We start from the raw sequence: 115,343 nt of genomic DNA, 5'->3' as shown, positions 1-115,343 counted from the left end.
CCGTCCGTGAACGTCCAGTGCTGCGAGGCGGAGTCCGAGCAGTCCCAGATCATCAGGTTCGCGCCCGGCACGGCGTTTCCGCCCACGACGTCGATGCAGCGCTGCGAGGCGTTGCTGAACACGTTCACTCCCGGCGCCGCGGCCGGAGCGGTCGTCCTGGTCCCGGTCGGGTCCTTCGCCGGGGCGGTGGCGTGCTCGCCCGTGGACGCCGAATCGTCACTGGACGCACTGCTCCTGGGTGAGGCGGACGTGGACTTCGCGGAGCCGTCGGGCTTCTTGCCGGCGCCGGTACCGGAGGCGCTCACCGCAGGTGCCGGCACACGGTCGAGACCGTCGACGACGTCTGTGCCGTAGTCACCGGATTCGACGGACACCGATGCCCCGTCGCGCTTGCCGTCGTCGTGCCCGCCGGCCAGGCCCAGGGTGAGCAGGACGCCGCCCACCGCGAGCAGTCCCACGATGCCCACGACCCCGAGAGCACCGCGGGATGCCTCGCGCCGGGCCGTGGCCGGTTCGAGCGGTACGACGTTGTCCGGAGCGGGGCTGCTGTCCACGGCGCCGCGGCCGGCGTTTCCTCGCGACCCGAGCGAGGAGATCCGGGTGAGCCGGGGCAGGGCGGTGTCTCTGCCGGCCGCGTCGGGCTTATCGGGCGTGGAACCGGTACCGACCGGCCTGGCGCTGCCGGGGACTCTCTTGGGGAGGTCCCCCGCCGGGGGAGTGTGGGGAGGCTTCATGGGGTCCTTTCCAGCGGAGCCGAGCAGGGGCGGCGGGTGGCAACTCGAGTGGGTGCGTCGGGCGGCGCGGCCGATGACACCGGACCGCACACGAACGCTGTCCGGCCTCGCGGTCGGGCGGCGTTCGTGTGCGGGGAACCGGATCCTGAACTCGGCTACGCCCAGCAGCCGTTCACGGTCGCGGCGAGGCCGTCCATCGCGTCCTTGATGTCGTTCGGAGCGGCCGCGGAGCCGTTCTCGACGAAGGAGAACACCCGCCATTCGCCGTCCTCGGTCCGGGTCAGACCGCTCAGGGCGACGGCACCGGTGAGAGTGCCGGTCTTCGCCTGCACCTTGCCGACCGCGCATTGGGAGTTCGGGTCGTCGAACCGGCCCCACTCCGGGCCGAGGGTGGAGCCCGCCTCACCGGCGACCGGCAGGCCGTCGAGGATGGCGCCCAAGGTGTACGCGTACTGGGGCTCCGTGAGCAGTTCGAGGATCTGCGCGAGGGTGGCCGCCGGGATGCGGTCGGTCCGGGACAGGCCGCTGCCGTCGTGGATCTCGAAGTGGTCGAGAGAGACGCCGTAGCGGTGGCTGAGTACCTGGCGCACGACCTCGGCGCCGCCCTCGAAGGTGGCGGGGCGTCCCGCGCCCAGGGCGGTCATCCGCAGCAGGGTCTCGGCGATGTTGTTGTCGCTGGTCTTGAGCATCTTCTTGACGATGTCCGCCAGCGGGGCCGACTTGTGGCGTGCGACCGGTACGTCCCGGTGACCGGCCTTCTGGCGTGTGACGTCGCCGTCGACCGTGACGCCGTCCTCGGCGAGCAGCTTGGCGAAGGTCTGCCCGGCGTCGATGGAGGTGTCCTGGACACCGCGGCCGTCGACGACCAGGGCGCGGACCGGGGCGACGGAGTCCGGGTAGTAGCCCTCGTTCCAGCCGTCGGCCAGGGTCGGCGCGGCGAACAGGCTGTCGTCCACGGCGACCTTCACCGAGGTCAGGCCCGCCTGCTTCAGCCCGGCGACCGCGGTCTGCGCCAGCTCGGCGAGGTCGGCGCTGGTCAGGGTGCGGTCGCCGCCGCCGACGAGGGTCAGGGTGCCGTCGCCGTAGACCACCTTGGTGGTGAACCGGTGGTCCGGGCCCAGCACCGTCAGCGCGGCGGTCGACGTGGCCAGCTTGACGTTGGAGGCCGGCATCAGCGCGGTGGCGCCGTTGTGGTCCCACAGGGTCTCGTCGGAGTCCGCGTCGAGCACCACTCCGCTCACGTCGGAGCCCAGCCGCTGGTCGAGCACCCGGGTGTCCAGGTTCGCGGCCATCTGCTGGTCGTCGGCGTCGACACCCTCGGCCGCGCCGGCCGCCGTGCCGGTCGCGCCGTTGCCGGACGCGGCGAAGGCCGAGGGCCCCGCCAGCGCGGCCGAGGCCATGGGCACCGCGATCGCGAGCACGACGGCACGCCGGACCCCCGAGCCGCCCTCTCTCGTCTTGCGATGCCGCCGTCGGCCGCCCGGTGCGAAGGCAGTCGTCTGCTGTGTTTCCTCTGCCGAGTTACTCATGGAATCCCAAGGTCCGAGTACAGAAACGTGTGAGAAGAAGATCGGCGCGCACCCTACCACCCGTCATATGTGGTGCAGGTGTCTGGCAAGGGTGTGAACCTCGTCAGCCAGTCTCATGGTTCACACATGTCAATATCGTCACCGTCTTGACAGGTGACGAATGAAGGGGCAAGCTGACAGGCATGAACACCTACGAATACCCCCTCTTCCCGGGCCGTCTGGGCAAGGAGCAGGAGGCCCTCCAGGAGCTGCTCCGCCGGGTCAACTGCAACGACCGGCGGGAGCCGGACCGTCAGGTGGAGGAGTACACCCGCAAGACACGCCAACTGGCGGCCATCACCTTCCTCAGCGCCGTTCTGTGACCGCCGCGTCCGCGGTGAGGGAGAGGGCGAGCAGGGCGGTCGCCGTGAAGTCGTCCGCCGGTTCGACCGTCTGCCAGGCGGCCACGTCGTCGATGTAGCCGGCACCATGCCCGTCGAAGTCGGACCAACGGCGTCCGGAGGGCTCGGCGGAGCACGGACGCATGTTGTCGAACCACTCCAGGTCGCCCAACAGGTCCGCCTTGTTGGGGCCGTTGACCACGGCGCCCCGCAGGATGTCCCCCCGCCCGGTGCGGCTCATGGCGAGGTTCGCCACCTGGTGCTCCGGACAGTGCGGGTATGTCTCGCCCGCGCCGATCACGAAGCTGGTGCCCCAGGCGTTGGCACCGAAGACCCAGCCGCGCTGCCGGGAGGCGAAGGCGTCGTAACGATGGTCACCGGTGGCGCGCGCGTAGAGCCCGGCGGTGGCCACCAGGCCGAAGGTGCGCGGCACGGCGTCGAACTCGGTGAGGACGACCCCCGCGCCGAACGGGTCCCGCGCGGCCTGCCGTGTGCCCTGCGTCAGCTGCCGCCTGAGGTCCGCCTCGAGCGCGCTCCTCGTCTCCTCGTCCAGCCCGGGCGAGGACAGCAGATCCGCGTGGGCGAGGGCGCTGACGTCCGACACGTCCAGGGTGCCCTGCTCGTCGGAGCCTATGTACGAGCGAGCCCAGCCGACTGCCTCCCGCTGCCACCGCGCACTCCGCTCGTCACCCAACTCCCGTGCGGCACGCGTCAGTTCCACCGCCGCCCACTCCATGTCGTCCCGCCACGAGTCCTCCCGGTAGTAGCTCGCCGGGACGGTCGTGAACAGGCGCCCACGTGGGTCGGTGTCGGCCTGCGCGTACACCTCCGCCGCCTTGTCGAGCCACCGCCGCGCCGCCTCCGGGTCTTGCTCGGCCCGGGTCTGCGTGGCCAGCGCGAAGGCGGCGGCCACCCGGCCCGCCAGGTTGGGACTGACGGGATCGCCAGGGGTGTTGGCACGGAACACGGGGCGGTGCTTCACCAGGTGGTCCGGATCGCCCGGTCGTACGGACAGCGCGTCGTCCTCCTCCGGCAGGCGCCACACGTCATGGTCACCGCGCAGCCGCGCGTTGCCGCTGCCGAGGCCCACCTGGGCGTACAGCACACCGTCCGGGCCGTCCCACATCCGGTCCAGCCAGTCCAGTCCGTGGTCCGCCTCCGCGGGCAGCCCGGGCACCGCGGGTGTGTCGCGCACCGTGGTCAGCAGCTGCCCGACGACGTACGACGTGGTGTGCGTGAACTTGAGGAAGTCACCGGCGTCGAACCAGCCCCCGGATACGTCGACGGGCCCCGCGACTTCGGTCAGGGCCGTGGCGGCCATCCGCTCGCCGTCGGCCTCGTAGACCGGAGGAGCGTAGACGATGGCCCGCTCGTCGGTCAGGTGGGAGGCGGCGCGGCCGGTCTGCTCCGGCAGTACGTCGCCGCCGTCACGCTGGGTGCGGAAGAAGCGCACGCTGTCGGCGCGCAGCGGGTCCGTCAGCTGCCCGGCCGGGGCGACCCGGAAGCGGGGCGACTGTCCGTCCGCCGAGCCCGTCAGCCGCAGCCGGTAGGTGCCGGTCCGGCGGAGCGCCGACAGGTCGACAGTACGCACGGTGTCGTACGTGGCGTTCCAGGAACCGGTCGAGGGGCCGAGACCGCCGCGCAGGACGGTGCGCCCGCGCTCGTCGGCCACCGTGAAGCGGGCACCGGCCAGGGCATCGCCGGCTCCCATGACGTAGGCGTACTTCTTCTCACCGGTCGCATATCCGGCCTGGTTGACACGTATCTCCGCGCGCTCGTCGGCGTCCTGCGCCGAGCAGGAGACAAGGCCGCCCGCGGTCACGAGCGAGGCGACCGTGACCGCGGGAACGAACCGGGACAAGGGTTTCATGACGCACAGTGTGTCCTACGGGGCGCGAGGGGCCGGGCGGCCTGGCAGTCGTCCGACCGAGTAGCCGAAAGCGCTCCGGCGCCGATGACGCAGTCATTCGACGGATGTCTGCGCAATGTCGGTTCCCGGACGCTGAAGGGACACGCTCACGACGGACGAAAGGCAACCGCATGCCCACCTTCGCCGACCACGTCATCGCCTCGCTCAAGGCCTCCGGTGTGCGCCGTCTGTACGGCCTGCCCGGTGACTCCCTCAACGGTCTGACAGACTCCATACGCCGCGACGACGGCGTCGACTGGGTACATGTACGGCACGAGGAGAGCGCCGCCTTCGCGGCGGCGGCCGAGGCCGGGCTGACCGGAGAGCTCAACGTGTGCGTCGGCAGCTGCGGCCCGGGCAACCTGCACCTGATCAACGGGCTCTTCGACGCCCAGCGCAGCCGTGTGCCGGTGCTCGCCATCGCCGCCCAGATCCCCGGCAGCGAGATCGGCTCCGGCTACTTCCAGGAGACTCGCCCGCAGGAGCTGTTCGCCGACTGCAGCGTCTACGCGGAGGTCGTCACCAGCCCGGAGTCCGGGCCTCGCATCCTGGAGATGGCGATGCGGGCGGCCGTCGAACGCAGGGGAGTGGCGGTCGTGGTCGTACCCGGCGAGATCTTCCTCGCCAAGACCGGCCGGGATCTGGCCCCCACGGTCGTACGCCCGACCCGGACCGTCGCCCGCCCGGACGACGACGCCCTCGGCGAGGCCGCCGCGCTGCTGAACGACGGACAGCGGGTGACGATCCTGGCGGGCGCCGGCGCGGCCGGTGCCCACGACGACCTGGTCCGGCTCGCCGAGATCCTCAAGGCCCCGGTCGTGCACGCCCTGCGCGGCAAGGAGCATGTGGAGTACGACAACCCGTACGACGTCGGGCTCACCGGACTGCTCGGCTTCGCCTCCGGCTACAAGGCGATCGAGGAGGCGGACACCCTGCTCATGCTGGGCACCGACTTCCCCTACCGGCAGTTCTATCCGCGGGGCGCGAAGGTGATCCAGCTGGACATCCGCGGCGAGCAGATCGGCCGGCGCACCCATGTCGACCTGCCCCTGGTCGGCAGTGTCCGGGACACCCTGCCCGCGCTGCTGCCGCTGCTGAGCGTCAAGAAGGGACGCAAGCACCTCGACGAGGCGCTCGCCCACTACGCCCGCACCCGGAAGTCACTGGACGGGCTCGCCGTCAACGACCGCGAACGCACCCCGATCCACCCGCAGTTCGTGGCGCGCACCCTCGACCGGCTCGCGGACCCGGACGCGGTCTTCACCGTCGACGTCGGCTCCCCGGTGGTGTGGGCGGCCCGCTATCTGACTTTCAACGGGCGTCGGCGGCTGCTCGGTTCGTTCAACCACGGCTCCATGGCCTGCGCACTGCCGCTCGCCGTGGGCGCGCAGGCGGCGTACCCGGGACGTCAGGTGGTATCGCTGTCCGGCGACGGCGGGCTCACCATGCTGCTCGGCGAGCTGTTCACCCTCCGGCAGAACGGCCTGCCCGCCAAGATCGTCGTCTTCAACAACGGCTCGCTGAACTTCGTCGAGCTGGAGATGAAGGCGTCCGGCATCGTCAACTACGCGACCGAGCTGGACAATCCGCAGCTCGCCGAGGTCGCCGCCGCGATCGGGCTGTGGGCGCGTCGGGTCGAGCGGCCCGGCGACCTGGAGGACGCGCTGAAGGGGGCCTTCGCCCACGAGGGCCCGGCGCTGGTCGAGGTCATGACGGCACGCCAGGAGCTGTCCGTGCCGCCCGCGGTCACCGGGGAGCAGGCCAAGGGCTTCACCCTCTACGCGATCCGCACCATCCTGTCCGGCCGGGGCGAGGAACTGCTCGACCTGGTGACCACCAATGTCGCCCGCCGGATCCTGCACTGACCGGCCGAGGCCGGAACACATATCTCAGCGCGCGTTTGTGACGCACACCTGAAACACTTGCCCAAGGCAACCGAGCAAACCTCATGGTTGCCCTGAGCAATGACATGGGAGACACCTGTGGCCGAGAACGCTCCGTACGAGGAGCTGATGCGCCAGCTGAGCGCCGTCGGCTCCGTACGAAGGCAACTGGACCGGGCCCTGCCGAACGGCTCCTCCAGCGGATCCGCCATGGTGCTGGCGCTGCTCGCCCGCGACGGCGACATGCGCATCGGCAGGCTCGCGGAGCTGCTCGCCGTCGACATGTCGGTCACCAGCCGCCATGTCGCGCACCTGGCCGCACAGGGCTGGATCGACCGCAGCCCCGATCCCGCCGACCGACGCTCGCGCATCCTGCGTCTGACCCCCGAGGGCCGGACCCAGCTCGCCGAACTGTCCGACCGCGCCGCCCAGTTGCTCGCCCGGCGGCTGAGCGACTGGAGCGAGGCGGACGTCCGCCGGCTGGCCTGGCTCCTGTCCCGGCTCCGGGCCAGCTTCGACGACCCGTGGACCGCACCGGACGCGTACGCCGAGCCACCCGAGGACGCCGACGCCCACCCCTGCCGTACACCCGCTGTCACCACGTAAGGAAAGAAGCCCCATGACCACCACCCCAAGAGCAGGTGTGCGGGCACACGCCCACCACGCAGGAGCAGCCGCCCACGCACCGATGACACACGCGCAGATCATGCGCGCGCTGTCCGGACTGCTGCTCGGCCTCTTCGCCGCCATCCTGTCCTCGACCGTCGTCACCAACGCACTGCCGAGGATCATCGGCGATCTCGGCGGCGGTCAGAGCGCCTACACCTGGGTCGTCACCGCCTCGCTGCTGGCCGTCACCGCCTCCACACCCCTGTGGGGCAAGCTCGCGGACCAGTTCAGCAAGAAGATCCTGGTCCAGACCTCCCTGATCATCTACGCCGTCGGCTCCCTGGTGGCCGGTCTGGCGCAGAACCCCACGACGCTGATCAGCGCCCGTGTCATCCAAGGCCTGGGCGGTGGCGGGCTGTCCGCGCTGGCGCAGGTCGTGCTGGCCGCGATGATCTCCCCGCGTGAGCGCGGGCGCTACTCCGGCTATCTGGGCGCCACCTTCGCCGTCGCCACCGTCGGAGGCCCGCTGCTCGGCGGTGTCATCACCGACACCAGCTGGCTCGGCTGGCGCTGGTGTCTGTTCGTCGGCATCCCCTTCGCGCTCGTCGCGCTGGTCGTGCTCCAGCGGACGCTGGACCTGCCGGTGCTCAAGCGCCAGGTCAAGGTCGACTGGGCCGGCGCTTTCTTCGTCACCGCGGCCGTCTGCGCCCTGCTGATCTGGGTCACCTTCGCCGGCGACAAGTACGCCTGGCTGTCCTGGCAGACGTACACGCTGGTCGGCGCGTCGATCGTGCTGACGGCGGTCTTCCTGTTCGTCGAGACCAGGGCGAGCGAACCGATCATGCCGCTGCGGCTGTTCCGCAACCGCACCATCACCCTCGCCTCCGCCGCCTCGCTGTTCTCCGGTATCGCGCTGTTCGCGGGCACGGTCTTCTTCAGCCAGTACTTCCAGCTGGCACGCGGCGAATCCCCGACCAGGTCGGGCGTCATGACGATCCCGTTCATCGCGGGCCTGTTCGTCTCCTCCACCCTCTCCGGCCGGATCATCACCCGCACCGGCAGGTGGAAGGGCTGGCTGCTGGCGGGCGGTGTCCTGCTGACGGCGGGCCTGGCCCTGCTGGGCATGCTCCGCCACGACACCTCGTACCTGTTCATCGCGTTCTGCATGGTGCTGATGGGACTCGGCGTCGGCATGACGCTGCAGAACCTCGTGCTGTGCACACAGAACCAGGTGTCCCCGAGCGACCTGGGCGCCGCGTCCTCCACGGTGACCTTCTTCCGGTCCCTCGGCGGCGCGGTGGGCGTCTCGGTGCTCGGCTCGGTCCTCACCACCCGGATCGGCCACTACGCCCGCGAGACCATCACCCAGCTCGGCCCGCAGGACCGGGCGACGGCCGCCAAGGCCTCCGGCGGCGGCGAACTGCCCGACCTCGCCCTGCTGCCCGCCCCGGTACGCACCTGGCTGGAGGGCGCCTACGGCCACGGCATCGGCGACATCTTCCTGTACGTCGCCCCGGTCGCCCTACTCGCCTTCCTGGTGACGCTGTTCATCAAGGAGGTCCCGCTGCGCGCCTCCAGCGGCCTGGTCCAGGCGGCGCAGGCGGCCCGGACCGCGCAGGACGCCGAGGCCGTCGCCGGGGCGCCCGCCGGCATCCCGGTCCGCGGCCGCGTCCACGGCGTCGAGAGCGCGCCCGTACCGCGGGGCGCGGTCACACTGACCACCGTGGAGGGCCGCGTGCTGAACCGGTCGTCCGTCCGGCCCGACGGCACTTACACACTGGACGCCCCGGCCACCGGACCGTACGTCCTGATCACCTCCGCCGACGGCTACCAGCCGCAGACGTCCACGATCGTGGTGGAGGAGGAACCGGTCGTCCACGACGTTGTGCTGACGGTTCCCACCGCCTGACCGGTCAGGTCAGCGCGACGGGACGGACCCGACGACACCGACGGTCCGGGCGGACGGAGCCGACCGGTCCGGCGCCGGACGTCCGGGTCCGCGACCGTGCTCGACGGCGTACACCCGGACCACGGCGTGCAGCCGGTGGTGCCCGGGCAGATGCTCCGTCAGCAGCTGAGCGTCCGCCAGTTCGGCGAGCAGCAGCGCTGCCGTGTCCTCCGGCTCACCGCTCAGGTCCGCCGCGGCGGACCGGGAGAACTCCGCGTCCCCGCGGCGGGCGAGCAGTGCGAGCAGGTGCCGCGCCGGTGTGCTCAGCCGGTCGAAGGACCACGAGAACGCGTCCCGCAGCGCACCGTCGTACCGGTGGCCCAGCTCGCTCACCCCGCCCGGTCCGGTGGGCAGTTCGGCGGCCATCTGCGCCAGCGGGAAGGAACAGCGGGACACCGTGTGCGCCGCGACGGCCGCCAGCGCCTGGGGCAGTCGTCCGCATCCCGCCACGATGGCGTCGACGGCCTCCGGCTCCCGTCCGGCGCGCTCCGCCCCGACCCGGCTGACGAAGAGCGTGCGGGCGTCGGCCCGGCTCGGCAGCCCCAGCGACAGCAGACGGGCGCCGTGGCCGGCGACGAGTCCGGCCAGACAGGTCCTGCTGGTGACGACCACGCAGCTGCCCCCGTGGCCGGGAAGGAGGGGGCCGACGTCCTGGGCGCGGGACACGTTGTCCAGCACCACGAGGACCCGTCTGCCGCTCAGCAGGCTGCGGTACAGGCCCGTGCGCGCGGCGAGTTCCTCCGGTACACCGTTCCCGGGCACGCCCAGGGCGACCAGGAGCGCGTGCAGGGCCTCAGCGGGGCCCATCGCGGGACCGCCGCCCCCGAAGCCGCGCAGGTCCAGATAGAGCCGCCCGTCGGGGAAGCGGTCCGCCACACGGTGCGCCCACCGCACGGCCAGCGTCGTCTTGCCCACCCCGGACATGCCGTCGATCGCGACGAGGGCCGTGGTGTGCGGCTCTGCCGCGCTGTCCGCCAACAGGGCGTCCAGCCGCTCCAGTTCCTCCGCCCGACCGGTGAAGACCGGGAGCACGGGCGGAAGCTGGGAGGGACTCGTCCAGGAGCCCGCCATCTGTCCGGGCCGCCCGCCGGCGCCGGAACCCGGCGCCGGCAGCAGCCCGCGATCGTCCTCCAGGACGCGCTGGTGCACCTCGCGCAGACCGGGCCCGGGGTCGATGCCCAGTTCGTCGGCGAACAGCCGGCGCCCGGCGTCGTACGCCTCCAGCGCCTCGGTCCGCCGTCCGGACCGGTACAGCGCCAGCATGAACAGCTCGCGCAGCCGCTCCCGCAGCGGATGGCGGTCCATCAGGACGGACAGCTCGACGGCGGCCTCGCGATGCGCGCCGCAGGACACCTCCAGCGCCAGGCACTCCTCCAGGGCCGCCAGCCGCAGTTCCTCCAGCATGGCCCGTTGCCGGCCGGCGAACGGCGCGTCGACACCCTCCAGGGGCTCGCCGGACCACAGCGCGAGCCCCTGACGCAGCAGTGCCACCGCCCGCGGCACATCTCCCTCGGCCGCCAGGTTCCTGGCGCGGGACACACCGGCGCGGAACTCGTCCAGGTCGAGACGGACGGCCGACAGGGCGTAACCGCGTCCGGTGGTCTCGATGACCGAAGGGGCATGCGCGCCCAGGACGGCGCGCAGCCGCGACACATAGGTGCGGATCACGGCCGGTGCCGTGGGCGGTGCGACCGGACCCCACAGCGCGTCGACCAGGCTGTCCAACGAGGCCCGTCTGCCGTCACCGAGGAGCAGCGCCGCCAGCGTGGCGCGCTGCTGAGGCGACCCGAGGTCCACCTCCACGCCGTCGCACCGGGCGCTCACCCGCCCCAGCACGAAGAACCTCAGGCCGTCTCCCATCGAGTGTTCCCCTCGTGTCACCGCCGCCGACGGTCCACTGCGGCCGTCGGCATAGGTTCAAACGAGAGGCGGAACAGAAGCGTTCACACCGGGCTCGGTGACGGGTGTGCCCACCGCTCAGTGATGGGTGTGCCCACCGCCCATGTCCATGCCGGCCATGTTCGTACCGCCCATGTTCATGGACTGCATCATGTGGTGGAGGGTGAGCACGGACGGCGGCATGATCACCAGCGGCCGCATCATGCCCTCGTCCTCGTGGTCGAGGATGTGGCAGTGGTACATGAACCGGCCGCTGAGCGAGCCGTACCGTCCCAGTACCGTGACGGCCGTGTTCGTGGCGAGGGCGAAGGTGTCCTTCCAGCCGCTCTCCTCCGGCGCGACGGGTAGTGCGGCGCCCAGTTCGAGCGGCTTGGTGGTGCCGCCCAGGGCGAAGTCCATGCCGGCGGCGTCGATCGAACGCCGGTCCACGACCTGGAAGTTCATCAGGTGGATGTGCATGGGGTGCACGATCGGCGGGCCGCCGGCCGGTGTGAGGCTGAGGAACGTCCACTTCTCCCAGGCGCCGGAGGAGCCGAAGAAGGTGGTGGTGTCCTCGAAGGCCGTGCCCACCCGGCGCAACGTCTTCGTGCGGCCGGCGAGCTTGACCTGGACGACGCCGTCCCCCTGCTTCGCGGAGCCGTCGGTCTCCTGCATCTCCCACATCTGCGGCATGGTCCGGCTCTTGTCGAACGCGACCACCACGAAGCGTTCGACGGCTGCCTCGGGGGTGTCCGCGGTCGTCAGCCGCTTGAAGTCACGCGACAGCGTGGCGGGCGCCTTGTACGGCGACTTGGCGTGCCGTGCCACCCGGAACTGCATGACGTCGGGGAAGGGTATGTTCGCCGGCGGCACCGGCGCTCCGACGGGTGCGCCCGGCACCGTGTTGACCAGTTTCAGCCGTTTGCCGGCGAAGGCCGCGAAGTCGACCACGACGTCCGCGCGCTCCCCGGGATTGAGGGTCAGCGCCTCCTCGATCACCTGCGGCTTGCCGAGCAGGCCCAGGTCCGTGCCGATCAGCTTCATGGCGTTCGGCACCGCCTTGCCGGTCTCCTCGTCGACCACGACCAGCCGGTAGGCCCTGCTCAGCGCCGAGTTGACGATGCGCAAGCGGTAGGCGCGCGCCTGCACCGACAGATACGGCCACACCACGCCGTTGACCATGGTGTACGGGCCGAAGTAGGCGACGGCGGTGGGCAGTTCGCCCGGCACCGGCTTCCCCAGTGAGACGCGCTTGGCGAGGATGCGTCCGTCGAGCCGCCCCGCGGAGTCCGTGTCGAAGTTGACATCGGCCAGGGCCAGCGGGATCTCGTAGGCGCCGCGCGGAAGGTCCAGCCGCTCCTCCGCCTCGTCCCGGACGATGTAGTGCCCCATCAGCCCGGACAGCACGTTCAGCGCGGTGACCGGCATGGCGTGGTCGTGGTAGAAGAGGTGCGCCCCGGCCAGGTCGTTCGGGTATTCCGACAGCTGCGAACCCCCGTAGGTGACACCCGAGTCCGGGGCGCCGTCACTGGTCGCGTGCTGGTGCCCGCCATGCAGGTGTACGGAGGTGTAGGCGACGAGGTCGTCGACCTCGGGCCTGCCGATCGCCCCCTGGGAGCCCGGGTTGTTGAGCGGCTCAAGACCCGGTGCCGCACCGGCGGGCAGGGCCCAGACCGCCTTGACCGGGTGCGTGCCGCGCAGTCGGTTGGCCCAGGCGATGCGGGTGCGCCGGCCCCGCTCGACCTCGATGGTGGGGCCGGGGAAGTGGCCGTCGTAGGTCCACAGGGGCGTGGGAGGCATCTGGGAGTGCAGCCGAAGCGCCCTCTCCACCATCGGGATCTCCGTGGTGCCGTCCCTCTTGGGCCGCAGCGTGGGCGGGATGCGCAACGCGTCCTTGAAGGGGGTCAGCTTCGTCGTGGACGGCTGTGACACCCCGTCCAGGGGGCCGGACGCGGCTGTCGCCTCTTCGTCGCCGAGCAGGTTCGTCGTCGCGTAGAGCGCGGCTCCCGCCGTCGCGGCGCCTGCCATGCCGAGAAACGTCCGTCGACTTCTGTGCTTCACGTACTTTCCTCTGTTGCAAGAGTGTGTGACAAGCGGGTCGGATGCCCACGTGTCGACTCAGCCTAGGAGGCACGGATATACGACGTGCAGACACACCTTGCGCATGTGTGCACACGTATCAAGTTGGCCGACTTGCGCCCTTGTGTGTCCACTGAGACACATGATTGTTTTGCGGCGGAAGAACCTTCTGCCTGACTGGTCGGCTTTGATGCCTACCGTCCGAAAGGACATGTGATGATCGATCGCCGCTCTCTTCTCCGTACCAGCGGTGCCGCGGCGGCTGGCGCGCTCGGCGCGGCCGCTCTGTCGTCGACCGCCGCGGCCGCGGACTCCGATCCGACCGCAGGCGTCACCCGCACCCTGCTCCAGGAGCACCCCTCGCCCGCCGAGGGCTGGGAGGCCGTGCAGACACTCGTGCAGATTCCCCGGCACAAGGAGTCGGGCCGGCACAGTCACCCCGGCATCGAGGTCGGATACATCATCCGCGGCGACGTCCTGATGGAGTTCGACGACAGGCCGCCGCTCCGGCTGTGCACGGGTGACCCGTTCTTCATCCCGAACGGTGTCATCCACAACGCCCGCAACGTCGGCACCGTGACCACGATGATGCTCTCCACCTACGTGGTCGACGAGACGAAGCCCCTGGTGACCACCTACTAGGGCGCCGCCTCAGTCCAGGACCTTGAGGGCCGTGGACACGGCCGACTCCAGGAACGGCCGGTCCGCGCGTGCGCTGCCCATGACATGCAGGCCCTGGATGAACGTGGTCAGGAAGCGGGCCAGTTCCACCGGACTGTGTGCGGCGCTCAGGTCGCCCCGCTCACGAGCACGTTCCAACACCCCGGTCAGCACGGACTCCACGGCGGCCATGGTCGACCTCACCTGTTCGACCGTGCTGTCGTGGGCGGCGCGCTCTGTCGCCGCGTTGACCAGCAGACAGCCGCGCTCGGGGTCGCTCACGTCGGCCGCGGCCAGCGTGAGCAGTACCCTGCGCAGCGCCGTACGCACGTCGGGGGCGACATCCATCTGCTTCTCGAGATCCGCGACCAGGCCCTCGCAGTAGCGCTGCAGAGCCTGTGCGTACAGATCGTCCTTGGAACCGAACGCCGCGTACAGGCTGCCACTGCCGATTCCGAGCCGGGCCGTCAGCTGAGGCAGCGGCGTGGCGCCGTACCCCTGCCTCCAGAACAGTTCCATGGCCCTTTCCAGTGCCAGATCGGTGTCGAACGCACGAGGACGTGCCATACCGTGGGCCTCTTTCCCGGAGTCTTCGGCGCGTGCCGGTCAGGGCACGGCTCCCACCTTGGCGGCACACCCGTCCGGAGGCATGAGTCGACTGACTGCACTGCCGGCATGTGCGCATCGTGGCCGTCGGGTGCCCGCTGCCCGGAGCAGCCCATGGGTGACCAAATGCTTATGCTCGGGCGCATGCCTGGCGGATGTTCTCCGGCTAGCCTCGACGGCATCGACAGCAACGGTCCGAGGATAAACATGCAGCTGCACTTGAACTACCCCCTGGAGCCCGACAGTGCGCCTCTCCACGCAGCTGCCATCGTCGAGGTCGCGGCCGACATCAGTGATGCCGAGCTGGACTACAGTCCCGGGAGCATCGGCGTGGTGGAGGACATAGTCGACGGTTTCCGGACCGACGGTGCCACCGGTCAGGAGATGGCCGACTCCCTCGTCGCCTTCGGCTGCTACGTCGGCGAGATACTGACGCGTCACGCAGGCGGGGCCTGGCGCTACATGCAGGACTCCCCGCACGTCGTCCCCCTGGTCGTGGCGCTCCCCGATGCCCGGGAGTGCCACCCGATCGACTGGGTCTTCCGCCGCCTCGAGCACGGACCTGACGTCAGCATCTGCGGTCTGTACGCCGAGGTCGCCCCGGAAGGCGGTCCCGCCGCGACGAGTACACACGGCTGAGACCCGTCGTGAGCCCGGCCGACCTCGCAGTGACCCATGAATACGCAGTCCGCCGTTAAAATGTCCGTTATATTTTTCAGCGTCGGGCGTACGACCGCTGTCGTGCACCGGCGCTTGGGTGAGACACATCCGGGCCGGAGCAATCCTCCGTGCCGTTCGGATCGGTCCTTCGCGAACGCACCTCGTCTGGTGGACACACCCGTTGCTGGCTGGAGGGGTCTCGGGGAGGGCACAAGGTGAGTGCACATGTGTGGTCGGACGGCAGGTCCCTGGTCGGCCGTGAGCACGAACAGGAGCTGGTGGCCGCACTGCCGGCGGGCCACGCAGCTATCAGGGACGTCACGCCGAGGGCATGGAACACGGGCTCAGAAGCCTGGCGATCGCCCGGACGCTCGGCCGGCCGTACGAAATCGCACGCTCCATCGCCATCGTGGGCTGGTTCCATGCCGTGCTCGGCGACCACCAGGAAGCGCTCGCCTGGTGCGAGGAGGCGCTGCCCCTGCTGGCGGCGACCGGGAACCGTCACGACGTGGCCGGAGTACGGGGCAACATCGGCTACATCAGACAGCGCCTGGGCGATGTCGCGTCCGCGATCGAGGACTACCGGCAGTCGCTGCGGCTCTACGAGGAGCTTCTCGACGAGTACAAGCAGGCCGAGTTGCTCAATGACCTGGCATCAGCCCAGCTGGAACTGGGAGATGCCGAACAGACGCGGGCGAACTGGAACCGGTCCGCCGACCTCTTCGACGCCCTGCGCGTCGCCCGCGCCGCGGAGATGCGCGCCAAGGCGGAGTCCCTGCCACAGCCGAAGAGCCGCCTCGCCGATTGAGATGACCGCGATGTGTGTGAACCCGATGGGGGTGCCGGACCGTTTCCAGGTGGGAGGCACCTGTACTCGCACACGCTCGGGTGACAGGTGAGGGCACGTCACATCCCTTGTCGAGAAGGAGTGTGGCAGTGCCGTGCCGGCAGGCTGGACATGCCCCCGAGTTCCGATTGCCGGCACGCTCCTTCGACGGTCCTGCCTCCGCACCCTGCCGTCCGGGGGCAGGACCGCATCCCTTCCGTGATCCGGCGCCGACACCACGCGCCGCCTCCCGGTGTTCCCGGTGTGCCTCGCAGGAGCCCTGGTGAACTCCGGTGGCGAGAAGTTAGGATCACACCTTTCCAAGGGGGGGCGACCATGGCTGTGCTCAAGGGTCCTGTTCTGCTGGTTCACGGGTTCTACCACGGCGCCTGGTGCTGGAGTGAGGTGTCGTTCGAGCTCGCCGCGCGAGGCGTGGCGTCGGTGGCCGTCGACATGCCGGGTCACGGTCTGAAGGCCAGACGGCCGGCCGCGAGCACCCGACGTCCTCATGTCCCGTCCGACTTCGCGTCCGAGAAGTCCCCGGTCGCGGACGTCGGCCTCGACACGGCGGCCACGCTGCTCGCCGAGCAGGCCCGGCGGACGGGCCGCGGCGAACCCGTCACCGCGGTCGCCCACAGCATGGGCGGCGCCGCGCTGACCCTGGCCGCCGAACGCCACCCCGAGCTCTTCGCGCGACTGGTCTACGTGACCGCGTACATGCCGGCCTCCGACATCCCCTGCATCACCTACCCGTCGCTGCCGGAGGCCGAAGGGCAGCAGTCGCTGGGTCTGCTCGCCGCCGATCCCGCCGTGGTCGGCGCACTGCGTGTCGACACCACGGACGACGACCTCCGGCCCGCCATCCGCAGCGCGTTCTACGGCGGTGTCGACCAGGACATCGCGGACGCGGCGATCGCCCTCCTCGGCTGCGAGTCACCGACCGCGATGGCCACACAGCCGGTCACCCTCACCGCGCAGCGCTGGGGATCGATCCCGCGCACCTATGTGCTGTGCACCCAGGACAACACCATCCCCGTGGCACTCCAGCGCCTGTTCGTCACCCAGGCCGACCACGCCTTCCCGCAGAACAGGACCCATGTGGTCACGCTGGAGTCCGCACACTCACCGTTCCTGTCGATGCCCGACCGGTTGGCCGAGGTCGTCGCCGGGCTCGTCTGAACCAAGGCTCACCCCTCACACGTATCGACGCGTGACGTCCATGGCGTGGTTGGCCAGCTGTCCAAACCCGCCATCGGACCGTCTGGACACCTGTCTGCCCAACGGCGTTCACTTTCCTCGCCGCGTCGACATTGTCACCTGCGCCTCCACTGCTCGGTTGTCGTCGCGCTGCTCTCTGCCCCCGCACGCGCAGCACCACCTCGCAGGTGCCGGAGCCACCCTCCGGCGCACTTCCTCAGGAGGAACGTGTGAGTTCCACGCTCCGAAGAAAAACCCTCGCCTCAGGGGCGGCGGTTCTCGCCGTCTCCCTCGCCGCCGTCTGCTCCGGCACACCGGCGCAGGCCACCGGCGCTCCGGTGACTCCCACCCTCTTGTCCGGACACCTCCCCGCCGGCCGTTACATCGTCACCCTGGCGGACGCACCGGTCGCCCTCTACCGGGGCGGTTTGGCCGGCATCGCCGCGACGGCGCCGTCGTCGGGCGCGAAGGCCGACACGAACAGCGGCGATGCGCACCGCTACCAGGATTACCTCAAGGACCGGCAGAACAAGGTCGCCGCCTCGGCCGGCGCCAGGATCCGCAACCGCTACACCGTGGTGACCAACGGCTTCACGGCGCATCTGACCGCCGTTCAGGCCGCGCGTCTGAGCCGGCAGCCGGGTGTGCTCAAGGTCAGTCCGGACGGGTGGAACAAGGTGACGGACGACTCCAGGTCGACCGACTTCCTGGGCCTGTCGGGACCGCACGGCGTGTGGTCGAAGCTCGGGGGCACCGCGAAGTCCGGCAAGGGTGTGGTGGTCGGCGTCATCGACACCGGCATCTGGCCCCAGAGCGCCTCGTTCGCCGCGCCAGCCCTCGGCACTGCGCCGCCCACCGCCAAGGACCCCTACCGCCCGTTCCTCAAGGGCGATGAGATCAAGATGAAGAAGGCCGACGGAGGTCTCTTCAGCGGTCACTGCCAGACCGGTGAGGAGTTCACCGAAGCCGCCTGCAACACCAAGCTCGTCGGCGCACGGTACTTCGGCGACGGCTGGCTGTCCCAAGTGCCGCCGGAGCGGCGGGGCGACTACGTGTCCCCGCGGGACGGCGGAGGGCACGGGACACACACGGCGTCCACCGCCGCGGGCAACGCGAACGTCCATGTGACCGTGGACGGGCACGACTTCGGGAAGATCTCCGGAGTGGCGCCGGGCGCGGTCGTCTCGGCGTACAAGGCGCTGTGGACGGGCAAGGACGAAAAGGACTCCGGCGGCACCGACTCCGACATCGTCGCGGCGATCGACCAGGCGGTGTCCGACGGCGTGGACGTCATCAACTTCTCGGCGGGCGGCATGGTGGAGTCGCGGCTCGACTCACCCATCCAGCAGGCCTTCCGGGCCGCGGCCCAGGCCGGGGTGTTCGTCTCCACGGCTGCTGGCAACCAGGGCCCCGATGCCGGGACTCTGGACAACACGGCGCCCTGGACCACCACGGTCGCGGCCAGCACGCTGGCGCTCCCCGAGGCCACGGTCAAGCTCGGCGACGGCCGCACCTTCGTCGGCGGCAGCACCACGGTGAGTGCGGTGCTCGGGCCGAAGCCGCTGGTCCGGGCCGGTGATGTGAAGACCGCCGAGGCCGGGGACGAGGCGGCACGGCTGTGCCGGGACGGCTCTCTCGACCCGGCGAAGACGGCCGGGAAGGTCGTGGTGTGCGACCGTGGTGTCACCGCCCGGGTGAGCAAGTCCGCCGAGGTGACACGGGCGGGCGGGGTCGGCATGGTCCTGGTCAACACATCCGACCTGGACACCGACGCGGACATCCACACTGTGCCCACCGTGCACCTGAACGTCCCGGGAGCCACGACGGTCCGCGACTACGCGGCCACCCCTGGCGCCACCGTGACGCTCCAGCCGGGCGGTTCCTCCGGGACGCCGTACCCGCAGATCGCGCCCTTCTCCTCCCGCGGCCCCTCGACCGTGAACCAGGGCGCGCTGATCAAGCCCGACATCGCCGCCCCGGGCGTGGGTGTGCTCGCCGCGGTCGCGCCGCCCAGCAACCTCGGTCACGACTTCGACTTCATGTCGGGTACGTCGATGGCGGCCCCGCAGATAGCCGGTCTCGCCGCGCTCTACTTCGGCGTCCACCCCACCTGGTCCCCGATGGCGGTGAAGTCCGCCATGATGACCAGCGCCGTGGACACCAAGACCGCGTCCGGCGGCGCGAACACCGACCCGTACGAGCAGGGATCCGGTGAGGTCGATCCCGTCGCCATGCTCAACCCCGGCCTGGTGTACGACTCGTCGAACACCGACTGGCTCGGATACGAGGAAGGCCTCGGCATCCACACCGGGACCGGCACCGAGCCCATCGATCCCAGCGACCTCAACTACCCGTCCCTCTCCGTGGGCAAGCTGCTGGGTTCACGCACCGTCACCCGCACGCTGACCGCGGTTCGTCCGGGGGTGTACCGGGCCTCGGTGAAGCTGCCTGGCTTCCGTGCCGAGGTCACCCCCGCCACACTGCGCTTCACCCGCGCCGGCCAGAAGGCCAAGGTCAGCATCAAGCTGACGCGCACCACCGCGGCCTCCGGCAAGCCGGTCACCGGGCATCTGACCTGGACCGGCAGCGGACAGCTCAGCGTGCGCAGCCCGATCGTGGTGACCCCGTACACGCTGCTGGCCCCCGACCGGGTCGTCGGCACCGGGAGCGAGGGCGACATCTCTTACTCCCTGACCCCGGGAACCGAGAAGGTGACGCTCACCGGCTACGCCCCCGTCGCGGGCCGGCCGGTACCGGGTGAGGTCTCCGCCGCGACCGACGGCGAGCAGGACTTCGCCTTCACGGTGCCCGAGGGCGGCGGCGCGGGCGAGTTCTTCGCCACGACGGACGACCCCGACGCGAAGGTGACCCTGATGATCTGGACGGCACCGACGGACGGACGGCCGGGGCAGATCATGGGGGAGCTGAGCACGTACGCGCACCAGGCGCGGGTCAGCGTGTCCTCCCTGCCCCCGGGCGAGTACCTCGCGTCCGTCTTCGCCTTCGACTACCTGGAGGGAACCTCTGCCACGAAGTTCACCCTCCAGTCGAACCTGGTGGGGACGGACACCCCCACGACCGGTACCTTCACCGTGTCTCCGACCGCTCCCGCCACCCAACCGGGCATGCCGTTCACCGTCACCGGCAAGTGGTCCGGTGTGGACACGACCGCTCCGGCCACCGCGTACGTCCGCTACCCGGACGGCACGGGCACCCTGGTCAGCATCGGCGGCTGACCGGACAGCCCCGGCGGCCCGCCCGACGGCCCGCCGGGGCACACACCGCGACCCACCCCGCTGCATATATGTGTGTGAGGGGCATGTGGAGAAACATATGTTGCGCACACTCACGTGCAGATCGATACATATCTTGGTTACACCATGACTGCGCGGGTTGCTACGGAGTGGGTGAATGTCAAAGAGCACCGACAAACCGGCAAAAGACTTCTACGATGGCCTCGGAGCGCACTACGACATCGTCACGCGCACCCAGCGGTATGACAAATGGGTCACTCTGTATACGGACATCTTCGAAAGCCATGGTGTTCCGGGAGAAAGGCTCCTGGACGTGGGATGCGGGACCGGAAGGTCCGCCCTCGAAATGCAGCGACGCGGTTTCCAGGTGACAGGAGTGGACCTGTCCGAGGAGATGCTTGCCGTAGCTCGTGAGAAGGACGGGGCCGACACCGTCACCTTCCTCCAGGCCGATGTACGCAGCCTTCCTGAGATCGGCTCCCACCACATTGCCACGACCATGAGCGAGCCGCTCACGCATCTGGCGGACGCCCATGAACTTGCCGCGGCGTTCGAGGGGGTGGCCCGCACCCTGGTTCCGGGCGGCCTTTTCGTCTTCGACCTTCCCACGCCCGGGTTCAACGATCGTCTGGCCACGTGGAACGTCATCGATGAAGCCGAGGACGCGGTCGTGCTCTGGCGTGGTGCACCTTCCGGCGACCGGGCGCATACGACGGACCTGACCATCGATGTGTTCATGGCGGGCGACAACGGCACCTGGCGGCGGCTGAACGAGACCGTCACCCACCACTATTTCCCACCTGACCAGGTCGAGAAGCTGCTCTCCGCGGCGGGATTCGCCGTGGAGTCGATCTACGGCCTCTATCGGGGCGAGCTGCAGCCCGGGGTCGATCTGGAAAGAGACCGGAAGTTCCTGGTGGCGGCTCGTAGATGAGAGCTCTCCGGTGTGCGATGCGCACCGGAGTCGATCCAGCTGTTCTGCGATCGGGAGGAGGTGATCTGCAATGATGACGCCCGACTACATGGAGTAATTCACCTGGGTGTGTACGGCGGACATCGCCTGCTCCGCCGTACACACCTGCGTGTTCGAGGTCTCATCATGAGGCAGCTCTCGAAGCGGTGTCACCGGGCGCCCATCCCTCACAGACACCCGGTGACACCTGCCGCGGTCCAGCGTGTCCCCAATGGACCGCGGCCGTTCGCGGAGGCCACGTCATATGTTTCTCGCCGCGGACATCCGTCGCAATGGGGTGGGCACCAGCCCTCCGACGTCGTGTGTGTAGGGCTTCCCCTACGGGGGGATGAGGGTCGTGCCTCACCAGGCAGGCAGGCGGGCGCGGCAGGGCCCGAGGGGGCGTGCGGGACCCCCTGCATGAGTAATACACAAACCGTAGGGCTCCCCCTATGGTCCGCCCACCAGAGGGTTCGGCATGCTGAGACCATGTGCATCAACATCGTTGTCGTAGACGACGACCCTGGATTCCGTCGCATCGCCACGACGCTGCTGACGGCACGGGGCCTGCGTGTCGTGGCGGAGTCCCAGGACGGCGCCTCGGCCCTGGCCGCGGTGCGGGCACACCGCCCCGACGGGCTGCTGCTCGACCTGCACCTGCCCGACCTGGACGGACTGACCGTGGCGCGCCGGCTGACCGAGGAGGACAACCCGCCGCGGATCGTGCTGACCTCCACCGACAAGTCGTTCTGGTCGCCGGAGGAGTTGGAGAGAGCGGGAATCGAGTCCTTCGTCGCCAAGGACAAGCTGTTCGATGCCGACCTGCGGGGGCTGTTCACCCCATCCGCCTCCTGACGGAAGCCCCCTGGGCAGCGGCCCCCTGCCCGCGTCGCCACTGCCCTGCCGCTACTGCCCGAGGTAGCGCAGCACCGCCAGGACCCGCCGGTGCTGTCCGGTCGCCGTCTGGCTGAGCCCCAGCTTCATGAAGATGCCGGTCACATGCCGCTCCACGGCGGCGACGCTCACGAAGAGCTGCTCGGAGATCCCCGTGTTGGAGTGACCCTCCGCCATCAGCGCCAGGACCTCCCGCTCCTTCGGCGTCAGTGCGGCCAGCGGATCCTCCGGGCGCTTGCGCCCCAGCAGCGCCGCGATCACGTCGGGGTCGAGGGCCGAGTCGCGAGCCAGGACCCGCTCGACGGCGTCGATGAGGATCTGCGGACTGGCCACCTTCTCCTTGAGGAGATATCCCACCCCGCTCGGATCGTCCCCGACCAGGTCGAGCGCGTAGGAGGCGTCCAGGAACTGGGAGAGGACGATGACGGCGGTCTCCGGCCGCGCCGCCCGGATCTGCTGCGCGGCTCGCAGGCCGTCCGCCTCCAGGTCCGGCGGCATCCGGATGTCGGTGATCACCACGTCGGGGCGGTGCTCCTCGGCGGCGCGGACGAGGTCCACCGCGTTGTCGGCGGCCTCGACCACGTCGATGCCGGCCTTGCGCAGAATGGCCGCGATGCCTTCGCGCATGAACGGCTGGTCTTCTCCGAGCACCGCCCGCAGTGGTTCGCTCATGGCCGCATCCTAGCCTGACGCGTGTCTCGCATATATGACAAAGAGCGTCCACGACGACCGTTCGAAAACGCACATGTGTGACTTCGCCCGGCGTGCCGGAACGTCACCGCAGGTCACACCACGTGTGCCCGCTGAGGGGTGGGGCGGACCCTACAACGACGTGGGGGAACCCCCGAGCAAGGGCGAGGGAGCGCACGACAGACCAGGATGCGGCCCGCTTCGAGACTTGGCGCTGGGATCGGGGGGTTCCTGTTGCAGGAAACGCGATGTGTCGGACAACCGTCACCGCTGGACACCTCTTGAGCCGAACCCTCCACAGGAACCGAAGAGCTTCACCGACAGGACGAGAACGCGCCGCGGTGCATCGAACACTTGTGGCCGACGAACGGGGACCGGACATGGCACAACTGGAAACACCCAGGGACGAGGTCCGTCACCCTGTCCGTCACCCCGTGCGCCGCCCCGGCGTCCGGGTGGCCGCCGCTCGCCCGGGTGGCGCCCTCACCAGGGCGACGATGCTGGCCGGCTCGCTGGTCTCGGCCGCCGTGGGCGGCCTGCTGATCGTCGTACATGTGCGCACACTGGCCGTGGCCGGGACACTCTTCGGGGTGCACATCGCGGTCCAGGGAGTGCTCCAGCTCTTGGCCGTGCACGCGTCCAAGGCGTCGGCGTCGGTCCGGTGGCTGCTGGCCGCCGGCGGCTTCGCCGCGCTGCCGCTGGGCGCGGCCCTCTTCCACGGCTGGGCCGACACGGTGTTCCTGCTCGCGCTGTGGACCGGCTGCGGCTGGCTGCTGCGAGGACTCACCATGGCTGTGTCCGTCACCTCGCCCTCGGTGCGGCAGGTCTTCGCCTACGACGACGTACTGAACGCGGTGATCGTGTCGGCCGGTCTGTTCATGACCGCCTTCCCCTTCTCGTCCCTGGGGCAACTGGCCGACGTCGGCGGCTCCGTACTGATGGCCACCGCGGCGTTCGAGGCGCTCGCCGCCGCACGGCGCCACCCTCGGACTCTTCGCACAGTCGACTGAACCGCGCCCGGGTGCGGGAGCACACGACAACCCACGTCTTTCCAGGCCGGTTGACCGGCCAGGTCCCTAGGAGGCGACCATGAAGAAGTGCCACCTCGCGCTGAAGATCACACAATGGGTGATCTCCGAACTCGACCTGCCGCTGTACTGCGAGTTCACGTACGACACCCATGACCCGCTCGCCATCACGCTGGTCTTCGACACCGACGGTGAGCGGCCGGTGCGCTGGGCCTTCTCCCGGGACCTGCTGGCCGAGGGCATGACCGCCCCTGCGGGCGAGGGCGACGTGGTGCTCTGGCCGGAGCTCTGCCAGGACGGTGAACCGTCCTCCTTCTGCGTACAGGTGGGAAGCGTCCGCACGGCACTGTTCGAGATTCCCGTCGAGCCGGTCGCGAAGTGGCTGGCCCGGACCTACGACATGGTTCCGCAGGGGTCCGAACTGGACGGCGTGAACTGGGACGAGCTGGTCCAGCTGGCGGAGTGACGCCACCGGGACCGGCCGTCGTAGGCAGAGAAGAGAAAGGAAGAAAGACCATGCGAAATGTACTGCGCCCCCTACTGAGCGACTGGCAGTGGCAGCAACGCGCCGCCTGCCGCGGAATGAGCAGCTCCACGTTCTTCTCGCCGCCGGGAGAGCGGGGCCGGGCCCGTCGCGACCGCGAGGAGCAGGCCCGCTCCATCTGCGGCGGGTGCGAGGTCCGGGCCATCTGCAGGGCAACGGCCCTGAAGCACGGGGAGACCTACGGCGTCTGGGGCGGGCTGTCCGACGACGAACGCCGACGGCACGGCACGGGGACCGCCGGCATGGCCGAGACACACGACGCGGCCCCGCGGTGACGGGCGGCTGCGGCACCCCGCGCAGACCGCGCCCTTGCGGACCTGACGCTGCCCGCCCTTCCTGATCCGCCGTCACCATCGCGCTGACGGCGGATCAGCCGCATGAGCGAGAGCGACCGTGACCGCTCATCCCCGTACCGTCCCCGTCCGCCGACGGGCGCCGCACCCCTGGCAAGGAGAAGTCCGATGGCCGCACCCGTACCACCCCGACCCGACCCGCGGTCACCGTGGCGCTCCGAGGGAGTGCCGGGCGGGCCGCCGACGCCGAACGGCCGGCGCTCCCGCAACGGCTGCCTGCTGCAGGTGGTGGTCTTCGTCGTCATCTATGTGGCGACCGGTCTGCTCTACAACAACATGCACGGCGACGGCACCACGTCCGTCGACTACACGGCCTTCACCGCACAGTTGGACGCGGGCAACGTCAAGACCGTCTACTCGCAGGGCTCGCAGATCCAGGGCACGTTGAAGAAGGCCCGCGAGGTGCCCGGCAAGGACGACGGTGCCACCTTCGTCCGGTTCAAGACGTACAAGCCGTCCTTCGCCGACAGCGACCAGTTGTGGCGGGAGATCGAGCAGAAGAAGGTGTCGGTCTCCGCCTCGCCGGTGGCGAAGGGGCCGGGCCTGGGGCAGTCCCTGCTGGTGTCGCTGCTGCCGACCGCGCTGCTGATCGCCGTCTGGGTGTTCGTGGCCCGCAAGGCGCGCGGCGGACTGGGCGGCGTGGGCGGGATGTTGGGCCGCAAGCCGCCCAAGCCGGTCGAGGCGGAGCAAGGACGCGCCGGCTTCGGCGACGTGGCCGGTATCGACGAGGTGCAGGACGAGCTCAACGACGTCGTCGACTTCCTCAGGCGTCCCCACGCCTACCGCCGTATGGGCGCCAAGATGCCCCGTGGTGTGCTGCTCGCCGGTCCGCCCGGCACCGGCAAGACACTGCTGGCCAGGGCGGTGGCGGGCGAGGCGGGGGTGCCCTTCTTCTCCGCCTCGGCGTCCGAGTTCATCGAGATGATCGTTGGCGTCGGCGCTTCACGCGTGCGCGAACTGTTCGCCGAGGCCCGCAAGGTGGCGCCGTCGATCGTCTTCATCGACGAGATCGACACCATCGGCCGGGCCCGCACCGGTTCCGCGGTCGGCGGCCACGACGAGCGCGAGCAGACCCTCAACCAGATCCTCACGGAGATGGACGGCTTCTCCGGGTCCGACGGTGTCGTGGTGGTCGCCGCGACCAACCGTGCCGAGATCCTGGACCCGGCCCTGACCCGGCCCGGCCGCTTCGACCGGGTGGTGACCGTCTCACCGCCGGACCGGGGCGGCCGCGAGGCCATCCTGCGGATCCACACCCGGTCCATGCCGCTCGCCCCGGACGTGGACCTGGCCCAGGTCGCCCGGACGACCCCGGGCATGACCGGCGCCGAGCTGGCCAACGTCGCCAACGAAGCCGCCCTCCTCGCCGTCAAGCGCAAGCAGGAGAGGGTCACGCAGACCAACCTGTCGGAGGCGCTGGAGAAGGTCCAACTCGGTGCGCAGCGGCCGTTGGTGATGCCGGAGGAGGAGCGGCGCAGGACGGCGTATCACGAGAGTGGTCATGCGCTGCTGGGGATGTTGCAGCCGGGTGCTGATCCGGTTCGTAAGATCACGATCGTGCCGCGGGGGCGGGCGTTGGGGGTGACGTTGTCGACGCCGGACGCGGACCGGTATGCGTATACGGAGGAGTATCTGCGGGGGCGGATCATCGGTGCGTTGGGTGGGATGGCGGCCGAGCAGGTTGTCTACGGTGTGATCACGACGGGGGCGGAGAACGATCTTGAGCAGGTCACCAATATCGCGCGGGGGATGGTGGCGCGGTGGGGGATGAGTGAGCGGGTGGGCCGGTTGTCGGCGTTGCCGAACGATGCGCAGCAGGCGTACGGGCTGGCGGCCGCTCCGCAGACTCTCGATGTGATCGACGATGAGATGCGGCGGATCGTGGACGCGTGCTACGAGGAGGCCTGCCGCAAACTTCGTGACCACCGCGGCCAGTTGGACGCCCTGGCCCAGGCCCTGCTGGAGCGCGAGACGCTGGAGGAGGCGGACGCCTACCGCATTGCCGGGGTCATGTCCCTCACCAAGGGCTGAAAGGCCCTCGGGGCCTCTCTCCCCGCAGAGCGTCCTTCCGAGTCAAATGACGGATGCGTGCCCGAGGCACGGCTGTGAGAGTCGTGCCAGTGGCGGCGGCGTGGTCAGGGGCGTCGGGCCTGGGGGGAAGGAAGATGTGCGATGACGTCGATCGCCGATGACTGGGAAAGCGTCTTTGACGTCATACGCCAGCCGATCTGGGCCGTGGACTCCGATCACGCCGTGCGCTACGCGAACCCTGCGGCCGCCGAGGCGATGGGATACGACCGTCCGTCCGACCTGCTGGGCCGCGACGGCCGCCCGGTCACCGCGGTCGGGGCGCCGGAACGCGAAGCCGCCGATCTGACCGGCCCTGTGCGGGGCGAGGGCACACTCACATGTGTCGACGGCTCGCTCCTGCTGGTCGAGTGGACCCTGGTGCCGCTGCCCCGGCCCGGCGGCGGCACGGCCCTGTACATCTTCCGTCCCCTCGCCGAGCCGATCCCCGACAGTCGTGGGCCCCGGGACGCGGGACCGCCGTCCCGGCTCCTCGCGCATCGGCAGGCGGAGCGAGAGCGCCAGCACGCCAGGACCCTTCAGCACCAGGTCCAGGAACACATGGTCAGAGCCCTGCTCGGCCTGAACCTGGTGCGACAGGAGCTGGCCACGGCACCTGCGCGGGTGATCGATCTGCTGCACAGCGCGGCATGCGACACCGAGGAGGCCCTGGCCGGCGTCCGGGACGTCACCGACGCCCTGTGCCCCGGGGCCCTGCGCGCCGGAGGACTGCCCGCGGCGTTCGCCGCCCTCGCCCTGCGCTGCCCAGTACGGATGACCGTCTCGGGCACCCTGACCGAACGGCTGCCCCCGCTGGTCGAGACACATGTGTACCTCCTCGTCGCGGAGGCCGTCGAACGGGCCGTGGAACACGGCCGGGCCGATCGTGTGCAGGTGACCGCCGACCTCGGAACGAGCCTGGTGGTCACCGTCGTCGACGATGGAGCGCCGCCCGCGGGGGCGGTGGACCTAGCGGCGCTGACGGCCCTGACCGAGCGGGCCGCGACGCTCGACGGCACACTGACGGTGAGTCACACACCCGGCACGGGCACCACGGTCACGGTGGCCGTCCCGCTCCGGCCGGGCGTCGCCGCCATCCTTTGAGCGCGGTGGCGCCCGCCGCCAGGCCGGCTCAGTCCCGTATCGGAATCTGGATCAGGATGGTGGTGCCGCCGCCGGGCGGGGAGTCGATGGCCAGCTTGCCGTCGAAGGCCGCCACCCGGTCCGTCAGTCCGGTCATCCCGCTGCCGGCGCTGGCCTTGCCCACGCCGCCGACACCGTCGTCGGCGACCTTGATCCGCAGCGTGTCCCCGAATTCCACGGAGACATCGATCCGGGACGCCTGAGCGTGCTTGACCGCGTTCGTCACCGCCTCGGCCACCACGAAGTACGCGTTCGACTCGACGGTGGAGGAGATCCTCCGCTCGTCCTTGCTCTCGACGACGGTGGGCACCGGGCACCGGGAGGCCAGATCCTTCACCGCCGCCACCAGCCCCTTCACCGTCAGCACGAGCGGATAGATCCCCGACGCCAGCTCCCGCAGCTCGTTGATCGCCGTCTGCGCGTTGTCGATGGACTGGTCCAGCAGGTCGGCCGTCTCCGTCTCCGTGGCGGGCAGCATCTCCCGCGCGAGCCGCAGCCCGATCATCAGGCTGACCAGGCGCTGCTGCGCCCCGTCGTGCAGATCCCGGGCGGTGCGCCGGTGCACGGCCTCGGTGCTCTCCATGATCCGGCGGCGGCTGTCCTGCAACGAGGCGGCCATGGTGTTGAAGGAGGTGCCCAGCGCCCCGATCTCCGCCACCTTGCTGGGCGGGATCCGCATGCTCAGATCACCGCCCGCCAATGCCTCCGCCGCGGCCGCCGTCCCACGTACCGGCCGCACCACTGCACGGTGCTGGAGCACCGTGAAGACGGCCACGAGCGCGGTCGACGCCGCGAGCCCCACGGCCGCCGCGAGGACTGCTTGCCGGCTGTTGGTCCCGGCTGCGTCCGTGCGCTCCGCGAGCTGCTCGCGTTCGTCCGCCATGTACCGGCCGAACTGGGTTCGCAAGGTGTCGACACGCTCCTTGCCCTCGGTGGTCGTCTCAAGGGAGGACGCGGTGGGATCGTCTCGCCGGACCATCGCGACCAGCGGGAGCGAATAGTCCTTCAGGAAAGACTCGACGCCCTGGGCGATCTGTTCCGCGGTGCGTCGCTGTTCCGTGGACGTGGCGCTCTCGGTGAACCGCCGCGCCGCCGCGGGGAGCTTGGAGCGCGCCTGCTGCCACGGCTGAAGAAACGTCTCGTGCTTGGTGATCACGAAACCTCGCTGGCCGGTCTCGATATCGAGGAGCAGCCGTTCCATGGTCCCGGCCTCGACGAGGGCCGTACGGGAGGCACGCCTGGCTGAGGTGGAGCTGTTCGCGTCGGAGATTGCCCACAGCAGGACGGCGAACGCGACACCGATCAGCAAGGCAAGCAGGCCGCTCGCCGCGACCGTAAGGCTCGTCAGCCCCAGTCGCCGACCCCTGTACTCCTGCTGCGCGCTCATGCTCCGCCTACCGATGGAAAGAATCGAGACACCCTAAAGTGTGCAATGTATCTGTGGGCGAGGATACGTGTGTGTCGACGAACACCTGAGATCGTCGTCCACTGGGCGAGACACGTATATATATTTGCCAATACTTGCCCGGTTTGTATAGATACCTTCCTGGGTGTGGCCTAGCGTCTTCATGAGCAACCGAGGGAGAGGCAGACAGTCATGACAGTGGAGCGGCTGGAAGTGGTGACCATCCCCGTGTCCGACGTCGAGCGTGCGAAGGAGTTCTACGCACGGCTCGGCTGGCGGCTGGACCACACACCGCCCACCAAGGTCCAGTTCACCCCGCCCGGCTCATCGTGCTCGGTCCAGTTCGGCACCGGCCTCACCACCGCCACGCCCGGCTCGGCACAGAACATGTATCTGTGCGTCCCCGACATCGTGGCCACCCGGGGCCAGCTAACCGGACTGGGCGTCGAGGTGGGCAACTACTTCCACACCGGCGGGGCCACCCCACAGCCTGGACTGCATCCCGAACGGGAGAGCTACCGCTCACACTTCCCGTTCAGGGATCCGGACGGCAACTCGTGGCTGGTACAGGAGGTCACCACCCGCCTGCCCGGCCGGGTCGACCGTGCGGCGGCGGCCCTCGAGGCGCAGACCATGCCCGCCCCCGCCCCCGCCGATCCGACGTCGGGCCACCGGGATGTCGAGAACCTGATCGCCCGCTACGCCGAGCTCGTGGACGACGGCGACTTCGCGGGGCTCGGCATCCTGCTCGCCGAGGCCACCTTCGCGGGAAGCGGCACAGTAGTGCGGGGCCGGGACGCGATCGAGAAGATGTTCCGGGACATGCTGATCATCTACTCCGATGGCACTCCGCGGACCCAGCACGTGACGACGAATCTCGCGATCGAGGTCGATGAGGGGGCGGGCACCGCCGTCGCACGTTCGTATGTGACCGTGCTGCAGGCTCTGCCGGAGCAGCCGCTCCAGCCCATCGCCGGCGGTCGGTATCACGACCGCTTCGAGCGCCGCGACGGGCACTGGATCTTCGTGGAACGACGCGTCCGCATCAACCTCGTCGGCGATGTGAGCCGCCACCTGCGCCAGGCCACCTGAACGGGTCAGGCCGCGAAACCGATGTTGGTGACGTACTCGTACTGACCCCACTGGGAGCCGAGGTCCACGATCTGGTCGACCCAGGCGTCGTCGAGAGCCTGGAGGTTGTCGGCGGCCCAGGCTTCGACGATGCGGTCCCAGTGGCGGACGTTGAGGGTGCGGAACTCCACCACGCGTTGACGGGGCCGGGGAACCTGCGACTGGTTCAGCGGATGGATCTCGACCCGGGTGCCGCGGCCCTCACGGTTGAGGCGGGCGAGGAGATAGCGGGCCGTGTTGTGGCGACGGACGGTGCGGTAAGCCTGCTCGATGCGATCGAGGTTCTTCTTCGAGGGGCTGCGCTTTCCGTCCAGCCAGGCCTTGAGCGTGCGGTCGGTGACCGTCAGTCCCGCATCACGTGCGGCAGCCCGGGCGTGGTCGGTGCGGGTGAGGTAGTGCAGACGCGCCAGCAGACCGCGGCGGGCGGTGACGGGGGTGGCGATGTATCCGGCGAGGGCGTCGAGCCGGCGGGCCACAGCTTCGTGGCCCTTGATGCCGCGGGCGCCGTGCATGCCGAACTGATGAGTGCGATCCGGCATTTCGTCTCCTCCCTCGCCCCGGGATGCCGACCCGCCGCCAAAGCGGGACGGACTCGGGTTCTTGCAGGAGATCAGTATGGGCCAGCAGGGGAAGAAGTTCCCTATAGGGGGCACGGGTGTTGCCGCGCAGAGCCCGGCGAGGCGGGCGGGGCTTGGGTCGCTCTTGGTCGCTCCCAAGACGTCCCAGGTCAGGGCGGATTCGGCGGGAGACAGCGACTGAAGCGATTGACGGTCGAAGTTGAGCGAGCGGCGCGCCCCCGCCGGTGCTTTCCGGACGGGGCAGCCGGGTTCTCCTTCAAGTCAGATCCAGAGTCGCTTGAGTCGCTTCGGTCGCTCAGTCGCTGCCTGCCGGGGGCCGGAAGCGAGCAGCGACTGAGGACCAGCGACCAAGGCCCGCTTGAGTTGCCTCCGGTCGCTGAGAAGAAGTACCAGGTCAGGCGGTGCGCACTCCGGCAGGCAGCGACTCAAGCGACTCAAGCCCCGGGTATATGAAGACATTCGCGTATGCGTGTGTGTGCGTGCGTGTCATATATACGGTCGCTCAGTCGCTTCAGTCGCTGTTTTGGATTCGCCTCTATCGCTGACCTGCGATTTTCTCCGAGCGACCGACTAGCTACCGAAGATGCTCAGTCGCTGGGTCGCTTCTCGGTCAGTAGCTGAGCCCCTGAAGCGAATCGAATCTTTGTTTTCCACAGGAGGCCCTCGGTTCCCGCTTGCTTCGCTAGGCTGTTCCGGTCGCTCAGTCGCTTCGGTCGCTGGTGGGGGGTGCGCATGGCCTCTGAGCTGCACAACTCACGTAGCCAATCATCTCTGTCCGCCCCGGTCGCGGGAGCGTTGATGACGGCTCGGTGGTGTGCCAGCCGAGGATGGCCCGTCCATCCGCTGGCCCCGGGGCGCAAGACCCCTGCGGGCAACTGCGAGGACTGCCGTCGATCCGGCCATCACCACAAGGGCTGCGGCTGCCCGGCCGCGGGCCGCTGGTGCCACGGATTCCACGCCGCCACCCTCGACTTCGCCCGTATCGAGCGGTGGTGGGGCGCCAACCCCGGCTTCGGCGTCGGCATCTCCTGCGGACCCGCCGGCCTGCTGATCGTCGACATCGACGCTCACGAACGCCAACTCCCCGGCCGGGACCGCCTGTTGCCGGGCATCGCGATTGCCGACAGCATTGACCTGAGCGGGCTCGCCAACGGCTTTCACACCATCGGCGTGCTGGCCGCACTGCGCGGCTTCGAGAGCCCGGCCGACGACGAGACGACCCTGCGAGTGAGAACCCCCTCCGGCGGCCTGCACGTCTGGTACCGAGCCCCCAGCGGGCACCGTTGGCAGTGCTCCACCGGCTCCGGCGGCCGCGCCCTTGCCTGGCAGGTCGACGTACGGGCGCACGGCGGGTACATCGTCGCCCCCGGCACCGTGACCGACGCCGGTGTGTACGAAGCGGTGGGAGACGTACGGGAGCCCGCACCGCTGCCCGACTGGCTGGCCCGCGAACTGGAGCGCACCGGACACCTGCCGCCCGCGTACGTGCCCGCCCCCAGGCCGGTCCCTCCGCGGGCCCGGCAGGCCGTCCTGGCCGCGGGCGGCGGCCACGGAGCGGTGAGCCGTGTCCTGGGCGCACTGCTCGAAGAGGTGGCCGCCTGTGTCGCCGTAGCCGAAGGCGCCGCGTTCTCCGAGAAGTTGAACCGTGCCGCGTACACCGCAGGAGGACTCGTGGCCGGGGGACAGCTGGAGGCGACGGAAGCCGAGCGAGTACTCAGCGAGGCCGCCGAGCACGCCCGGCCGGGGCAGGAGCGCCGTTACACGGCCATCATCCGCAGCGGTCTGAACGCCGGCCGTACGCGTCCGCTGTCCCCAGGAGGACGCGCATGACGTCCCGCCAGGACGACACTCTCTTCGACGCCCAGGCCGTCGCCGCGCAGATCCTCGCCCAGCCGGTGCCGCATGCCCGCCGTCCCAAGGAAGATGTGTCGGCGCAGGGGGAGGCCACGGCCGACGGGCTGCTGCCGGACACTCTCAGTGACCGGGGCAACGCCAAGCTGTTCGTCAAGCTCTATTCCAACGACTACCGGCACGTGCCCGGCCTCGGCTGGTTCCGCTGGGACAGCACTCGTTGGCAGGTCGACGAGGACGACACCGTGATGTGGGCTGCCGGGGACCTCGCCGAATCCCTGGCGAGCAACGACCCGCGGGGTGTGTTCACCTCCGTGGCACTGCAGCAGCACCGGCGTCGGGCGCTCAGCACCAGCGGCATGAACGCCATGCTCGCGCAGGCCCGGTCGGCCCCCGGCATGGTGCTCAATGCGGCCCGCCTGGACGCCGACCCGTATGCGCTGTGCACCCCGGCCGGCATCGTCGATCTGCGCACCGGACTGATCCGTACCCCCGACCCCGACAAGGACTTCCACTCCCGCTCCACCAGCGCGGCCCCCCAGCCGATGCCCACCCCGCGCTGGGACCGGTTCCTGACCGACACCTTCGGCGAGGGGGCCGAGGGTGCGGAGATGATCGACTTCCTGCACCTGCTGCTGGGGTACTCCATCACCGGGGACGTCGGCGCACAGGTCATGCCGTTCCTGTTCGGATCCGGCAAGAACGGCAAGTCGGTGCTGCTGGACGTCCTGATGAAGCTGGTGGGGGACTACGCCGACGCGGCGCCGCCCGGCTTCCTGATGGCCCGGCCCTACGAGGGGCACCCCACCGACCTCGCGGAGCTGCACGGTCGGCGAGTCATCGTGTGCAGCGAGGTCAAGCCGGGGGACCGTTTCGACGAGGCCCGGGTGAAGCTGCTGACGGGCGGCGACCGGATCAAGGCGCGCCGCATGCGTCAGGACTTCTTCAGCTTCGAACCCACCCACAAGCTCTGGTTACTGGGCAACCACCGGCCCGAAGTCGGCACCGGCGGCTTCGCGTTCTGGCGGCGCATGCGGCTGATCCCGTTCGAGCGGGTCGTGCCCGACGAACGCAAAATTGACAACCTGGCCGACATCCTGGTCACCGAGGAGGGCCCAGGAATCCTCAACTGGCTGATCCTGGGCGCCCGTCGCTACCTGGGCGGAGAGAAGGACCTCAGCGGGCCCGAACGGGTAAGGATCGCCACCACGGCGTATGCGGAGACCGAGGACCACACCGGGCGATTCCTCTCGGAGTCCTGCCGCCTTGCCCCGGCGCTGAGGGCGGAACAGGCACAGCTCTACGCGGTTTATAAGACCTGGTGTCAGAATGAGGGAGCCCCGGCAATCTCGTCCCGCGCCTTCGCAGCACGGGTCCGAGAGGTGGTGGGACTGGCGTCGCCCAAGGAGATGATCCTGTCCAACCAGCGCAAGTACTACCCGGGCATCGGACTGGTTGCCGACGAGGAGACAGCATGAGCGCCCTCATTGCTGAGGACGAGCTCGTTCATGAGGACGACTTCGTCTGGCTCGAGGACATCGACACGCTCGACTACGTACGCCAGAGCCTGGACCGGCTGCCGACGCGCCGTGGCAAGCCCCCCTACCACCGCGACGGACGCATGGTCGGCTACGCGCTGCTGGGTTCCGGGGCCAAGCCGTCCCGTTCCTCGGGTACTTTCCGCCGCCGGGTGTTCTGGCTGCTTCCGCACGACCGTGACACCGACCCCGAAGGTCTCTACGCGACCGGCGCGCCCGCCGAGGCGGTGGATCCGCGCACGCTGGCACCCGGCAGCAAGGGGTGCAAGACCGAGCGGTCGGAGGGTGGGCCGCCGTCCTCGGCGATGCGGGAGCTGGGGATCACGCTGCCGCTGTGAGTGGCAGCGCGGGGGAGAAGGCGCCGTACGGCTGAGAAGAAGAACTGTCGGTGGCATCAACAGCGTTGCAAAGAACCGTCCACCCGGTATATTTTTGCGTCAGACGTACGAGCGAGCTGGGCAACTCAACTCCTGTGGGGAGACAGGGAGTTGTTCCGGACGGGGAAGCCTCTGAACCTTCGTGCGCCCCGTTCGCTTCAGCCTCCTCGCTCATGTGCTGATCCATGATGGGGGAGGTCAGGGGATGGTGCGTGGCATACAGGCACAAGTGGTGATCTCCGGCGGAGGGCCCGTGGGCATGCTCCTCGCCTGCGAGCTGGCCGGGCAGGGAGTGCGCACCGTGGTCGTGGAGTCGGGGACAGAGGTCTGCCGGCGGCCCAAGGCAACCACGCTGCACGCCCGTACGGTGCAGTGTCTCGTCCGGCGCGGTCATCTTGCCGGACTCGTGACCGCTGGGGAGAGCGGCGGCACGGCATGGACGAGCAGCGCGTTCCACTTCGCGGGAATCCCGGGACTGGCCATCTCGGCCCCGGCCGCGGAGCCGGAGCCGATTCTGAAGTGCTCGCAGGAGGAGCTGGAACGTCACTTCGAGAAGCGGGCTCGGGCCGTCGGTGCGCGGATCCTGCGCGGACACTGGGTGATCGGGGTGCGCCAGAGGCCGGGCGGGGTGACCGTCATGGCCCAGGGGCCGCGCGGCCGGGTGAACTGCACGGGTGCGTATCTGGTGGGAGCGGACGGCGCGCGCAGCCTGGTGCGGGAGCAGGCGGGCTTTGCCTCACGGACGTACCCGGCGAGCATCTCGGCAATGGCTGGTGACGTCCGCTTCGAGGAGGGCGAGGTACTGGAGGCGGGATGGCATCGCACCCCGCGTGGCTGGATCGTCGTGAAGAACGTGCCGGGCGGGGTGGTCCGGCTGCGGACCCTCAACTGCGAGGGCGCGCACCAGGAACGTCATCTGCCGCTCACGCTGGAGGAGTTGCGTCGCGAGGTCTCCTGGATCGCCGGCCGGGACATCGCGATGCGGGATCCCAGGTGGCTGAGCAGGTTCAGCGACTTCTCCCGGGTGGCCGGGTCCTACCGCAAGGGGCGGATCTTCCTGGCCGGCGATGCGGCACATGTGCACTTCCCGATCGGCGGCCAGGGCTTGAGCACCGGACTGCTGGACGCCGTGAACCTCGGCTGGAAGCTCGCGTTCACGGTGCGCGGCATCGCGGGCGCGGGACTGCTGGACACCTACGACCAGGAGCGCCGCCCCGCGGCGCAGCGGGTCGTCGACAACACCCGGGCTCAGCTCGCCCTGATGCGGCCCGGCCCTGAACTCGACCCGTTGCGGGCCCTGTTCGGAGAGTTGCTGGCCAGGGGAGGGGAGAGCGGTGTGCTGGCGTCCATGGTCAGCGCCCAGGACACCGTGCTGCCGACGCGCGGCGCGGACTCCCCGCCATGGGAAGGAAGGTTTCTGCCCAACGTCGATCTGGTGACCCGGCAGGGCCGCACCGATGTGATCGGCCTGCTGGGTGAGGGGCGGCCGCTGTTGCTGCTCTTCGGCGAGCAGGGCGGCGGCTATGAGCAGCAGGCCCGCGGGTGGGACGGCCTGCTGAGGGTGGTGCGCGCCGAGCCGGTGCCTCAACTCCCCTGTGACGCACTGCTGGTGCGGCCCGACGGCTACATCGCCTGGGCGTCGGGGGGCGACGGACCCGCCGCCGCCCTCAAGGCGTACTTCGGTGCGGGCGTGCGGGCGCAGGCTACGGGTGTTCTTGCCGGGGCGGTCAGCTGACCGGCGCCGGCCGCGGCACGGGGTGCGCGGTTTCGAGCTCGGTCTGGACCGCGGCCCCCCTGTGCTCGGTGAGATCCACCGCGGCGAGCACGGAGGGGACCACCACACTGGGCAGCAGATGCCGCAGCAGTGTGCTGACCCTGCGGGGCAGATCCTGGTAGTTGCACAGGGCCTGGGACATGGCCTGGACACCGGCGAAGGCGCCCACCAGGGCGTCGGCGGTCTCGGCCGGTACGACATGGGGCAGCAGCTCGCCCTGGGCCTGGGCCTTCTCCAGCAGCTCCACCCCGACGTCGCTCCAGTGCCGGAAGGGGCCGCTGCGGTCGAGCCCCTGGGCCTGTTGGTCGAGCGACAGGCGGACACCCGCGCGGACCATGGGGTCGATCTGGAGACGGTAGGCGTGCAGGACCACGGTGTCCACGAGCTGCTGCACCTTGCATGCGCGGTCGGGGATGGGCAGCCTGTGGTCCTGTTCGTGGAGTACGCCGTCGGCGAGGTGTTCCTTCGAGGGGAAGTGGAAGTACAGGGCTCCCTTGGTAACTCCGGCAGCGGCGAGGATCTCGCTGATGGTCGCGGCCTGGTAACCGCGTTCCTCAAAGACTTTGGCTGCTGCCAGCAAGATCGTCTGCCGGGTCCGGATCGCCCGGTCCTGCTTCACCACTATGGCCTCCTCCAGTCGATGAGCCCGGAGACCCACAAAAAAACCGTCTAGTTTGTATATTACAGATGATTGGGCAACGCGCAGCCCCTTGGCTCGTACCAGATTCAAGGAATTGCGCAAAACCATCGCTGCGAGGAGGGGAATGTGATGGGGGGAACCGGGTGGAGCACGGATGCCACCAGTGTTTGTGCGGGGGAGGGCGTTCGATGATCCTCGTGACCGGGGCCACCGGGACCGTGGGCCGCGCATTGGTTGAGCGACTTCCCGCCGATCTGGGCGTTCGCCTCATGGCGAGGGACCCGGCGAAGATCACTGGGGCGGCGTCGACGGCGGAGAAGGTCGCCGGCGATCACGGGGATCCGCGGTCGCTGACCCGTGCTCTGACAGGAGTGCGGACGGCGTTCCTCGTGACCACGCGCGTCGGCGCCGACGACGACGCGCGGTTCGTGCGCGCCGCACAAATGGCCGGAGTGCAACGGGTGGTGAAACTCTCCGCGGCCGCCGTCCTCGACGACCGGGCCGACGACCTCATCACCCAGTGGCAGCGGGCCACTGAGGAACTCCTGCGCGCCTCCGGCATGGAGTGGACCGTGCTGCGTCCGCGCGCGTTCATGTCCAACTCCCTTTCCTGGGCCGCTTCCATCAGGTCCGAGCGCGCGGTCCGCGCGCTGTACGGGACGTGGGGCAATGCCTGTGTGGATCCACGGGACATCGCGGAGGTCGCTGTGCGCGTCCTGACGGAGGAGGGCCATGCCGGACGCGCCTACACCCTGACCGGGCCCGAAGCCGTAACCGCGGCCGGGCAGACGGAGCAGCTCGCCCGGTTGCTCGGTGTTCCGTTGCGCTTCGAGGAGTTGAGCCCCGAGGAGGCGCGCCGCGCACTGGCGAAGCGCTATCCGGCGCCGGTGGTCGAGGCGTTGCTGCAGAGCGCGGAACGCCAGCGGGCGGGTGCGAAGGCCACGGTGGAGGACACGGTCGGCGCGCTGACGGGCCGGCCGGCGGGCACCTTCGCCGCATGGGCTGCGGACCATCTCGCGGCCTTCGAACCGGTCACGGAAGCGGCCGGGGCATAGTCGGTGGGGGCCTCGGTGGGTCCCGCGGCTTGCGAAGGCTGCCGGGGCTGGGGGGTCCGGTATGGAACAGGTCTGCCCGAGACGTAGGAGGTCGTCCCGGGCAGACCTGGTCGGGGGGTGCCCTTCACATGGCGGGTGGGGCCATGGTGACGGTGCACCGGAACACGGGCGTCTCGTCCTGGTAGGCGGTCACGAGGACAGTCTCCCCGCCGTCCGGGTCCGTGCCGGGCACACGGAACGCCTCGACCTGGCAGGGTGCGTCCAGTTCGACGTACTGCTCGAACGCACTGGTGATGGCGAGAGGCAGGGAGGCATGTCCCAGGGTCGCGGCCGCCGCCTGACGGGCGGCTTCGAGGAGCACCATGCCGGGCACGTGGTCGACCATGTGGTCGAAGAGCACGGGGTGACGGGTGTCCACCCTCAACTGCCAGCGATGAGGCTCCCCGATGGGGGAGAGGACCACATCCGTCGGCGACATGCGCCCGACGGTCTGCGGGGGCTCCGGGGCCGTCAGCGCAATGACCCGGGGACCGTCGGCGCCAGGCAAGTGCGCGGCGCGCAGACGCTCGTAGACCCGGGGAGTGATGCAGGTCAGGGAGCCACCTCCGGTCGCCGCGAGGCTGCCGTCGCGGTGGATCTCGACCTCGATGCGGAATCCTGTCACCGCACCCGCGCGTTCCTTCACGCCGAAGCACTTGACGTCGAGTTCGAGCGAGGCGGGTGTCCAGTCGACGCGTACGTGCTCGGGCCGGACGGCCACGCTGAGGTCGCTGACCAGGAAGTGGTGTCCGAGGGGGACCCCGTACTCGGCGTGTGCCAGGAGGATGCCGGCCTGGCGGATTGTTTCGGCGGCGATCAGCGGGTCGTGGCAGTCGTCCACGGTGGCGAAGAAGCTGTGTCCACGGGGCCATTGGGCGGCGACGGTGAAGTGATGGTCGTCCACGCGGGCCCAGTCGGTCAGCATGACCTCGGCGATGCTCGCACGGTGCACGAGCTCCTTTGGAACGGTGGTGGTCAGGGACTGAAAGAGCAGGGCACTGTTCGTCGTGTCGCTGTCGTTGCGTGCCGCGCCCGGTAGCGCGCGGTGCATGTGGAACGTGCTCGCAGACATAGTTCCCCCTGGCCGCTTTGGCTTGAATGTGAGTGGTGGATTCCTCAGGAGAGCGAAGATACATACCATCCGGTTTAATTTCCAGAAGGAATGCCGCCCTCCAACCGCCGAAAAATGGAACCATGCGTTCCTAAATGTGGAGATGATGGTCCGGCGACCTCGGGTTCGACTCGACCCCCGCAGGTCGACCGCAGCCACCTATGCATGTGGCACCTGCTGCCGTCCGGTGCGCGTGGGATGTGGCCTGCCCCCTGCCTCAAGCGATCCCAAAGTCGCCTTTGAGCGGTTTCCCCGACTGTCTCCAGGCCCGACATAAGGGGGATCGGTCGCATGGTGACGGGAGAAGCCCTGATCAGGGTGGAGCGAGGGCGGCCTGACGAGGCGGAACTGCCCACCGGCTCCCGGATCGAGGCCAGGACCTCCAGCACCGAGCTCGAGAGCGTCGGCCGCCTCGGCGACCTCGTCTTCGACGGCGCGTACCGCCGGATCAGCATCGACGATGCCGCGCGTATCCGTCTCACCGCGGCCGACGGCGACGTCGAGGTCCGCCGGCTGGGCGGCCCCGTGGAGATCAGCACCGCGAGAGGCGACATCCGGATCGCCGAGACCGTACGCGGCGAGCTGGTGCTCCGCACCCAGTCCGGCAACATCTCGGTCTCCGCCGCCATCGGTGTCTCCGCCATCCGCGCCACCACCTCCCAGGGCGACATCACCGCCCGCAGCCTCTGAGCAACGACGGAACCAGAGCCGGCCCGGCCGGCCGCCTTCTCGAGGGGCCCGCGCTGTTGGATCCGGTGCCTCGATGAACTGCGCCGCCGCGGGCAACTTCCCGACAGGCAGCGGGCGGAGGGCCCCCGGGCAGGGCCAGACACACCACCGCCCAGACCCCCTCGCCCTTCCACGCCAAACGCGGCATGGCCGCCCCCTCCGAAGAAAGGGCGGACACATCACGGGCAGGTCTTTCCCGCGCCCCATGCCCCACGTCCCGTGTCCTACGTCAGCAGTGCGAGCTTCCTGTCGGAGGCACCCGGGGCCTGCCGCTGCCGGGGCAGGCGGGCGGAGAGGTCCAGGGGCGGTGACGTCTCGGCCTCAGGGGTCAGGAAGTCGTCCAGCATCAGCGAATGACCGCCGTTGGCCAGCGGAATCCGGGACAGGAACTCCTCCGGCAGGTCGAACGCCTCGACGAGGACCGGCAGTTGGGGCGCGAGGCGCTCCATGAGCAGGTCGATGGCGAGCGGCAGTTCATGGATGTGAGCGGGAGCCAGATGCCCTTCGGCCAGCAGATCGCCGGTGTGCGGGGTGAGCTCCCGGAGCAGGAAGAGCCGGCACAGATCCTCCAGCAGCGCACGCGCCCCCGGCTCCGTGGTGCGGGCGACCGCGGCGAGGAAGGCGTCGGCGGCCTGCAGCCGGGCGTGAGCGCGGACCATCTCGATGCCCGCGCTCGAGGCCACGTTCCAGCGCGCCAGCGGATTGCCCGACGGGCCGCCGCGCAGCGCCGCCCGTGCCCTGGCCTGCCACAGGTGCTCCACCCTGGCCGACAACCCCCGCAGGAAGGCCGGTTCGGTCAGCGATTGCCGCTCCAGCGGCACGGTCGGGGCGGACACCTGGGCGGCCTGGTGCCCGAAGACCATCTCCGCGGCGGCCTTGGTCCAGACGACCAGGTTGTCGCCCTCCGCCGTGATGGCCCCCTCGAGGTTCTGGGTGATGTCGGCCAGGGCGTTGAGAGGGAAGAGCCCGGGCGCGCCGCAGCGTTCGCGGCACTCGATGGTGACCTCGCGGCTCTGCCAGGTGATCCATCCCTTGGCGATGGCGACGAGCCGCTCCACCTCCTCACTTTCCGCTTCGGTGTGGTCGACGCAGCGGGTGAGGACCGCCCGGTGCAGGAAGGTCATGGCGTACGTCGAGGCGACCGCGTTGAGCAGCCGGCTGTGGTGGCTGCGGTGGGCGGCCAGCGGAACCCGGACGCCGGCCTTCGGGCCGCTGATGGTGCGCAGGTGTGCGCGCCGTACGGCGATGGACAGGGCGGCTCGGGACACCCCGACCCCGGCGCCGCTCATGCAGAGCTTGCCCCAGGTGACCCGCCTGATCGAATGGAGGAATCGTTTGCGTGGATTGCCGAGGCTGCTGTGGAGACCGGTCTCCGGGGTGAAGCGGCCGTGGTCGCCTTCCAGCAGGGCCTCGCGGGGCAGCCGTACCCGGTCGAAGCTGGTGAGGCAGTGGTCGACAGGGCTGCCGAGCCGCTCGGGCAGTGGACGTATACGGATGCCCGGTCGTGGGCCGTTCTCGTCGGTCAGTGGGGTCAGGAAGAGAAAGACACCTTGGTCCTGGCCGTCTATCAGGAGACGCGCCGCCACGACGCCGCTCTTGGGGCCACCGATCAGGCTCGTGTTGGGCATGAACTTCCGGGCGCCCGGTGTGGGGGTGTGCAGGACGAACTCATCGGTGGTGCGGTCCAGTTCGCATGTCGTCTGCAGGGCCGCCGCATCGTTGCCGTGGTCCAGCTCGGTGCACAGGAACGTTCCTGTGCGCTGCATCGAGATGAACTCGGTCAGCTGACGGCGCTCGCTGTCGTCATGGTCCAGCAAACTTCCCAGGAACAGGTTGTAGTGGATGCCGGCCAGTGTGCCGAGCGCGCCGTCCACCACCCCCGTCCACTCGTGAAGGCTTGCCAGCAGTTGCGGATCGCGTGCCAGGGACGCGGCGTCGTCGATCGTCTCGTTGACGAGCCGCAGGCGTTCGTAGGACAGCGCCATGCGTTCTTCGGAGGTGAGCCCCGGCTGGTATCGGAACTTCTCGTTCCCGATGAGATCCCGCCAGGTTCCGTGCAGTCGGCCACGTTCGTGTGCGTCGAACAGTTGGTGAGTCAACTCGCTGATGATTGCCCGGTTCGGGGCGGTTTCCATGGCTCCGTTGGAGCTGGGAGCCTGGCTCTGCATGGTCAGCAGGGTCATAACCCTCTCCGCAAGTGGGGTTTGTGATGGGGGGGAGAGGAGCGCCGGACTAGCAAAATACAAACCCACCGGTTTCTTTCTCAAGGCTCTTTAGTAGAGCTTGACCTTCGAGATCCGGACGGCTTCGTTCCAGGTGAGGCCCGGCGGAGCGGTTCCTCGCTCCGGCGCTGCTCAAGGCAGAGGCGACCAAAACTACCGGTTCGGGGCCCTTGAAAAACCGGATGGAGGGTTTTATTCTCCGGCTCGGGGGATGCACCAGAGCGCCTGACCGGGCAAGAGGCTGAAGCTGACCGTCCCGTATCCAGAGGTGGTGCCACTCGAATCGAACCTGTCGGTCTCTTTTCCTGGCCGGTAGACGGAGCGATACCGCAGAGCGGTACGGAGGTGCGTTGTGGCGCGGCAGGATCGAGCCATCCGGACACGGCAGGCCATCCTGGTTGCCGCCGCCAAGGTGTTCGACGACGTCGGATACGACGCGGCAACCATCTCCGAGATCCTCAAAGAGGCCGGAGTGACGAAGGGTGCGCTCTACTTCCACTTCACGTCGAAGGAGGAGCTCGCCCAGGCCGTCCTGGCGGAGCAGGTCAGAGCGCTCCCGCCGGTCTCGGTGCCGCCGCTCAAGCTGCAGCAGGCGGTGGACGAGGCGCTGTTGCTGACCCAGCTGCTGCAGAAGGAGACGGGTGACCCGATCATCCGCGGCAGCGTGAGCCTCACCACCGATCCGGCGGTGGGGGCGGCAGGGCTGGACCAGAAGATTCCGATGCAGCTGTGGATCGACTACAGCAAGTCGCTGTTCGCCGAGGCGAAGGCGGCCGGGGAACTGCTCCCGCACGTTGACCTGGAGTCCATCGCACGGCTGTCCGTGGGCGCGTTCACCGGGGTTCAGATGCTGTCGAACATCATGGAGAACCGCGCCGACATGATGGAGCGGGTCTGCGACCTGTACAGATACCTGCTTACGGCCACCGCGGTACCCCCAGTCCTCGTACAGCTCGACTTCTCGCCGGAGCGAGGGGCAAAGGTGTACGAGTCGGTTATGAAGGAACGCCAGGCCGCGACCGAGGACACCGCCATGACTGCTTGACGACAACCTCGCAGCGATCCATCGCGGGGGATGTGAGGGGCTGTACACAGCACCCCCTCGGCACGTATCAGAAACGACTGATTCGGATGGAGCGCATCAATGAAAACTGCTGTCTGCCCCTATCGGCTGGACGTCTCGGCGCGTGACCTCGCGGGGGAAGCCGCGATGCTCCGGGCCCGGGGGGCCGCCGTAGAGGTGGAGTTGCCCGGAGGTGTGCTCGCCTGGGCCGTGGTCCGCGAACAGCAGGTCAAGCGACTGCTGGTCGATCCGCGCGTGTCCAAGGACGCCCGGCTGCACTGGCCGGCGTTCATCGACGGGCGGATCACCGAGGACTGGCCGCTGTATCCCTGGGTGGCCAACGAGAACATGCTCTTCACGTACGGCGAGAAGCGCGCCCGGCTGCGGCGGCTGGTCGCCGGCGCGTTCACCGCACGGCGTTCCGAACTGCTGCGGCCCCGGGTCGCGGAGATCACCGCGGATCTGCTGGACGACCTGGCGGCCCTGCCCCCGGGCGAAGTCGTCAACCTGCGGGGCGCGTTCGCCAAGCTGCTGCCGATGCGGGTGATCTGCGAGCTGTTCGGCATCGACCGGGACGACCGCGACCGCCTGTGCGGGGCCATGGACACCGTGTTCAGTACGGCCGTTACGGCGCAGGAGATGGCGGTGGCCCAGATGAGGGTCTTCGAGCTGCTGGCCGAGCTTGTGGTGAGCAAGCGGGCCCGGCCCGGTGACGATCTGACGTCCGCGTTGATAGCGGCGCGGGACGAGGGCGACCGCCTCACCGAGGAGGAACTCCTCGGTAGCCTCAACCTCCTGATCGCGGGTGGACAGGAAACGACGTGCACCCTGATCACCAACGCCGTGGGAGCGCTGCTGACCCACCCCGAACAGCTTGAGCATGTGCGGGAGGGACGGGCGGACTGGGACGACGTGATGGCCGAGACGATGCGCACGCACAACCCCGGCGCCTACTCGCCCATGCGCTTTGCGGTCGAGGACATCGACCTGGACGGTGTCCTGATCAAGAAGGGCGACCCGATCCTCGTCTCGTTCGCCGCGGCCGGTCTGGATCCTGACCGCTACGGGCAGGAGGCGGCTGATTTTGACGTGCTGCGCACAGACCGCCGCGATGGTTTCGGATTCGGCCATGGACCGCACCGTTGCCTGGGCGCCCCGCTGGCCGTGGTGGAGGTCGGGGTGGCTCTGCCGGCACTGTTCGCGCGCTTCCCGCAGATCGAGCTGGCCGTCGAGCCCGGGGAGTTGGCACCCATCGACTCCTTCATCATCAACGGTTACCGGGAGCTGCCCGTGCGGCTGGGGTGAGCCCTCCCCGCCCGCCGGAACTGAGGACTCCGCAGCCCGACCGGGTTGCGGAGTCCTCTGCTTTCAGTAGGCCAGGAGCGGCTTCGGAGCAGACCCGGAGGGGACTTCAAGCAGGACGAGACCGGTTCTTGAGCAGTGCAGCCGACCGTGTCCACAAGCCTGAGAAGGGAAGTGGGGGCCATGGGCAACGGCAAACCGATGCTGCGCGTCGAACGCGGACAGGCCGACGCGGAGGAACTCGCGGCGCTCGCGGTCGTTCTTCTCGCGCTGCAGGGAGCCGGTGAAGAGCAGCCCGAGACATCGCATCGCGGGGGCTCCGGCTGTTCCGGCGGCTGGCGGTCACCGGGGGTCTACAAGGCCCCCGGCAGCTGGCGCTGACGGAAGTTCAGAAAGGTTGCACCCCGAACTGGAAACCGCACGCGCGGTTTGTTAATCTGATCTACGTGGACCTGGGGCGGGACTTTTCAGCGGCTTCGCCCCAGAAGGGACCTGGTATGGCGATGACAACCGCCCCGGCGTCGATCGACCTGGAGCCGACCGGCATGTACGGGCGAGTGGCCGAACTGGACGACATCCGTGCGCAGGCACTGGCCGGCCCGAGCGAGAAGGCGACCGAGGCCCAGCACGCCAAGGGCAAGCTGACCGCACGGGAGCGCATCGAACTGCTCCTCGACTCGGGCTCCTTCCAGGAGGTCGAGCAACTGCGCCGGCACCGGGCGACCGGCTTCGGCATGGATGTGAAGAAGCCGTACACCGACGGTGTCATCACCGGCTGGGGAACGGTTGAAGGGCGTACCACTTTTGTGTACGCGCACGATTTCCGGATCTTCGGCGGCGCGCTGGGCGAGGCCCACGCCACCAAGATCCACAAGATCATGGACATGGCCATCGCTACTGGGGCTCCGCTGGTGTCGCTGAACGACGGCGCGGGCGCCCGTATCCAGGAAGGCGTTTCGGCGCTGGCCGGGTACGGCGGCATCTTCCAGCGCAACACCAAGGCGAGCGGGGTGATCCCGCAGATCTCGGTGATGCTCGGCCCGTGCGCGGGCGGCGCGGCCTACAGCCCCGCCCTCACCGACTTCGTCTTCATGGTCCGCGAGACCTCCCAGATGTTCATCACCGGGCCGGACGTGGTCAAGGCCGTGACGGGGGAAGAGATTTCCCAGAACGGCCTGGGCGGCGCGGACATCCACGCCGAGACCTCCGGCGTCTGTCACTTCGCGTACGACGACGAGGAGACGTGCATCGCCGAGGTGCGCTACCTCCTGTCGCTGCTCCCGCAGAACAACCAGGAGGCGCCGCCGAAGGTGTTGGCCGACGACCCCGTCGAACGGCGTTCGGAGGTGCTCCTGGACCTGGTGCCGGCCGACGGCAACCGGCCGTACGACATGGCCAAGGTGATCGAGGAGATCGTCGACGACGGTGAGTACCTGGAGGTCCACGAGCGCTGGGCCCGCAACATCATTTGTGCACTCGCCCGCCTCGACGGGCAGGTCGTCGGTATCGTCGCCAACCAGCCCCAGACCCTGGCAGGCGTGCTCGACATCGAGGCCTCGGAGAAGGCCGCGCGCTTCGTCCAGATGTGCGATGCCTTCAACATCCCCCTCCTCACGCTGCTGGACGTCCCGGGCTTCCTGCCCGGTGTCGACCAGGAGCACGGCGGGATCATCCGCCACGGCGCCAAGCTGCTGTACGCGTATTGCAACGCGACCGTGCCGCGGATCTCGCTGATCCTGCGCAAGGCGTACGGCGGTGCCTACATCGTCATGGACAGCCAGTCCATCGGCGCTGACCTCACTTACGCGTGGCCGACGAACGAGATTGCGGTGATGGGCGCCGAAGGTGCCGCCAACGTGATCTTCCGCCGTCAGATCGCCGAGGCCGAGGACCCCGAGGCCATGCGGCAGAAGATGGTCAAGGAGTACAAGTCCGAGCTGATGCACCCGTACTACGCGGCCGAGCGTGGCCTGATCGACGACGTCATCGACCCGGCGCAGACCCGCGAGGTCCTCGTCCGCTCCCTGGCCATGCTCCGCAGCAAGCACGCCGACCTGCCGTCCCGCAAGCACGGCAACCCGCCGCAGTAGCACCACTTCCCGTGGGACTTGGGACGTCGGCGCGGCGCCGGCCCTCGACGTCCCGGTTCTCAGGAGACACCACATGGTCAAACAGGAGCGAGCGGCCCGTACCCGGCATGCGCTGATCCAGGCCGCCGCCGCGGTCTTCGCCGAGGAGGGCTTCGTCACTGCGTCGCTGAGCACCATCAGCAGGCGGGCCGGTGTCAGCAACGGGGCGCTGCACTTCCACTTCGCCAACAAGAGCATGCTCGCCGAGGCGGTCGAGGCGCAGGCCGCCGAGGCCGTGCGTGGCATCACCGAGGCGGCGCTGGCGCGGCAGGGCGACTCGCTCCAGACGGTGGTGGACGCCACGCACGAGCTGATGGAGGCGCTCGCCCACGACATCGTGGTGCGCGGGGGGTTCGAGCTCGCCGGTGACAGCGCGTGCCGGGGGAAGTGCTCCCTGCGGGCGCAGTGGCAGGAGTGGATCGAGGACACCCTCCGCGGGGCCGAGCGCAACGGGGCTCTGGCGGAAGGAGTGTCCTGGGCGGACAGCGCCCGGGTCATCGTCGCCGCGACCGCGGGCTTCGAGGTGCTCGGCGGTGATGACGCCTCCTGGCTGTCCCGGCAGAACGTGACCCGCTTCTGGGACGTGATCCTGCCGCGGCTCGCCGACCGGCGGAACCTGGCCGGACTGGCGAGCGCAGGTACCTGGCCGCAGGCCGCCATCCCCTCGCAGGACCGGTCCTCCCTGCGGGCGAGCACCGAGTAGTAGAAGACCTATCGGTCTGTTTATTGGTCAACTTCGCCGACCGGACCCCCTTCTTTGCCTCAAGGGGCCCTGGATCTCTACTCCAGGGCCCCTTGAAGTTTACTGGTGACTTCGCATCGTCGCAGGTCAGACCTAGCGTGCCGTTGGATTCTCGCTTGGAAAATACAGGGCATGCGGTTTGATATTGACAGACTGCGTGTGCTGTTTTTAGTCTGGTCACGGCGCCGGAGTGACATCTGACGACGGTTACGGAAACGACTTGAGCGCTCGGCACAAGACAGGGGAGATCGCGTGGACATCGAGGTACTCGGCGCATTGGCCGTAAGGGAGAACGGGGTCTCCATCACGCCGACGGCCCCCAAGCCGCGGCAGGTTCTGGCTCTGCTGGCACTCCACGCCGACCAGGCGGTGCCGGTCTCCACACTGATCGAGGAGCTGTGGGGCGCCGCCCCGCCGCGCAGTGCCCGGACCACCCTGCAGACGTACGTCCTCCAGCTGCGTGAACTCATCGCCGTGGCCCTGGAGAAGGACGGGCAGGACGGCGCGGACGAGGGCGGCAGGCAGCGCACCGCCAAGGACGTGCTGATGACGATGCCCAGCGGATACATGCTGGCCGCCGGCGGCGGGCAGAGCGACGTCCGTACCTTCGAGCGCCTCGCCGGCACGGGCTACCGGGCCATGGACGCGGGCGACTTCCCCGACGCGGCCCGGCAGTTGCGCGAGGCGCTGGCGTTGTGGTCCGGCACCGCCTTCGCGGACGTACAGGCCGGGACGCAGCTGGAGATGGAGATCAGGCGTCTCGAGGAGAGCCAGCTGTGCGCGCTCGATCAGCGCATCGAAGCCGACCTGCGACTGGGGCGCCACCGCGAGCTGCTGTCCGAGCTGACCGTGCTGGTGAACCGGTACCGCACCCACGAGAGCCTGCACGCCCAGTTCATGCTCGCCCTGTACCGCTCGGGGCGGCGCGGCGAGGCCCTGGAGGTCTACCAGCGGCTGCGTGCCACGCTCGTCCGGGACCTCGGCCTGGAGCCGTCGGCGGGGCTGCGGCGACTGCAGCGGTCCATCCTCACGGCGAACCCCGAGACCGCACCGGCGGCCCCCAGCGTCGTCAAGGAGCGCCTGGTTCCCACGAGTTGAGCGGGCGCATCAGCCGGGCCGGCGCTGCAGGGACACCGGGTCCCTCGGGCCGGCCTGCTGCGTGCAGGGGCGGGGCGAGATGCCCCATCTCGACAAACGGCGTCAAGCATTCCGCGATTTGCTTTCTTCGCAACGGAATTAAAAAGAGTGAAGCAATTGGTGGGGATGACCTCCCGTATGTCGCAATGGTCTTTCTTCCGGCCCTTGTTTGCGCACGCTTGAGTCGATCAATGGTCGATCAATTTGCAGATAGAATAGGCAAGTTGAAGCGTCCTCAAGCTCCGGTCGAGGAAAGGCGGGTCTGGCTCGATTCCGGCTACTGTGCTTATGGCGACGGAATTCAGCCACGAGAGGAACTCGACGAGCTACGGAGGAAAGCAGTGAAGATTCAGGTTCTGGGTTCGTTGAGTGCCGAGGTCAACGGGGGGTCGATCGTCCCCACGGCCGGTAAGCCGCGGCAGATCCTTTCCCTGCTCGCCCTCTACCCCGGGCGGGTGATGCCCGTTCCCATGCTCATGGAGGAAATCTGGGGGACCGAACCACCGCAGAGCGCACTCACCACGTTGCAGACCTACATCCTCCAGCTGCGCCGGCGCCTGGGCACCGCGATGGGCCCCGACGCTCCCGACACGGCGAAGGAGGTGCTGGCCACCCGGCACGGCGGCTATCTGCTGCAGATACCGCCCGAGAGCGTGGACGTGCACGAGTACGAACGCATGGTCACCGAAGGGCGGTCGGCCTTCGAGGCGGGCGACGACGAAATGTCGGCCGACCGGTTCCGCAAGGCGCTGGAGCTGTGGCGTGGCCCCGCCCTGGTCGACGTACGCGTCGGACCGATCCTCGCGATCGAGGTCATGCGACTGGAGGAGAGCCGGCTCGGTACTGTCGAGCGCCGTATCGATGCCGATCTGCGGCTCGGCCGGCACTCCGAACTCATCGCGGAGCTCGCCGAGCTGACGGCCCGCTACCCGCAGCACGAAGGACTGCACTCGCAGGCCATGGTGGCGCTGTACCGGTCGGGACGACAGGCGTCGGCCCTCGCCGTCTACCGCAAGCTGCGCATCCGGCTGATCGAGGAACTGGGCGTCGAGCCGTCCCCGCAGGTGCAGCGGCTGCACCAGGCCATGCTGTCCGTCGACCCGCAGCTGGACGTCGTCGCCGGGGAGCGGCGCTCCTCGACGTTCGATCTCTTCGCCGCCTGAGGCCGGCCGGAGCGGGGGCCCCGTCGTACTCAATGCCTGATCGCCGTCGGACGGGCCGGTTGCGGAGTCGGCCCGGCGGACGCGGAGGCGGATGCGGATACAGATCGCCGAGGAGGCCGGGTGTCCTGGCCCCGGCCTCCTCGGCGCGGCGACCGACCGCGGTGACCGTTCGCGGTCAGGACATCCGGTCCGGCCCCTCCGATCAGATTCAAGTGGCACTTGAGGCCGTCCGGCAATCCTCGAATCCCACCCCGTGCGACGCAGGTCGGGGCAGAGGAGGATGCCATGTCGGACGAACGGCCGGTGCGCCTGCACTGTTTCGCGCACTCCGGAGGAGGCATCTCCGTCTTCGACCACTGGGCGGAGAACGTCGGCCCCGGAGTGGAGGTGGTCCCGGTCTCCCTGCCGGGCGGACAACGGCACCGATCCGACACCCGCACGACCGCGTACGAGGCCCTGCTCGCCGACGTGCTGCCCCGGTTCACCGACCCGGGACCCGGACCGTACGTCCTCTACGGACACGGCCTGGGCGCGATGGTCGCCTTCAGCGTCACCCGCGTCCTGCACGAGGCGGGCCTGCCCGGCCCGGCGCTCCTCGCCCTCGCGGCCTGCCCACCGCCCCGCGTCGCCTCCGCACTGCCGGACGCCCGCACCGCGACGGACGCCGAACTGCTGGACGCCCTGAGCGCCAACAGTGCCGTGCCGCCCACCAGCGACGAGGGGATCTGGCTGCACGCGATGCTGCCCGTGCTCCGCGCCGACCTGGAGCTCGCCCAGTCCCTCGAGGACGCGGCCGCCGTACCCTCTCCGGCCGGGCCGCTCACCACCCCGATGCTGATCGTCGCCTCGCAGGGCAACCTGCTGGCGCCGCCCACGATCGCGGACGGCTGGCGACAGTGGACCGAGGGACCCTCCTGGCTCCGCACCGTCCCGGAGCACCACTTCTTCGCGCGTGGCCGTGGGCTGCCCCGCCTGCTGGGCCGTGCCTGCCGGGTCACCGGCCGCCTCGCCCGGGAGAGCGTGCCGGTCGGCTGATCCCGTGCATTCGGACAACCTGCGCGGGCATACGGCAGCCGCCCACCCCGCGAATTCCAGAAATACACGTCGGTTGAGGCCGACAACTACCCGGTCACGCCTGGATCGACCCGGATTCTTTTCATCTCCGAGCGGTCTTCGGCCGGCCGCCACAAACCCCGTTCATGTTCCCGTCGGCACCATAAGAGGAGGGGAGCTCAAATGATTGCTGAGCATGCGGACAAGGTGGCGCGCAGAGTGCACGCATCCGCGCCTGCAGGCGTGGCCTACGCGCTGATGGCCGACGCGCAGAGCTGGCCGCTCTATTTCTCCTCGATCGTTCATGTGGAACAGCTGGAATTCGACGGCGTACGGGAGCGGCTGCGGACCTGGACCCTCCTCGACGGCCAGGTGAAGGCGTGGACCTCCCAGCGGCATCTGGACCCCGTGGCGCGCCGCATGGAGTTCTGGCAGGAGATCGCCGCACCCCCCTTCCACACGGCGGGCGGCATCCTGAGCGCGCGCCCGGACGGCCCGCACCACAGCGAGCTCGAACTGCGCTACGACTACAGTATCGGCGCCGACTCACCCGGCGACCTGGAGTGGGCGCAGCGGGCCACCGATGCCCACTCCCGCGCCCAGCTCGCCGACCTGAAGGCGTTCGCCGAGCGATGGACGCGCCTGGACGAACTCGTCCTGTCCTTCGAGGACACGGTGCACATCAACGGACCCGCCGAACTCGTCTACGACTTCCTGTACCGGGCCGGCGACTGGCCCGACCTGGCGCCGCACGTCCAGCAGGTCGACCTCAACGAGAGCGCCCCCGGCGTGCAGCACATGACCATGCGGACGCTCACCGAGTACGGCACCCACACCACCGCCTCGGTGCGGATCTGCTTCCCCCACGCCGAACGCATCGTGTACAAGCAGACCACGCCGCTGCCCCTGCTGGAGGCTCACACCGGCGAATGGTCCGTCGTCCCGGACGAGCGAGGGGTCACCGTCACCGCGCAGCACAGCGTCGTACTGAGCGAGGAACACATCGCCGACGTACTGGGGCGGCAGGCAACCCTGGCCGACGCCTGCCGGCATGTGCGCGAGGCGCTCGGCCGCGACAGCCGCGTCCTGCTCGCCCACGCCAAGACGCACGCGGAGAGCGCCGTCCGCATGCTGTGACCGGTGCGTGCGCGCGGAACGGGGGCCCGCTCACGGATGACCTCCTGCCGAACTCGGGCAGCGCTCCACACCCGCTTGGGAAATCGGACGCCGGGCACCTGCTGCCCTTAGCGTGCTGAGCACGACCATTGTCGATTCCGGCGGACCAGGAGGCGTCATGGAAGCGAGGCAGTACGGCACGGCCCCGGGCCGCCGACGTCGTACGCACTCCTTACGGCCGGCTCCCAGCGGGCCCGCAGGCGGCTCGTCCTAGGCACGGCGCCCGGCTCCCGCAAGAGCTGAGTGAGCGCCATCCCAGCAGCTCATCCACCAGCTACCGAGAGGAGAGAGGGGACCGCGCCGGTCACGGCGGAGCGCACGTCCCTGGACGCGTATGACTGTTCCTCGCTCCTCGCACGCGGTGATGTCCGTGGTCGTGGACCCCGGACCCGTCCCGCACGACACCCCGTGGGACCTCGAGTTGCGCGGGCCGCTCGACGCTGCCGCGCTGGCAGGCGTCCTGGGGGAACTCGCCGACGGCGACCCGGACCGGGCCGGCCGGCAGCACCGGCTGCTGCGGCACGGCCCCGACCACCACACGCTCCGGTTCACCCCGGCCGAGGACACGACCGCCGCCTTCGTGGTGGGCCGCCTCGCCGACCTGCTCACCGAACGGTCCGCCGCCGACCACCCCCTCACACCCGCCCAGTGCGCCGCACTCACACCCGGCGGCGGCCCCCGCCACGAGGCGGTGTACATCGAACCGGCCGCCCCACTGGACGCGGACGCGGTGCGCGAGGCGCTGCGCGCCGTCCTGACGGCCCATCCTCAGCTGGGCTTCCGCCTCGACAGCAGGGGCGGACGGCTGAGCGGACAGGGCGCGGTCACGGCCGTGGAGCGGGAGGAGGCGCCGGCCGAGCAAGGCCTGCTGGTGGAGGGCGAGTTCACCGACGAGGCCGGCTTCACCGCCGCCGTCGACTCCATTGGCCGCACCCTCGACGCACCCGCCGGCGTCCAGTTGCGGGCCCTGCTCGCCCGGGACCGCCGCCCGGCAGGGGAACGCGCCGACCGGCTCGTCCTGGTCGCCCATGAACTCGCCGTGGATGCCGCGTCCTGGCGAATCGTCATCGACGACCTGGTCGCCGCTCTCGGCACAGCGACAGCGGGAGTCCCGGCAAGGCCGCGGCACGCGCCCGGCGGGCTGGCCGACTGGGTCACCGAACTGCGGGAACTGGCCCGCGACCCCGCCGAGATACGCCACTGGTCGACCGTCGCCGAGCGCAGGGCCCGGGGCGCCGACTCCCGCACCTCGGCCCACGTGGCCCGCTTGAGCGACACGGGCGACACGGGCGACACCGCCGTGGCCAAGGCACGGGACGCCGGGTCGGCCGGGGTCCCCGAGGCCGCCATGGTGGGTGTACGGGACGCCGGACCGTTCGGAGCGCGGAGCACCGATGCGGTCGGAGTCCGACGTACCGGCTTCGCCCTGCCCGACGGGGCCACCGAGCGGATCACCCAGGATCTGGCCCAGCGGCTCACACTGACCGTCGGACAGGTGCTGACCGGGGTGTTCGCACTGGCCCTGGCCCGCTGGCAACACGCCGACGACGTCAGCTTCGACGTCCGCAGCGGGCCGCGGACCGGCCATCCGGGCCTACGCCGCCACGTCGGCCGCCTCACCGATGTGCACCCCGTCCATCTCACCCTGGACCGTGGCCTCGCCACCTTGGGTCAACTGGCCGCAGTCGCAGGCCCCTTGGCGGCCGCCGCCGGGCAGGCCGCGGGCGGCGCCGGGTTCGGGGCCTGCCGGGAGTGGAGCCCCGACCCGCTGCTGCGCACCGCACTGCGTGAACTGGCACCCGCCCAGGCCTGCCTGACCCTGCACGGCCCGGACGAACTGCTGCCGCCCGCGGCCCGTCCCGTGCCCGACGACCGCACTGCCGAGAGCGGCGACGACAGCAACAACGCCAGCGCCCCTCACCGGCCCCCGCACCGGCTGCAGGTATGCGCCCACATCGCCGACGGCAGGCTGCACTTCGGCCTCGACTGGGTGCCCGACCCCGCCGAGAACATCACCGACACCTCCGTGGCCGCCCTCGGCGAGTCGCTGCGCGAGGTGCTGGGGGAGTTGACCGACGCCTCCGATGCCCCGATCCCGTCCGTCTTCCGCGCCACCCCCCAACAGGCGGCGCTGTACCTGGGAGGCGACGGACAGCCCGGCACCGGCCGCCATGTCGAGCAGGTCGTATGGGTCTGGCACGGCCCGCTGGACCTGGAGCGCTTCACGGCGGCATGGCAGTCCGTCTTCGACTGCGAAACGGTGCTGCGCACCGCGTTCACCGGCGGCCCCGAGCCGCAGCTCATGGTCCACAGCCGGGTCGCTCCCGAGATCACCCGCCGCGTCCATCGCGGCGACGACTGGTCACCGCTGCTGGAACGCGACCGGCTGCGCGGCTTCGACCTGCGCTGCCCCGGAGCCTTGCGCCTCACCCTGCTGGAGACGGACGGGAGCCGCCGGCCCGGTGCCCCCGCCGCCCCCACCCGGATCGTGCTCACCTATCACCGGGCGCTGCTCGACAACTGGAGCGCGCACATCCTGCTGCGCGAGTTCTACCGGGCCTATCTCGCGGGCGGCAGCCTGCCCGGCGGCGAACGCCGTCCCGACCTGCGGGACTACGCCGCCTGGATCGCGGCCCAGGACCTGGAGACCACCCGGGCCTTCTGGGCGCGCTCCGCACCACCCGACGCGGCCGCCTCCAAGCCGGGCCGCTCCGCCCGAGACACCGCGGCACTGACCGGTGTGGGCCGGGCCAGGCTGCGGCTGACCTCCGCAGAAACCATCCGTCTGGCGCTGTGGGCGGGCCGCTGGGGCATCGCCGAGAGCACGGTTCTCCAGGCCGTCTGGGCGATGCTCATCTACCGCGCCGCCGACGCGACCGGCCCCACCCCCGTCTGCTTCGCGGTGACCGCCCCCGGGCGCGGCATACCGCTCGACGGCGCGGCCCGCATGCTGGGACCGCTGCGCAACGCCCTGCCGATGTCCGTCGAGGTGGACCCGGCCGGCACCGTACCGAACCTGCTGCGCCAACTGCGGGACCGCGCCCTGGACATGGCCGCCTACGAATGGGTTCCCGTCGGCTGGCTCCAGGCCCACGACCAGGACGAGCCCGGACTCGGACACGCCGACACCGTCATCGTCTTCGAGGATCCGCCGCACCCGGTGAAGGGCCTGGAGGCCGAACTCGCCGCCCACGGGATCAAGGCCGAGTTCCCGGGCACCGTACCCGCCCGCTCCGTCCTGCCGATCGGGCTCCTCGCCCACCACGACGGCGCGGGCCGCCTCATCCTCACCCGCGTTCACGACCGCGACGTACTCGACGAGGAGGAGGCTGCCGAACTGCTGGTGCAGAGCGCCACACTGCTGCGCGAACTCCCGTCCAGGACGGGGGAGTCCACCACGGTCGCGGAGATCCTGAGCCTCCTTGAGGGCAGGACCGTACCCCGCATGACCGAGCCGCCCGAAACCGGCCGGGGCGCCCCGCTGGTCACCCTGCGGGCGGCCCGGCGTGAGCCGGCGGGCACGATCTGTCTGGTCCCGCCGCCGGGTACGCCGGCAACCTGCTACGACCTGCTGTCCCGTGCCTATACGGGCTACGACGAGCTGCTGGTGCTCACCACCGACGCCGACGGCGCCCACTCCGCGCTGGCCGCCCACGGAACCGGCCGGTACCTGCTGTTGGGCGGTTTCTCCGGGGCCGGCTCCCTGGCTTGCGACATCGCCCGGCGCATCGCGGCCGACGGCGGCCCTCAAGCGCGGGTCGTGGTCGCCGGTGTCTCCGCGGACGACCAGGAACGCGCTCGCGAACTCGCCCGAGCCCTCAAGAACGCCGGGATGAAGAACGCCGGTACACCGGACGCCTAGCCGGTACACCACCGGACGCCGCTGAGGGGCGCTCCCTCGACCCTTGTTCCGTCGCACTTCAAGCGCTCCTCGTTCGACGTCGTCCATCGTGGCCGTGACACGGGTCACTTCGCCCGGTCTGTGACGCCGTTCGTGCTTGGGCCGCAATCAACTGGAGTGTCATGTCCCGTCGTCTGTTCACCTCGGAGTCCGTGACCGAGGGACATCCCGACAAGATCGCCGACCGGATCAGCGACACGGTCCTGGATGCCCTGCTCTCCCAGGACCCCGCGTCGCGGGTCGCGGTGGAGACCCTGATCACCACCGGTCAGGTGCATATCGCGGGTGAGGTCACCACCACCGCGTATGCGCCCATCGCCCAGCTGGTGCGTGAGGCGATCCTGGACATCGGTTACGACTCCTCGGCCAAGGGCTTCGACGGTGCCTCGTGTGGGGTGTCCCTCTCCATCGGCGCGCAGTCCCCCGACATCGCGCAGGGCGTCGATGCCGCCTGGGAAGCACGAGTGGAGGGCGAGGACGATGTCCTGGACCGGCAGGGGGCCGGGGACCAGGGGCTGATGTTCGGGTACGCCAGTGACGAGACACCGAGTCTGATGCCGCTGCCCATCGAGCTCGCCCACCGGCTGTCCCACCGGCTGACCCAGGTCCGCAAGGACGGCACGGTCGCCTATCTGCGCCCCGACGGCAAGACACAGGTCACCATCGAGTACGACGGTGACCGGCCGGTCCGGCTGGACACCGTGGTGGTCTCCTCCCAGCACGCGAGCGGCATCGACCTCGATGCCCTGCTCACCCCCGACATCCGCGCCCACGTGGTCGAGCCGGTCCTGTCCCAGCTCGCCGCGGACGGGATCAAGCTGGAGACCGAGGGCTACCGGCTGCTGGTCAACCCCACCGGCCGGTTCGAGATCGGCGGGCCGATGGGCGATGCCGGACTGACCGGCCGGAAGATCATCATCGACACCTACGGCGGCATGGCCCGCCACGGCGGCGGCGCGTTCTCCGGCAAGGACCCCTCCAAAGTCGACCGCAGCGCGGCCTACGCCATGCGGTGGGTCGCCAAGAACGTCGTCGCCGCCGGCCTGGCCAAGCGCTGCGAGGTCCAGGTCGCCTACGCGATCGGCAAGGCCGAACCGGTCGGCCTGTTCGTGGAGACCTTCGGCACCCACACCATCGACCCGGAACGGATCGAGCGGGCCATCACCACCGTCTTCGACCTGCGCCCCGCCGCGATCATCCGCGACCTCGACCTGCTGCGCCCCATCTACACCCAGACCGCCGCCTACGGCCACTTCGGCCGCGAACTCCCCGACTTCACCTGGGAACACACCAACCGCGCCACAGCCCTACGCCACGCAACCAACACCGACTGAGCCCGACGTCCCAACGGCCGGGCCCGGCGCTGTCGGCCGACACACGCACCACCGGTGATCAGCGACCGAAGCGACCCAAGGAGTGCCCGTGCGCATCGCGGTGACAGGATCCATAGCCACCGACCACCTGATGGTCTTCCCCGGACGGATCGCGGACCAGCTGCTGCCCGAGCAGCTCGCCCACGTCTCGCTCTCCTTCCTCGTCGACCGCCTTGAGGTGCGCCGGGGCGGCGTCGCAGCCAACATCGCCTTCGGGCTCGGCGGCCTAGGCCTCGCACCCCTGCTGGTCGGAGCGGTGGGCACGGACTTCGCCGAGTACGAGCTGTGGCTGAAGGAGCACGGCGTCGACACCGGGGGCGTGCACGTCTCCGCCGAAGCGCAGACGGCCCGCTTCCTGTGCATCACCGACGAGGACGCCAACCAGATCGCCGCCTTCTACGCGGGCGCGATGGCCGAGGCGTCCGACATCGACCTGCGCCCGCTCGTCACCGGACCCGACCGCCCCGGCCTCGTCCTGATCTCGCCCGACGACCCGGCGGCAATGCTGCGCCACACCGCCGAGTGCCGCGACCTCGGCATCCCCTTCGCGGCCGACCCCTCGCAGCAACTGGCCCGCCTGGACGGCCCTCAGGTCCGCGACCTCGTGGACGGTGCCGCCTGGCTGTTCACCAACGAGTACGAGGCCGCGCTGCTGAAGGAGCGCACCGGCTGGAGCCGCGCCGACGTCCTCGCGACCGTCGGCACCTGGGTCACCACCCTGGGCGAGAAGGGCGTACGCCTCGAACGCCTCGGGCAGACCCCCCTCGTCGTCCCCGCAGTCCCCGATGCCCGGACGGCCGACCCGACCGGCGTCGGGGACGCCTTCCGCGTCGGCTTCCTGGCCGCCGTCGGCCAGGGCGCCCCGCTGGAGTCCGCGGCCCGACTGGGCTGTGCGCTGGCCTCCGTCGTCCTCGGCGCGGTCGGCTCGCAGTCCTACGAGATCGACCGGGCGCAGCTGTCCGGCATCGTCGAACGCACCTACGGCCCCGGCGCGGCCCAGCCGCTCGCCTCCGTCCTCGGCGCGCTGTCATGACCGCCGCCGACAACGGAACCCCTTCCGCCGACAGCCGGACCCGTGCGTCCGCGCTCCGCGAGGCGCTCGCCACCCGTGTGGTGGTCGCCGACGGGGCGATGGGCACGATGCTCCAGGCGCAGGACCCCACGATGGAGGACTTCCAGCAGCTCGAGGGCTGCAACGAGATCCTCAATGTGACCCGGCCCGACATCGTGCGCTCGGTGCATGCCGAGTACTTCGACGCGGGTGTCGACTGCGTCGAGACGAATACCTTCGGCGCGAACCACGCGGCCCTTGGCGAGTACGACATCCCCGAGCGAGTCCACGAACTGTCCGAGGCCGGCGCCCGCGTGGCCCGGGAGACAGCCGACGAGTTCACGGCACGCGACGGTCGTCAGCGCTGGGTCCTGGGCTCCATGGGCCCCGGCACCAAGTTGCCCACCCTCGGCCACGCCCCCTACACCACTCTGCGCGACGCCTATCAGCGGAATGCCGAGGGCCTGCTCGCCGGCGGCGCCGACGCGCTCCTGGTGGAGACCACGCAGGACCTGCTCCAGACCAAGGCCTCGGTCATCGCCGCCCGCCGGGCCATGGAGACGGCCGGATACGACGTCCCGCTGATCGTGTCGGTGACAGTGGAGTCGACCGGCACCATGCTGCTCGGTTCGGAGATCGGTGCCGCGCTGACCGCGCTGGAGCCGCTCGGCATCGACATGATCGGCCTGAACTGTGCGACCGGGCCCGCCGAGATGAGCGAGCACCTGCGCTATCTGGCCCGCCACTCCCGCATCCAGCTGTCCTGCATGCCCAACGCCGGTCTGCCGGTGCTGGGCAAGAACGGCGCCCACTACCCCCTGACCGCGCCCGAACTGGCCGACGCGCAGGAGAACTTCGTCCGCGAATACGGCCTGTCCCTCATCGGCGGCTGCTGCGGCACCACCCCCGAGCACCTGCGTCAGATCGTCGAACGGGTACAGGGCATGGCGCCGGGGGAACGGGAACCGCGTCCCGAGCCGGGTGCGGCTTCGCTGTATCAGACGGTGCCGTTCCGGCAGGACACGTCGTACATGGCGATCGGTGAGCGGACGAACGCGAACGGGTCGAAGAAGTTCCGTGAGGCCATGCTGGAGGGCCGCTGGGACGACTGTGTGGAGATGGCCCGGGACCAGATCCGTGAGGGCGCGCACATGCTGGACCTGTGCGTGGACTACGTCGGGCGTGACGGTGTCGCCGACATGGAGGAGCTGGCCGGGCGGTTCGCGACCGCGTCCACGCTGCCGATCGTGCTGGACTCCACCGAAGTTCCCGTCATCCGGGCGGGCCTGGAGAAGATCGGCGGCCGTGCGGTCATCAACTCGGTCAACTACGAGGACGGCGACGGCCCCGAGTCCCGGTTCGCGAAGGTCACCAAGCTGGCGCAGGAGCATGGTGCCGCGCTGATCGCGCTGACCATCGACGAGGAGGGCCAGGCCCGCACCCCGGAGCACAAGGTCGCCATCGCCGAGCGGCTCATCGACGATCTGACCGGGAACTGGGGGATCCACGAGTCGGACATCCTCATCGACACCCTGACCTTCACCATCTGCACCGGTCAGGAGGAGTCGCGCAAGGACGGCATCGCCACCATCGAGGCGATCCGCGAGCTCAAGCGCCGCCATCCGGATGTGCAGACCACCCTGGGTCTGTCGAACATCTCCTTCGGCCTGAACCCGGCGGCCCGGATCCTGCTCAACTCGGTCTTCCTGGACGAGTGCACGAAGGCGGGTCTGGATTCGGCGATCGTGCACGCCTCGAAGATTCTGCCGATCGCCCGGTTCAGCGAGGAAGAGGTGCAGACCGCCCTCGACCTCGTCTACGACCGGCGGGCCGAGGGCTATGACCCGTTGCAGAAGCTGATGGCGCTGTTCGAGGGCGCCACCGCCAAGTCGTTGAAGGCGGGCAAGGCCGAGGAGCTGGCCGCGCTGCCGCTGGAGGAGCGCCTCAAGCGCCGCATCATCGACGGTGAGAAGAACGGCCTGGAGGCCGACCTCGACGAGGCTCTCCAGTCCCGTCCGGCGCTGGACATCGTCAACGAGATTCTCCTGGACGGCATGAAGGTCGTCGGCGAGCTGTTCGGCTCGGGCCAGATGCAGCTGCCGTTCGTCCTTCAGTCCGCCGAGGTGATGAAGACCGCCGTCGCCTATCTCGAACCGCACATGGAGAAGACGGACGACGACGGCAAGGGCACGATCGTGCTGGCCACCGTGCGCGGCGATGTCCACGACATCGGCAAGAACCTCGTCGACATCATCCTGTCCAACAACGGCTACAACGTGGTCAACCTGGGCATCAAGCAGCCGGTCTCCGCGATCCTGGAAGCCGCCGCGGAGCACCGCGCCGATGTGATCGGCATGTCGGGGCTGTTGGTGAAGTCCACGGTGATCATGAAGGAGAACCTGGAGGAGCTCAACCAGCGTGGCCTGGCGGCCGACTTCCCGGTCATCCTCGGCGGAGCCGCCCTGACCCGGGCCTATGTCGAGCAGGACCTGCACGAGATCTACGAGGGCGAAGTCCGCTACGCCCGCGACGCCTTCGAAGGCCTGCGCCTCATGGACGCGCTCATCGGCGTCAAGCGGGGAGTGCCCGGGGCGAAGCTGCCCGAGCTCAAGCAGCGCCGGGTCACGCCCGTCGCACGTGCCGTCGTCGCGGAGAGTCCTGAAGAAGGGGGTGGGGGACGCTCCGATGTCGCCATCGACAACCCCATCCCCACGCCGCCGTTCTGGGGCACCCGTGTCATCAAGGGAATCCAGCTCAAGGAGTACGCCTCCTGGCTCGACGAGGGCGCCCTCTTCAAGGGGCAGTGGGGCCTGAAGCAGGCGCGCGGCGGCGACGGGCCGACATACGAGGAGCTCGTCGAGACCGAGGGACGGCCGCGGCTGCGCGGACTGCTCGACCGGCTTCAGACGGAGAACCTCCTTGAGGCCGCCGTCGTGCAGGGCTACTTCCGCTGTGTGTCCAAGGGCGAGGATCTGATCCTGCTGGACGAGAACGGGTCCGAGCTGACCCGCTTCGCGTTCCCGCGCCAGCGCCGTGGCCGTCGGCTGTGCCTCGCGGACTTCTTCCGTCCGGAGGAGTCGGGGGAGACGGACGTCGTCGGCCTCCAGGTCGTCACCGTCGGCTCCCGGATCGGCGAGGAGACGGCCAGGCTCTTCGAGTCGAACGCCTACCGCGACTACCTCGAACTGCACGGCCTGTCCGTCCAGTTGGCCGAAGCGCTCGCCGAGTACTGGCACGCACGCGTGCGCGGCGAACTCGGTATCGCCGGGGATGACCCGGGCTCGCTGGACGGCATGTTCCGCACCGAGTACCAGGGCTGCCGCTACTCCTTCGGCTACCCGGCCTGCCCCGACCTCGAGGACCGCGCCAAGATCGCCGACCTGCTCCGGCCGGAGCGCATCGGCGTCCACTTGTCCGAGGAGTTCCAGCTGCACCCGGAGCAGTCCACGGACGCGATCGTCCTGCACCACCCCGAAGCCAGCTACTTCAACGCCGGAGGCCGGCAGTGACGACCCTGCGCGATCTCCTCGACCGGGGGACCCCGTCGTTTTCCTTCGAGTTCTTTCCGCCGAAGACACCCAAGGGAGAACGGACGCTGTGGGAGGCGATCCGGCGGATCGAGCCTCTGGCCCCGACCTTCGTCTCGGTCACCTACGGGGCCGGCGGCTCCTCCCGGGACCGCACGGTCGAGGTGACCAAGCGGATCGCGACCGAGACGACCCTGCGCCCCGTCGCCCATCTGACCGCGGTCGGGCACTCGGTGTCCGAGCTGCGGCACATCATCGGCCAGTACGCCGATGCCGGCGTCCGGGACGTCCTCGCCCTGCGCGGTGATCCGCCCGGCGACCCCAACGCCCCCTGGATCGCCCACCCCGAAGGCTTCACCCACGCCCATGAACTGGTGCGCCTGGTCAAGGAGTCGGGGGAGTTCAGCGTCGGTGTGGCGGCGTTCCCGGAACGGCATCCGCGGTCCCCGGACTGGGACAGCGAGATCCGGCACTTCGTCGCCAAGTGCAGGGCGGGCGCCGACTACGCGGTCACCCAGATGTTCTTCCGGGTGGAGGACTATCTGCGGCTGCGCGACCGGGTCACCGCGGCCGGCTGCGACACCCCGGTCATCCCGGAGATCATGCCGGCCACCGACGTGCGCCAGATCGCCCGCTTCGCCGAACTCAGCGGCGCCGCCTTCCCCGAGGAACTCGCCCACCGCCTGGACGCCGCGCGCGGCAACCCGGCGGACGGTCACCGTATCGGCGTCGAGTACGCCACCGCGATGGCCGAGCGGCTCCTCGCCGAAGGCGCCCCTGGCCTGCACTACATCACTCTCAACAAGTCCACGGCGGCCCTGGACATCCACCGCGACGTGCTGGCCGCGACCCGCGTCACGGCGTGAGGCCGACAGCACGCCGACCGAGCAGAACAGAGCAGGAGGAGCAGGTGTACGACATCCCGGAAGAAGACGGCCGACAGCCCCAGGACCTCCAGGTCCTCGCCCCGCCGCTCCGGCTCGCCGGCATCGACGAGGACGACTCCTGGGAGTCCCACGTCGTACGCGGCATCGACTGACGCTCCTGCTCCACCGGTCCACGACCGGATGGGCGGCTTCGGCGGCGACGGGCGGCGATGTGAGGGTGGTGCGGACATGAGGGGTCTACTGCGCAGTGGCGGGCGGTGGTTGAAGAACCGCTGCCTGTGGCCGCTCTGGTGGTCCTTGGCGGCCTTCGCAGCCACGCATATGGATGCCGCGATGTTCGATACCGCGGCTACCGGGCTCCCGGTGCTGCCGCCGGGGGTCGGTGGGCCACCACCCGCCCACCCCGAGCGACTGCGTGCGGATCTGCCGCTGACCGAGCAGGAACGGCTGCTCGCCCGGGAACTGTGGCCCGGTTACGAACAGCGCGCCCGCGACATCGGTTGATTCACCACACTTCTCACCATTCGATGAGGGCGAGTCCTGCGGCCATTCCGCCGCCGAAGCCGGCGAGGAGGATGAGGTCGCCGGGGTGGAGGGCGCCGGTGCGGTGGGCTTGGTCGAGGGTGATGGGGATGGAGGCGGCGCCGGTGTTGGCGTAGGTCTCCAAGGTTTTGTGCAGGGTGGCGTTGTGCAGGGCGAGTTGGGTGAAGAGGTCGTCGAGCATGACGCCGTTGGCCTGGTGGGGGATGAAGTGGCGGATGTCGTCGGGGACGACGCCGGCTTCGTGGAGGAACTGCTTGACGAGTTGGGGGACGTGGTCGGCGACGAAGCGGCGGACGCCGCGGCCGTCCATGGTGAAGTACTGCTGGCCTTCTTCGAGGGCTTCGGCGGTCAGGGGGGCGCGGCTGCCGCCGCCGGGGACCCGGATCAGATCCGAGAGCTCACCGAAGGTGTGCAGGTCCAGGTGCCGGATCCGCGGGCCGCTGTCACCCTGTCCCAGGACGATGGCGCCGGCGCCGTCGCCGAACAGGACGACCGTCCTGCGGTCGGCGGGGTTGAGGATGCGGGAGTAGATGTCGGCGCCGATGACGAGGGCGTGGCCGCCCTTGCGGGTGAGCAGGTTCTCGGCTGCCGACAGCGCGAACACCTCGCCGGAGCACACGGCGTTGACGTCGAAAGCCGCTGCGCCGGTGGCGCCCAGGTTCCGCTGCACATAGGCGGCGGTGGGGGGTTGGGGCCGGTCGGGGGTGGAGGTGGCGACGACGATGACTGTCAGTTGTGCGGGGGTGATGCCTGCCGAGTCCAGTGCGGCGCGGGCCGCGGCGGTGGCCAGGTCGGAGGTTGCCTGGTCGTCGGCGGCCCAGCGGCGTTCGCGGAAGGCGGTTTTGGTGATGATCCAGTCGTTGTCGACTCCGGCCGGTGCGCCGACTTCGTCGTTGGAGACGATGCGGTCCGGTACGTAGGCACCGGTACCGATGATCCTGACGTCCTGCATGCGGCTGCCCGCCCCTCAGATGGTCTTCGGATAGCTGTACGCAAGGCCGGCGAGTGCGCGGCCATGACGGGGCGGGCCGGATCGTGCGGGCGCCCACCAGGGCGCCCGCACGATCCGGCCCGTACGGCGCTGCTAGCGCGCCTGGTAGATGCGCTTGTGGCCGCTGATGCCGGCCAGCCGGAACGGGCCGGTGGTCTGCTGCTCGGTGGCGTAGTCGCCGCCGTCGGTGGGGAACGACCGCTCGTGCAGATCGCGGTAGCCGGCGTAGTCGACCGGCTTGCGCCGGGCGATGGCCTCCTGGTTCGCCTCGGTGCGCAGCTGGTCCCGGTAGCCGGCGGTGACCGTACCGGCGAAGAACTCGGCGACACTGCCGGAGCCGTAGCTGAGGAAGCCGATGGACTTGCCGGTCAGGTCGTCGGACTGGTCGAGCAGCGCCGACAGACCCAGGTACACGGAGGCCGTGTAGCTGTTGCCGATCACCGTGTTGTAGGCCGTGGTCAGGCCGATGGCCTGGGCGATGTCGTCCTTGTCGGTGTCCTTGCCGCAGTAGTTCAGCAGGTGACGGTGGGCCTTGTAGGCCATCTTCGTGAACGGCTGGTGGTAGCAGAACGCGGCGAACTCCTCGAGGCCGCGGCCGCCCTGCTCGTTGTAGTCCTTCCAGGTGCCCTCGACGGCCTGGAGGTAGGCGTTGATGGACTCGTGGCCGTCGACCAGGGCGGTGTTGAGGTAGTTGGGCCGCCAGAAGTCCATGACGTCGGCGGTGAACAGGCCCGAGGGGTCCTCGATGCGCACCAGGGCCGGGTCGAGGCTGACCAGCATGGCCACCGCCGCCGCGCCCTGCGTCGCCTCGCCGGGGCTGTCCAGCTCGTACTTGGAGACGTCACTGGCGATCACGAGGACCTGCTGCGCGGGGTCGCGCCGTATCAGGCCGATGGCGAACTGCAGGGCGGCCGTGGCGCCGTAGCAGGCCTGCTTCAGCTCGACGACGCGGGTGGCCGAGGGCAGCCCGAGCAGCGAGTGGACGTACACACCGGCCGACTTCGCCTGGTCGATCGAGGACTCCGTCGCGAAGACGACCGTGCGGATACGGTCGCTGCCGTGCCGGGCGATGATCGGTGCGGCGGCCGTCGCGGCCAGGGTCACGATGTCCTCGTCGGCGGCGGGGATGCTCATCGACCGCTGGCCGATGCCGACGTGGTACTTGCCGATCTCGGTGCCGTTGTAGTCGGCGAGCGCGGTGTGCGGCAGCACGAACTCGCCTGTGGCGAACGACAGATCGTGGATTCCTATGGAGATGGACATGCCCTAAACACCAACCTTTGCGGTCTTGTTGTCGCGTTCCAGCTGGACGTGTGCGCGCATGAGCTCTCCCGGGTTCGTCTGCGCCGCGAGGAGCGAGAGTTCACCGCACAGCACCGTGGCCGCCGCGAGGACGGCGAGTCGGCGTGCGTTCTCGCCGGGCGCGGCCTCGGCCCGGCAGCCGAGCCGGGTCAGGTTCGTCTCCACGAAGCCCAGACCCTTGCCGTTGCCGACCGTGCCGACGATCAGGTTCGGCAGGGTGCAGGCGAAGTAGAGGTCGCCGTCGCGGTCCTCGGCCATCACGACGCCCTGCGAGCCCTCGATGATGTTGGCCGCGTCCTGGCCGGTGGCCAGGTAGAACGCGAGCAGCATGTTCGCGTAGTGCGCGTTGGCCGAGCGGATACCGCCGGCGAGGAGGGTGCCGAGCAGGTTCTTGCGGATGTTCAGCTCGACGATCTTCCCGGCCGTGGTGTGCAGGACGTCGCTCACCACGTCACGCGGGACGAGGAGTTCGGTGACGACGTTCTTGCCGCGGCCGAGGATGCCGTTGATGGCGGTGGCCTTCTTGTCCGTGCAGTAGTTGCCGGAGATCGACCCGTAGGAGATGCCCGGGATCGTCTTGAGGACGTGGGCGAGGAGGGCGTCGGAGGCCAGGGTCGCCATGTTGTGCCCGGAGGCGTCGCCGGTGGTGAACTCGAACCGGATGAACAGCAGGTTGGCGTTGATCTCGTGCCGGATCCCGATGAGCTGGGCGAACCTGCTGCAGCCGCGCACCACCTCGCGCAGCTCGTCGATGCGGGCCTCGATGGTCCGTGCGGCCGTCAGGGCGGTCTGGGCGTCGACGGCCTCGACGAGCACCGAGCGGGTCATCCGCTCGTCGACGAGAGTGGCGACGATGCCCTTCTCGGCCAGCCGGGACACCTTCGCGCCGCGGCCGACCGACGGCCACAGCGGCGACTCGTAGGTGGCCAGCGGAACCTGGGTCTCGGTCGTGGCGACGTTCCCCGAGATGCGCAGGGGGCCGACCCAGCGCATGGGGACGCCGGCGATCGCGTGTGCTTCGGTCATCGTGTGCTTCCTGTCATCTCGGTGAGGGCGTCGATGGAGCTGGAGCGCTGGGCGAACCGCCGGGTGTCGATGCCCCGGTCGGCGCAGAAGTCGCGGAGCTCGCCGTGGATCAGCAGGTCGCAGTGGGCGAGCTCGGCGGGCGTGCGCGCGCCGAGCATGGTCTGCAGGGCGGCCAGCTGGTCGAGCCAGGTGGAGATCTGCGCGACGAGCGCGGGGACGCCACCGTCGACCAGGGTCCGCAGGAACCCGCCGGACGAGCCGACGGCACGGGCGCCGAGGGCGAGGGCGCGGGTCACGTCCAGCGGGTTGCGGACCCCGCCGGAGGCCAGTACGGGCAGGTCCACGTCCTGCGCGTCCAGCAGACAGGCGACCGTGGACTGGCCCCAGCCGTGCAGGAACGCGTAGTCGGCGAGTTCGCGCCGGCCGTTCTCGATCCGGGCGAAGTCCGTGCCGCCGCGACCGCTGACGTCGGCCACCCGCACGCCCAGGTTCGGCAGCGCGAGGATCGTCTGGCGGCTCAGGCCGTTGCCGACCTCCTTGACGATCACGGGGACGTCGACACCCGCCGCGATCTTCTCGATCTGCGCCGCCCACGATCCGAAGGACCGGTCGCCCTCCGGCATGGGAGTTTCCTGCGCCGTGTTGAGGTGGATCTGCAGCGCGTTCGCCTCGATGAGGTCGATGGCGCGGCGCGCGTTGTCGACCGACGCCGTCGCGTTGACGTTCGCCAGGACAAACCCGTCGGGGTTCTCGGTGCGCAGCACCCGGAAGGTGTCCGCGCAGGACGGGTCCTTGAAGTAGGCATGCATGGAACCGGACGCGATGGCCACCCCGGTCTCCCGGGCGGCGGTGGCCAGGTCCCGGTTGATGGCACCGGTCTTGGCGCTGCCGCCGGTCATCGCGTTGATGTAGAGCGGCGCCTGCCAGGTGATGCCCGCGAAGGTCGTGGCCAGGGACACGTCCGGGCGGTCGATGCCGGCCAGGGCGTGGTGCACGAACGACACCTCGTCGAACTGGTTGCGTCCGCTGTGCGCGTGCTGCTGCTCCATGGCGAGCCGGACGTGGTCGTCCTTGCGCTGAGCGCTACTCATGCTTCGATCCCTTCCGGGGCGGGACGCAGGGGCAGGGGCAGTACCCCGGCCGTGGCCCACCGTTGACGTACCTGCGAGATGTCGTGCGCGGCCCGGTCGTCGAGCAGGGCGATACCGCAGTCGCCGCCGCCCGCCCCGGAGGGCTTGGCCGCGCCGCCGACCGCCTCGGCCGCGTCGCACAGCGCGGTCAGCGCGGGCGTGAAGATGCCGAGGCCGACCTCGTCGTCCAGCCGGGCCAGCTCCTGCCGGGCCCGCCGGATCTCGTGCAGCAGTGCGGGGCCGTCGCCGCTCTCCAGTGCCGTGACCGCGGCCTGCACGAGGTCGGCGGTGGTCGCCACGAACTTCTGGTGCGAGGCGCTGCCCCGCCAGTTCCGCCGGTGCAGGCCGGAGACGAGGGCCTCGGTCGAGGCCGGGCTCCCGGTCCAGCCGACCTGGAAGGACAGTCCGGCCGGTGCAGGCAGCCGGCGTACCGAGAAACCGGGCCAGGGGGCCCGCAGCGCCTCCGCCGTGCCCCGGGCGCGGGCCAGGTCGAGCACCCGGGTCCGGTCGGGCGCGCGGTAGGCGATCCAGCCGCCCCAGGTGCCGGCGGCGAGATCACCGCCGGAGCCCTTGGGTTCGAGGCGGGCGGTGGCGAGCATCGCCAGCCGGAACCGCTCCTCGGGCGTGAGCCTGAGACCGCAGTACGACGCCACCGCGTCGACGGTCGCCACCGTCACCGCGCCGCTGGAACCCAGGCCGTACTTCCGGCCGTTCTCGTGCAGGGTGCTGCTGATCGACACACTCAACGGCGGTACGGGCAGGCCGTGTTCGGTGAGCAGCTCGGCCACGGTCTCGACCGCGGACACCACATGCGGCGTCCGCCCGTCGCCCCCGGTCAGCTGGCCGCCGCGCCACCACAGACGCACCGCGCGCGAGCCGAGGTCGGAGTCGATGACGACGTCGGCCTCGGCGGAGTCGGCCTCGGTGACGGTGACGGTGATGTACCGGTCGACGGCCACCAGGATCGCCTGGTTGCCCGGCTCGACCACCGCGTACTCGCCCGCGACGAACAACTTGCCCGGCGCGCGCCGCACCACGGCCCGCTGACCGGCCATCACACGCCCTCGTCCAGCAGCCGGGCGCCCGGCCCGGGCACGGCGACGTGCACCGAACCGCCCGCGGCGGCCTCGCGTACGACCGCCGCCACCCGGTCGGTGTCCGCGCGCCGGCACAGCACCTTGACGTTCGGTCCGGCGTCCATCGTCACGTACGCCGGCACGCCGTCCCGGCGCAGTCGCAGCACGCTGTCGATGACGGTGAGGGAGGCCGGCGACATGTAGCGCACCGCGGGGCGCGCCGCCAGCATCGTGGCGTGCATGCCGAGCGCGTTGCGTTCGGCGATCTCGCCGACCGCCGTCAGGTCGCCGCGCCTGAGCGCCGCCCGCATGTCGACCAGGTCGGCCCTGCTGGAGTCCGCCCACGGCTCGTACAACGGGGAGGTGTCCATGGTGCGGCGCATCGCCGTACGACTGGACACCTCCTTGGGGCCCGCGTTGACGACGGCGACGACCAGCGCCGGGTCGAGGCCGGCGGCGTCCACCGGTTCGGCGTACGAGCTGGTGTCCGCCTCCTCCTGAGTGCCGGTGGGCGTGCCCGCGTGCCAGACGGCGAAGCCGCCGAAGATCGACCGTGAGGCCGAGCCGGAGCCGCGCCGGGCCAGCCGCGACAGGCCCCGCGCGTCCAGGCCGAGGCCGTACGCGGCGGACGCGGCGACGGCCAGCGCGGCGAACCCGCTGGCCGAGGACGCCAGACCCGCCCCGGTGGGCACGGTGTTCTCGGTGTCGACGACGGCCCGCACCGGGCGGCCCGCGCGCTCCCGCACCAGGTCCAGGAACGCCACGATGCGGCGCTCCGCCTCACCGGTCGCGGGCAGCCCGTTGAAGACGACCGTGTCCTGCTCCGCCTCCGGGGCGAGCCGGACCCGGGTGGTCGTGGGGAAGACGGACAGGGTCATCGACAGGCTGTCGGTGCGCGGCAGGAACAGCCGCTCGTCGCTCTTGCCCCAGTACTTGATGAGCGCGATGTTCGGATGGGCGACCGCGGTGGCGGTCTCCTGTACGTCCGCCAGGGCGGTCGGCTGTTTGGCTCGCACGGTCTGCTGATCCGTTCGTTCAGCGGGCATGGTCGGCGAGCCTCCTCAGCGGCACGACCCACGTCTGGACGGCGCCGGCCTCGTGCAGTTGCCGGGCGACCTCCCGGGCCTGCTCCGGCTGGGTCAGGGCGAGGACGCAGCCGCCCAGGCCACCCCCGGTGATCTTGGCGCCGAGGCTGCCCGCCTTCAGGGCGCCCTCGACCATCGCGTCGATCCGGTCGGTGCTCAGACCGGCGGCCCGCATCAGCTCGTGATAGTCCGTCAGCAGTGTTCCGAGCCGCTCCGGCTCGCCCTCGGCGAGAGCCGATTCGGCCTCGTCGACGAGGCGGGTCGCCCGGCGCAGGAACCGCTCCTGGGCCCCGGCCTCGCGCCGGAACCCGGTACCCAGCAGCTCCACCGCCTCCTTGGTGCTGCCGGCGGTACCGCTGTCCGCGAGGATGAACAGGCCCTCGCAGCCGACGTTCAGGTCCCGGATCCGGCCCGCCTGGAACCGCAGCGGGGCCTCCGCGCCGACGGCCATCGCGTCCACTCCGCTGGCCCGGCCGTGCGCCACGTTCTCGGCCGTCTGCACCAGCTCGAACGCCGTGCTCCGGTCCAGTTCGCGGTCGAAGAGATCGGCGAGAGCGAGGACGATCGCCCGCGAGTGCGCGGCGCTGGAGCCGAGCCCGCGACCGGGCGGGATGGCACCGTCGAGGATGACGTCCAGGTGCCGGGTGCCGGTGATGCCCATGCGCTCCTTGAAGGCATGGGTCAGCTGGCGCAGGCCGTCGGAGGCACGCGTCACCACCGCGCGCGACGCGGAGCCGGTCATGGTGAAGGACAGCTCGCCCTGCACATCGCCGGCGGGCGTCGACCATCCGGCACTCGCCGTGGCCGTGAGCTGCGGGATCGGCAGCGCGAGCGCCGGAGCCCCGTACACGACCGCGTGCTCTCCCAGCAGGATGGCCTTGGCATGGGCGCGGCCGATGCCCACGGAGCGAGCCCGGCGGCTTCCCGGCACTCCTTCCAATGAGGTCGGTAGTGTCAACCCACTCAGCTCCCCTTGTCGTTTCTGCTGGAAGAACAGGACGTACGACGGGCGGCACCGTGCCGCCCGTCAACCTGTGCGGCGTTCATGGGCAGGTGCGGGGACGGCGCTGCAGGGCTATCTCCGTGAGCTCGTCGATGTCGAACTCCGAGCGGCAGTTCGGCGCGCCGTAGCGGGTGATCTTCCCGCGGCTCACCCACTTGCGGATGGTCGCCTCGGACACCCCCACGGCGAGCGCCGCCACATTCGTGGGGACGAGCCTGTGACGCGGCGGTTTCATCATGCGGTGACACCCTTTCGCTGCTGCTCCATGAGCCGCCTCAGGTTCAGCCATTCGTGCATTTCCCAGGAATGTCCGGCGGAGCATTCGATGCTGCCGTTACCGGTGACCCCGCCATTCAGCGCGGGCCTCATCGTTCCTTCGCAGTCGTCCATGGCGCACTTTCGGACGAGGGCGTTCATGCCGCTGGGATCGGGGTCGATCGTGCCGCGCAACTCGGCGACGAGGCCCTCGATCTCGTCCGCGAAATCGGCGGCCGGCGGCTGGGCCGCGAGCCACTCCAGATGCCGTGAGAGAAACCTCGACAACTGCGGAACGGAATGCGCCGGGGCCGGGACTCCCCGCTGCTCCACGACGATTTCCGACCAGGAACCGAGGGTCTCGAGGATGTTGTGCCGGGCGTCCAGCACCGAGATGTTCAGGTAGTCCCGTCGCGCGCTTCCCGACACCTTGGTCGGGTTGGTCCGCCGGGATATCGGCGACACGTGGTGCAGGCTCTCCCGGTGCAGCCCGGGCAGCGCGCGCAGATCACGCTCCACCTGACCCAGACAGTCGGCGCACAGCAGCGACCCGGTACCGGTGCGCCGCTCGTGATCGTGGCTCCTGGGGCACGGGCCGGCGTTCATCGAATCTCCTTCACGAGGCGGATCGCCCTCCGCGACCTTCGTGAAATTCCATGCGTTTTCCATGTCCCGTACCCCCGTCGATTTCCCAACTCCCGCGAGCGTGTGGGGCGCCCGCGGACCATCGTTTCTTCAGGGGAACTCCAGATTCCCATCCATATCCCCGGAGAGTCGGTGCGATTCCGTCCGAAGCGGAATCTGTGACGCTTTTCGATGAACGTACCGAGGACTGACCGAGGCCTGCTGGAGTCCCGATACAGCCTTCTTCGCGGCTCGCCAGGGAGCGAGGACAGACCTGATCAGGGACCCGTCTTGAGATTTCTCAAGCGGGGTTCAACCCGGATCTGAGCATTGGTTGAGTGCCTGCCCCGACCGTTGCGGAGAAAGGAGGCGCTGTGGACGGTACGCATGCAGGCGAACGCGCAGTAGGCGTCGGACTCACCGCAAGGCCGCGCACATCGGTGGCCGGTCCGAGGGTTCCGGGGGACCCGGTCTCGGCCGGCCGGCCGGACCCGCGCGACCCTGTCCTGTCCATCGGGGGCGGAGCGACCGGGCTCTTGCAGGTCTGTCTCGTCGGCGCCGGGCCGCGCGGCCTTTCCGTACTGGAACGGCTCTGTGCCCAGGAGCGGAAGTCGCCGCGCTGGGACGCCGTCACCGTCCACGTCGTCGACCCGGACCCGCCGGGCGCGGGACGCGTGTGGCGCCCGACGCAGTCCCGGCACCTGCTGATGAACACCGTGGCCTCGCAGGTCACGGTCTACACCGACGCAAGCGTCCGCATCGACGGCCCGCTGGACGAGGGGCCGAGCCTGTACGAGTGGGCCAAGGCCCTGGCCTCCAGCACCCTGGAGCCCGGCGCGGAATGCGGCTACGACGACGCCCTCGCCGAGGCCGGCCGTCTCGGCCCCGACAGCTATCCCACGCGCGCCCTCTACGGCTCCTATCTCACCTGGGCGTTCCAGCAGGTCGTCGCCGACGCCGCCGCCCACGTGACGGTGCTGACACACCCGACGCGCGCCGTCGCCCTTGAGGACGAGACCGTCCGGACGGGACCGCAGACCGTGGTCCTGGAGGACGGCACCCGGCTCACCGGTCTGTCCGCGGTCGTCCTCGCCCAGGGCCATGTGCCGGTCCACCTCTCCGACACGGAAGCCGAGTTGACGGCCTACGCCGAAGGCAACGGCCTGATCTACCTGGCCCCGTCCAACCCGGCCGACGTGGATCTGTCAGGCATCGGCCCCGGTGAGCCCGTACTGCTGCGCGGACTCGGGCTCAACTTCTTCGACTACCTCGCGCTGTTCACCTACGGCAGGGGCGGTGTCTTCACCCGTGTCGACGGCCGCCTGGTCTACCGGCCCTCCGGCCGCGAACCCCGCCTGTACGCCGGCTCCCGGCGCGGTGTGCCCTACCAGGCGCGCGGCGAGAACGAGAAGGGCGCCCACGGCCGCCACCGCCCCCGGCTGCTGACCACCGGCTACATCGCCGAGTTGCGCGCACGCGCCCCGCACAGCGGAGCCATCGACTTCGCCGCCGACCTGTGGCCGCTCGTGTCCAAGGAGGTGTGCGGTGTCTACTATGCGGCGCTGCTCACCGCACGCGGCGAAGCCGCGGACGCCGTCGACACCTTCGTCGAGGCCTATCTGCACGCCGAACCCGGCCCCGAGGAGGACCGCCTCCTCGACGCCACCCGGATCCCCGCCGTCGAACGCTGGGACTGGGAGCGCGTCGCCCGCCCCTACGGCAACCGCGTCTTCACCGACCAGGCCGCCTTCCGGGCCTGGCTGCGCGGGCACCTCGACGACGACGTCCGCCTGGCCCGCCAGGGCAATGTCAGCGGACCCGTCAAGGCCGCCCTCGACGTCCTGCGGGACCTGCGCAACGAGCTGCGGCTCGCCGTCGACCACGCGGGCCTGACCGCCGAGTCCCACCGGGACCACCTCGACGGCTGGTACACCCCGCTCAACGCCTACCTCTCCATCGGCCCGCCCGCCTCCCGCATCGAGGAGATGGCCGCGCTCATGGACGCCGGCATCCTCGATGTGACCGGCCCCGGCCTGCGCGTCGCCGCCGACGGGGACGACCCGCTCGGCCCCTGCTTCACGGCGACCTCGAGCGCGCTACCGGACGTGCGGATACGGGCCACCGTCCTCATCGAGGCGCGGCTGCCCGAGATCGACCTCCGGCGCACCGCGGACCCGCTGATGAGCCGGCTGCTGGACACCGGACAGTGTCAGCCGTTCCGTGTTCCCGCCGCGGACGGCGGCCCGGGCGGCGCCTACGAGACCGGCGGCCTCGCCGTCTCCGAGCGGCCCTACCACCTTCTCGACGCCCAAGGCGCCCCGCACCCACGGCGCTTCGCCTACGGCGTGCCCACCGAGTCGGTGCACTGGGTGACCGCCGCGGGCATCCGGCCCGGCGTCGGCTCGGTCACCCTGGAGGACTCGGACGCCATCGCGGCGGCCGTCCTGGCCCAGCCCGAACTCCCCACGCGGACAGGGGAGTCGGCCACTGCCACCCCGGACCCCGCGATCCCGGAACCCGCCCACACGAAGGCGAACGCATGACGTCCCGCTACGAGACTCCCTACGAGACCCCCTACGAGACCTCACGGACGCACACCCTCTCCGCCCACCTGGACGCGGGGCTCCTCTCCCCGGTCCGGGCGGGCACCGAGGCCGAGGCGGCCGTCGGCGACAGCGCCTGGCTGCAGGCGATGCTCGACGCGGAGGCGGGCCTGGCCCGCGCCCAGGCCCGCTGCGGCACCATCCCCGCCCAGGCGGCCGCGGCCATCACCGCCGCGGCCCGCGCCGACCTGCTCGACGTACGCGAACTGGCCCTGGCCGCGCGGGAGACCGCGAACCCGGTCGTGGGCCTGGTCAAGGCGCTCACCGCGGTCGTCGCCGAACGCTCCCCGCAGGCCGCCGAGTATGTGCACCGCGGCTCCACCAGCCAGGACGTCTTCGACACCGGCGCGATGCTGGTGGCCCAGCGGGCGCTGCGGCTGATCGTCCGCGACCTGCGGTCGGTCGCCGTCGCGCTGGGCCACCTTGCCGCCGCCCACCGGGACACGGTGACGGCGGGCCGCACCCTCGCCCTGCACGCCGTACCCACCACCTTCGGGCTGAAGGCGGCCGGCTGGCGGCAACTGGTCCTCGACTCCGTCGAACGCCTGGAACGGGTGGAGCTCCCGATCGCGCTCGGCGGCGCGGCCGGCACCCTCGCCGGCTACCTCCAGTACGCCGGTGAGGGCGCCGACCCCGCGACCGTGCTCGACGAACTCGGCGCCGCCTTCGCCGACGAGACCGGTCTGGCCGTGCCCCCCCTGCCCTGGCACGCGCTGCGCACCCCGGTCGCCGACCTCGGTGCCGCGCTCGCCCACACCACCGGCGCCCTCGGCAAGATCGCCGCCGATGTGCTGGTCCTCACCCGGACCGAGGTGGGCGAGGTCGCCGAGCCCGCGGTCACCGGACGGGGCGTCTCCTCGGCGATGCCGCACAAGCGCAACCCGGTGCTCGCCACCCTGATCCGCTCGGCCGCGCTCCAGGTCCCCGCCCTGGCCACCGTATTGCTGCAGGCCCTGCCCACCGAGGACGAACGGTCGGCCGGGATGTGGCACGCGGAGTGGCAGCCGCTGCGCGAGGCCCTGCGGCTGACCGGGGGCGCCGCGCACACGGCCGTCGAACTCGCCCGCGGGCTCACGGTGCGCCCGGAGCGGATGCGCGCCAACCTCGCCGCGACCGGCGGACAGCTCGTCTCCGAACGCGTCTCCGCCGTCCTCGCGCCGCGCCTGGGCAAGACGGCCGCGAAGGAACTGCTCACCCAGGCCTCGATGCTGGCCTCCCGCACCGGCCTCCCCCTGGCCGACGTCCTGGCCGACCTCCCCCAGCTCGCCGGCCTCCTCACCCGAGAGGAGGCGACCGCCCTCCTCGACCCGGCCGGCTACACCGGCCTCGCCGGCCCTCTCGTGGACCGGGTCCTGACGCCCCCGGACCACGCTCGGACCCCGTCGCCCTGACGGCGGGAACGATGGTGCGTACGGCGCGGGCGACGTCGTACGCACCATCGGGGTGCGGTGCCGCCATCGTCGTACGGCCATGGGTCCGCGGCGATATCGGCGCCGTTGCTCGAGTCCTCCTCGAATGCCGCTCAAGGCGCCGTCGAAGGCGGTCGCGTCGGCTGCCGCGCGGCGCATGATGCAAGGACAACGCACAGGGGAGGCGGCCGAGTTGGATCTGGACGCGCGTGTTGTCGACAGGGGCGGCGGCCACGGCCACGCCGTGGTGATCGGCTCCGGCCTCGCCGGGCTCACCGCGGCGCGTGCATTGGCGGGCCTCATGGACCGGGTCACCGTGATCGAACGCGACTGGCTGCCCCGCGGCCCCGGCCGTCGCCGGGGTGTGCCCCAGGCACGCCATACCCACACCCTGACGACCACCGCCCACGAAGGCCTGGAGCGGCTGTTCCCCGGTATCCGCCACGACCTCGTGCGGGCCGGCGCGGTCCACGTCCGCGTCCCCGCGGACCTGCTGACGCTCGGCCCGGCCGGCTGGCTGCCCCGCTTCGACGCGGGTCTGTCCCGGTTCAGCGCCGGCCGCGACCTGATCGACGCGGTGGTACGGGACCGGGTGCGCGCCGACCCCAAGGTGGCCTTCCTGCCCGACCACGAGGTCGTCGCCCTCCAGCCCGGCCCCCAGGACACCGTCGCCGGCGTATGGGTGCGCGCCCGGGACCGGCGGTCACCGGACGGCTTCGCACCCCGGCGGCTGATGTCCGCCGAGTTCGTGGTGGACGCCTCCGGACGTGGCTCCCGCGTCCCCGAGTGGCTCGCCGAACTCGGCTACGAACCGCCGCGGGAGACCGTGTCCGGCACCGCGACGACCCACGCCACCACCCTCTACGCCCCACCCGTCGGCCATGTCGCCGACTTCGAGGGCGTGTTGCTCATGCCCGCGCCCGACGATCCCCGCCGGGCCGTGCTCAGCCCCGTCGAAGGCGGCCGCTGGTCGGTCACGATCAGCACCGGCACAGGCACCGGTGACGGCAGCGGCCCGCCCACCGACCACACCCAACTCCTCGACGCCGCCGGTGCCCTGCGCGACCCGCTGCTGCGCGACCTCATCGCGAACGCCACCCCGCTCGGCCCCGTCTACACCTGCCGCACCGGAAGCCGCCTACGGCACTACGAGAAACTGCGCCGCTTCCCCGACCAGTTACTCGTCGTCGGTGACGCCCTCGCCACCCTCGACCCGGCCCACGGCCACGGCATGACCCTCGCCGTGGAGTGCGCCCTCGTCCTCGAACAGGTGCTCACCGCCCACGGCACGGCCGTCGGTGTCGGCCACCGGCTGCGCCGGGCGCTGGCCCACCGCCTCGCCCCCGCCTGGCGGCCGGTCACCGGCCCGCCGGATCCGCAGGACGGCCTGCGCGCACGGCTCGGCAGACGGTACGTGTCCCGGCTCGCCGTCGCCGCGACCACCGACCGGCAGGCCGCCACCGAACTGCTCACCGCGCACGAGACCCTCGCCCCACCCGCCGCCCGCGCCCTGTGGGCCACGCTGCGCCCCCGGGCCGAGACCGCCCTGCCGCCGCCGCCCACCGCCACCCACGGCCCCGACGCCCGCCGACGCCGCCCCGCCGCGCCGACGGCGCCCGTCATCGGCGTCACCACCGGCTCCGTACGGCCCCGGCCCACCGGCTCCTCGGCCCACTGGCTCGCCGTGACCCCGGCCGCAGAGCGACGGCGACCGTGAGGACAATCGTGAACAGGCCCTGCCTTCAAGCCACTTGGCGCGTTCAACGCCGTCGCGGCCGACAACACGCGCTCCTACGCTCGGCCTCATGACTGAGGTGGAGCAACCAGCCGACCACACAGAGCACGTGCGGCCGCAGATCCGACAACTCTCTCAAGGATCCCTTGAGTTGCCACTTGAGTATCACTTGAGCGCGGTTGTTCGGTCTTGCCGCGCATCGATAGCGTTTCACCTGCTCCAGGGCACGGGCCCGCTTGCGCCGCGGCAGGCCACCTCCATGATCGGCCGGTCGCCGGCCGTACCGGGTGTGCCTGTGACGGCCGAGCGGCGAGGGGAGGGCGCGCGGGTATGAGCACGACCGAGAGGGCGCCACACAGTGTGCGCACCACACCACCGAGGGGCGAGCGGATAGCCGACTGGGCGGACGGACGGCTCGGGATCTACAGCCTCCGGTTCCTGCTCCGCAAGGTGTTTCCCGACCACTGGTCGTTCATGTTCGGCGAGATCGCGCTCTACAGCTTCATCGTGCTGATCCTCACCGGCGCCTGGCTCACCCTGTTCTTCGACCCGAGCATGAGCGAGACCGTCTACCACGGGTCGTACGTCCCGCTCCAGGGCATCCCGATGTCCCAGGCGTACGCCTCCACCCTCGACATCAGCTACGAGATCCGCGGCGGCCTGTTCGTCCGTCAGCTGCACCACTGGTCGGCGCTGATCATGATCGCCGCACTGTGCGCGCACACGCTGCGGCACTTCCTGACCGGCTCGTTCCGCAAGCCGCGCGAAGTCAACTGGCTGATCGGCTTCATCATCCTGGTCCTGGTCACCCTGGAGGGCTTCGTCGGCTACTCGCTCCCCGACGACCTGCTCTCCGGCACCGGCCTGCGCATCGCCGAAGGCGTCACGCTCGCCATCCCGGTGGTCGGCACCTATCTGACGCTGTTCCTGTTCGGCGGCGAATACCCGGGAACCGACATCATCCCGCGGTTCTACAGCATCCACATCCTGCTGATCCCGGGCATCGTGCTGGCGCTCACCGCGGCCCACCTGATCCTGGTCTTCTACCACAAGCACACCCAGTTCCGAGGCCCCGGCCGCACCGAGAACAACGTCGTCGGCCAGCCCCTGATGCCGCACTACACGGCCAAGGCAGGCGGGTTCTTCTTCCTCGTCTCCGGTGTGCTCGCCCTGCTGGCGGGCATCGTCCAGATCAACCCGATCTGGACCTACGGCCCCTACCGCGCCGACCAGATCTCCCAGGGCTCCCAGCCCGACTGGTACATGGGCTTCCTCGAAGGCGCCCTGCGCGCCATGCCCGCCTGGGAGTTCGTCCTGCCCGGCGGCTACACCGTCAACATGAGCGTCCTGCTCCCGGCGGTCATCCTGCCCGGCGTCATGATCATGGTCTTCGCCGCGTGGCCGTTCCTGGAAGCATGGATCACCGGCGACAAACGGGAACACCACCTCCTGGACCGGCCGCGCGAACAGCCCACCCGCACCGCGTTCGGCCTCGCCTTCGTCAGCTTCTACCTGGTGCTGTTCTTCGGCGGCGCCAACGACGTCCTGGCCCAGCAATTCCATCTGTCCCTGAACCAGATCACCTGGGCGGTACGGATCGGCCTCTTCGCCGTCCCGGCACTGACGTACGTCATCACCCGGCGGATCTGCCTCGGACTGCAGCGGCGCGACCGCGACAAGCTGCTCCACGGCCGCGAGACCGGCCGCATCAAGCGGCTGCCGCACGGCGAGTTCGTCGAGATCCACGAGCGCCTCGACCGCGAGACCGAGTACACCCTGCTGTCCAGGGAGATGCCCGAGGTCCTGCCGGCCCCCGAGGCCACCGACGCCGACGGCGTGCCCAACCCGCAGTTCGGCAAGGAGAAGCGACGCCATCTGCTCAGCCGCTGGCTGTCCGGCGGCCAGATCGCCAGGCCTTCCCACGAGGAGATGCGGCACGCCCTGGAACACCTCGACCCCGACCACGCACCCTCGCCCAACGGCCACGCCGCCCTCGAAGAGCGCGAGCAGGACCCGCACCAGAGCCGACAGGTGCACTGACCCGGGGCACGAGCGGAGCACCGGGTCGGCATGAGAAGGCGGCGCGAGTGATCAGAGGACGGATCACCCGCGCCGCTGTCGTTTTCCTGCCCTTGTCCTCCGGCAGCCGTGCCGGAGCATCCACGGAGGCCCGATGAGCCGAACCGCACGGCACCGGGACGAGCCCCGGGCCGCGTCCATCACCCGGGCCCGCCCCGGGCTGACCCAGGATCTGCGCGGCCGTCAGCGCCGCTACGTCACCGCCATGCTGGTGCGCACCGCCTGCGTCGTCGTGATGGCGCTCACCTGGAACCGCTGGCCGGCCGTCGCGGTCTGCGCCCTGGCCGGCGGGGTCCTCATCCCGTACGTCGCGGTCGTCGTCGCGCAGGCGGGCTGGCGCCAGCAACGCGGCGTGCGGCCCGAACTGGCCCGCCCGGTCACCGAACCCGCTGAACCCGCTCCCCGGGTCGTCCTCGAACCCACCCTGGTCCTGCCACCGGAACAGAACACGGCGGCCTGACCCGCGACACACGAAAAGCGCCGGACCGGACACCTCGATCGAGACGTCCGGTCCGGCGCTTCTCGTATGCCGGCGCTCTCCGCTCAGCGCGCCCGATCGGCCTCGCGGAGGATCGCGCAGGCCTCGGCCACCGGATCGGCGTGCCCGCCGGGGTGGACGACCAGGTGGAGGCGGTGCGCCCGTCCGTCGTGGACGTCGAGCACCATGGCGTGCAGCACGGCGCCGTCCCGGTCGCGGAAGACCCAGCCGGGCCGGTCGCCCACCAAGGACTCGTCCAGGGTGATGCCCACCCGCGCGAGCGGCGGCACGATCGCCGAGAGCACCCGTGCGACGTTCTCGGCACCGGTCACACATGCGGGCCACGGCAGCGGTTCGCGCCCGCCGTCGCTGACCGCCGAGACGGCGCCGAGAAGCTGACGGCAGGCCTCCTCGGAACACCCGAGGGCCGCCGCGATCTGCTCCTCACCGCACCCGAACGCCTCACGCAGCACGAACACCGCGCGCTCCAGCGGGGACAGCCGCTCCAGCACCATCAGCGCCGACAACGACAGCGAGTCCGCCAGCTCCGCCGGCCGGTCCGGGTCCTTCGGCCCGCTGTCGGCGAGCAGCGGCCCGACGAGCTCGCCACGCGCCACGCGGGCCGACTGCAGGGCCCTGACCGCGATCCGGGTGACCTCGGCCGCCAGATGCCCCTCGACCGACACGGGTTGCGCCGGCGTGGCCATCCAGTGCAGCCGGGCCGCCTGCACCGTGTACTGGGCCGCGCGTGCGTCCCCCAGGATCCGGTAGGCGATCGCGAACAGCAGGGGCCGCAGCTTCGTGAACTCGTCGATTCTGCTCACAGCGGCTCCTCGGGAATGACCGCGGGCGTCCCGCCGCCGGTTCCGTTCACTGGATGGGGGGCGTGCCCGCCGCCAGGGGGGTGACGGACGGGCACGCCTCGGGGGAGTGGGGGGATCCCAGCTCACTGTAAGAGCCGCCGAGCCTCAATTTCTCGGCCGGCAGCGGAAGTTCGAGCTCCATTGCAGTCAGGATCCACTGCAGGGAGGGCGTACGGCATATCTGTCAATGGGACTCGACTGCATTTCAAGGGAATCCACCAATACTCGGCAATCAGACTTCGACTCCGATTCCGACTCCGAAGACAATCAGGGAAGTTGACGCAATGACGAGCACTCGAACCAGCCCCGTTCAGGCCGTCGAGGACGCGCTCCGCCGGTTCTTCGCCGACCGCCGGGACGAGGCCGCGGCGATCGGCCCGGCCTGTGTCGACGCGGTCACCGAGCTGGAGACGTATGTACTGCGCGGCGGCAAGCGCGTCCGCCCGACCTTCGCCTGGCTCGGCTGGCTCGGTGCCGGAGGCGACGAGAGCGCCGACGGTGCCACGGCCGAGGCGGTGGCCCGCGTCGGGGCCGCCCTGGAGCTGTTCCACGCCGCCGCCCTGATCCACGACGACGTCGTCGACGCCGCCCTCACCCGCCGCGGCGCCCCCGCCGCCCACGTGATGTTCGCGGGCCTGCACCGGGACCGCTGCTGGAACGGCGACGCGGAACTCTTCGGCACGGGCGCGGCGATCCTGACCGGAGACCTCGCCCAGGGCTGGGCCGAGGACCTCGTCCACACCTCCGGGCTGCCGGCACCGGCGCTGGCGAGGGTGGTCCCGGTCTGGTCGGCCCTGCGCACCGAGGTGCTCTGCGGCCAGCTGCTCGACGTGACGGCCGAGGCGGCGGGCGAGGAGGACATCGACACACCCCAGCGGGTCAACCAGTACAAGACGGCCTCGTACACGGTGGAACGCCCGCTGCACATCGGCGCCGCCATCGCCGGCGCGGACGCGGAACTCGTCGCCGCCTACCGCACGTTCGGGCGTGACATCGGCGTCGCCTTCCAGCTGCGCGACGATCTGCTGGGTGTGTTCGGCACCCCCGAGGAGACCGGCAAGCCGTCCGGCGGCGACCTGATCCAGGGCAAGCGCACCGTGCTGTTCGCGGCGGCGCTGCGATACGCCGACGAACGCGACCCGGACGCCGCGAAGTTCCTCAGGACGAAGATCGGCACACCGGTCACCGACGACGAGCTCACCGCGATGCGTGCCGTCATCACCGACGTCGGCGCGGTGGACCACGTGGAGCGCGACATCACCCGGCGCACCGAGCGCGCCCTCGCCGCACTGCGGTCGAGCAGCGCCACCGACTACGCGAAGGACGAACTGACCGCGATGGCGATCAGCGCGACACAGCGGACGTCGTAACCCTTGGGAATTGCTCAACTCCCGCTCTATAAACGCCCCTTGGGTGACTCAGGTCACCTTGGGGGCGCTTGGCTTTCGCATTAGATGCGTGTCACAATTTTTGCACGTCCTCCCTGCCCGAAAACGCTTCCACGGCAGTGAGTTGATGTCGTATCCGCCGGTTCGTAGAGGCAAGCCCGCGTCGCTGCCCTCCCGGCTCAGCTCCCCTTTCGCCACCGTATTTCGATCTGTGGAGAACGCATGCCTATGAGCAGGTTGCGCTGGCTGACCGCGGGGGAGTCCCACGGTCCCGCACTCGTCGCGACGCTGGAGGGTCTTCCCGCCGGCGTGCCGATCACCACGGGGATGGTGGCGGATCACCTGGCCCGGCGGCGCCTCGGTCATGGGCGCGGTGCGCGGATGAAGTTCGAGCGTGACGAGGTCACCTTCCTCGGTGGCGTCCGGCACGGTCTCACTCTCGGCTCGCCGGTCGCGATCATGGTGGGTAACACCGAGTGGCCCAAGTGGGAGCAGGTCATGGCTCCCGACCCCATCGATCCGGAGATCCTGGCCGGACTCGCCCGCAACGCCCCGCTGACCCGGCCGCGCCCCGGCCACGCCGACCTGGCGGGCATGCAGAAGTACGGCTTCGACGAGGCCCGCCCGATCCTGGAGCGTGCCTCGGCCCGCGAGACCGCGGCGCGGGTGGCGCTGGGCGCGGTGGCCCGGTCGTATGTCAAGGAGACGGCCGGTATCGAGATCGTCTCGCACGTCGTGGAGCTGTGTTCCGTGAAGGCCCCGCAGGGTGTGTACCCCACGCCGGCCGACGTCGGGAAGCTGGACGCCGACCCGCTGCGCTGCCTCGACGCGGATGCGTCGAAGGCGATGGTCGCCGAGGTGGACCAGGCTCACAAGGACGGTGACACCCTCGGTGGTGTGGTCGAGATCCTGGCCTACGGCGTTCCGGTGGGCCTCGGTTCGCATGTGCACTGGGACCGCAAGCTGGATGCCCGTCTGGCCGGTGCGCTCATGGGGATCCAGGCCATCAAGGGCGTCGAGCTCGGTGACGGTTTCGAGCTGGCGCGGGTGCCCGGCTCCCAGGCGCACGACGAGATCGTGAAGACCGACGACGGCATCCGGCGCACCTCCGGCCGCTCCGGCGGTACCGAGGGCGGTCTGAGCACGGGCGAGCTGCTGCGTGTACGTGCCGCGATGAAGCCGATCGCGACCGTCCCGCGTGCCCTGCAGACCGTGGACGTCACCACCGGTGAGGCCACCCAGGCCCATCATCAGCGCTCGGACGTGTCCGCGGTGCCGGCGGCGGGCATCGTCGCCGAAGCCATGGTGGCCCTGGTCCTCGCGGACGCGGTCGCGGAGAAGTTCGGCGGTGACTCGGTGCCCGAGACCCGCCGCAACGTCCAGTCGTACCTCGAGAACCTGGTCATCCGATGACCGGTCCGCAGATGGTGCTGGTCGGTCCGATGGGCGTGGGCAAGTCCACCGTCGGGCAGCTGCTGGCCGGGCGGCTCGGGGTCGGCTACCGGGACACCGACGACGACATCGTCGCCGCGCAGGGCCGGGCCATCGCGGAGATCTTCGTCGACGAGGGCGAGCCGGTCTTCCGGGCGATCGAGAAGGCGGCCGTGCGCACGGCGCTGGCCGAGCACGACGGTGTCCTCGCGCTGGGCGGCGGCTCGGTCCTCGACGAGGACACACGGGCGCTCCTGGCCGGGGAGCGGGTCGTCTACCTCTCGATGGACGTCGAGGAGGCGGTCCAGCGCACCGGCCTGAACGCTGCCCGTCCGCTGCTCGCGGTCAACCCGCGCAAGCAGTGGCGCGAGCTGATGGAGGCACGGCGGCACCTGTATGAGGGGGTCGCCACGGCGGTGGTCGCCACGGACGGCCGTACGCCCGAAGAAGTCACCCAAGCCGCCCTGGACGCACTGGAGTTGAAGGAAGCATGAGCGAGGCAGCGACGCGGATCCAGGTCGGCGTCCATCCCGAGGCGCTCGCCGAGACCGGTGAGGCGCTGCGGGCCGACCTTGCCGAGCAGGGCTTCGAGACCTGCCGCAACGTCCGGTAGTACCTCGACAACCTGCGCATCAGCTGAACGTTCCCCGCAGCCGCACCTTCCCCGCATGGCTGCGGCTTCTTCCGGCCCATCCGCGGCCGCACCTTTCCCGTAACGACCTTTTCCGAGCACACCTACAGGGGTTAACCATGTCCGAATCCGTAGACACCAAGGCGGTATCCGCCGAGTTCACCGACGCGTCGGAACTGCGGCGCAGCAACCGCGCCATCGTCGAGCAGTACATGAACACCCTGGGGCAGGACCGGCTGCGCCGGCACGAGCTGTTCACCGAGGACGGCGTCGGCGGACTGTGGACCACCGACACCGGCTCGCCCGTCGCCACCCACGGCCGGGACCGGCTCGGCGAGCACGCCGTGTGGTCCCTGAAGTGCTTCCCGGACTGGGAGTGGTTCAACGTCCGGATCTTCGAGACGGACGACCCCAACCACTTCTGGGTCGAGTGCGACGGCCGCGGAAAGATCCGCTTCGGGGACTACCCCGAGGGCTTCTACGAGAACCACTTCCTGCACTCCTTCGAGTTCGAGAACGGGAAGATCAAGCGGCAGCGCGAGTTCATGAACCCGTTCCAGCAGCTGCGCGCCCTGGGCATTCCGGTCCCCGAGATCAAGCGCACCGGAATCCCCACCTGACGACGCCCCCTGACACCAACGACCCCACCGCTGGATCGGAGAACGGCATGAACGAAGTCGTGAAGGACGTCACCCGGGACATCCGTGTCCGCGAGGCGCTGCAGCAGCCCGAATGGAGTGACCTCTTCCAACTGAGCCGGGTCGGCGAGGCACTCGCCTCCCGTCCCACCCTCGTACAGCCCGACGACGTGGCCACCATGCGCACCCTGCTCGGCCGGGTCGCGAGCGGCGAGGCCCTGGTCGTGCAGTCCGGGGACTGCGCCGAGGACCCGCAGGACTGCACCCCCGAGCACGTCGCCCGCAAGGTCGCCGTCCTCGACCTGCTCGCCGGGGCGCTCGGCCTGATCACCGGCAAGCCCGTGCTGCGCGCCGGTCGCATCGCGGGGCAGTTCGCCAAGCCCCGCTCCAAGCCCACCGAGATCATCGACGGAGTCGAACTCCCTTCGTTCCGAGGGCACATGGTCAACGCCCCCGAGGCGGACGCCGAGAGCCGCCGCGCCGACCCGCTGCGCATCCTCACCGGCTACATGGCCGCCAGCGATGTCGTCGACCACCTCGGCTGGCGTGAGCGCGGCGCGGGCCGCGACGTCGTCGGCCCTCGCGTGTGGACCAGCCACGAGGCGCTGCTCCTCGACTACGAGGTGCCCATGCTCCGCGTGGACGAGCAGGGCCGGCTGTTCCTCGGCTCGACCCACTGGCCGTGGATCGGCGAGCGCACCCGCCAGGTCGACGGCTCCCACGTCGCCATGCTCGCCCAGGTCAGCAACCCGGTCGCCTGCAAGGTCGGGCCCTCGATGGAGCCCGAGGAACTGCTGGCGCTGTGCGAGCGGCTCGACCCGTGGCGCGACCCGGGCAAGCTCACCCTGATCGCGCGGATGGGCGCCGGCAACGTCGCCGACCGGCTGCCGCGCCTGGTCGAGGCCGTGCGCGAGGCCGGCCACCCGGCGATCTGGCTGACCGACCCGGTGCACGGCAACACCGTCAACGCGCCCAGCGGCCACAAGACCCGCCTGGTGGAGACCGTCGCGCTGGAGGTCTCCCGCTTCGTGACCGCCGTACGCGACGCCGGCGGTGTCGCCGGCGGACTGCACCTGGAGACCACGCCCGACGACGTCACCGAGTGCGCCTCCACCAAGGCCGACCTCCACACCGTCGGCGAGCGCTACACCTCCTTCTGCGACCCCCGCCTCACCCCGTGGCAGGCCATGTCCGTCATCGAGTCCTGGACCGCCTGAGCACCCACGACCCCAGCAGGAACAGGAGCCGAAGCCATGACCGGCATACCTCCCATCTCCGCGCACCCGCTGCCCACCCAGGGCGACCTGCCGCCGGCCGCCGTCGCCTGGAAGGCCGATCCCGCCCGGGCCGTCCTCCTCGTCCACGACATGCAGCGGTACTTCCTCAAACCGTTCCCCGACAGCCTCCGCGACGACCTGATACGCGGCGCGGCGCACCTGCGTGAGCGCTGCGCCGCGCTCGGCGTCCCCGTCGCCTACACCGCCCAGCCCGGCGGCATGACCGCCGAACAGCGCGGTCTGCTCAAGGACTTCTGGGGCCCCGGCATGCGCACCACGCCCGAGGACCGCCAGGTCGTCGAAGCCCTCGCCCCCGCCGAGCACGACTGGCTCCTCACCAAGTGGCGCTACAGCGCCTTCTTCAAGACCGACCTGCTCCAGCGGATGCGGGCCGCCGGCCGGGACCAGCTGATCCTGTGCGGGGTGTACGCCCACGTCGGCGTCCTCGCCACCGCCGTCGAGGCCTACACCAACGACATCCAGCCGTTCTTCGTCGCGGACGCCACAGCGGACTTCTCCCAGGAGTACCACCGCTCGGCCCTCACCTACGCCGCCGAGCGCTGCGCCCGCGTCCTCACCGCGAAAGAGGTGTTCGCATGACGTACGGCGATCTGCTCGACCAAGCGCTGAACGGGCCCGCACAGCAGCCGTACGCGCTGCTCCACCGCCCCGGCGCCACCGGCCCCGACGTCGTCGAGGTCCTGACGGGCGAGGTCTCCCTGCCCGCCACCCTCGCCGACATCGACCTCCCCGAGCACCCGGCGGCCGGCACCGGCGCCCACCACGAGGTCCTCGTCGTGCTGCCCTACCGGCAGCTCACCGAACGGGGCTTCGCCTGCTCCGACGACGGCACCCCGCTGGTCGCCATGACCGTCACCGGCCAGCAGCGGCTGCCCCTCGACGAGACCCTGGCCCGCATCCCCGACGTGCCGACCACCCTGTCCGGCGGCGACTTCGACGTCGACGACGCCGCCTACGAGGACGTCGTACGCCGCATCGTCAAGGAGATGATCGGCACCGGAGAGGGCGCGAACTTCGTCATCAAGCGCACCTTCGTCGCCGACATCACCGACTACGGCCCGGGCAGCGCCCCCGCCCTGTTCCGCCGGCTCCTCACCCGCGAGTCGGGCGCCCACTGGACGTTCCTCATCCACACCGGCACCCGCATCCTCGTCGGAGCCTCCCCCGAACGGCACGTCAGCCTCCAGGGCGGCACCGCCGTCATGAACCCCATCAGCGGCACCTACCGCTACCCCTCGTCCGGACCCACCCTCTCCGGCGTCCTGCGGTTCCTCGGCGACCGCAAGGAGACCGACGAGCTGTACATGGTCCTCGACGAGGAACTCAAGATGATGGCCCGGATCTGCCCCGGCGGCGGCCAGGTCGTCGGCCCCTACCTCAAGGAAATGGCCAAGGTCGCGCACACCGAGTACTTCATCGAGGGCCGCACCGACCGCGACGTACGCGACATCCTGCGCGAGACGATGTTCGCGCCCACCGTCACCGGCAGCCCCCTGGAGAGCGCCTGCCGCACCATCACGCAGTACGAGCCCGGCGGCCGCGCCTACTACAGCGGGGCAGCCGCCCTCATCGGGTGGGACGCGGACGGCGAGCGGGTCATGGACTCCGCGATCCTCATCCGCACCGCCGACATCAGCGCCGAGGGACGCGTCGGCATCGGCGTGGGCGCCACCATCGTGCGTCACTCCGACCCGGCGTCCGAGGCCGCCGAGACCCGCGCCAAGGCCGCCGCCCTGGTCTCCGCGTTCGGCGGCGCACCGGAGACCGAACGCTTCGCCGACCACCCCGTCGTCCGCGAGGCCCTCGGACAGCGCAACACCTCCATCGCCGACTTCTGGCTCACCGACGCCGAAGCCCGCGAGGCGGCTCGCCCCGAACTCGCCGGACGCAGCGTCCTCGTCATCGACGCCGAGGACACCTTCACCTCCATGCTGGACCAGCAACTGCGGTCCCTGGGACTGCGGGTGACCGTCAGCCGCTTCGACGAGCCCTACTCCTTCGACGGCCACGACCTCGTCGTCATGGGGCCGGGCCCGGGCGACCCGCAGGAACTCGCCCACCCCAAGATGCGGCACCTGCACACGGCCGTCGACACCCTGCTGCGCGAACGGCGCCCCTTCCTCGCCGTCTGCCTCAGCCACCAGGTCCTCGGTCTGCGCCTCGGCCTGCCGCTGCGCCGCAGGGACGTACCCAACCAGGGTGTACAGAAGTCGATCGACCTGTTCGGCGGCGCCGAACAGGTCGGCTTCTACAACACGTTCGCCCTCCTCACCGACCACGACGAGTTCCACGCGGACGGCGTCGGCCCGGTCCGGGTCAGCCGTGATCCGGCCACCGGCGAGGTGCACGCCCTGAGCGGTCCCGGCTTCGCCTCCATGCAATTCCACCCGGAATCCGTGCTCACCCGAGAGGGACCACGCATCGTGGGCACACGACTGGCCGCGCTGCTCACCCCGGCGAAGGCCGCCGGCCGGGCCTGACCGCCCCGAAGCGGTCGCGCCCCAACGGCCGGGCCGGCGCCCTCCCCCGAGCGCCGGCCCGGCATCGCCGACACCAGAACCACCGGGAGACCAGATGCATACGTACGTCGTCGTCGACGCGTTCGCGCGTGAGCCCCTCACCGGCAATCCGGTTGCGGTGTTCTTCGGGGCCGACGACCTGACCGCCGAGCAGATGCAGCGCATCGCCCGGGAGATGAACCTGTCGGAGACCACCTTTGTGCTCCGCCCCCGCCAGGACGACACCGACGCCCATGTGCGGATCTTCACCCCGGTCAACGAACTGCCCTTCGCCGGCCACCCGTTGCTGGGCACCGCCATCGCCCTCGGCGCTCGCACCGACGCCGACCGGCTGCGGATCGAGACCGCCATGGGCGTCGTACCCTTCGCCCTGGAGCGCGCCGACGGCAAGGTCGTCGCCACGAGCATGCGGCAGCCGGTGCCCGTCTGGGAGCCCTTCGACCGCACCGACGAGCTCCTCGAAGCCCTCGGCGTCCACGACTCCACGCTCCCGGTGGACATCTACCGCAACGGCCCCCGCCACGTCCTCGTCGGCTTCGAGAGCGTCGAGGCCCTCTCGAAGGTCGACCCCGACCACCGCGCCCTCGCCCGCTTCCCCGACATGGCGACCAACTGCTATGCGGGAGAAGGCAGTTCCTGGCGCAACCGTATGTTCTCGCCCGCCTACGGCGTCGTCGAGGACGCGGCCACCGGCTCCGCCGCGGGCCCCATCGCCATCCATCTCGCCCGGCACGGCCTCATCGAGTACGGGCAACGCATTCGGATCACCCAGGGCGTCGAGATCGGCCGCCCCTCACCCATGGGCGCGCTCGCCCACGGCGAGGGCGACCACGTCACCTCCGTCGAGGTCTCGGGCCCCGGAGTGGTCACCATCGAAGGGGTGCTCCATGTCTGACCTGTCCCAGCTTCACGCCACCAACGGTATGGCGGTCACCACCCGCGGCGGCACCAGCCGCTCCGAGACCCTCACCGGCAGCCTCCACGTGCCCTTCCCCGAGTTCATCGCACCCCCGGCCGAACCGATGGGCCTGCTGTCGGCCTGGCTGGAGTCCGCCGTCACCCACGGCGTCCGCGAGCCCCGCGCCATGGCCCTCGCCACCGCCGACGCCCGCGGCCGCACCTCCTCCCGCATCGTCGCCCTCACCAAGGTGACGGACACCGGCATCGTGTTCATCACCCACTCCGACAGCCGCAAGGGCCGCGAAATCGCCGAGAACCCCTGGGCGTCCGGCGTCCTGTACTGGCGCGAGACCACCCAGCAGATCACCCTCGCCGGCCCGGTCACCCAGCTCTCCGAGGCCGAGTCCGAGTCTCTCTGGTTCGCGCGAGCCGTCTTCACCCACGCCATGACGGCCGTCTCCCGGCAGAGCACGCCGCTCGACGACCTCGATCATTTCGCCCGGCTGCGCGCCGAGGCCATCGAACTCGGCGAGCCGCAGCGCCCGCTGCCCCGGCCCGCCACGTTCGTCGGCTACCGCCTCGACCCGGCGAGCGTCGAGTTCTGGGGCAACGGCGTCGACCGGCTGCACGAACGCCTCCACTATGAGCGCACGGACGGCGGCTGGCAGTTCAGCCGACTCCAGCCCTGAGCACCGGGAGCCATCATCATCTCGTCAACCGCGTCCCAGACAGCCACCGGCGCCCCGGTGTTCACCGACCGCCACGACCTGCGCGCCCGCAACCGGCAGGCCGTCGAGCAGTACATGCGCACCGGCCCCGAGGCCCGGCTCATCCGGTACACCCTCTACACCGACGACGGCACCGCGTCGCTGTTCTACACCGACATCGGCCGCCCCATCGTCGTCACCGGCCGCGAGAAGCTGAAGCGGCACGGCGAACTGTCCCTGAAGGTGCTGCCCGACTGGCAGTGGTACGACGTCCAGATCTACGAGACCCAGGACCCGTCCGTCATCTGGGTCGAGTGCGACGGCGAGGGCACGATCCGCTTCCCCGGCTATCCCGAGGGCCACTACCGCAACCATTTCATCCACGGCTTCACCCTGCACGACGGGAAGATCGCCGCCAGCCGCGAGTACACCAACCCGATCGAACACATGAAGTCGCTGAGCATCGAGACCCCGCACATCCGCCGGGACTGGATCCCCACATCCTGAACCAGTCCCCGCCTCATGGGCCGCTCACCTCACAGGTGGGCGGCCCATTTTCTGCGTTCACCATTCGATGAGGGCGAGTCCTGCGGCCATTCCGCCGCCGAAGCCGGCGAGGAGGATGAGGTCGCCGGGGTGGAGGGTGCCTGTGCGGTGGGCGGTGTCGAGGGTGATGGGGATGGAGGCGGCGCCGGTGTTGGCGTAGGTCTCGAGTGTTTTGTGCAGGGTGGCGTTGTGCAGGGCGAGTTGGGTGAAGAGGTCGTCGAGCATGACGCCGTTGGCCTGGTGGGGGATGAAGTGGCGGATGTCGTCGGGGACGACGCCGGCTTCGTGGAGGAACTGCTTGACCAACTGGGGGATGTGGTCGGCGACGAAGCGGCGGACGCCGCGGCCGTCCATGGTGAAGTACTGCTGGCCTTCTTCGAGGGCTTCGGCGGTCAGGGGGGCGCGGCTGCCGCCGCCGGGGACCCGGATCAGATCCGAGAGCTCACCGAAGGTGTGCAGGTCCAGGTGCCGGATCCGCGGGCCGCTGTCACCCTGTCCCAGGACGATGGCGCCGGCGCCGTCGCCGAACAGGACGACGGTCCTGCGGTCGGCGGGGTTGAGGATGCGGGAGTAGATGTCGGCGCCGATGACGAGGGCGTGGCCGCCCTTGCGGGTGAGCAGGTTCTCGGCTGCCGACAGTGCGAACACCTCGCCGGAGCACACGGCGTTGACGTCGAAGGCCGCTGCGCCGGTGGCGCCCAGGTTCCGCTGCACATAGGCGGCGGTGGGGGGTTGGGGCCGGTCGGGGGTGGAGGTGGCGACGACGATGACTGTCAGTTGTGCGGGGGTGATGCCTGCCGAGTCCAGTGCGGCGCGGGCTGCGGCGGTGGCCAGGTCGGAGGTTGCCTGGTCGTCGGCGGCCCAGCGGCGTTCGCGGAAGGCGGTTTTGGTGATGATCCAGTCGTTGTCGACTCCGGCCGGTGCGCCGACTTCGTCGTTGGAGACGATGCGGTCCGGTACGTAGGCACCGGTACCGATGATCCTGACGTCCTGCATGCGGCTGCCCGCCCCCTCCGTCAGCCCAGGTAGCGCTGGATCGTCGGTTTGAGGAGATCGATCAGCTCGTCCACCGGGGTGGAGGCGATCGGCTCCATCTTCACGATGTAGCGCATCAGGACGACACCCCAGACCTGGGCCGCCGCCGCGTTGACGTTGATCGCCGTGGCGCCGATCGTCTCCGCCGCCTGGTAGATGTCCATGTCGGCGATGCCGATCGACTTGCCGACCTGCGCGAACAGCTGGTTGGTGAGGAAGGCGCGCATCTGGTCGGCGCCCTCTTCGCTGTTGACCGCGGCGGTCAGGAGCCCGAGCAGCCTGGGCCGCACCTGCGGGTCCTCCCACAGTACGAAGGCCGCGCGGAGAAGGTTCTCGGCGAGTTCGTCACGCGCCCCGGCGAGCGCGTTCGCACCGGCGTCACCGAGTGCGCCACCCAGCGAGTCCAGGGCCGAGCGCTCCTTGATCTCCATGGCTTCCGACATCTTTCCTCCCGGTGTTTTGGTAACGGCGTTTCAGTAGCGGTTTTGCAGTAGCGGCGTTCGGCGGCGGTGGGGCTCCGGCGCCTCAGTCGGTGTTGGTTGCGTGGCGTAGGGCTGTGGCGCGGTTGGTGTGTTCCCAGGTGAAGTCGGGGAGTTCGCGGCCGAAGTGGCCGTAGGCGGCGGTCTGGGTGTAGATGGGGCGCAGCAGGTCGAGGTCGCGGATGATCGCGGCGGGGCGCAGGTCGAAGACGGTGGTGATGGCCCGCTCGATCCGTTCCGGGTCGACGGTGTGGGTGCCGAAGGTCTCCACGAACAGGCCGACGGGTTCGGCCTTGCCGATCGCGTAGGCGACCTGGACCTCGCAGCGCTTGGCCAGGCCGGCGGCGACGACGTTCTTGGCGACCCACCGCATGGCGTAGGCCGCCGAGCGGTCGACTTTGGAGGGGTCCTTGCCGGAGAACGCGCCGCCGCCGTGGCGGGCCATGCCGCCGTAGGTGTCGATGATGATCTTCCGGCCGGTCAGTCCGGCATCGCCCATCGGCCCGCCGATCTCGAACCGGCCGGTGGGGTTGACCAGCAGCCGGTAGCCCTCGGTCTCCAGCTTGATCCCGTCCGCGGCGAGCTGGGCCAGGACCGGCTCGACCACGTGGGTGCGGATGTCGGGGGTGAGCAGGGCATCGAGGTCGATGCCGCTCGCGTGCTGGGAGGAGACCACCACGGTGTCCAGCCGGACCGGCCGGTCACCGTCGTACTCGATGGTGACCTGTGTCTTGCCGTCGGGGCGCAGATAGGCGACCGTGCCGTCCTTGCGGACCTGGGTCAGCCGGTGGGACAGCCGGTGGGCGAGCTCGATGGGCAGCGGCATCAGACTCGGTGTCTCGTCACTGGCGTACCCGAACATCAGCCCCTGGTCCCCGGCCCCCTGCCGGTCCAGGACATCGTCCTCGCCCTCCACCCGTGCTTCCCAGGCGGCATCGACGCCCTGCGCGATGTCGGGGGACTGCGCGCCGATGGAGAGGGACACCCCGCACGAGGCACCGTCGAAGCCCTTGGCCGAGGAGTCGTAACCGATGTCCAGGATCGCCTCACGCACCAGCTGGGCGATGGGCGCATACGCGGTGGTGGTGACCTCACCCGCGATATGCACCTGACCGGTGGTGATCAGGGTCTCCACCGCGACCCGGGACGTGGGGTCCTGGGAGAGCAGGGCATCCAGGACCGTGTCGCTGATCCGGTCGGCGATCTTGTCGGGATGTCCCTCGGTCACGGACTCCGAGGTGAACAGACGACGGGACATGACACTCCAAGACGTCAGTGGGTGGGTACTGAGGTGGCCGGGGAGTCCCGGCCACCTTGATCTCTCAGCGGTTCGTCAGCTGGTCCTTGAGCCGGTCGGCGAGCGCGAGCCGCTGCACCTTCAGCGTCGCGGTGCGCGGCAGCTCGGCCTCCGGGATCTGCACCGGATCGGCCAGCTGCGGGAACCTCGCGGCGGCGGCACGCCACCGGTTCTGGTCCAGCGGCTTGTCGCCGTGGGTGCAGATCACCGGAACCGCCTCGGAGTTGGGCCCCTGGACGACGACCAGCTCGCTCAGCTCGTGCAGCTCGGCGAGGACGACGTCCTCGATCTCCAGGGAACTCGTCACCCCCGGGATCATGTCGACCTCACGGTCGAGCATGTGCAGACACCCGAGCCTGGTGAAGTAGCCGACGTCGCCGGTCCCCCACCACTCGCCCTTGCGATTGGAGTCGTAGCGCCCCTGCTCGCCGTGGTACGTCTTGGCGATGCCCGGCCACGCCACCTCGATACGGCCGGGGCTCTGCTCGGTCGGGCGATGCCCGTCGCGGCTGACGACCCGCACCTTCGCCGCGCCCAGCGGCATCTGCCAGCCCACGCACCGCCCGTTCGCCTTGTGCGCGGAGTGCCGGAAGTAGGCGCGGCCGACCGCGGGGCCGACCTCGCTCTGCCCGTAGATCTGGAAGAACAGGGCGCCGCGCCGGTCGGAGGCCTTGAGGAGCTTGCTCATCGTTCCCGGGTGGATCGCGTCGAAGGTGCTGCTGAAGACCTTCACCGACCCGAAGGGCGCCCGCGGGTCCTCGGTCAGCCCCTCCCACTCCATCAGCGAGTTGGGCAGCGCCTCGATGAGGGCCGGGCGGTGCTCGATGAAGTGCTCGGCGACGACCGCGGGGTCCGTCTCCCGCAGCAGCAGGACCGGGTACTCCTTGAGCAGCGCCAGCGACATCGCCGCGACCATCCGGGAGTGCACGAACGGCACGTGGATGGCGACGCTCTCCCTCTTGCGCAGCAGGGCCAGCAGCCGCCACTGCGGTACCAGGCGGATGCCCTGGGTGCGGGGGGTGTGCACCACGAGCTTGGGGATGCCGGTGGTGCCGGAGGTGTGCGTGATGACGGCGGCCTCGTCGATCGGCCGCACCACCGGCTTCACCCGCGGGGCGCCCGCGAGTTCACCGAGCGAGATCGCGTCCGGGCGGTCGAAGGCCGAGGTGATGACGCGCTGGGTGAGATCCGCCAGGGGCACGTCGGCGAGGGTGTCGAGCTTGTTCCCGTCGGTGAGCAGCGTCGGCCGGCCGACCCGCTCCAGCAGGACACCCACGGTGGTGGGGTCCAGGGCGGGGGAGAGGTTGACGACGATCCCGCCGATACGGGAGATCGCCGCCGCCAGCATCCAGTGGTCGGCGCCCGCCGTCTTGTAGATCACGACGTGGTCGTCGGTCCGGACCCCGGCCGCCCACAGACGGGCCGCCAGGTCGTCGACGTGGTCGGCGTACTGGGCCACCGTCAGCCGACGGCCCGCCTCCGGCAGGGCGTCCAGGTCGTGGTCCAGGGTGATCGGCGTCGACGGGTTCACGGCCGCGGCCATCTCCGGCAGGAGACCGATGTGCAGGCCGCGCTTCTGTATCGACGAGTAGGCGGTTGAGCCCTTCATCGGGCTGTCTCCTTTGCGCTGGGCGATGGATGTTCGGGCTGGTCGCCGGCTCTGTGCGGGATACCGGGATACGGGACCACCGGGGCACCGGGGTCGTTACGCCGAGCGGCCCGCCTTCAGCGCCGCCGCCGTCTCCGCGACCCGGCGGGCCTGGTAGCGGGCCGCTTGCAGGACGTCCTCGCCGGGGCCGCCGTTGCTGTTGCCGGCGCCCGAGACATACGAAGTGCCGTACGGATTGCCCGTCTTGAACTGGATCGGGTCGGTGTAGCCCGGCGGCACGATGATGCCGCCCCAGTGGTAGAAGGTGTTGCTCAGCGCCAGGATGGTGGACTCCTGGCCGCCGTGCGCGGTGCCGGTGGCGGTGAAGGCCGAGACGACCTTGTCCGCGAGACCGCCCCGCTGCCACAGCGGGCCCGCGGTGTCGATGAACGCCTTCAGCTGGCTGGAGACGTTGCCGAAGCGGGTCGGGGTGCCGAACAGCACCGCGTCCGCCCACTCCAGGTCGTCGAGGGTGGCCTCCTGGACGTCGGCCGTGTCCTCGATGTGCTTGGCCCACGCCGGATTGGAGTTGACCGCCTCCGGCGGGGCCAGCTCGCGGACCTTGCGCAGGCGCACGGTCGCGCCCGCCTTCTCCGCGCCCTCGGCCGCGGCCTGCGCCATGGTGTGCAGATTGCCGGTGGCGCTGTAGTAGATGATCGAGACGTGCACGGCTGTCATGTGCGGCTCCTTCGCTGACTCTCTGCCCGTCGAAGCGGGTTACCGGGCGACGACGAGGGTGGCGGGCTCCGCGACATGGAACGAGACGTCCTCGAAGCCGGCCTTGATCAGCCAGTCGCGGTATTCGCCGCGGGTCCAGGTGCTGCCCTGCCGGGTCTTGAGCAACATCTCCGAGGCGAAGATCAGCGGGAAGGCCGGGCCGCTGCGGTCGTCGTCGACCACGTAGTCGTTGACGACGAGGGTGCCGCCGGGCTTGAGGGCCTGCCGGAGCCGGGTGAAGACCTCGATGTTGCTCTCCGGGCTCTCCTGGTGGGCGATGTGCGAGTAGACCGCGACGTCGTACTCGGCCGTACCGAAGTCGGTGGTGTGGAAGTCCCCGTCGAGCGTGGTGAACCGGTCCCCGACGCCGCGCTCGTCGAGCAGCCGGCGGGCGATCTCGTTGATCGGCTCCCAGTCGAGCTGGGTCGCCCGGGCGGCCGGGTTGGCCTCCAGCCAGATCCCCGAGTAGATGCCCGAGCCGCCGCCCACGTCGAGGATCGAGATCTCCCCGGCGTCCGCCAGCCCGAGCACCTCGGCGGCGACACCGGCGGCGGGCACCGACTGCGCGGCGATCGCCGTGACGATGCCCTCCCAGTGCGGGTTGTTGGCGACCTCGACGACCACGTCCTTCTTGATGGGCCCGCCGACCCGGACGACCTCGGCCAGGTCGGTCAGCGAGCCCGTGTGCGACAGCTTCAGCCTCGCGAACGGGGCCAGCGACACCGGCGTGTCCTCGACCAGGTAGGTGGCCGCCTCGGGGGTGTTGCGGTAGCGGCCCTCGTGCAGCTCGACCAGGCCGATGCTGACCAGTCCGTCGAGGAGGGTCTGGGCGCCGCGCTCGGCGATGGCGGCGCGCCGGGCCAGCTCACCGGGGGTGTCCGCGCCGTCGGCGAGGTGGGTGAAGACCGAGTGGGTGGCGGCTGCGGCGAGGACACCGGTGGCCCAGTAGCCGTTGATCAGCCGCATGATGCCGACAGGTGACGGCTGGTTGTTGGTCATGCTGCCCCTCCGAGGGCGAAAGTGGCGGGCGAGGTGGCGGACGAATGGGTGTGCACCGCGCTGCGCAGCGCGGCGACGACCCGCTCGACCTGGTGCGGCTTGAGTTCCGCGTGCATGGGGATGGAGAGCTGGCGGGCGAAGAGATCCGCCGAGACCGGGCACGTCTGCTGTGCCTTGAACACCGGCTGTACATGGCCGGCCCAGGTGCCCTGCTGGCAGCCGATGCCCTGGCCGCGCAGCTCCGCGGCGACCGCGGCGCGGTCCACACCCGCGTCCAGCGTCACCATGTACGTCTGCCAGGCGTGGGTGCGGTCGTCGGGGACGGTCGGCACCCCCACCAGGTCCTCGTCGGCGAGGAGTTCGGCGTACTGCGCGGCGACCGCGCTGCGGCGGGCGAGCAGTTCGTCGATCCGTCCGAGCTGCACCTGGAGGATCGCCGCGGCGATGTCGGACAGTTTGAAGTTGTAGCCGACCTCGGTGAACGTCGGCACGGGCAGGCCCACGACCTTGCCCATGTCGAAGATGCTGCCGATGCCGAACGAGGAGCGCAGCCGCGCGTCCTTGCCGATCTCCGGGTCGTGGGCGAGCAGCGCGCCGCCCTCCCCGCTGGAGGCGCCCTTGCGTCCGTGGAAGGACAGGCACCCGATCTCGGCCAGCGCACCGGCCTGCCGGCCCTGGTAGGTGGCGCCGACCGCGCAGGCCGCGTCCTCGATGAGGAACAGCCCGTGCCGGTCGGCGATCTCCTGCAGTTCCGCGTAGTCGGCGGGCATGCCCACCGTGTCGATCGCCACGATGCCCGCGGTGCGCGGGGTCACCAGGTCGGCCACCGCCTGCGGGTCGACCGTGTAGGTGTCGGGCCGTACGTCGGCGAAGACCGGGGTCGCGCCCACGTACAGCGCGGCCTGCGCGGGCGCCGGGAACCCGTAGTCGGCGACGATCACCTCGTCGCCCGGCCCCACGCCGAGCGCGAGCATCGCCAGGTGCAGCGCGGCCCCGCAGTTGGCGAGCGCCACGGCGTCACCGACGCCGTACTTCCTGGCGAGCTGGGCCTCCAGGGCCTTGCCCTTGGGGCCTTGTCCCGCGGGCCAGCCGGAGGCGAACACCTCGGCCACGGCCGCCAGTTCCTCCTCGCCGAGGCTCGCGTGGACCAGCGATATCGGTTCCATCTCGGGTCAGCTCCCACTCTGCTTCGCGTGTGTCTTCTGGCCGGGGATGTGGAGGGCGGGCGGCTCGTAGCGCAGCGGCGTCAGCTGCTCGACGTCGTACCGCTTGCGCATCGCCTCCACGGCCGCGGCGTCCACCGTGGTGCCGCGCGACCAGATCTCCGCGATCTCTTCGAAGTAGTCCTCGTGTATGGGCGAGGGCAGGCACTGGAAGAGCATCTTCACCGGCCTGTCCGTGGCGTTGCGGAACGCGTGCGGAGTGCCGGGCGGCACGAACATGCAGCCGCCCTCGCTCGCCCGGATCACGCGGTCGCCGGTGCGGGACACCCAGTTGTGCCAGCTGTCCGGCGTGCGCTCGGTCGGTTCGAAGCACAGCAGGTCCAGCTCGCCCTCCAGGACGTAGAAGAACTCCTGGGCGTCACCGTGCACATGGGCCCCGACGTCGAAGCCGGGCGGCACGATCACCTCGAAGATCGACACGGAGGAGCCCATCTCCTTCGTGGCCTTGAAGGTCACCTGCTGCGCCCGGGTGACCAGCTTTCGCCCGGCGCCCGCCGGGAGGATGAGGTCGGTCATCCGCGTTCCCTCCGCTGTCCGTACCGGCGCTCAGGACGCGGGCCGGGAGGCGTCGGCACCCCAGGTGCCCAGGGCCATCTCGGCGGTGATGCCGGGACCGAAGCCGGCGATCAGACCGGTGGCGCCAGGAGCCGGGGTGTCCTCCTCGAAGAGGCGCCGGGCGGCTTCGAGTACGACGGCGCTGGCGATGTTCCCGTACTCGCTCAGGGTCGACCAGCTGTGCCGGAAGACGTCACGGTCGACCTCCAGGAACTTGGCGAGGTCGTCGAGGATGCGAGGGCCGCCGGCGTGCACGATGTAGAAGTCGAGCTTGCCCGCGTCCCAGCTGTGGTCCTTGGCGAGCTCGCGCAGGACCGGGGCGAGCGGCTCCATCGTGCCGGGGACCCGGCGGTCGAGCTGGAAGTGGAAGCCGGTGTCCTTGACCGCGTAGGAGATCCAGTCCTCGGTGTTGGGGATGAGGTAGGAGGCGTTGCGCTCCAGTTCGATGCCGTTGCCGCCGATGCCGCGGACGACGGCGGCGGCGACCGCGTCACCGAACAGGCCGTCGGACAGCAGCGAACCGATGTCGTCGGCCTCCGGCTGGTAGCACAGCGAGCACAGCTCGCAGGAGACGATGAGGACGTTGCTGCCCGGGTGGGCCACGCAGAAGTCGTGGGCCCGGTTGATGGCCGCGCCGCCCGCCGCGCAGCCCAGCTGGGCGATGGGTATCTGACGGGTGTCCGGGCGGAAGCCCAGCTTGTTGATGAGCCAGGCCGTCAGCGACGGCATCATGAAGCCGGTGCACGACACGTAGATCATCGCGTCGATGTCCCGGGCCCGCAGATCGGCGTTGGCCAGCGCGCGCTCGATGACCTCGGGGGTGCGCTTCTTCGACTCGACCTCGTAGACGCGGTTGCGCTCCTCGAAGCCCGGGTGGCGCAGCGTCTGCTCGATGGGCTGCACGATGTGCCGCTTCTGCACGCCGGTGTTGCGGATCAGGCGGAGAGCCAGGGGCAGTTGCGGCTTGCCGGCGTGCGCCTTCTCCGCAAATTCCAGAGTCTCTTCCACCGTGATGATGTGTTCCGGCGCGCTCATGGCCGGCTTGCAAAGCCTGGGCATATCTGGAATCCACTTCTCTTGGAGTCTCGACGGCAGGGGCGGTCGGGGGCTCGACAGCAGGGCAGTGGGACGTGGGACGCGGAGCCGACGGCGGCTCGCCTTCGCCCGTTCGCGGCGGGCGGCGCACGCTTGCTCGGCAAGCGCTACAAGGTGCCTCAAGACCGGGTGGTCGCGGATGGCGGCGGTGTGCCTCGGGTGGTTGAGTGGTCGTGCGCCAGGAAGGCGAACACGGCGAAGTACGCGAGCATGGCGAAGTCCGGGAAACACCGTCGGCTGCCAGGTGCGCAGGGGCTCGATTCCGCCTGCGTGAACCGGCGAACGACCCTCGGCCCATTGCCTCGTGCTGTTTTCGGGCAGGCGAGGGGTGCGAAAATAGTGACACGCGCTGAGGAGCCGAGCCAAGTGCCTGTTAGGCATACCCGAGCCAGACTCCAGGCGTACTCTCGCGCGCTTCCGGCAAGGGTCCGGAAGCCCCCCGCCATACCCCGCCTGACCAGCGCTTCCACCGATCCGTGCGGTAGTCGAAAGGCCCCGTTCCCGACCCCTCGGAAGCATGTGTTCCGGCCTGCGCCGGGCACCGGGCCGGCACCGCCTCGAGCGAATCCAGACCGTACGACAGGAAATCGTCCGGCGCGGATGTGCCGGATTCTGTCGGCGGCCCGTCACATTTGCCGGCCGCGGCCTGTCACACAGGCAAGGCTCTGCTGGGAGGAAGCGACCTGATGAACGAAAAAGAATGGCTGGCCGCCCGATTCGAGACCGACCGCCCCCGGCTGCGGTCGGTGGCCTACCGGGTGCTCGGATCCATGGCGGAGGCCGACGACGCCGTCCAGGAGGCCTGGCTGCGGGTGACCCGCTCGGACGCCAGCGAGGTGGAGAACATGAGCGGCTGGCTCACCACCATCGTGGCCCGGGTGTCGCTGAACATGCTCCAGTCCCGCAAGTCGCGCCGCGAGGACCTCGTGGACGCCCCCGAGACCGATCACGCGGACCACAGGGAGACGGAGTCGGCCGACCCCGAGCAGGAGGCGCTGCTCGCTGAGTCGGTCGGTGCCGCGATGTTCCTCATCCTGGACACGCTCACGCCCGCCGAGCGGCTGGCGTTCGTCCTGCACGACATGTTCACGGTGCCCTTCGAGGAGATCGCCCCGATCGTCGACCGCACCCCGGCCGCGGCCCGCCAGCTGGCCAGCCGGGCCCGCCGCCGCTTCCAGCGGCAGGGCGTCAGGCCGGAGGACGTGGAGGCGGCCGCGAAGACCCCGCCGACCCCGCCGGCCCCGGAGGAGACCGCGGACACCGAGGGCTCCCAGGTCGGCAAGGCCGACTTCGTGCACGCCTTCCTCACCGCGTCCCGCGAGGGCGACTTCGAGGCACTGCTGTCCATCCTCGCCCCGGACATCGTGGTCCGCGCCGACCAGGCGGCCGTGCGGATGGGCATGGCCACCGGCATCGGCCTGGCCACGGGTGCGGGGCTGACCGAGGAGATGCGCGGTGCCGACGCCGTCACCCGCGCCTTCTCCAAGCTCTCCTGGGCACCGGTGCCCGCCCTCATCGACGGCTCCGCGGGCCTCGCCTACGTCCGCGACGGTGTGCCGCACGCCGTGTTCCGCTTCGACATCGCCGAGGGCGTGATCACCAACATCGACATCCGCGCCGACCTGACCGGCCTGGACATCGTCATCTTGAACTGAGTCGGCTGCGCAGGGGTGCGGGCAGGGGGAAGGGGCGGTCCGTACGGACCGCCCCTTCCCCCTGCCCGCAGAGGGCCCCGGCCGGAGAGCCTCAGTCCTCCAGCGCGTCGAACGCCTTCAGCAGCCGCCGCTGGATGTCGGTGATGTGGTAGTACGCGCCGAGCTTGTAGTACTCCTCCGTGGGCGACAGCGTGAGCCCGTAGACGAGGGTGCGCTTCTCGCCCACGTACGCGTACGGCGCCTTGGTGCCGTAGTTGCGGAACTGCTCGATGTCGCGCTCGTCCGCGGAGGGCACCAGTGTCGGGTCGGTGGAGATCACGGCGAAGCACAGCCGGTCGATCCTGCCGGTCTCCCAGTTGAGGGTGGGATAGACCGAGAACGAGCGCTTGCAGAACTCCAGCCCCAGCTCGGTCGGCACATGCAGACCCAGCTCACGGACCAGGGCCAGCACCGACTCCGGCGCCAGCGTCTGCTCGCTCAACTCGCTGAAGTAGAGGTTGACCTGACGCTTCTTGTAGTCCATCGACGTCATCTGGACCTTGTCCAGCCCATAGCGGGCGAACAGCTCCGCGTTCTCGGCCACGGCCGGCGGCATGGAGGGAATGGCGCTCAGCTGCGCGACCCCGGGCATGTCGTCGGTGGGGAAGAACGCGTACGTCTTCTTGAAGCCACCGGTGACCTCGCCGTCGATGGCGAACATCGACACCGGAAGGTGCTTCTGGGTGTCGGCCAGCAGATCGTCCACGGGGTGACCGGTCGCCGGGAACAGCCCCTTCTCCACCACCGTGGCGTAGGGGTCGCCCTGGCTGGTCGGCACCGAGATGCTGAAGTCCAGCTCCGTGGAACGACGCCCGCTCGCCATGGAGAAGACGACGACGCCCTCGGTGAGCGTGTCCTGGAACTCGGTCAGCAGCGGATGGATCTTCTCGCGTGCGCAGGTCACGCCCAGCAGTCCAGCCGCCTCCTCCATGGCCGCGTACACGCGCTCGACATCAGCGGCTCCGGACATTCAAACCTCCACGCGTCGATCCTGACGATCCGTCAAAGAGTGATCGGTTCAGGGACACGCCAGGAAGCGAAGCCGGCCGGCCGCTCTCGATGCTGCGTCCCGCGCCCCAGCGTCGACCACCCACCTCGAACCCCACTGGAGGATCGATTGGCGCTGACTGGTCGAACAGACCCTCGACACCGTGGGGCACGCACAATGGCCGAAGCATTGCCTGCCCAATGGAAAGTGGGGGCGAGTTCACGAATGGCTGACGACACGACCGAAACCACCGTACGAACCGACGGACCATACGCGAGCTCCCGCAATCCGGACGCGTGGCGCATAGCGGCGCTGGAACGCGAGATCCAGGAACTGCGCCGCACCAACGAGGCACTGCGCGTGCACGTGGCAAGAGAGCTCGAACCCGACCCCGAATTCACCGTCGTGGCCGACCAGGAACTGGCGGAAATCGACGTCGTGAGCGGCTGCGGAACAACCACGACACCGGCGGCACCCGGACGAGCGGAGGACGCCCGGTGGCCCGCCCAGGAACCGCCCCGGACGACGCCCGCGCACCCGCGCGCCCTGGCCGAGTTCCACGCCCTGGGCCCGATCGAGGCCGTCGTCGACGGCCGGCTCGTCGACCTGGGCGCACCCAAGCAGCGCGCCCTGCTGGCGCTGCTGGTCGGCAAGGTGGGCCGACCGGTGGCGGTCGACACGATCGTCGAGGAACTGTGGGCCGGCCAGCCGCCGCCGTCCGCGGTCTCCTCCACCCAGGCCTACGTCGCCAACCTGCGCCGGGTCCTGGAACCCGACCGCGCCCCCCGGACACCGCCGACCGTCCTGCGCACCTACGGACGCGGCTACCTCCTCGACACCCGGGTGGTGGAGGTCGACGTGCACTGGTTCGGCGAACGGTCCGTCGCCGGCTGGCAGGCACTGGACCGGGGCGATCCGCACGGCGCGGTCCACGAGTTCGAGACGGCGCTGGCGCTGTGGCGGGGACAGGCGTACGCCGAGGTGGCCGACACCGCCTGCACACGACCGGACGTGGCCCGCCTCGAGGAACTGCGCCTGTCGGTGGTCGAGGGCCGGTGCGCGGCCCTGCTCGCCGTCGGCGCCCACGAGATCGCGGTGGCCGAACTGGAGGCGTTCGTCCAGGACCACCCGCTACGGGAGTACGGCTGCGAACTCCTCGGCCTGGCCCTCTACCGGGCGGGCCGCCAGGCCGACGCCCTGGCCGTGCTCCGCACCAACCAGCGGCGCCTGGCGGACGAACTGGGCATCGACCCACGCCCGGCCCTGCGCCGCCTGGAACAGCAGATCCTCACCCAGTCGTCGTCCCTGGACTGGCACCCCTCCCCCCGCCCGTCCGGCACCGCGACCCGGCGCCCCCCGGAGGTCCCGGACCGCCGGCCCGGCCGCCGCCCGCCGGCCCACCGCGACCACCTGCCCAGGCCCGACTTCTTCCGGTCGTCCCTGCTGGCGGAGCTGTAGCCGCGGGCGGCGCACGCCGCTCACACCTCAGCGGCCCGGCGGGGCGGAGAGCCGGCCAGCGGCGACGAGTCCTCGTAGCGGACCTCGTAGCGCCGCTCGGTGAACTTCCAGCCGTCCCCGGTGCGCTGATAACGGTCGTGATAGATGGCGTAGTTGATCCCGCCCCGGCCGTCTAAACCACGCCCGACCTCCGACATGTAGGCGCGGCCCGAAGCGGTGTCGCCGTCGAGCAGGATCAGACCCGGGTGCGTGTTCTGCACCAGGAAGTCCACCACCTTCGGCACCCGCCTGCCCCACGCCCGGATCTCCTCCGGGCCCTCCAGCTCGATGGGGATGTTGGGCATCCGCAGCGCCCCGTCCTCCGTGAAGAGCGTCGCCACCCGTTCGTAGTCGCGCATCATCACCGCATCGGTGAACTCACCGCGCAGCGCCTCGATTTCGACGCGGTCCGCGATGGCCTGGAAGTCATTCATCGCTTTCCCTTTCTCATGGCCCGGAAATTGCGGACGGTGTGTCCGTCCGTCTCGCCATGACGACAGCCGGGCCCCGCGGAATGTGACACGCGCCGGCCGTTTCCCGGCCCGATTCCCCCGGACGGGTGAGCGCATACGGCAAGAGGTTCGACGTAAGGCGAGGACGTTCGAGATATTCCGGGGTCCTTCGAGGTCAGCGATCCCCGGGCGTCGCCAAGCGGGTGCCAACCGGCTCCATAGTCCGCCCCAACCACCCCACCCGATGCTGGAGGCCGCAGCACCGGCCGAAGTGCGTCGTCATGCCTGTTCACCCGTAATCCTCGACGGCCCGCCCCACGTGTGGGCCCTTGTCTGATGGAAGGCCGAATATGGAGGTTACCGAGGTTCCGGTCCTGATCGTGGGTGGCGGCGGCTGCGGCCTGTCCGCCTCCATCTTCCTGTCGGACCACGGTGTGCGGCACCTGCTCGTGGAACGGCACGCGGACACGTCGATCCTGCCGAAGGCGCACTACATCAACCAGCGCACGATGGAGATCTTCCGCCAGCACGGCCTCTACGACGACGTCGTCGAACGCGCCTCGACCACCGACCGCTTCGGCCGCGTGCGCTGGCAGACCACCCTCACCGGCGACGGCCCCCTGGACCGCCGGATCATCCACGAGATGGACGCCTTCGGCGGCGGCGCGCTGACCGAGGTGTACGCCGCCGACGGCCCCGTACTGCCGTTCAAACTGCCCCAGTTGAGGCTGGAGCCGATCCTGCGCCGGCGGGCCGAGGAACGTAACCCCGGCCGGGTGCTCTTCTCCCACGAACTGGTCTCCTTCGCGGAGCAGGACGACCGGGCCGTCGCCGAGATCCGTGACCTCGCCACCGGTGAGATCACCCGGGTCGTCGCCCAGTACGTCATCGCCGCCGACGGCGGCCGCACCCTCGGCCCCCGGCTCGGTGTGCGGATGGAGGGCACGGTGAAGATGGCCGAGGTCTCCACCGCCTACTTCTCCGCGGACCTGTCGCAGTGGTGGCACGAGGGCACCCTGATGACCTGGTTCCTGAACCCCGAGCGCGCCGACCGCAGCTTCACCCTGCTGGAGATGGGGCCGAACTGGGGCAGGCAGTGCGAGGAATGGGGCCTGACCTCCTTCCTCCTGGGAGATGCCGAACGCACCGACAACGAGGCGGTCGCCGCCCGTATCCGTGAGGTGCTGGGCCTGCCCGACCTCGAACTGACCGTGCACAAGGTGTCGCAGTGGACGGTGGAGGGCGTGCTCGCCGACCGCTACCGGGCCGGCCGCGTCCTCATCGTCGGCGACGCCGCCCACCGTCAGCCGCCCACCACCGGCCTCGGCCTCAACGGCGGCATCCAGGACGTCCACAACCTCGCCTGGAAACTCGCCGCGGTCCTCTCCGGCCGCGCCGACGACGGCCTGCTCGACAGCTACGAGAGCGAGCGGCGACCGGTCGGCAAGCGCAACGTCGACTGGGGCCTGGCCGCCTGGTTCCACCACCGCGTCATGTCGGAGGCCGCGCTCGGCCTCGGCCCGCACGTCCCGCCCGAGCGCCGCGCCTCCGCGTTCGCCGGCTACTTCGAGCAGTCCGAGGTCGGCGAGGTCAGGCGGGCCAGGGCGGCGGAGCTCTTCGCCACCCACCGCGCCGAGTGCCAGGCCCACGACCTGGAGATCGGTTACGCCTACGAGGAAGGCGCCCTCGTCCCCGACGGCACCCGGCCGCCGACGAGCTCGCCCATGGGCACCGAGTACCACCCCACCACCCGCCCGGGGCACCGGCTGCCGCACGCCTGGCTGGAGCGCGACGGACAGCGACTGTCCACCCATGACCTGGTCGGCGCCACCGGCGGCTTCGCTCTTCTCACCGGCCCCACCGGCGCCGGCTGGGCCGAGGCGGCCGAGCAGGTCGCCGAGAAGTTCTCGATCCCCCTCACCGTGGCCCGCGTCGGAGCTGGCGCCGAGTACACCGGCGACAGCTGGGCGGACGTAGGGGAGATCGCCGACGACGGCGCCGTCCTGGTGCGCCCCGACAACCACGTGGCGTGGCGCTCCATGGGCGCGGCCGACAACCCGGCAGCCGTGCTGGCACAGGTGTTTTCCCAGGTCATGGACCACGGGACCGCCGACAGGGCCTGACCCGTCAGGGCCCGGTGGAAATCCGTGACGGCAGCTCGTCACATTCCTCCGCCGGGACCTGTCATACGGGCGAGGCCTTGAGTCCGACCCAAAAACAACGAGGAGAACAGACCATGTCCACAACCAGTGCCGTGCCTACGGCAAAGGACTCACGGCGGTGGATGGTTCTCGCCGTCATCTGTGTCGCCTACCTCATGCTCACCCTCGACATGACGGTGATGAATCTGGCCCTGCCGTCGGCGCAGGAGGACCTCGGCTTCTCGAACGCGGACAAGCAGTGGATCGTCACCTCGTACGCCCTGTGCTACGGCACCCTGCTGCTGATCGGCGGCAAGCTCGCTGACCTCATCGGCCGCAGGGAGACCTTCATCATCGGTCTGGTCGGTTTCGCGGCGGCCTCCGCGATCGGCGGCGCGGCCAACAGCTTCACCATGCTGGTGGCCGCCCGTGCGGCACAGGGTGTCTTCGCCGCACTGCTGGCGCCCACCACCCTGTCGATGCTGGCCACCACGTTCACCGACCCCAAGGAGCGCGGCAAGGCCTTCGGTGCCTTCAGCGCGGTCGCGGCCAGCGGTGGCGGTCTCGGTCTGCTGATCGGCGGCGCGCTGACCTCCGGCCTGAACTGGCGCTGGTGCATGTACGTCAACCTGGTCTTCGCCGCGTTCTCGCTGATCGTCGGCGGCAAGCTGGTGCCGCGTCAGCCCCGTGCCAAGGCCAGCCTGGACATCCCCGGCGTCATCCTGGTCTCCGGCGGCCTCTTCGGCCTGGTCTACGGCTTCTCCAACGCGGCCACGCACTCCTGGGACACCCCCTCGACCTGGGGCTTCATCGCGGCCGGCGCCGTGCTGCTGATCGTGTTCGCCGCCTGGCAGACCCGCGCCCAGCAGCCGCTGCTGCCCCCGCGTGTCGTCACCGACCGCAACCGTGGCGGTGCCTACATCACCTCGCTCCTGGTCGGCATCGGCATGTTCGGTGTGCTGCTCTTCCTCATCTACTACCTGCAGACCGAGCTCGGCTACTCCGCGATCAAGTCCGGTCTCGCCCTGCTGCCGATGATGATCGTCACCGGTGTGGCCAGCAACGTCGGCAACATCAAGGTGATGCCGAAGTCCGGCCCGCGGCCGCTGATCACCATCGGCATGCTCGTCAACGCCGGCGCCATGGTCTGGCTGACCCGCATCGGCCCGGACTCCGGCTACGCCGCAGCGATCCTCGGCCCGCTCATGCTCCTCGGCCTCGGCATGGGCATGATCTACGCCGCCGCTCTGAACACCGGCACCTCCGGTGTGGCCCCGCAGGACGCGGGCGTCGCCTCGGCGACCATCAGCGCCGGTTCCCAGCTCGGCGGCGCCATCGGCACCGCGCTGCTCAACACGATCGCCGCCAGCGCCGCCAGCGACTACATCGCCGGCCACGCCCAGGGCAAGCCGAGCGCGGAGCTGTTCCAGCTCGCCGCGATCGAGGGCTACCAGCAGGTGTTCTGGTGGTGCGCCGCCATCTTCACGGCCGGCGCCGTCATCGGCGGACTGCTGCTGCGCGGCGGCCCGCTCCCGCTGCCCGCCTGGGCCGCCAAGCCGAAGGCCGAGGAGTCGGCGGCCGGCGAACCGGAGAAGGCACTGTCCTGACACCACCCACCAAGCAACACGGACAAGGACGAGGGCCGGGTCACCACCCGGCCCTCGTCCTTTGTCGTCCCCGGCGTGTGTGTCAGCCGCGACGCGAGGACGGCTTGCGCACCCGGAAGTTCGCCATCATGCCCATCGACGCGTGGTCGAACATGTGGCAGTGGTACACGTAGGTGCCCTCGTAGCCCGTGAAGGTCGCCTGCAGCTTGACCGTCTCCCCGGGCTGCAGCGGCACCGTGTCCTTCAGCCCGCTCTCCGGCCCGGAGGTGACGGGCTTGCCGTTGCGCTCCAGCACCCGGAACTGCACCAGGTGCATATGGAAGTTGTGCGGGGTGTAGAGGTTGGCGTTGCGCACGGTCCAGATCTCCGTGGCCCCGTACTCGATCTCGGTGTCGACCCGGTCCATGTCGAACGACTTGCCGTTGATGAACGCGTCCATGGTCGCGCCCGTCTCGTCCATGCTCAGCACGAAGTCACGGCTGACCGTGGCGCTTCCCAGCGCGGGCAGCGTACGCAGCGTCGAGGGCACGGTGCTGCTGTCCTGGACGGGTCCGGTGACCCGGAACTGCAGCACCCGGCCGAGCTGGTCGACGGGCTCGCCGGGCAGCAGCCCACCGGTGTTGGCCAGGATCAGCCTGGTGCCGGCGGCGTACCGGGAGAAGTCGATGACGATGTCGGCCCGCTCACCGGGGGACAGGGACACCGACGTCACATCGAGCGGCTTCTCCAGCAGCCCGCCGTCCGAACCGATCTGCTGGAACGCCGAGCCGTCCGACAACTGCAGCGTGTAGAACCGCAGGTTGGCCGTGTTGAACAGCCGGAAGCGGTACTTACGGGCGGCGACCTCGAAGTACGGCCACGCCTTGCCGTTCGCCATCAGCACATGGCGCTTCATGAAGTCGCCCATGCTGTACACGAGTTGGCCGCTGTCGTCGAACCGCGCGTCCCGCAGCGCGATCGGCACGTCGTACGCGCCGGACGGCAGGTTCAGATTCCGCTCCACGTCGTCGGTGAGCAGATAGAAGCCGGTCAGCCCGCGATAGACGGTCTCCGACTCCAGGTGGTGCGCGTGGTCGTGGAACCACAGGTTCGCGTGCGGCTGGCTGTTGGGATACGTGTAGACCTTGGACCCGCCGTTCGGCGCGATGAGGTCCATGGGGGAGCCGTCACTGCTCTGCGGCACATGGGCGCCGTGCAGATGGATCGACGTGGACACGCCCAGCCGGTTGGTCTGCCGGACCACGACACGGCGCCCCGAGGCCGCCTTGAGGACGGGACCGGGGAAGCTGCCGTTGAAGGTGTACACCCGGGTCTTGCGCCCCGGCAGGATCTCGGCGTCCGCCTCCCGCATGGCGATGTCGTAGTAGCTGGTCAGGCCCAGTTCGCACACCGGCTCCAGCACCTGCGGCACCGGCATCGCCTGCTCGAACTGCGGGACGGTGGTCGGGTCCAGCTCACTGGCCTGCGTCGGTTCGGCCATCGCGGGCACCAGCAGGCCCGCACTGCCGAGGGCGCCGGTCAGCGCGGCCCCCGTCATGAGGATGGTTCTGCGGTGGATCATGTCCTCTCCCCGTGGAGATACGTGTGATGGACATCAGAGACCTGGCAGAGGATGCACCGCCGCGCTCCGCGTGCTCTGGAGCCCGGCTGGAGCGGAAGAGGCGTGACGGCACCCGTGGGACCTCCGGCACCGCACTCGGGCCATGCCGCCGCCCTGCCTGTCACCTCACCCCGCTCCGGCTTGTCACATAGGTGAGAGCCGAGTCCGAGGAGGGGCTTGCGTGACACGGAACGAAGAGTTCGAGGAAGTACGGTCCCTGCGGTTCCCCATCGACAACCGCCCCCTGACCAGCGCCGACGACACCCTCGGTGCGACCGGCCCGCCCCCGGCGTTTCTGCCCGCCGAGGTCGCCCGCACCGCCTGGCAGACCCCACGCACACCCCGACCACGACAGGCCCGGCACACCGCCCCGTGGTGCACACTCCCGCCGACAACCCCCGGCTCCCGGCCAGGAACCCCCGACTCCCTGTCCACCGCGGCCGTACTCCTCCTGGAGCGACTGTCCCCCCTGGAACGAGCGGTGCTGGTGCTGCGCGAGATGCTCGGCTGCGACATGGCCCGGATCGCGGCGGCCGTGGGCCATCCGGAAACCACCTGCCGTCGGCTCGCCGCCACCGTCACGGCCCGCACCCCCACCGGCATCCGCCCCTGGCCCCGCCGTATCACCGGCGCCGACCGGGTGGCCAGGCTGCTGGCGGCGATCGTCCCGGCGCTGCTGGGCCTCGGCGTCACCATGCGGCCCAGGGACACGGCCGACGGCCCCGGCGCACTCTTCCACGACCCCCACGGCACCCTCCTGGGCGCCCTGGCCCTCGACATCGTCGACAACCACATCCACACACTCCACTGGCTGCCCGCCGGACAAGCCCTCAAGAAGACGGAGGAGCCGACATGACACCGCCCGCCCCACCGCTCCCGGACCCGGCCTCGACGCACGGCCTGCCCTCGTGATCCGGCTGCTGCTGGCCGACGGCCGGCCCGCGCTGCGTGAAGGACTGCGCACGGTCCTTGACGCCGAGGCGGACATCGAGGTGGTCGCCGAGGCCGGTGACGGCGGGCAGGCGTTGTGGTCGGCCCGGGAACGGCTCCCCGACATCGTGCTCACCGACGTCACCCAGCCCGGCCTCGACGGCATCGAGCTGACCCGGCGCATCACCGCCGACCCCGCCCTGGCCGGGGTGCGGGTCGTCATCCTGACCGGCGACAGCCGCGACGGGCACGTCTTCGACGCGCTGCGGGCCGGCGCCGCCGGATTCCTCGCCGACGACACCACGCCCGCCGACCTCGCACACGCCCTCAGGGTCGTCGCGCGCGGCGACGCCCTGCTCGCCCCGTCGGTCACCCGCCAGGTGATCCGCCGGCTCGTCACCCGCACGCTGCCGCGGGCCCCACGGCCCGGACTCCTCGCCGAACTCACCGACCGTGAGCGGGAGGCCGTCGCCCTGGTCGCACGCGGTCTGTCCACCGCCCAGATCGCCGACCGCATGGTGATCGCACCACTGACCGCGAAGTGCCACATCGACCGTGCCCGCGCCAAGCTACGGGCCCGCGGCCGCGTCCATCTCGTAGGCCTCGCCTACGCGTCGGGCCTGGTCGGCTGAGGCCTCTGACAGGGCCTCAGCCCCGCCCGTCGGCCACCCCCGCCAGATCCAGCAACAGTTCCTTGACCTCGGTCGCCTCGTACCGCTCGCGCGCACCCCGAGGATCGGAGCACAGCAGCACCGGCCCGTCCTGCGGACTGTCCGGCAGCCGGCCGTGCGTCCCCCGCACCGCCGCCGCCCCCGCGTCCAGTCCGATCGCGCTCATCAGGTACCGCATGCCCAGCTTCTTGCGGGCCAGCGCCACCGCCGTCCGGGCCTTCGCGGCGAGCGGCGCCGCGGGGTCGAAGAACAGCTCGGCGGGGTCGTACCCCGGCTTGCGATGGATCTCCACCAGCCGGGCGAAGTCCGGCGCGCGCTCGTCGTCCAGCCAGTAGTAGTACGTGAACCAGGCGTCCGGCTCGGCGACCAGCACCAGATCACCGGCCCGCGGATGGTCCAGGCCGTGGGCCGCCTTCTCCGCCGCGCCCAGCACCTCGGCCACGCCCGGCAGCTCGGCGCACACCTTGCGCACCATCGGCAGATCCTCGGGATCGTCGACGTACACGTGCGCGATCTGGTGGTCGGCGACGGCGAACGCGCGCGACGTCCACGGATCCAGATACTCCATGCCGGCCTGGGTGTGCACCCGCAGCAGATTCTCCCGGCGCAACGCACGGTTGACGTCGACCGGACGGCCGGCCCGCGTGATGCCGTACTCCGACAGCGCCACCACGGTCGCCCCGCGTCGGCGCGCCGCCTCCAGCAGTGGGCTGAGCACCGCGTCCAGCCTCGCCGCGGCGGACGCCGCCTTCCGCCCGTCCGGGCCGAACCGCTGCAGGTCGTAGTCGAGGTGCGGGACGTACACCAGCGTCAGATCCGGGTCGTGGCGCGCCATGATGTGCCGGGCGGCGCGGCAGATCCACTCGGAGGAGGCGATGCCCGCCCCCGGCCCCCAGTAGCTGAACAGCGGGAACTCGCCCACCGCGGAGGTGAGTTCGTCGTGCAGCTCCGGGGGGTCGGTGTAGCAGTCGGGGTCCTTGCGGCCGTCGGCGTGGTAGACGGGCCGCGGGGTCACCGTCCAGTCGGTGTCCGCGCCCATCGCGTACCACCAGCAGATGTTGGCGACCGTGTACCCGGGATGCCGGCGGCGCGCCGCGTCCCACAGCTTGTCCCCGCCCACGAGCTTGTTGTGCTGGCGCCACAGCAGGACTTCGCCGAGGTCACGGAAGTACCAGCCGTTGCCGACGATGCCGTGCTCGCTCGGCGGCGCGCCGGTGAGCAGCGTGGCCTGCACCGAGCAGGTGACCGCGGGCAGCACCGGGGCGAGTTCGGCCTGCCAGCCCGTACGGGCGATCGCGGCCAGCCGCGGCATGTGCTTGAGCAGCCGCGGGGTGAGCCCGACGACGTCGAGCACGACGAGGGGAGTGGGCCGGGTGTTCATCGGATCAGCTCCCTGACAGGTTCCCGGTGCAGTCCCAGGGCGAGCAGTTCGTCCCGGGCGAAGGCCACCTCGGCGGCGATGCCCTCGGCCAACTGGCCTTCGGTGACGGGGCGTTGGGCGGGTGGCAGCACGTTCCAGGTGTACGTCTCCACCTCAAGGTGGTCGCACAGCGCCCGCTCGCCGCCGACGAGCACGCCCAGCGCGTCGCGCAGCACGTCGAGCGTGGCGTGCAGCGGCGGCTGCGGGGCGGCATGCAGCGGCACGTGGTAGTGCACCCGCCACGGCCCGGGCAGCTCCGCGTCGAGCGCTTCGGCCAGGTCGTCGGCGGTGTGCCCGGCGGCGGACCGCGTCTGGTGCAGGAACCGGGGTTCGGCGTACCCGCGCAGCGCGGCGGCCGTAGCGGCCTGCTCCGGATGGTCCGCGGCGAGCGCGGCGGACACCTGCACCTTCACCACCGGCAGCCCCGCACCCGCCAGCCGGGCCAGCGCGTCCCGCGGCTCCTCCCACCCGCACGCCAGATGGGCCAGGTCCAGGCACACCCCGAGGTAGCGGGTGTCGACGCCGGCCAGTTCGTCGGCCACCTGCTCGGTCGACTCCAGCACACAGCCGGGCTCCGGTTCGAACCCGACGCGGATCAGCCGCCCGGTGCGCGCGTGCACGGTCTCCAGCCGCTCCGCCAGTTCGGCCAGCCGCCCCCGGGCCGCCGCCTGGTGCGCCGCGGTCCAGGGGGTGCGCCAGGCCAGCGGCAGCGTGGACACCGAGCCGCGGGCGGCGTCGTCGGGGAGCAGCCCGGCCAGCACCCGGGCCAGGTCGAGCGTGTACGTCATCCGTGCGTCGCTCAGCCAGTCCGGCCGGTACACCGCGTGCTTGACCACCGGCGCGTGGAAGGCGCCGTAGGGAAAGCCGTTGCAGGTGACCACCTCCAGGCCGCGCGCGTCGAGTGCGCGGCGCAGCCCCTCCACCGCCGACGGCTCGGCGGCGAGCCGCGCGGCGACCGGCGCGGCCAGCCACAGCCCGACCCCGAGCCGCTCGACGCCCAGGATCCGCCGGGCCGGCACCGCGTACGCGTCCAACTGCCCGATGATCTCCGGCAGTTCCTCGCCGGCGTGGACGTTGGTGCAGTACCCGAGATGGACCGTCTGCCCGTCGCGGTGCGCCAGCCGCATCAGCTGCCTCCGCGGGCGATGGAGTTCCCGGCGAACGCGGACGCCGGCTCGTGCGCACCGGACGCCTCCGGCTCGGCCGCGGAGAGGTCCAGCCGCCCGGACTGACCGTAGAACTCGACCGGGTTGCGCCACAGCACCCGGTCCACGTCGTCCTCGGTGAACCCGGCGTCCAGCATCGCCTGCCCGGTGGCGCGGGTGAGCAGCGGGTCGCTGCGCCCCCAGTCGGCGGCGGAGTTCACCAGGATCCGGTCCGGCCCCCACTCCCGCAGCACCGCCGCCATGCGCTCCGGTGACATCTTGGTGTCCGGGTAGATGGAGAACCCCATCCAGCAGCCGCTGTCCGCGATCTGACCCACCGTCACCTCGTTGAGGTGGTCGACGACGACCCGCCCGGGGTCGATGCCGGACTCCCGCACCACGTCCAGGGTGCGCCGGGTGCCGCGCTGCTTGTCGCGGTGCGGGGTGTGCACGAGGACCGGCAGGTCGTGGACGACGGCCAGGGCGAGCTGGGCCGCGAACACCTCGTCCTCCGCCGGGGTCATCGAGTCGTAGCCGATCTCGCCCACCGCCACCACCCCGTCCCTGGCCAGGTAGCGCGGCAGCGCACCGAGCACCTCGCGGCAGCGCGGGTCGTTGGCCTCCTTGGGGTTCAGCGCGAGGGCGCAGTAGTGGCGGATGCCGAACTGGCTCGCGCGAAACGGCTCCCAGCCGGTCAGCGAGTCGAAGTAGTCGGTGAAGGACCCGGCGTTCGTGCGCGGCTGGCCGAGCCAGAAGGCCGGCTCGACGAGCGCGCGCACACCGGCCGCCGCCATCCGCTCGTAGTCGTCGGTGGTCCGTGAGGTCATGTGGATGTGCGGGTCGAAGATGCGCATCAGACTGTCTTCTCCTTGTGCTCCTCGGACCGTGCCCACTCCGGGTCGCCGATCAGCGCCAGCAGGACGGTCGCGTCGTCGGGCAGGGCCCGTCCGGCGGCACGCCGTTCGTCGTCCAGGTCGGCCAGCATCCGGGCCAGTTCGCTGTCGGCACGCCGGTCCAGGTCGGCCACCGCGGTCAGCGGTATCTCCATGAACACGCACTTGAGCACGGCCTGCCGCCACATCCCGTCGTCGAGACGCCGGGCGGCGGGACCGA

The 115,343-nt window shown here is 70.3% G+C and carries 98 protein-coding genes and 2 pseudogenes (2 of these 100 only partly in view); 62 read left to right on the top strand and 38 right to left on the bottom strand.

Translation table 11 applies throughout. The features are described from left to right. Together OHU89_RS53475 and dacB are read right to left on the bottom strand one after the other, a co-directional pair. Positions 1-734 carry the 5' portion of an RICIN domain-containing protein gene (locus tag OHU89_RS53475; RefSeq protein ID WP_331737535.1) on the bottom strand. It extends 247 nt beyond the left edge of the window, so the window shows 734 of its 981 coding nt (coding positions 1-734); it begins with the start codon at positions 732-734; its stop codon lies beyond the left edge, outside the window. A 155-nt stretch (positions 735-889) separates the two neighbouring features. Further along, complete coding sequence (gene dacB / locus OHU89_RS53470) at positions 890-2,263, bottom strand: D-alanyl-D-alanine carboxypeptidase/D-alanyl-D-alanine-endopeptidase (protein ID WP_331737533.1); 1,374 nt, start codon at positions 2,261-2,263, stop codon at positions 890-892. Positions 2,264-2,445: 182 nt separating this feature from the next. Here dacB and OHU89_RS53465 point away from each other — a divergent pair, with 182 nt between their 5' ends. Continuing rightward, the gene (locus tag OHU89_RS53465; RefSeq protein ID WP_331737530.1) at positions 2,446-2,625 is read left to right on the top strand and encodes a hypothetical protein; all 180 of its coding nucleotides are present in this window, start codon (positions 2,446-2,448) and stop codon (positions 2,623-2,625) included. Here OHU89_RS53465 and OHU89_RS53460 read toward each other — a convergent pair. Then, entirely contained in the window at positions 2,609-4,513 is a 1,905-nt protein-coding gene (locus tag OHU89_RS53460; RefSeq protein WP_331737528.1) for a glycoside hydrolase family 9 protein, read from the bottom strand. The two genes, OHU89_RS53465 and OHU89_RS53460, sit on opposite strands and share 17 nt — an antisense overlap. A gap of 170 nt (positions 4,514-4,683) precedes the next feature. Here OHU89_RS53460 and poxB point away from each other — a divergent pair, with 170 nt between their 5' ends. The 3 genes from poxB to OHU89_RS53445 all read left to right on the top strand — a co-directional run bounded on the left by poxB (position 4,684) and on the right by OHU89_RS53445 (position 8,953). Then, entirely contained in the window at positions 4,684-6,417 is a 1,734-nt protein-coding gene (gene poxB / locus OHU89_RS53455; RefSeq protein WP_331737526.1) for a ubiquinone-dependent pyruvate dehydrogenase, read from the top strand. Positions 6,418-6,534: 117 nt separating this feature from the next. After that, a complete protein-coding gene (locus OHU89_RS53450; protein WP_331737523.1) occupies positions 6,535-7,041 on the top strand; it encodes a MarR family transcriptional regulator in 507 nt (168 codons plus the stop codon). A 13-nt stretch (positions 7,042-7,054) separates the two neighbouring features. Further along, positions 7,055-8,953, top strand: a complete 1,899-nt coding sequence (locus OHU89_RS53445; RefSeq protein WP_331737520.1) for an MFS transporter — start codon at positions 7,055-7,057, stop codon at positions 8,951-8,953. 9 nt (positions 8,954-8,962) lie between these two features. On the opposite strand, the gene OHU89_RS53440 is transcribed toward OHU89_RS53445, so the two are convergent. Then, entirely contained in the window at positions 8,963-10,852 is a 1,890-nt protein-coding gene (locus OHU89_RS53440; RefSeq protein ID WP_331737519.1) for a BTAD domain-containing putative transcriptional regulator, read from the bottom strand. Between the two features lie 117 nt (positions 10,853-10,969). After that, positions 10,970-12,898: a multicopper oxidase domain-containing protein gene (locus tag OHU89_RS53435; protein WP_331737517.1), complete on the bottom strand. Its 1,929-nt coding sequence runs from the start codon at positions 12,896-12,898 to the stop codon at positions 10,970-10,972. A gap of 267 nt (positions 12,899-13,165) precedes the next feature. On the opposite strand from OHU89_RS53435, the gene OHU89_RS53430 reads away from it, so the two are divergent. Continuing rightward, positions 13,166-13,591 carry a cupin domain-containing protein gene (locus tag OHU89_RS53430; protein ID WP_331737515.1) on the top strand — a complete coding sequence of 142 codons (426 nt, stop codon included), beginning with the start codon at positions 13,166-13,168 and terminating at the stop codon, positions 13,589-13,591. Positions 13,592-13,600: 9 nt separating this feature from the next. On the opposite strand, the gene OHU89_RS53425 is transcribed toward OHU89_RS53430, so the two are convergent. After that, a complete protein-coding gene (locus OHU89_RS53425; RefSeq protein WP_331737513.1) occupies positions 13,601-14,176 on the bottom strand; it encodes a TetR/AcrR family transcriptional regulator in 576 nt (191 codons plus the stop codon). Positions 14,177-14,422: 246 nt separating this feature from the next. Here OHU89_RS53425 and OHU89_RS53420 point away from each other — a divergent pair, with 246 nt between their 5' ends. From OHU89_RS53420 to OHU89_RS53395, 6 genes are all read left to right on the top strand, one after another. Continuing rightward, the gene (locus OHU89_RS53420) at positions 14,423-14,854 is read left to right on the top strand and encodes a DUF3806 domain-containing protein (protein WP_405655240.1); all 432 of its coding nucleotides are present in this window, start codon (positions 14,423-14,425) and stop codon (positions 14,852-14,854) included. A gap of 352 nt (positions 14,855-15,206) precedes the next feature. Continuing rightward, the gene (locus OHU89_RS53415; RefSeq protein WP_331737511.1) at positions 15,207-15,683 is read left to right on the top strand and encodes a tetratricopeptide repeat protein; all 477 of its coding nucleotides are present in this window, start codon (positions 15,207-15,209) and stop codon (positions 15,681-15,683) included. A 354-nt stretch (positions 15,684-16,037) separates the two neighbouring features. Continuing rightward, positions 16,038-16,880: an alpha/beta fold hydrolase gene (locus tag OHU89_RS53410; RefSeq protein WP_331737510.1), complete on the top strand. Its 843-nt coding sequence runs from the start codon at positions 16,038-16,040 to the stop codon at positions 16,878-16,880. Positions 16,881-17,128: 248 nt separating this feature from the next. Beyond that, complete coding sequence (locus tag OHU89_RS53405) at positions 17,129-20,134, top strand: S8 family peptidase (RefSeq protein ID WP_331737508.1); 3,006 nt, start codon at positions 17,129-17,131, stop codon at positions 20,132-20,134. 175 nt (positions 20,135-20,309) lie between these two features. Further along, positions 20,310-21,086: a class I SAM-dependent methyltransferase gene (locus OHU89_RS53400; protein WP_331737506.1), complete on the top strand. Its 777-nt coding sequence runs from the start codon at positions 20,310-20,312 to the stop codon at positions 21,084-21,086. Positions 21,087-21,593: 507 nt separating this feature from the next. Further along, entirely contained in the window at positions 21,594-21,959 is a 366-nt protein-coding gene (locus tag OHU89_RS53395; RefSeq protein ID WP_331737504.1) for a response regulator, read from the top strand. A 51-nt stretch (positions 21,960-22,010) separates the two neighbouring features. On the opposite strand, the gene OHU89_RS53390 is transcribed toward OHU89_RS53395, so the two are convergent. Beyond that, entirely contained in the window at positions 22,011-22,670 is a 660-nt protein-coding gene (locus tag OHU89_RS53390; RefSeq protein WP_331737502.1) for a response regulator transcription factor, read from the bottom strand. A 398-nt stretch (positions 22,671-23,068) separates the two neighbouring features. On the opposite strand from OHU89_RS53390, the gene OHU89_RS53385 reads away from it, so the two are divergent. The 5 genes from OHU89_RS53385 (at position 23,069) to OHU89_RS53365 (ending at position 27,784) form a co-directional block, all read left to right on the top strand. After that, the gene (locus tag OHU89_RS53385; protein WP_405655236.1) at positions 23,069-23,698 is read left to right on the top strand and encodes a hypothetical protein; all 630 of its coding nucleotides are present in this window, start codon (positions 23,069-23,071) and stop codon (positions 23,696-23,698) included. 79 nt (positions 23,699-23,777) lie between these two features. Beyond that, positions 23,778-24,182 (top strand): SsgA family sporulation/cell division regulator, encoded by a 405-nt coding sequence (locus OHU89_RS53380; RefSeq protein WP_331737497.1) that lies wholly within the window; start codon positions 23,778-23,780, stop codon positions 24,180-24,182. 50 nt (positions 24,183-24,232) lie between these two features. Next, positions 24,233-24,535, top strand: coding sequence for a WhiB family transcriptional regulator (locus OHU89_RS53375; RefSeq protein ID WP_331737495.1), 303 nt, complete (start codon positions 24,233-24,235; stop codon positions 24,533-24,535). 186 nt (positions 24,536-24,721) lie between these two features. Then, positions 24,722-26,644: an ATP-dependent zinc metalloprotease FtsH gene (gene ftsH / locus OHU89_RS53370; RefSeq protein ID WP_331737493.1), complete on the top strand. Its 1,923-nt coding sequence runs from the start codon at positions 24,722-24,724 to the stop codon at positions 26,642-26,644. Positions 26,645-26,785: 141 nt separating this feature from the next. Further along, positions 26,786-27,784: a PAS domain-containing protein gene (locus OHU89_RS53365; protein WP_331737490.1), complete on the top strand. Its 999-nt coding sequence runs from the start codon at positions 26,786-26,788 to the stop codon at positions 27,782-27,784. A 28-nt stretch (positions 27,785-27,812) separates the two neighbouring features. Here the strand turns inward: OHU89_RS53365 and OHU89_RS53360 are convergent, their stop codons facing one another. Continuing rightward, positions 27,813-29,210, bottom strand: a complete 1,398-nt coding sequence (locus OHU89_RS53360) for a CHASE3 domain-containing protein (RefSeq protein WP_331737488.1) — start codon at positions 29,208-29,210, stop codon at positions 27,813-27,815. A 210-nt stretch (positions 29,211-29,420) separates the two neighbouring features. Here OHU89_RS53360 and OHU89_RS53355 point away from each other — a divergent pair. Next, a pseudogene (locus OHU89_RS53355) lies at positions 29,421-29,729 on the top strand (VOC family protein); the annotation flags it as partial. A 132-nt stretch (positions 29,730-29,861) separates the two neighbouring features. Beyond that, the gene (locus OHU89_RS53350) at positions 29,862-30,320 is read left to right on the top strand and encodes a nuclear transport factor 2 family protein (RefSeq protein WP_331737799.1); all 459 of its coding nucleotides are present in this window, start codon (positions 29,862-29,864) and stop codon (positions 30,318-30,320) included. A gap of 5 nt (positions 30,321-30,325) precedes the next feature. Here the strand turns inward: OHU89_RS53350 and OHU89_RS53345 are convergent, their stop codons facing one another. Next, positions 30,326-30,898 (bottom strand): transcriptional regulator, encoded by a 573-nt coding sequence (locus tag OHU89_RS53345; protein ID WP_331737486.1) that lies wholly within the window; start codon positions 30,896-30,898, stop codon positions 30,326-30,328. A gap of 837 nt (positions 30,899-31,735) precedes the next feature. Between OHU89_RS53345 and OHU89_RS53340 the strand changes: the two genes are divergently transcribed. The 4 genes from OHU89_RS53340 to OHU89_RS53325 all read left to right on the top strand — a co-directional run bounded on the left by OHU89_RS53340 (position 31,736) and on the right by OHU89_RS53325 (position 36,438). Next, the gene (locus OHU89_RS53340) at positions 31,736-32,767 is read left to right on the top strand and encodes a bifunctional DNA primase/polymerase (protein WP_331737484.1); all 1,032 of its coding nucleotides are present in this window, start codon (positions 31,736-31,738) and stop codon (positions 32,765-32,767) included. Beyond that, positions 32,764-34,266 (top strand): phage/plasmid primase, P4 family, encoded by a 1,503-nt coding sequence (locus tag OHU89_RS53335; protein ID WP_331737481.1) that lies wholly within the window; start codon positions 32,764-32,766, stop codon positions 34,264-34,266. Before OHU89_RS53340 ends, OHU89_RS53335 begins: the two co-directional genes overlap by 4 nt. Further along, the gene (locus OHU89_RS53330) at positions 34,263-34,664 is read left to right on the top strand and encodes a DUF6009 family protein (protein ID WP_331737478.1); all 402 of its coding nucleotides are present in this window, start codon (positions 34,263-34,265) and stop codon (positions 34,662-34,664) included. Before OHU89_RS53335 ends, OHU89_RS53330 begins: the two co-directional genes overlap by 4 nt. 244 nt (positions 34,665-34,908) lie before the next feature. After that, positions 34,909-36,438 (top strand): FAD-dependent monooxygenase, encoded by a 1,530-nt coding sequence (locus OHU89_RS53325; RefSeq protein ID WP_331737476.1) that lies wholly within the window; start codon positions 34,909-34,911, stop codon positions 36,436-36,438. On the opposite strand, the gene OHU89_RS53320 is transcribed toward OHU89_RS53325, so the two are convergent. Then, on the bottom strand, positions 36,431-37,099 hold the full coding sequence (locus OHU89_RS53320) for a ScbR family autoregulator-binding transcription factor (RefSeq protein ID WP_331737474.1): 669 nt from the start codon (positions 37,097-37,099) through the stop codon (positions 36,431-36,433). The genes OHU89_RS53325 and OHU89_RS53320 overlap by 8 nt on opposite strands. A gap of 206 nt (positions 37,100-37,305) precedes the next feature. Between OHU89_RS53320 and OHU89_RS53315 the strand changes: the two genes are divergently transcribed. Next, positions 37,306-38,172, top strand: coding sequence for an NAD(P)H-binding protein (locus tag OHU89_RS53315; protein ID WP_331737472.1), 867 nt, complete (start codon positions 37,306-37,308; stop codon positions 38,170-38,172). Between the two features lie 124 nt (positions 38,173-38,296). On the opposite strand, the gene OHU89_RS53310 is transcribed toward OHU89_RS53315, so the two are convergent. Then, the gene (locus OHU89_RS53310; RefSeq protein ID WP_331737470.1) at positions 38,297-39,283 is read right to left on the bottom strand and encodes a ScbA/BarX family gamma-butyrolactone biosynthesis protein; all 987 of its coding nucleotides are present in this window, start codon (positions 39,281-39,283) and stop codon (positions 38,297-38,299) included. 384 nt (positions 39,284-39,667) lie between these two features. Between OHU89_RS53310 and OHU89_RS53305 the strand changes: the two are divergent. Next, a pseudogene (locus OHU89_RS53305) lies at positions 39,668-40,012 on the top strand (DUF4097 family beta strand repeat-containing protein); the annotation flags it as partial. A 263-nt stretch (positions 40,013-40,275) separates the two neighbouring features. On the opposite strand, the gene OHU89_RS53300 reads toward OHU89_RS53305, so the two are convergent. Beyond that, the gene (locus OHU89_RS53300; protein ID WP_331737468.1) at positions 40,276-42,234 is read right to left on the bottom strand and encodes an acyl-CoA dehydrogenase; all 1,959 of its coding nucleotides are present in this window, start codon (positions 42,232-42,234) and stop codon (positions 40,276-40,278) included. A gap of 391 nt (positions 42,235-42,625) precedes the next feature. Here OHU89_RS53300 and OHU89_RS53295 point away from each other — a divergent pair, with 391 nt between their 5' ends. The 16 genes from OHU89_RS53295 to OHU89_RS53220 all read left to right on the top strand — a co-directional run bounded on the left by OHU89_RS53295 (position 42,626) and on the right by OHU89_RS53220 (position 63,281). Then, positions 42,626-43,318, top strand: coding sequence for a ScbR family autoregulator-binding transcription factor (locus OHU89_RS53295; protein ID WP_331737466.1), 693 nt, complete (start codon positions 42,626-42,628; stop codon positions 43,316-43,318). Between the two features lie 99 nt (positions 43,319-43,417). Then, the gene (locus tag OHU89_RS53290) at positions 43,418-44,641 is read left to right on the top strand and encodes a cytochrome P450 (protein WP_331737465.1); all 1,224 of its coding nucleotides are present in this window, start codon (positions 43,418-43,420) and stop codon (positions 44,639-44,641) included. 180 nt (positions 44,642-44,821) lie between these two features. Further along, a complete protein-coding gene (locus OHU89_RS53285; RefSeq protein WP_331737463.1) occupies positions 44,822-45,019 on the top strand; it encodes an acyl-CoA carboxylase epsilon subunit in 198 nt (65 codons plus the stop codon). 116 nt (positions 45,020-45,135) lie between these two features. After that, the gene (locus OHU89_RS53280; RefSeq protein WP_331737461.1) at positions 45,136-46,728 is read left to right on the top strand and encodes an acyl-CoA carboxylase subunit beta; all 1,593 of its coding nucleotides are present in this window, start codon (positions 45,136-45,138) and stop codon (positions 46,726-46,728) included. Between the two features lie 73 nt (positions 46,729-46,801). Then, the gene (locus tag OHU89_RS53275; RefSeq protein WP_331737459.1) at positions 46,802-47,470 is read left to right on the top strand and encodes a ScbR family autoregulator-binding transcription factor; all 669 of its coding nucleotides are present in this window, start codon (positions 46,802-46,804) and stop codon (positions 47,468-47,470) included. 291 nt (positions 47,471-47,761) lie between these two features. Further along, positions 47,762-48,607, top strand: a complete 846-nt coding sequence (locus OHU89_RS53270) for an AfsR/SARP family transcriptional regulator (RefSeq protein ID WP_266900356.1) — start codon at positions 47,762-47,764, stop codon at positions 48,605-48,607. A 380-nt stretch (positions 48,608-48,987) separates the two neighbouring features. Continuing rightward, positions 48,988-49,809 carry an AfsR/SARP family transcriptional regulator gene (locus OHU89_RS53265; protein WP_331737797.1) on the top strand — a complete coding sequence of 274 codons (822 nt, stop codon included), beginning with the start codon at positions 48,988-48,990 and terminating at the stop codon, positions 49,807-49,809. Between the two features lie 285 nt (positions 49,810-50,094). Beyond that, positions 50,095-50,844, top strand: coding sequence for an alpha/beta fold hydrolase (locus tag OHU89_RS53260; RefSeq protein ID WP_331737458.1), 750 nt, complete (start codon positions 50,095-50,097; stop codon positions 50,842-50,844). A 201-nt stretch (positions 50,845-51,045) separates the two neighbouring features. Continuing rightward, positions 51,046-51,999, top strand: coding sequence for an aromatase/cyclase (locus OHU89_RS53255; RefSeq protein WP_331737457.1), 954 nt, complete (start codon positions 51,046-51,048; stop codon positions 51,997-51,999). 373 nt (positions 52,000-52,372) lie between these two features. Then, complete coding sequence (locus OHU89_RS53250) at positions 52,373-55,900, top strand: condensation domain-containing protein (RefSeq protein ID WP_331737454.1); 3,528 nt, start codon at positions 52,373-52,375, stop codon at positions 55,898-55,900. A 161-nt stretch (positions 55,901-56,061) separates the two neighbouring features. Next, positions 56,062-57,273 (top strand): methionine adenosyltransferase, encoded by a 1,212-nt coding sequence (gene metK, locus OHU89_RS53245; RefSeq protein ID WP_331737452.1) that lies wholly within the window; start codon positions 56,062-56,064, stop codon positions 57,271-57,273. Between the two features lie 88 nt (positions 57,274-57,361). Then, positions 57,362-58,345, top strand: coding sequence for a carbohydrate kinase family protein (locus OHU89_RS53240; RefSeq protein ID WP_331737450.1), 984 nt, complete (start codon positions 57,362-57,364; stop codon positions 58,343-58,345). Further along, the gene (metH, locus tag OHU89_RS53235) at positions 58,342-61,872 is read left to right on the top strand and encodes a methionine synthase (protein ID WP_331737448.1); all 3,531 of its coding nucleotides are present in this window, start codon (positions 58,342-58,344) and stop codon (positions 61,870-61,872) included. Before OHU89_RS53240 ends, metH begins: the two co-directional genes overlap by 4 nt. Further along, the gene (gene metF / locus OHU89_RS53230; protein WP_331737446.1) at positions 61,869-62,756 is read left to right on the top strand and encodes a methylenetetrahydrofolate reductase [NAD(P)H]; all 888 of its coding nucleotides are present in this window, start codon (positions 61,869-61,871) and stop codon (positions 62,754-62,756) included. Before metH ends, metF begins: the two co-directional genes overlap by 4 nt. A 44-nt stretch (positions 62,757-62,800) precedes the next feature. Continuing rightward, positions 62,801-62,929: a hypothetical protein gene (locus OHU89_RS53225; RefSeq protein ID WP_266900342.1), complete on the top strand. Its 129-nt coding sequence runs from the start codon at positions 62,801-62,803 to the stop codon at positions 62,927-62,929. A gap of 28 nt (positions 62,930-62,957) precedes the next feature. Next, a complete protein-coding gene (locus tag OHU89_RS53220) occupies positions 62,958-63,281 on the top strand; it encodes a DUF6059 family protein (protein ID WP_331737442.1) in 324 nt (107 codons plus the stop codon). A gap of 13 nt (positions 63,282-63,294) precedes the next feature. Here the strand turns inward: OHU89_RS53220 and OHU89_RS53215 are convergent, their stop codons facing one another. From OHU89_RS53215 to OHU89_RS53175, 9 genes are all read right to left on the bottom strand, one after another. Then, the gene (locus OHU89_RS53215; protein WP_331737440.1) at positions 63,295-64,272 is read right to left on the bottom strand and encodes a ketoacyl-ACP synthase III; all 978 of its coding nucleotides are present in this window, start codon (positions 64,270-64,272) and stop codon (positions 63,295-63,297) included. A gap of 132 nt (positions 64,273-64,404) precedes the next feature. Beyond that, positions 64,405-65,574: a hydroxymethylglutaryl-CoA synthase gene (locus tag OHU89_RS53210; protein ID WP_331737438.1), complete on the bottom strand. Its 1,170-nt coding sequence runs from the start codon at positions 65,572-65,574 to the stop codon at positions 64,405-64,407. A gap of 3 nt (positions 65,575-65,577) precedes the next feature. Next, entirely contained in the window at positions 65,578-66,639 is a 1,062-nt protein-coding gene (locus OHU89_RS53205; protein ID WP_331737436.1) for a hydroxymethylglutaryl-CoA reductase, read from the bottom strand. After that, entirely contained in the window at positions 66,636-67,730 is a 1,095-nt protein-coding gene (fni, locus tag OHU89_RS53200) for a type 2 isopentenyl-diphosphate Delta-isomerase (RefSeq protein WP_331737434.1), read from the bottom strand. Before fni ends, OHU89_RS53205 begins: the two co-directional genes overlap by 4 nt. After that, a complete protein-coding gene (locus OHU89_RS53195) occupies positions 67,727-68,824 on the bottom strand; it encodes a phosphomevalonate kinase (protein WP_331737432.1) in 1,098 nt (365 codons plus the stop codon). Before OHU89_RS53195 ends, fni begins: the two co-directional genes overlap by 4 nt. Then, entirely contained in the window at positions 68,824-69,891 is a 1,068-nt protein-coding gene (mvaD, locus tag OHU89_RS53190) for a diphosphomevalonate decarboxylase (RefSeq protein WP_331737430.1), read from the bottom strand. Before mvaD ends, OHU89_RS53195 begins: the two co-directional genes overlap by 1 nt. Further along, positions 69,881-70,834, bottom strand: a complete 954-nt coding sequence (mvk, locus tag OHU89_RS53185) for a mevalonate kinase (protein ID WP_331737428.1) — start codon at positions 70,832-70,834, stop codon at positions 69,881-69,883. Before mvk ends, mvaD begins: the two co-directional genes overlap by 11 nt. Positions 70,835-70,973: 139 nt before the next feature. Then, on the bottom strand, positions 70,974-71,171 hold the full coding sequence (locus tag OHU89_RS53180; protein ID WP_109499984.1) for a hypothetical protein: 198 nt from the start codon (positions 71,169-71,171) through the stop codon (positions 70,974-70,976). After that, the gene (locus tag OHU89_RS53175; RefSeq protein WP_405655213.1) at positions 71,168-71,857 is read right to left on the bottom strand and encodes a hypothetical protein; all 690 of its coding nucleotides are present in this window, start codon (positions 71,855-71,857) and stop codon (positions 71,168-71,170) included. Before OHU89_RS53175 ends, OHU89_RS53180 begins: the two co-directional genes overlap by 4 nt. 461 nt (positions 71,858-72,318) lie before the next feature. Here OHU89_RS53175 and OHU89_RS53170 point away from each other — a divergent pair, with 461 nt between their 5' ends. From OHU89_RS53170 to OHU89_RS53150, 5 genes are all read left to right on the top strand, one after another. Further along, positions 72,319-74,355, top strand: a complete 2,037-nt coding sequence (locus OHU89_RS53170; protein WP_405655331.1) for an FAD/NAD(P)-binding protein — start codon at positions 72,319-72,321, stop codon at positions 74,353-74,355. Next, positions 74,352-75,806, top strand: a complete 1,455-nt coding sequence (locus tag OHU89_RS53165; protein WP_331737421.1) for an adenylosuccinate lyase family protein — start codon at positions 74,352-74,354, stop codon at positions 75,804-75,806. The genes OHU89_RS53170 and OHU89_RS53165 overlap by 4 nt, the downstream gene beginning before the upstream one ends. 175 nt (positions 75,807-75,981) lie before the next feature. Beyond that, positions 75,982-77,541: an FAD-dependent monooxygenase gene (locus tag OHU89_RS53160; protein ID WP_405655210.1), complete on the top strand. Its 1,560-nt coding sequence runs from the start codon at positions 75,982-75,984 to the stop codon at positions 77,539-77,541. 348 nt (positions 77,542-77,889) lie between these two features. Continuing rightward, on the top strand, positions 77,890-79,599 hold the full coding sequence (locus OHU89_RS53155; protein ID WP_331737417.1) for a cytochrome bc complex cytochrome b subunit: 1,710 nt from the start codon (positions 77,890-77,892) through the stop codon (positions 79,597-79,599). 133 nt (positions 79,600-79,732) lie between these two features. Beyond that, positions 79,733-80,098 carry a DUF3099 domain-containing protein gene (locus OHU89_RS53150; RefSeq protein ID WP_266900316.1) on the top strand — a complete coding sequence of 122 codons (366 nt, stop codon included), beginning with the start codon at positions 79,733-79,735 and terminating at the stop codon, positions 80,096-80,098. Positions 80,099-80,181: 83 nt separating this feature from the next. Here OHU89_RS53150 and OHU89_RS53145 read toward each other — a convergent pair whose 3' ends face one another. Then, positions 80,182-80,940, bottom strand: coding sequence for a sigma factor-like helix-turn-helix DNA-binding protein (locus OHU89_RS53145; protein ID WP_331737415.1), 759 nt, complete (start codon positions 80,938-80,940; stop codon positions 80,182-80,184). 323 nt (positions 80,941-81,263) lie between these two features. Here OHU89_RS53145 and OHU89_RS53140 point away from each other — a divergent pair, with 323 nt between their 5' ends. From OHU89_RS53140 to OHU89_RS53090, 11 genes are all read left to right on the top strand, one after another. Next, positions 81,264-82,349, top strand: a complete 1,086-nt coding sequence (locus tag OHU89_RS53140) for a polyprenyl synthetase family protein (RefSeq protein ID WP_331737413.1) — start codon at positions 81,264-81,266, stop codon at positions 82,347-82,349. Between the two features lie 246 nt (positions 82,350-82,595). After that, on the top strand, positions 82,596-83,780 hold the full coding sequence (gene aroC / locus OHU89_RS53135) for a chorismate synthase (RefSeq protein WP_331737411.1): 1,185 nt from the start codon (positions 82,596-82,598) through the stop codon (positions 83,778-83,780). Next, positions 83,777-84,292, top strand: a complete 516-nt coding sequence (locus OHU89_RS53130; RefSeq protein WP_331737408.1) for a shikimate kinase — start codon at positions 83,777-83,779, stop codon at positions 84,290-84,292. Before aroC ends, OHU89_RS53130 begins: the two co-directional genes overlap by 4 nt. Next, the gene (locus tag OHU89_RS53125) at positions 84,289-84,411 is read left to right on the top strand and encodes a hypothetical protein (protein WP_331737824.1); all 123 of its coding nucleotides are present in this window, start codon (positions 84,289-84,291) and stop codon (positions 84,409-84,411) included. The genes OHU89_RS53130 and OHU89_RS53125 overlap by 4 nt, the downstream gene beginning before the upstream one ends. Before the next feature lie 137 nt (positions 84,412-84,548). Further along, the gene (locus OHU89_RS53120) at positions 84,549-85,049 is read left to right on the top strand and encodes a PhzA/PhzB family protein (protein ID WP_331737407.1); all 501 of its coding nucleotides are present in this window, start codon (positions 84,549-84,551) and stop codon (positions 85,047-85,049) included. A 47-nt stretch (positions 85,050-85,096) separates the two neighbouring features. After that, entirely contained in the window at positions 85,097-86,284 is a 1,188-nt protein-coding gene (locus OHU89_RS53115) for a 3-deoxy-7-phosphoheptulonate synthase (protein WP_323185192.1), read from the top strand. A 36-nt stretch (positions 86,285-86,320) separates the two neighbouring features. Then, positions 86,321-86,944 (top strand): isochorismatase family protein, encoded by a 624-nt coding sequence (locus OHU89_RS53110; protein ID WP_331737406.1) that lies wholly within the window; start codon positions 86,321-86,323, stop codon positions 86,942-86,944. Further along, complete coding sequence (locus OHU89_RS53105; RefSeq protein ID WP_331737403.1) at positions 86,941-88,845, top strand: anthranilate synthase family protein; 1,905 nt, start codon at positions 86,941-86,943, stop codon at positions 88,843-88,845. The genes OHU89_RS53110 and OHU89_RS53105 overlap by 4 nt, the downstream gene beginning before the upstream one ends. Positions 88,846-88,939: 94 nt before the next feature. Continuing rightward, on the top strand, positions 88,940-89,779 hold the full coding sequence (locus OHU89_RS53100) for a PhzF family phenazine biosynthesis isomerase (protein ID WP_331737401.1): 840 nt from the start codon (positions 88,940-88,942) through the stop codon (positions 89,777-89,779). Then, the gene (phzG, locus tag OHU89_RS53095) at positions 89,772-90,473 is read left to right on the top strand and encodes a phenazine biosynthesis FMN-dependent oxidase PhzG (RefSeq protein ID WP_323185194.1); all 702 of its coding nucleotides are present in this window, start codon (positions 89,772-89,774) and stop codon (positions 90,471-90,473) included. Before OHU89_RS53100 ends, phzG begins: the two co-directional genes overlap by 8 nt. A gap of 57 nt (positions 90,474-90,530) precedes the next feature. Next, complete coding sequence (locus OHU89_RS53090; protein ID WP_331737399.1) at positions 90,531-90,998, top strand: PhzA/PhzB family protein; 468 nt, start codon at positions 90,531-90,533, stop codon at positions 90,996-90,998. Between the two features lie 57 nt (positions 90,999-91,055). Here OHU89_RS53090 and OHU89_RS53085 read toward each other — a convergent pair whose 3' ends face one another. From OHU89_RS53085 to OHU89_RS53045, 9 genes are all read right to left on the bottom strand, one after another. Next, positions 91,056-92,033 (bottom strand): ketoacyl-ACP synthase III, encoded by a 978-nt coding sequence (locus OHU89_RS53085; RefSeq protein ID WP_331737396.1) that lies wholly within the window; start codon positions 92,031-92,033, stop codon positions 91,056-91,058. A 20-nt stretch (positions 92,034-92,053) separates the two neighbouring features. After that, positions 92,054-92,515 (bottom strand): hypothetical protein, encoded by a 462-nt coding sequence (locus OHU89_RS53080; RefSeq protein ID WP_331737394.1) that lies wholly within the window; start codon positions 92,513-92,515, stop codon positions 92,054-92,056. 82 nt (positions 92,516-92,597) lie between these two features. Further along, on the bottom strand, positions 92,598-93,809 hold the full coding sequence (gene metK / locus OHU89_RS53075) for a methionine adenosyltransferase (RefSeq protein ID WP_331737392.1): 1,212 nt from the start codon (positions 93,807-93,809) through the stop codon (positions 92,598-92,600). A 64-nt stretch (positions 93,810-93,873) separates the two neighbouring features. Further along, positions 93,874-95,457 (bottom strand): class I adenylate-forming enzyme family protein, encoded by a 1,584-nt coding sequence (locus OHU89_RS53070; RefSeq protein ID WP_331737389.1) that lies wholly within the window; start codon positions 95,455-95,457, stop codon positions 93,874-93,876. Positions 95,458-95,553: 96 nt separating this feature from the next. Continuing rightward, positions 95,554-96,174 (bottom strand): NAD(P)H:quinone oxidoreductase, encoded by a 621-nt coding sequence (wrbA, locus tag OHU89_RS53065; RefSeq protein WP_266900290.1) that lies wholly within the window; start codon positions 96,172-96,174, stop codon positions 95,554-95,556. A gap of 39 nt (positions 96,175-96,213) precedes the next feature. Continuing rightward, positions 96,214-97,212, bottom strand: a complete 999-nt coding sequence (locus OHU89_RS53060) for a class I SAM-dependent methyltransferase (RefSeq protein WP_266900288.1) — start codon at positions 97,210-97,212, stop codon at positions 96,214-96,216. After that, positions 97,209-98,378 carry a DegT/DnrJ/EryC1/StrS aminotransferase family protein gene (locus OHU89_RS53055; protein ID WP_266900286.1) on the bottom strand — a complete coding sequence of 390 codons (1,170 nt, stop codon included), beginning with the start codon at positions 98,376-98,378 and terminating at the stop codon, positions 97,209-97,211. The genes OHU89_RS53060 and OHU89_RS53055 overlap by 4 nt, the downstream gene beginning before the upstream one ends. Before the next feature lie 6 nt (positions 98,379-98,384). Continuing rightward, positions 98,385-98,951: a cupin domain-containing protein gene (locus tag OHU89_RS53050; RefSeq protein WP_266900284.1), complete on the bottom strand. Its 567-nt coding sequence runs from the start codon at positions 98,949-98,951 to the stop codon at positions 98,385-98,387. 30 nt (positions 98,952-98,981) lie between these two features. Beyond that, positions 98,982-100,049 (bottom strand): type III polyketide synthase, encoded by a 1,068-nt coding sequence (locus tag OHU89_RS53045; protein WP_331737379.1) that lies wholly within the window; start codon positions 100,047-100,049, stop codon positions 98,982-98,984. Between the two features lie 722 nt (positions 100,050-100,771). On the opposite strand from OHU89_RS53045, the gene OHU89_RS53040 reads away from it, so the two are divergent. Beyond that, positions 100,772-101,740 (top strand): sigma-70 family RNA polymerase sigma factor, encoded by a 969-nt coding sequence (locus OHU89_RS53040; protein WP_331737377.1) that lies wholly within the window; start codon positions 100,772-100,774, stop codon positions 101,738-101,740. 91 nt (positions 101,741-101,831) lie between these two features. Here the strand turns inward: OHU89_RS53040 and OHU89_RS53035 are convergent, their stop codons facing one another. Continuing rightward, entirely contained in the window at positions 101,832-102,749 is a 918-nt protein-coding gene (locus tag OHU89_RS53035; RefSeq protein WP_266900278.1) for an aromatic prenyltransferase, read from the bottom strand. A 243-nt stretch (positions 102,750-102,992) separates the two neighbouring features. On the opposite strand from OHU89_RS53035, the gene OHU89_RS53030 reads away from it, so the two are divergent. Continuing rightward, positions 102,993-104,225: an AfsR/SARP family transcriptional regulator gene (locus OHU89_RS53030; RefSeq protein ID WP_331737375.1), complete on the top strand. Its 1,233-nt coding sequence runs from the start codon at positions 102,993-102,995 to the stop codon at positions 104,223-104,225. A gap of 20 nt (positions 104,226-104,245) precedes the next feature. Here the strand turns inward: OHU89_RS53030 and OHU89_RS53025 are convergent, their stop codons facing one another. Continuing rightward, positions 104,246-104,698, bottom strand: coding sequence for a nuclear transport factor 2 family protein (locus OHU89_RS53025; RefSeq protein ID WP_331737373.1), 453 nt, complete (start codon positions 104,696-104,698; stop codon positions 104,246-104,248). Positions 104,699-105,066: 368 nt separating this feature from the next. Between OHU89_RS53025 and OHU89_RS53020 the strand changes: the two genes are divergently transcribed. After that, the gene (locus OHU89_RS53020; RefSeq protein WP_331737371.1) at positions 105,067-106,839 is read left to right on the top strand and encodes an FAD-dependent monooxygenase; all 1,773 of its coding nucleotides are present in this window, start codon (positions 105,067-105,069) and stop codon (positions 106,837-106,839) included. A gap of 113 nt (positions 106,840-106,952) precedes the next feature. Then, on the top strand, positions 106,953-108,464 hold the full coding sequence (locus OHU89_RS53015) for an MFS transporter (protein WP_331737368.1): 1,512 nt from the start codon (positions 106,953-106,955) through the stop codon (positions 108,462-108,464). An 82-nt stretch (positions 108,465-108,546) separates the two neighbouring features. Here OHU89_RS53015 and OHU89_RS53010 read toward each other — a convergent pair whose 3' ends face one another. Beyond that, positions 108,547-110,025, bottom strand: a complete 1,479-nt coding sequence (locus OHU89_RS53010; protein WP_331737365.1) for a multicopper oxidase domain-containing protein — start codon at positions 110,023-110,025, stop codon at positions 108,547-108,549. Positions 110,026-110,245: 220 nt separating this feature from the next. Here OHU89_RS53010 and OHU89_RS53005 point away from each other — a divergent pair, with 220 nt between their 5' ends. Both OHU89_RS53005 and OHU89_RS53000 read left to right on the top strand, forming a co-directional pair. Beyond that, a complete protein-coding gene (locus OHU89_RS53005) occupies positions 110,246-110,920 on the top strand; it encodes a sigma factor-like helix-turn-helix DNA-binding protein (protein WP_331737363.1) in 675 nt (224 codons plus the stop codon). 52 nt (positions 110,921-110,972) lie between these two features. Beyond that, positions 110,973-111,626, top strand: coding sequence for a response regulator transcription factor (locus OHU89_RS53000; protein WP_331737360.1), 654 nt, complete (start codon positions 110,973-110,975; stop codon positions 111,624-111,626). A gap of 16 nt (positions 111,627-111,642) precedes the next feature. Here the strand turns inward: OHU89_RS53000 and OHU89_RS52995 are convergent, their stop codons facing one another. The 4 genes in view from OHU89_RS52995 to OHU89_RS52980 are tightly spaced (each overlapping or abutting the next) and all read right to left on the bottom strand, a layout consistent with a single transcriptional unit that may run on beyond the window. After that, on the bottom strand, positions 111,643-113,046 hold the full coding sequence (locus OHU89_RS52995) for a nucleotide pyrophosphatase/phosphodiesterase family protein (protein WP_331737358.1): 1,404 nt from the start codon (positions 113,044-113,046) through the stop codon (positions 111,643-111,645). Further along, on the bottom strand, positions 113,043-114,212 hold the full coding sequence (gene eboE / locus OHU89_RS52990) for a metabolite traffic protein EboE (RefSeq protein WP_331737356.1): 1,170 nt from the start codon (positions 114,210-114,212) through the stop codon (positions 113,043-113,045). Before eboE ends, OHU89_RS52995 begins: the two co-directional genes overlap by 4 nt. Next, positions 114,212-115,084 carry a TatD family hydrolase gene (locus OHU89_RS52985; protein WP_266900258.1) on the bottom strand — a complete coding sequence of 291 codons (873 nt, stop codon included), beginning with the start codon at positions 115,082-115,084 and terminating at the stop codon, positions 114,212-114,214. Before OHU89_RS52985 ends, eboE begins: the two co-directional genes overlap by 1 nt. Further along, positions 115,084-115,343 carry the 3' portion of an EboA domain-containing protein gene (locus OHU89_RS52980; protein ID WP_331737352.1) on the bottom strand. The gene runs 448 nt beyond the window's last position, so only the last 260 of its 708 coding nucleotides appear in the window; the start codon falls outside the window, past its right edge; it ends in the stop codon at positions 115,084-115,086. The genes OHU89_RS52985 and OHU89_RS52980 overlap by 1 nt, the downstream gene beginning before the upstream one ends.

This window comes from Streptomyces sp. NBC_00019, assembly GCF_045041015.1.
GTDB lineage: Bacteria > Actinomycetota > Actinomycetes > Streptomycetales > Streptomycetaceae > Streptomyces.
This window is presented reverse-complemented; position numbering and strand designations above follow the sequence as displayed.

Coding starts and splice junctions, on each gene's coding strand:
- dacB (WP_331737533.1), bottom strand. CDS start 2,263: ATGAGTAACTCGGCAGAGGAAACACAGCAGACGACTGCCTTCGCACCG.
- OHU89_RS53465 (WP_331737530.1), top strand. CDS start 2,446: ATGAACACCTACGAATACCCCCTCTTCCCGGGCCGTCTGGGCAAGGAG.
- OHU89_RS53460 (WP_331737528.1), bottom strand. CDS start 4,513: ATGAAACCCTTGTCCCGGTTCGTTCCCGCGGTCACGGTCGCCTCGCTC.
- poxB (WP_331737526.1), top strand. CDS start 4,684: ATGCCCACCTTCGCCGACCACGTCATCGCCTCGCTCAAGGCCTCCGGT.
- OHU89_RS53445 (WP_331737520.1), top strand. CDS start 7,055: ATGACCACCACCCCAAGAGCAGGTGTGCGGGCACACGCCCACCACGCA.
- OHU89_RS53440 (WP_331737519.1), bottom strand. CDS start 10,852: ATGGGAGACGGCCTGAGGTTCTTCGTGCTGGGGCGGGTGAGCGCCCGG.
- OHU89_RS53435 (WP_331737517.1), bottom strand. CDS start 12,898: ATGGCAGGCGCCGCGACGGCGGGAGCCGCGCTCTACGCGACGACGAAC.
- OHU89_RS53430 (WP_331737515.1), top strand. CDS start 13,166: ATGATCGATCGCCGCTCTCTTCTCCGTACCAGCGGTGCCGCGGCGGCT.
- OHU89_RS53425 (WP_331737513.1), bottom strand. CDS start 14,176: ATGGCACGTCCTCGTGCGTTCGACACCGATCTGGCACTGGAAAGGGCC.
- OHU89_RS53420 (WP_405655240.1), top strand. CDS start 14,423: ATGCAGCTGCACTTGAACTACCCCCTGGAGCCCGACAGTGCGCCTCTC.
- OHU89_RS53415 (WP_331737511.1), top strand. CDS start 15,207: ATGGAACACGGGCTCAGAAGCCTGGCGATCGCCCGGACGCTCGGCCGG.
- OHU89_RS53410 (WP_331737510.1), top strand. CDS start 16,038: ATGGCTGTGCTCAAGGGTCCTGTTCTGCTGGTTCACGGGTTCTACCAC.
- OHU89_RS53400 (WP_331737506.1), top strand. CDS start 20,310: ATGTCAAAGAGCACCGACAAACCGGCAAAAGACTTCTACGATGGCCTC.
- OHU89_RS53395 (WP_331737504.1), top strand. CDS start 21,594: ATGTGCATCAACATCGTTGTCGTAGACGACGACCCTGGATTCCGTCGC.
- OHU89_RS53390 (WP_331737502.1), bottom strand. CDS start 22,670: ATGAGCGAACCACTGCGGGCGGTGCTCGGAGAAGACCAGCCGTTCATG.
- OHU89_RS53385 (WP_405655236.1), top strand. CDS start 23,069: ATGGCACAACTGGAAACACCCAGGGACGAGGTCCGTCACCCTGTCCGT.
- OHU89_RS53380 (WP_331737497.1), top strand. CDS start 23,778: ATGAAGAAGTGCCACCTCGCGCTGAAGATCACACAATGGGTGATCTCC.
- OHU89_RS53375 (WP_331737495.1), top strand. CDS start 24,233: ATGCGAAATGTACTGCGCCCCCTACTGAGCGACTGGCAGTGGCAGCAA.
- ftsH (WP_331737493.1), top strand. CDS start 24,722: ATGGCCGCACCCGTACCACCCCGACCCGACCCGCGGTCACCGTGGCGC.
- OHU89_RS53365 (WP_331737490.1), top strand. CDS start 26,786: ATGACGTCGATCGCCGATGACTGGGAAAGCGTCTTTGACGTCATACGC.
- OHU89_RS53360 (WP_331737488.1), bottom strand. CDS start 29,210: ATGAGCGCGCAGCAGGAGTACAGGGGTCGGCGACTGGGGCTGACGAGC.
- OHU89_RS53350 (WP_331737799.1), top strand. CDS start 29,862: ATGCCCGCCCCCGCCCCCGCCGATCCGACGTCGGGCCACCGGGATGTC.
- OHU89_RS53345 (WP_331737486.1), bottom strand. CDS start 30,898: ATGCCGGATCGCACTCATCAGTTCGGCATGCACGGCGCCCGCGGCATC.
- OHU89_RS53340 (WP_331737484.1), top strand. CDS start 31,736: ATGACGGCTCGGTGGTGTGCCAGCCGAGGATGGCCCGTCCATCCGCTG.
- OHU89_RS53335 (WP_331737481.1), top strand. CDS start 32,764: ATGACGTCCCGCCAGGACGACACTCTCTTCGACGCCCAGGCCGTCGCC.
- OHU89_RS53330 (WP_331737478.1), top strand. CDS start 34,263: ATGAGCGCCCTCATTGCTGAGGACGAGCTCGTTCATGAGGACGACTTC.
- OHU89_RS53325 (WP_331737476.1), top strand. CDS start 34,909: ATGGTGCGTGGCATACAGGCACAAGTGGTGATCTCCGGCGGAGGGCCC.
- OHU89_RS53315 (WP_331737472.1), top strand. CDS start 37,306: ATGATCCTCGTGACCGGGGCCACCGGGACCGTGGGCCGCGCATTGGTT.
- OHU89_RS53310 (WP_331737470.1), bottom strand. CDS start 39,283: ATGTCTGCGAGCACGTTCCACATGCACCGCGCGCTACCGGGCGCGGCA.
- OHU89_RS53300 (WP_331737468.1), bottom strand. CDS start 42,234: ATGACCCTGCTGACCATGCAGAGCCAGGCTCCCAGCTCCAACGGAGCC.
- OHU89_RS53290 (WP_331737465.1), top strand. CDS start 43,418: ATGAAAACTGCTGTCTGCCCCTATCGGCTGGACGTCTCGGCGCGTGAC.
- OHU89_RS53285 (WP_331737463.1), top strand. CDS start 44,822: ATGGGCAACGGCAAACCGATGCTGCGCGTCGAACGCGGACAGGCCGAC.
- OHU89_RS53280 (WP_331737461.1), top strand. CDS start 45,136: ATGGCGATGACAACCGCCCCGGCGTCGATCGACCTGGAGCCGACCGGC.
- OHU89_RS53275 (WP_331737459.1), top strand. CDS start 46,802: ATGGTCAAACAGGAGCGAGCGGCCCGTACCCGGCATGCGCTGATCCAG.
- OHU89_RS53260 (WP_331737458.1), top strand. CDS start 50,095: ATGTCGGACGAACGGCCGGTGCGCCTGCACTGTTTCGCGCACTCCGGA.
- OHU89_RS53255 (WP_331737457.1), top strand. CDS start 51,046: ATGATTGCTGAGCATGCGGACAAGGTGGCGCGCAGAGTGCACGCATCC.
- OHU89_RS53250 (WP_331737454.1), top strand. CDS start 52,373: ATGACTGTTCCTCGCTCCTCGCACGCGGTGATGTCCGTGGTCGTGGAC.
- metK (WP_331737452.1), top strand. CDS start 56,062: ATGTCCCGTCGTCTGTTCACCTCGGAGTCCGTGACCGAGGGACATCCC.
- metH (WP_331737448.1), top strand. CDS start 58,342: ATGACCGCCGCCGACAACGGAACCCCTTCCGCCGACAGCCGGACCCGT.
- OHU89_RS53220 (WP_331737442.1), top strand. CDS start 62,958: ATGGGCGGCTTCGGCGGCGACGGGCGGCGATGTGAGGGTGGTGCGGAC.
- OHU89_RS53215 (WP_331737440.1), bottom strand. CDS start 64,272: ATGCAGGACGTCAGGATCATCGGTACCGGTGCCTACGTACCGGACCGC.
- OHU89_RS53210 (WP_331737438.1), bottom strand. CDS start 65,574: ATGTCCATCTCCATAGGAATCCACGATCTGTCGTTCGCCACAGGCGAG.
- OHU89_RS53205 (WP_331737436.1), bottom strand. CDS start 66,639: ATGACCGAAGCACACGCGATCGCCGGCGTCCCCATGCGCTGGGTCGGC.
- fni (WP_331737434.1), bottom strand. CDS start 67,730: ATGAGTAGCGCTCAGCGCAAGGACGACCACGTCCGGCTCGCCATGGAG.
- OHU89_RS53195 (WP_331737432.1), bottom strand. CDS start 68,824: ATGGCCGGTCAGCGGGCCGTGGTGCGGCGCGCGCCGGGCAAGTTGTTC.
- mvaD (WP_331737430.1), bottom strand. CDS start 69,891: ATGCCCGCTGAACGAACGGATCAGCAGACCGTGCGAGCCAAACAGCCG.
- OHU89_RS53180 (WP_109499984.1), bottom strand. CDS start 71,171: ATGATGAAACCGCCGCGTCACAGGCTCGTCCCCACGAATGTGGCGGCG.
- OHU89_RS53175 (WP_405655213.1), bottom strand. CDS start 71,857: ATGGAAAACGCATGGAATTTCACGAAGGTCGCGGAGGGCGATCCGCCT.
- OHU89_RS53165 (WP_331737421.1), top strand. CDS start 74,352: ATGACGTCCCGCTACGAGACTCCCTACGAGACCCCCTACGAGACCTCA.
- OHU89_RS53160 (WP_405655210.1), top strand. CDS start 75,982: ATGATGCAAGGACAACGCACAGGGGAGGCGGCCGAGTTGGATCTGGAC.
- OHU89_RS53155 (WP_331737417.1), top strand. CDS start 77,890: ATGAGCACGACCGAGAGGGCGCCACACAGTGTGCGCACCACACCACCG.
- OHU89_RS53150 (WP_266900316.1), top strand. CDS start 79,733: ATGAGCCGAACCGCACGGCACCGGGACGAGCCCCGGGCCGCGTCCATC.
- OHU89_RS53140 (WP_331737413.1), top strand. CDS start 81,264: ATGACGAGCACTCGAACCAGCCCCGTTCAGGCCGTCGAGGACGCGCTC.
- aroC (WP_331737411.1), top strand. CDS start 82,596: ATGAGCAGGTTGCGCTGGCTGACCGCGGGGGAGTCCCACGGTCCCGCA.
- OHU89_RS53130 (WP_331737408.1), top strand. CDS start 83,777: ATGACCGGTCCGCAGATGGTGCTGGTCGGTCCGATGGGCGTGGGCAAG.
- OHU89_RS53125 (WP_331737824.1), top strand. CDS start 84,289: ATGAGCGAGGCAGCGACGCGGATCCAGGTCGGCGTCCATCCCGAGGCG.
- OHU89_RS53120 (WP_331737407.1), top strand. CDS start 84,549: ATGTCCGAATCCGTAGACACCAAGGCGGTATCCGCCGAGTTCACCGAC.
- OHU89_RS53115 (WP_323185192.1), top strand. CDS start 85,097: ATGAACGAAGTCGTGAAGGACGTCACCCGGGACATCCGTGTCCGCGAG.
- OHU89_RS53110 (WP_331737406.1), top strand. CDS start 86,321: ATGACCGGCATACCTCCCATCTCCGCGCACCCGCTGCCCACCCAGGGC.
- OHU89_RS53105 (WP_331737403.1), top strand. CDS start 86,941: ATGACGTACGGCGATCTGCTCGACCAAGCGCTGAACGGGCCCGCACAG.
- OHU89_RS53100 (WP_331737401.1), top strand. CDS start 88,940: ATGCATACGTACGTCGTCGTCGACGCGTTCGCGCGTGAGCCCCTCACC.
- phzG (WP_323185194.1), top strand. CDS start 89,772: ATGTCTGACCTGTCCCAGCTTCACGCCACCAACGGTATGGCGGTCACC.
- OHU89_RS53085 (WP_331737396.1), bottom strand. CDS start 92,033: ATGCAGGACGTCAGGATCATCGGTACCGGTGCCTACGTACCGGACCGC.
- OHU89_RS53080 (WP_331737394.1), bottom strand. CDS start 92,515: ATGTCGGAAGCCATGGAGATCAAGGAGCGCTCGGCCCTGGACTCGCTG.
- metK (WP_331737392.1), bottom strand. CDS start 93,809: ATGTCCCGTCGTCTGTTCACCTCGGAGTCCGTGACCGAGGGACATCCC.
- OHU89_RS53070 (WP_331737389.1), bottom strand. CDS start 95,457: ATGAAGGGCTCAACCGCCTACTCGTCGATACAGAAGCGCGGCCTGCAC.
- wrbA (WP_266900290.1), bottom strand. CDS start 96,174: ATGACAGCCGTGCACGTCTCGATCATCTACTACAGCGCCACCGGCAAT.
- OHU89_RS53060 (WP_266900288.1), bottom strand. CDS start 97,212: ATGACCAACAACCAGCCGTCACCTGTCGGCATCATGCGGCTGATCAAC.
- OHU89_RS53055 (WP_266900286.1), bottom strand. CDS start 98,378: ATGGAACCGATATCGCTGGTCCACGCGAGCCTCGGCGAGGAGGAACTG.
- OHU89_RS53050 (WP_266900284.1), bottom strand. CDS start 98,951: ATGACCGACCTCATCCTCCCGGCGGGCGCCGGGCGAAAGCTGGTCACC.
- OHU89_RS53045 (WP_331737379.1), bottom strand. CDS start 100,049: ATGCCCAGGCTTTGCAAGCCGGCCATGAGCGCGCCGGAACACATCATC.
- OHU89_RS53040 (WP_331737377.1), top strand. CDS start 100,772: ATGAACGAAAAAGAATGGCTGGCCGCCCGATTCGAGACCGACCGCCCC.
- OHU89_RS53035 (WP_266900278.1), bottom strand. CDS start 102,749: ATGTCCGGAGCCGCTGATGTCGAGCGCGTGTACGCGGCCATGGAGGAG.
- OHU89_RS53030 (WP_331737375.1), top strand. CDS start 102,993: ATGGCTGACGACACGACCGAAACCACCGTACGAACCGACGGACCATAC.
- OHU89_RS53025 (WP_331737373.1), bottom strand. CDS start 104,698: ATGAATGACTTCCAGGCCATCGCGGACCGCGTCGAAATCGAGGCGCTG.
- OHU89_RS53020 (WP_331737371.1), top strand. CDS start 105,067: ATGGAGGTTACCGAGGTTCCGGTCCTGATCGTGGGTGGCGGCGGCTGC.
- OHU89_RS53015 (WP_331737368.1), top strand. CDS start 106,953: ATGTCCACAACCAGTGCCGTGCCTACGGCAAAGGACTCACGGCGGTGG.
- OHU89_RS53010 (WP_331737365.1), bottom strand. CDS start 110,025: ATGATCCACCGCAGAACCATCCTCATGACGGGGGCCGCGCTGACCGGC.
- OHU89_RS52995 (WP_331737358.1), bottom strand. CDS start 113,046: ATGAACACCCGGCCCACTCCCCTCGTCGTGCTCGACGTCGTCGGGCTC.
- eboE (WP_331737356.1), bottom strand. CDS start 114,212: ATGCGGCTGGCGCACCGCGACGGGCAGACGGTCCATCTCGGGTACTGC.
- OHU89_RS52985 (WP_266900258.1), bottom strand. CDS start 115,084: ATGCGCATCTTCGACCCGCACATCCACATGACCTCACGGACCACCGAC.